Source organism: Kribbella lupini, assembly GCF_039529595.1.
Classification (GTDB): Bacteria; Actinomycetota; Actinomycetes; order Propionibacteriales; family Kribbellaceae; genus Kribbella; species Kribbella lupini.
In genome coordinates, this window is the sequence record NZ_BAAANC010000001.1 from 682,042 (window position 1) to 797,384 (window position 115,343).

A 115,343-nucleotide genomic window follows, 5' to 3' on the forward strand; every position below is an offset into this window, starting at 1 on the left:
TCGACCGCGGCGTACAGACCGAGCTCGGCGACGAAACGGTGGTAGTCGGTGGCCAGCTCACGGTTGACCCCGGAGGCGAAGGTGTTCGCGTCCAGCTCGCGGTCGAGCAACGCGGCGGCCTCCCTGCGCCAGCCGGTGCTTTCCGCGAACCACGGGAAGGCGCAGGCGGCCACCAGTTGGCCGGCGGCCTCGGCGATCACGTGGTTGTTCGCCGACGAACCCCGGCTGCGGAACGCGGCGAGGTAACGCTGGTGCCAGTGCACCTGGCGGATCGCCAGGTCGTTGTGCTCGAAGAGGTCTTCCACTCCGGGCCAGTCGGCCATCAGCCGTCTGATCCAGGTCCAGCTGATCAGCCGGGTGCCGATCTCGATCCCGCTGGTCCAGTGGATCCCCGACAGGAACGGGTTCTGCCGCCACCAGTCGTTCAGCTGCTCCGCGACCCGGTCGGCGTAGCTGTCGTCGTGCGTGAGGTACCAGGCCGCCGCGAGTTGTGTCAGGTGATGGTGCCGCGACAGCTCCCAGACCTGCTTGACGTTTCCGACCAGTTCCTCCGAGCGGTGGTTCAACCGGAACGCGTAGTGCGCCGGGTCGGACCGCCGGCCGGTGACCGGATCCCGGAACCAGTCCGGGCTGCGCAGGTCGGTGCGCTCGATGCCCAGTACTTCCAGCTCACCGGCCAGGATCGCGTCGGCGGTGGAGATCACCGCCTTGCGAGCTGCCGCCGGTACGTCGTTCGCGGTACCGGTTGGCAGGGTGGCTGCGAAGACCCTGTCCGGGCCGCCGGGCAAGGAGCTGGTGAGCTCCTCGCCCGGGCGGACCTGCTGAGAAGCCCAGGTCGTACGACGGACGTGGTCGCGGGACCGCCAGATCAGCTCACTGGGAGACATCCGGCGCAGTCGCCGGACGTACCAGCCCACTGGCTGGCGGCTCACACGGTTCCCGGGCCGCGGAGCGGGGCGATCGGTACCGGGCAACCGCTCGCCAAGCTCTGGTCCACAGCGATGGTGGCCCGCGTGGTGGCGATCAGGGACTCGAACGGAACAGGCATCGGCCCGCCCGACCGGACCGCTGAGACGAAGGCGGACAGCTCGGCCCGCTGACCCTTGTCCACCCCGCCACGGGCTTTCTTCGTCACCGGCCGACGGCCGGTCCACAGGGACGCCTTCTGGAAGTTGTCCAGCCGCGCGTTCCGGCCACCGCCGGTGATGTCGAGGGTTTCCTTCGGGAACCGCGCGTTGCCGCAGCTGAGGTAGCTGATCGTGCCGATCGAGCCGTTCTCGAAGCGCAGGTTCACGGTCACGTCGCCGTCGTCGGGTCCGGGCACCGCGTAGACCTCGGTCGGGAGACTGTCCAGCCACCAGGAGAGCGTGTCGATGAAGTGCCCACCCTCGCCCGCGAACCGGGTGCCCTCCCGGCCCTGGTCCAGGTACCAGCTGGACGAGTCGAGCCGGCCGGCGTTGACCAGGTAGCGCAGCGCCGAACCGCCGCCCGGCTCGCCGAAGCGGGCCCGCAGTCCGGTGAGCAGCGGAGCGAAGCGGCGGTTGAAGCCGACCATCAACCGGTCGTTGCCAGTGGCATCGACCACAGCGACGATCCGGTCCACCTCCTCCGCCGTCAGCGCCAGCGGCTTCTCCACGAACACCGTCTTGCCGCGCTCCAGCGCCCGGCAGGTGAGGTCGGCGTGACTGCTGTGCCGGGTGACCACGAAGACCGCGTCGAGCGACTCGTCGTCCAGCACGGCGTCGGCGTCGGTCGAGATGCTCGTGAACCCGAACCGCCGCTGGGCGTTGGCCGCCGACAACGACTTGTTGGTGGCGACGTGCGCGAGCACCGCCTCCTCGTTCGCGGCCAGGTGCGGCAGCAGCATCGAGGAGGCGTAGTTGCCCGCGCCGACGAAGCCAAGCCGCACCTTGCCCGACGTACCGGTGGCCGGACGGGGTGCGGGCCGACGGGCCACCGGGGGCGCGGGCTGCGGGAGCGTGCCGGAGTCGGGGTACTCGAAGAGGAAGCCGACACCGGGCAGTGCGCCGGTGCTGAGCTGCCCGTACACCTCGGTCGCGTCCGCGATCGGGAAGATCCGCGCCACCAGCGACGACACGTCGATCTGCTCGCGCGCGATCAGGTCGATGAAGCACTCCAGGTTGCGCCGCTCGGTCCAGCGGACGTATCCCGCCGGGTAGTCGATGCCCTCGAGCTCGTACCGGTCGTCGTAGCGTCCGGGGCCGTACGACCGGGAGAACCGGACGTCCAGCTCCTTGTCGTAGTAGGCGTTCCACGGCAGGTCGAGCTTGGTCTTGCCGATGTCGACGATCCGGGCCCGGTCGCGCGCCAGGCGCGCGGCCACCTCGACCGGACCGTTCGACGAGCCACCGGCGGCCAGCAGGACGTGGTCGGCGCCGAGTCCGTTGCTCGCCCCGAGCAGCGCTCGCTCGAGCGTCGCGATCCCCGCGTCGTCGGCCGACGAGCAGGCGATCGCGCCCGCCTTCTCGGCCATCCGGCAGCGGTCGTCGACCGTGTCGATGCCGAAGACCCGGACCCCGGCCGCGACCAGCAGGCGCACCACGAGCTGGCCGACCAGGCCGAGCCCGATGACCACCGCGGTGTCGCCGAGCTGGACCTCCGACTGGCGGACACCGTGCATCGCGATCGCACCGACGGTGGAGAAGGCGGCCTGCTCGGCCGGAACCCCGTCCGGAACCGGCACGCAGAGGTTGGTCGGGATCCAGTTGTACTCCGCGTGCAGCGCGAACTCGTTGCCGGCGGCAGCGACCAGCTGGCCGACGGTGAACTCCTCGGCGCCGCGGCCCACCTCGACGACCTCGCCGCACAGCGAGTAGCCCAGCGGCGTGTAGGAGTCGAGCTTGTTCATCACCTTCTTGTAGGTGGAGACCGCGCCCTGCTGGACGACCGAGTCGAGCACCTTCTTGACCTGGTCCGGCCGGGCCCGGGCCTTGCCGAGCATGGACAGCCGGGCCTCGCCGACCTTCATCAGTTCGGTGCCGGTGGAGATCAGCGAGTAGTGCGTCCGGACCAGTACCCCGCCCGGCGCGCAGGCCGGTGGTGGAACGTCCAGCACCGCGAGCTCGCCGGACTTGTAGTTCTGCGCAACCTGCTTCATCGTCGTCTCTCGCTCCGGTAGGAGGGTCATGTGCTGACTCCCAGCGCACCGAGGTGGCGGCACCAGGTCTCCAGCGTCAACAGCTGCCAGATCTGCTTGGAGTAGTCCTCGCGGCCGGCCCGTTCGTCGGCGACGAGCCGCGTCACGGCCTCCCGCTGGAGGAAGCCACTGCCGACCAGTTGGCCGTCCAGCAGCACGTCGTCCACGAGCTCGCGCAGGTCGTTGCCGATCCAGGCCCGCAGCGGCGCGCTGAACGACGCCTTCGGCCGGTAGATGATCTCCTTCGGCAACCAGGCCTCGGCCGCGCGCTTGAGCGCGAGCTTGCCCTGCCGGCCCTGGATCTTGTCCCGGCCCGGGATCGAGAACGCCGCCCGGACGACCTCGGGGTCGACGAACGGGGTCCGCACCTCGGTGGAGGCGGCCATGCTGGCCCGGTCGGTGTAGGCCAGGTTCAGTCCGGGCAGGAACATCCGCGTGTCGGCCAGGCACATCCGGTTCACGTGGTCGTCGAGCGTGGTGTCGTGATACAGGTCGCTGTGCTCGGCCAGCAGCTTCCCGACGTACGGTTCGAGGTCCGGGTTCAGCAGGCCGGTCAGCTCGTCGGCGTCGTACATCGTGTAGCTGCGCCGGAACGCGGCTTCCTCGGGCAGGTCGGCGAAGGTGAGGAACCGCTTGGCCCAGCGGGCGTAGCGCAGTCCCCGGCCGTTCGCGGTGACCGGCAGCCGCCGTACCGCGGGGCCGACCAGGCCGTTGCGGACGACGCCCGGCAGCCGCTGGTACCGAGCGCCCATCACACAGGCCAGATGCTTGCGGTAGCCGCCGAACAACTCGTCGGCGCCCATGCCGGACAGCAGGACCTTGACCCCGGCGTCGCGGGCCGCGTCGCACATCAGCAGCGTGTTGATCGCGGCCGGGTCGCCGATCGGCTCGTCCAGGATGTCGACGATCCGGGGGAGCAGCTCGACCACGTCCGGCGCGATCTCGATCTCGTGCAGGTCGATCCCGAACCGCTGAGCCACCTTGCGGGCGTAGACCGCGTCGTCCGGCATCGCCTCGAGCCGCTGGTCCTCCGCCCGGAAGGTGATCGTGTACGCGTCGATCCCGGGATCGCTGCGCTTGGCCAGCACCGTCACCAGGCTCGAGTCGAGCCCGCCGCTGAGGAACGTCGACACCGGTACGTCGGCGACCAGGTGCGCCGCGACGGACTCCTCGATCACCTGGCGCAGGTCCGCGGGCGGACCGGCCGCCGCCTCGGCGGCGACGTCGGCCACCCGCCAGTACGTCTCCTGCCGGCCGGTGCCGTCCGGCCGGAACTCCGCCCACGAGCCGGGCGGAAGCTTCTCCACACCCTCGATCGCGCAGCGCTGCTCGGGCAGCCAGTAGTAGAGCATGGACGCGATCAGCGCCCCGGGATCGGTGCGCAGCTCCGGGCCGATCGCGGCCACCAGCGCCTTCAGCTCGGAGGCGAAGATCACGCCACCGTGGCGGCGCCGGAAGTACAGCGGCTTGATGCCCATCGGGTCGCGCGCCAGGAACAGGCTGCCGGTCGTCTCGTCGAGCATCGCGAACGCGAACATGCCCCGGAACCGGGGCAGCGCCGCAGGACCCCAGCGGCGCCAGGCCTCCAGCACGACCTCGGTGTCGGAGCTGGTCCGGAAGGTCGTTCCCGAGGCGGCCAGCTCGGCCCGCAGCTCCTTGTAGTTGTACAGCTCGCCGTTGTAGCTGATCGTCAGGCCCTGGTGCGAGAACGGCTGGTCGGCGGCCCCCGTCAGGTCGATGATCGACAACCGGCGATGGGCCAGGTACGCGCTGATCCGGCCGTCCTCGACCCGGTGCACGCCGGTCGCGTCGGGCCCGCGGTGGGCGATCCGGTCGCTCATCGTCTCGGCCAGCGCGAGGCCGTCGTGCTGCTGGTAGCAGCCGGCGATTCCGCACACCTCAGGACCTCCCGGTCCGCGAGCCGACGATCCGGACCGGCGGTGCGGTCCGGGCCGTGCGGCCGGTGAGCCCGTCGTAGACGCCGACGTACGCTTTCTGCTGGTGCTTCCAGGCGAGCCGGGTCTCGACGAGCTCCCGGCCGAGCTGCCCCATCCGGCGCCGGCGGACCTCGTCGTCCAGCAGTTCCACGATCCCCTCGCCGTACTTGACGACGTCGTTCGGCTCGACGTACAGGGCCGCCTCCCCGGCCGAGACCCTGGTCTCGTGCAGGTCGAAGGCGACCACCGGCAGCTCGAAGGCCATGTACTCCATCGTCTTGTTCATCGTCGACACGTCGTTGAGCGGATTCTTCGGATCCGGTGACAACCCGAGGTCGGCGGTCGACATCACCCGCTGGACCGTCTCGTCCGGCACCCGGCCGGTGAACTCGACGTGACCGGCCAGACCGAGCTCGTCGCGCAGGGCCACCACCTCGTCGTAGCAGTCGCCACTGCCCATCAAGGTGAAGGCGACATCGGTGCGGCCGAGCTTGTTGATCACCACGTCGGCCGCCCGGACGACGATGTCGACGCCGTCCTGCGGCCCCATCACGCCGATGTAGGCCACCAGGTAGCGGTGACCGCGCCGGCACGACTCGTCGACCGCGCCCCGGCGCAGCTTGTCCGGGTCCGGCCCGGTCCGGACGACGGTCACGTCGCCGGGCAGCTTGCCGCTGCGGGTGATCGCGATCTCGCGGTAGGAGTCGTTGGTGGAGGTGACGTGGTCGGCGGTGCGGTGCGTCATCCGCTCGAGGAACCGAAGCCCCTTGTACGGAAGACCCGCGGCGTCGGGGAAGCGGGACTGGAACAGCTCCGGGCACAGGTCGTGGTGGTCGAAGACGAAGCGGGTGCGGTCGAGCCGGCGCAGCAGCATCGCGATCGGCCAGAAGATGTCCGGCGGGTTGCAGGCCTGCAGCACCTGGAACTTCCCCTGCCGGCGCGCCCGCAGCACCAGCCGCAGGGTCATCAGGAAGGAGTAGACGTACTCGAAGACGTACCCGAGCTTGCTGCCGCCGGGCGAGTAGCCGCGGTACTTGTGCATCGTGACGCCGTCCATGACCTGGTACGCCGGGTCGCCCGGCCCCTTGGGGCAGACCACGGTGACGTCGTACCCGGCGGCGACCAGCGCCTTGCACTCCAGCCAGACCCTTCGGTCGAAGGGCACGTGCAGGTTCTGGATGATGATCAGGACCCGGGGTGCGGTCACCAGCCCACTCCTTCGTAGCCCGGCAAGGCTTCGACGCCGGCGCCGAGCCGGCCACTGAGATCGATCGTCCGGGCCGGCGGGTGGCCGAGCAGGGCCTCGACGACCCGCGAGTCGGTGGAGGACACCAGCGCGAGGTCGGCGCCCCGCAGCGCCTCGACCGGATCGTCGGTCAGCACCCTGTGCAGGTGCGGGAGCTTCGACTCGACGTGCCGTTTGTTGGCCCCGACGAGCTGGCTCGGCTTGACGATCGAGTCGTAGATCCGGACGTGGTAGCCCTTGCCGATCAGCCGCTCGGCGAGCTCGACGCTCGGACTCTCGCGCAGGTCGTCGGTGGCGGTCTTGAAGCTCAGCCCGAGCAGCGCCACCTCACGACCTGGTCCGGCCACCACGCGGTCCACGACGTCGCGGACGCTCAGCTCGTTGCTGGTCAGCACTCCGGCCAGCAGCGGGAGGTCGGTGTCGTTGGTCCGGGCCAGGTGCAGCACCGAGCGCAGGTCCTTGGGCAGGCAGGAGCCGCCGAACGCGAAACCGGGCCGCAGGTAGTACGGCGAGATGTTCAGGCTGGTGTCCTGGCAGAACAGTTCCATCACGGCCCGCGAGTCGACGCCGTAGTTGCGGAAGATCCGGCCCATCTCGTTGGCGAACGACACCTTCGTCGCGTGGAACGCGTTGCAGGCGTACTTCAGCGCCTCCGCGGTCCGTACGTCGACGACCTGGACCGGTGTGGCCAGGAAGCCGAACAGGTCGCTCAGCGCCCCGCCCACCCGCGGATCGGCGGTGCCGACCACCACGAACGGCGGCGCGAAGAAGTCGGCCAGACCGGAGCCCTCACGCAGGAACTCCGGGCACATCGCGGTACCGAAGGTGAACCCGTCGACCGGCGGCTCGGCAGCGAGCACCGACCCCACCACGGTGTCGACGGTGCCCGGCGGCACGGTGCTGCGCATGACGATGCTGTGGAACCCCGACGCCGGCGGCGAGACGGTCCGCGCGGCCGCGGCGATGTCCTGGATCGCCCGCCGGACGTAGGTCAGATCGGTGCTGCCGCTGGCCGTCGACGGCGTCCCCACACAGATCAGGGAGACGTCCGCCCGGTCCAGGGCGAGCGCCGGATCGGTGGTGGCGTGCAGCCGCCCGGCGGCCACGGCGGCGGACACCAGCTCGTTCAGTCCCGGTTCCACCACCGGACTTCGTCCCGCGGCGATCGGTTCGACCTTCGCGGCGTCGACGTCCACCCCCCAGACCTCGTGACCGTTGGCCGCGAGACAGGCCGCGGTCACCGACCCCACGTAGCCGAGGCCGAACACGGCAACCTTCATAACGCCCCCCACTGACTCATCTGGCGTCCGAGAACTGCCGCTGGTCGGCAGCGCACAAGAGAACGGCGACGAGCTGCCTTTGATACAAGAAATCTCGATGTATCAGATCGGGACGCCGCGGATCTGTACTAGTCGAAGCCGGAACGTGGTCCGGCCACCGAACTGCGGCGAGGAGATGTCGATGAAGGTTCTGGTCACCGGAGATCGCGGCTACATCGGTGCGGTGCTCGTCCCGTTCCTGCGCGCGGCCGGCCACCAGGTCGACGGCCTGGACCTCGGCCTGTACGAGGGGTGCGACCTGCTCGGCGGCCCGGATCCGATCGGCGACCGGGCACCCCGGGACATGCGCGACGTCGGAGCGGCCGAACTGGCCGGGTACGACGCGGTCGTGTGCCTGGCGGCGCTGTCGAACGATCCGCTCGGCCACCTCAACCGCGACACGACGTACTCGGTGAACCTGGACGGAACCCTGCGGGTGGCCCAGGCGGCCAAGGAGGCGGGGGTGGAGCGCTTCCTGTTCGCCTCCTCCTGCAGCCTGTACGGCGCCGCCGGCTCCGAGGCGGTCGGCGAGGACGCCGACCTGTACCCGGTGACGCCGTACGGCGAGACGAAAGCCCTTGCGGAGAAGGAGTTGTCCAAGCTCGCGGACGACAACTTCAGCCCGACGTACCTGCGCAACGCGACGGCTTACGGCGCCTCGACCCGGTTGCGGCTCGACATCGTGGTGAACAACCTGACCGCGATCGCGATGACCACGGGCCAGATCCGGATGGAGAGCGACGGGTCACCGTGGCGGCCGCTGGTGCACATCGAGGACATCAGCCGCGCCTTCGCCACGGTGCTGGAGGCGCCCCGCGCGGTGATCCACGACGAGGCCTTCAACGTCGGCCGGCCCGAGGACGTCGTGCAGGTTCGCGACATCGCCGAGATGGTCGGCCAGGCCGTTCCCGGCTCCACCGTCTCGTTCGCCGCCGGCGCCGGGCCGGATCTGCGCAACTACAAGGTCGACTTCTCCAAGCTCGAGGACACCTTCCCCGACCTGCGCCTGCGGTGGACGGTCCGCGACGGGGTCGAGGAGCTGGCCGCGGCGTACCGCAAGCACGGCTTGACGCTCGACGACTTCAACTCCGCGCAGTTCGTGCGGCTGCGCAGAATCAACCAGCTGTTGTCGCAAGGACTGGTCGACGACCGGCTCCGGCGGCTGACCGACGACCAGTTCCCGGCTCCCGGGTCATCTGTTTTCGAGGAGATGCGCTGATGGTGGAATCTCTCGGCTGCCGACTATGCGGACAGCCCCTGACCCGCACGTTCGTGGACATCGGGATGTCCCCGCCCTGTGAGAGCTACCTGCGGGCGGACCAGCTCGACGAGGGCGAGACCTTCTACCCGCTGCACGTACGCATCTGCGACAACTGCCTGCTGGTCCAGTTGCCGGCCTACGTTGCCGCCGACGACGTGTTCAGCGACTACCTGTACTTCTCGTCGTTCTCGACCAGCTGGGTGGAGCACGCCCGCCGGTTCGTCGTCGACATGCGGCAGCGCCTCGGCCTGGGCGCCGACAGCCTGGTCGTCGAGGCGGCCAGCAACGACGGCTACCTGCTGCAGCACGCGGTGGCCCTCGGCATTCCCGTGCTCGGCATCGAGCCGGCCGCGAACATCGCCGAGGTCGCGAACGAGAAGGGGATCCGGACCGAGAGCTACTTCCTCGGGGAGCGGACCGGGCAGGACGCCGCGGCGCGGCACGGCAAGGCCGATCTGGTGGTGGGCAACAACGTGTTCGCGCACGTGCCCGACATCGTCGACTTCGCCAAGGGCCTGCGCGCGCTGGTCAAGGACGACGGCCTGGTGTCGCTGGAGTTCCCGCACCTGCTGCGGCTGATCGAGGGCCGGCAGTACGACACGATCTACCACGAGCACTACTCGTACCTGACCCTGCGGACCGCCTCGCTGGCGCTGGAGAAGGCCGGCCTGAAGGTGGTCGACGTCCAGGAACTGGTCAGCCACGGCGGTTCGCTGCGGGTCATGTCGGCACCGGTGGAGACGGCGGGGGAGCCGTCGGAGCTGGTGCTCAAGGTGCTGAAGAACGAGGAGGAAGCGGGGCTGCACACCGTCGAGGGGCACGCCGGTTTCGCGCGCGACGTGTTCGCGATCAAGGCCGATCTGGTGGAGTTCCTGGTCGGTGCGGCCCGCGAGGGCAAGTCGGTCGCGGGGTACGGCGCACCCGGCAAGGGCAACACCCTGCTGAACCACTGCGGGATCCGTGAGGACCTGCTGCCGTTCACGGTCGACCGCAGCCCGCACAAGCACGGCATGTACCTGCCCGGGACGCACATCCCGATCTTCGCGCCGGAGCGGCTCGCCGAGGTCCGCCCCGACTACATCGTGATCCTGCCGTGGAACCTGCGGGAGGAGATCGTGCACCAGCTCGGCTATGCACGGGAGTGGGGCGCGCGGTTCGTCGTCCCGATCCCGCGCCTCGAAGTGATCTGACCCGCCGGTCCAGACCGGCGAAACGACCAGGGGAGGGGTTCCATGAAGGTCGTGATCTTCTGTGGGGGGCTCGGGCTGCGGATGCGCAGCGGAGTCGATTCCGCACCGAAGCCGATGATGACGATCGGCGACCGGCCGGTGCTTTGGCACGTGATGCGCTACTACGCGCACTTCGGCCACACCGAGTTCATCCTGTGCCTCGGATTCGGGGGCGCCGCGGTCAAGGAGTACTTCCTGCGGTACGAGGAGACGCACTCCAACGACTTCGTGATGACCAAGGGCGGGCAGCAGGTCGAGCTGCTCGACTCCGACATCAGCGAGTGGCGGATCACGTTCGTCGACACCGGGATCGACACCAGCATCGGTGAGCGGCTGCGGCGGGTCCGGCCGTACCTGGACGACGACGACGTCTTCCTGGCCAACTACGGCGACGTGCTGACCGACGCGCCGATGGACAAGATCGTCGACCACGTGCTCGCCAGTGACATCACCGCGAGCCTGCTGGCGGTTCCGCCGCAGTCGTCCTTCCACGTGGTCGAGTTCGGCCCGGACGCCCGGATCAACGCGCTGCGCTCGGTCACCGACCTGCCGTTGTGGATCAACGGCGGCTACTTCGTGCTGAAGAAGGAGGTCTTCGACGTGCTGCACCAGGGCGAGGACCTGGTCGGCGACGCGTTCCCGCGGCTGGCCGCGATGGGCCGGCTGGAAGCCATCCCGCACCACGGGTTCTGGGCGCCGATGGACACCTTGAAGGAGCGTAGCCAGCTCGAGGAGCTGTACCGGTCCGGGACCAAGCCCTGGGCGGTGTGGTCACGGGAGGCAGGCGTTCCCCGCAGCACCGAGCATCCCGCGGTCCCCGCTCCGTCCGGCGCGGACACGAAGGTTGCCGAGAGCAATGGACGTGGCTCCGGCGGGAACGGGACCGAACTGCCGACGCCGACGGTGGCGGCGATCTGATGCTTCCGTTCCAGCTCGGCCTGCGGGGCCGGGACAGTCATGTGGTCGCCCTGGGGGCGCATCCGGACGACATCGAGATCGGCTGTGGCGGGACGTTGCTGCGGCTCGCCGAGACCGTCCCCGGGTTGACCGCCGAGTTCGTCATCGCGACCGGTGACCCGGTCCGCCTGGAGGAGGCCCGCCGCGGCGCGGAGCTGTTCCTCCCCGGGTGCGCGGTGACGGTCACGTCCGCCGAGCTGCCGGACGGCCGGCTCCCGACGTACTGGGAGCAGGTCAAGGAGCTGCTCGAGGCGACGGCGCGGGGGCGCCGGCCCGACCTCGTTCTGGCCCCCAGCCGTACCGACGCGCACCAGGACCACCGGACGGTCGCCGACCTGGCGACCACGGTGTGGCGCGACCACCTGGTGCTGAACTACGAGATTCCCAAGTGGGACGGCGACATCAGCCGGCCGTGGCTGTACGTCGCCCTGACCGAGGAGCAGCTGCGCGAGAAGGTCGCCCGGCTGCACAAGGCGTTTCCGTCGCAGGTCGGTCACGACTGGTTCGACGAGGAGGTCTTCGCGGGCCTGGCCCGATTACGCGGGATGGAGTGCCGCGCCCGGTACGCCGAGGCGTTCACGACCGGCAAGGCCGCACTCACATGGTGACGCGAGGGGGAGAGATGACGGGTTTCAGCTGTCGTGGATGTGCCGGTGACGACGTCACGCCGGTGGTCGATCTGGGCCCTCAGCCGTGCGCGGACCATTTCCCGCCGATCGACACGGCGGAGGAGGACCCGCGCTGGCCGCTCGAGCTGTGGCTGTGCCGTGACTGCAAGCTCGTCCAGCTCGGGCCGGTCGAGCCGCAGCTGCCCGAGCCGCCGCTGGCCGTCGAGTCGGCGACCAGCCTGGCCCACGCCGAAACCTCGGTGAAGGAACTGCTGGCCGAGCATCCGGAGCTGGCCGGCGCCACGGTCTTCGAGTTCGCCAGCCACCACGGCGGATCGTGGCTCGACCACCTGACCGCCGCGGGCTGCCGAATCGCGACCGGTTCCGGCAGTGCTGACCTGGTGGTGGACGTGCACGGTATCGCGCACGAGCCCGAGGTCGGCGAGATGATGCGGCTCCGGGCCGAACGGCTGGCCCCTGGAGGACTGCTGGTGCTGGAGTTCCACCACCTGCTGCCCTTGTTCATCGGCAACCAGTTCGACACCATCCGGCACGGCCACTGGTCGTACCTCTCGCTCGGCGCCGTCATCCGGCTGGGCGCACTGCACGGACTGGCGGTCGAGTCGGTGCGCCGGATCGACATGTTCGGCGGCAGCCTGCGGGTGATGCTGCGGCACTCGGCCGGAGCGACGCCCGACGAGTCGGTCGCCGAGATGCTCCAGGACGAGGCGGCCGCCGGAATCTCCGACGAGATCCAGCTGGCGACCCTGCAGGAGGCCGCCTGGCACGCGGCCGGGGCGCTGCACGACGAACTGGTCCGCCACAAGGCCGCCGGCCGGACCGTTCTCGGCTACGGCGCGCCGTCGAAGGCGCCGGTGCTGCTCGACCTGAGCAAGGTCGGCACGGACCTGCTGGCCTTCACCGTCGACGCCGCGCCGGGCAAGCACGGCCGGCGGATCCCGGGCTGCGGCGTACCGATCCGCTCGATCGACGAACTGCGCGCGGCCCGGCCCGACGTCGTCCTGGTGCTCACCTGGGACATCGCCGACGAGGTGATCTCCCAGCTCGAGGCCGACGGCCAGGGCTGGGGCGCCACTTACCTGGTCCCGCTGCCCGAACCGCACGAAGTCGTGGGCTGACCGTGAGAGGGGTTCTGCGCCGACTCACCTGGGGACTCGCCGACCAGGCCGTGACCAGCATGGTCAGCTTCGTCGTCGGGATCGTCGTCGCCCGCTCGATGGGCGCCGTCGAGTTCGGTGCGTTCTCCTTGGCCTGGGTGACCTACGGCGTCGTGGTGAACATCTCCCGCGGCCTGGCCACCGACCCGCTCGCGGTCCGCTTCAGCGGCGTACCGCGGCCGCTGTGGCGGACCGCGGTCGCGAGCTCGACCGGCATGGCGATCACGGTCGGCCTGGCGGCCGGCGCGGTCTGTGTCGTCGCCGGACTCGCCCTGGGCGGCAGACCCGGCGCGGCGTTCGTCGCCCTGGGGTTCGTGCTGCCGGCCCTGACGCTGCAGGACAGCTGGCGGTTCGCCTTCTTCTCCTCCGGTCAGGGCGGCAAGGCCTTCGTCAGCGACATCACCTGGGCGATCGCCCTGGTTCCCTTGCTGTACGTCGCCTCGCACCGTCCCAGCGTCACCTTGTTCGTGCTCGCCTGGGGTGCGGGGAGCGCGATCGCCGCGGTGGTCAGCGGCCTGCAGGCAGGCATCCTGCCCCGCCTGTTCAGCACCCGCCGCTGGTTCACCCAGCACCGCGACCTCAGCGTGCGGTACCTGGTCGAGAACCTCACCCTCAGCGGCGCGTACCAGTTCCGGATGTACGGACTGGGTGCGTTCGCCGGGATCGCGGCGGTCGGTTCGGTCCGCGGTGCCGAGATGCTGCTCGGCCCGTTCTTCATCGTGCTGTCCGGAGTCGGTCTGGTGGCGGTGCCGGAGGCGGCACGGGTGCTGCGCCGGTCGGTCAGCGGCCTGCGGACCTTCTGCCTGTTGCTGGGTGGAGTCCAGGCCGCGGCCGCACTGCTCTGGGGAATGGCACTCATCGTCGCCCTGCCGCACGACTGGGGCCACCGGCTGCTCGGCGACGTCTGGACCTCGGCGTCGGTGCTGTTGCTCCCGGCCACCTTGTCGGTGATGAACGCCAGCTTCTACACCGGAGCAGCCGCCGGTCTGCGCGCCCTGGGCGTGGCCCAACGCAGTCTGCGGGCGCAGCTGTGGGCGTCCGCGGCGTACCTGGTCGGTGGCGTCAGCGGTGGCGCGCTCGGCGGCGCCGAGGGATCGGCCTGGGGCGCGGCGGCCGCGACCTTCTTCGGCGCGATCGTCTGGTGGATCTACCTGAGAGCCGGGATTCGCGAACGACAGCAGGCCGGCGCCACGCCGTCCCTGCCCGAGTTCGGTCCGGAACCGGAGCACTTGCCTGAGATGAGGAGCACATGAACGCAGTACCTCGACTGACGGTCGGCCTGCCGGTCTACAACGGCGAGAAGTATCTGGCCGAGTCCTTGGACGCGCTGCTGGGGCAAAGTTACGCGGACTTCGACCTGATCATCTCCGACAACGCCTCCACCGACGGCACGGAGGAGATCTGCCGGGACTACCTGACGCGCGATCCACGGATCAGCTACGTGCGCCAGCCGGTCAACATCGGCGCCGCGCCGAACCACAACTACGTCTTCGAGCAGAGCCACAGCGAGCTGTTCAAGTGGGCGTCGCACGACGACCTCTACGGGCGCGACCTGCTGCTGCGCTGCGTCGAGGCCCTCGACGACGACCGGGAGCTGGTGCTCGCGCACGCCTGGCAGGCGATCATCGACCAGTCCGGCGACATCGTGCTGAAGGTCGACTACCCGCTGGCGACCGACGACCCGCGGGCGCCCGAGCGGTTCAGGAGCATGTTGTTCACGGTCGGCGGTGACGACTTCTACGGCGTGATCCGCTCGAACGTGCTGCGCCGGACGCCGCTCAACGCCAGCTACCACCACTCCGACCGCACCATCATGGCGGAACTGGCCCTGCACGGGCGCTTCCACCAGGTCCCCGAGCTGCTGTACTACCGGCGCGACCACCCGGACCGGGCGGAGCGGGCCAAGCCGACCATCCGCACCCGGGCCGCCAACATGGATCCCCGGCGGGCCGGCCGGCTGCGCAATCCGACCGCCCGGCTGCTGGCGGAGTACGTCGGTGGCTTCGTCGGGGCGATCGGCAGAGCGCCGTTGTCGTCGGCCGACCGGCGTCGCTGCCGGCTGTACCTGGCGCAGTGGCTGATGAGCAGGGCCTTGCCGGGGTCGTCGCAGCGGATCGAGGACAGCGCCGCGGCCTCCGCGGCTTCCGCGACGGCCGGACCCGACAACGTCGCGTCCGGCACGTACCGCAGGGCAGCTCAGGAATGAGTACGGCGCCACGGATCGCGATCCTCGGCTTGCTCGGCTCGGGCAACCTGGGCAACCACGCATCGTTCGAGGCGATGCTGGGTTTCCTGCGCGAGCAGCACCCGGACTCACCGATCACGTGCGTCTGCTCGGGTCCTGAGGAAGTGCGCCGGCAGTACGGCATCCCGTCGATGTCCATCACCTGGTACGAGCCACGCCGGGCCGGCCGGGGGCGGCTGAGCAGCCGGGCCGCGAAGGCCTTCGGCAAGGTGGCCGACCTGGTCCGCACACCGCTGTGGGTGCGCAAGTACGACATCGTCATCGTGCCGGGGATGGGGGTCCTCGAGACGACGCTGCAGCTTCGGCCCTGGGGCTGGCCGTACGCGCTCTTCCTGGTCTTCCTGTCCGGGCGGCTGCTGGGCACCCGGACGGCGCTGGTCGACGTCGGGGCGAACGTGACCCGGGAACTGTCCATCCGCTGGCTGTTCGGCACCACCGCCAGACTCGCCACCTACCGGTCGTACCGGGACGAGCCCTCGCGCCAGGCGCTGGCGACGATGGGCGTCGACGTCAGCGGGGACGAGGTCTACCCCGACCTCGCGTTCGCCCTGCCGCGCCCACCCGCCGCACCGGGTGCGCCGAGCCGCACGGTGGCCCTGGGCGTGATGGCCTATCGAGGCGCGAACGCCGACCGGGACCGTTCGGACGAGGTCTACACCGGGTACGTCGGCCGGATCACCGAGTTCGCCCGGTGGCTGGTCGACGAGGGCTACCGGGTCCGGCTGATCACCGGCGACCCGTCGGACCAGGAGGTCGTCTCCGCAGTGGTCGACGACCTCCGCCGGACCAGGCCGGGGCTTGCCGACGAGCGGCTGGTCAACGAGCCGGCGGCGTCGTTCGGCGAGCTGATGGACCAGCTCGCGGGGGTCGACCTCGTGGTCGCCTCGCGCTTCCACAACGTGCTGGCGGCGCTGAAGCTGGCGATCCCGACCATCTCGATCAGCTACGCCGCCAAGAACGACGTACTGCTCGCGGAGACCCGGCTGGCGGAGTTCCGGCAACCGATCCAGAGTCTCGACGTCCAGCGGCTGATCGAGCAGTTCAGGGCGCTGGAGCTGCGGGCGCCTCAGCTGCGACCCGAGATCGAGCACAAGCTCACCGAGTACACGGATGCGCTCGGGCGCCAGTACGGCGAACTGTCCTCGGCGCTCTTCGGGCCGGTGCGCCGGCATCGGATCCACGCCCTGATCAAGGAGGCATGATGGACGTCGTCCAGGTCCCCGGCATCGCCGGCGCGCTGATGTTCCTGCCCACGCCGTACGTCGACGAGCGGGGTTTCTTCTGCCGCACCTTCGACCGCGCGGTGGTCCGGTCGGCGGGCCTCGATCCCGACGCGTTCGAGCAGGACAGCGTCTCCCGCTCGGCCAAGGGGGTGGTCCGGGGTCTGCACGTCCGGGCCGGCCGCGGCGAGGCCAAGCTGGTGCGCTGCTCGTACGGCGCGGTGTTCGACGTGGTGGTCGACCTGCGACCGGACTCGCCGACGTACCGCAACCGTGAGTACTTCGACCTGACCGGAGCGAACCAGGTCACGGTCTACGTGCCGGCCGGCTGCGCGCACGGCTTCCAGGCCCTGACCGATCCCGCCGACGTGTCGTACCGGATCGACCGGGCCCACGATCCCAGCGAGGACGTGACGATCGTCTTCGACGATCCCGACCTTGCCATCGACTGGCCGCTCCCGGTCAGCCTGATGTCGGCGCGGGACAAGGCCGCGCCGTCGCTCGCCGAGGCGGCCAGGAGGCTGACATGAGCACCGGAGACAAATCGTTCCAGCGGTCGGGTGATCTGAACGTCCGGCTGCACGCCGTCGTTCCCGGCGGCGCCCACACCTACGCCAAGGGCGAGGACCAGTACCCCGCGGGGATGGCGCCGGTGATCACCCACGGCCGCGGTGCCCACGTCTGGGACGCCGACGGCAACGAGTACGTCGAGTACGGGTCCGGCCTGCGCTCCGTGAGCCTGGGCCACGCCCACCCTCGAGTGGTCGAGGCGGTCCGCCGCCAGCTCGAGCTGGGCAGCAACTTCGTCCGGCCGAGCGTGATCGAGCTCGAGGCCGCGGAGCGGTTCCTCGGCACCGTCCGGACCGCCGAGATGGTCAAGTTCGCCAAGAGCGGTTCGGACGCGACGACGGCGGCGGTCAAGCTGGCCCGGGCCGTCACCGGCCGGCCGCTGGTGGCGATCTGCGCGGACCAGCCGTTCTTCTCCACCGACGACTGGTTCATCGCGACCACCGCGATGCCGGCGGGCATCCCGTCCGCGGTGGCCGAGCTCACGGTCCGCTTTCCCTACGGCGATCTCGAGGCGACCGAGCTCGTGCTGCGGGAGCACGAGGGCCGGGTCAGCTGCCTGATCCTCGAGGCGGCGACGCAGAACGAACCACCGCAGGGTTATCTCGCGGGCCTGCGCGACCTGGCCCACCGCTACGGCTGCCTGCTGATCTTCGACGAGATGATCACCGGCTTCCGCTGGTCGGAGGTGGGCGCACAAGGCCTGTACGGCGTGACTCCCGACCTGTCCACCTTCGGCAAGGCCCTGGGCAACGGCTTCTCGGTGGCGGCGCTGGCCGGTCGTCGCGAGCTGATGGAGCGAGGCGGTCTGCACGACTCCCGCGAACGGGTCTTCCTGCTGTCCACGACCCACGGCGCGGAGACCCACTCGCTGGCCGCGGCGATCGCGGTCCTCGACACCTACGAGCAGGAAGGCGTCACGGCCCGCCTGCACGAGCTGGGGGAGCAGTTGGCGACGGGCGTCCGGCAGGCCGCGGCCGCCGCGGGTGTCGCCGACCACGTCGTGGTCCGGGGCCGGCCGAGCAATCTGGTCTTCGCGACTCTCGACGAGCAGCTGGAGCCGTCGCAGGAGTACCGCACGCTCTTCCTGCGCGAGCTGATCCTCGGCGGGGTGATCGGACCGTCCTTCGTGGTCAGCGCGGCGCTGACCGCTGCTGACCTGGACCGGACGGTGGAGGCCGTCGCGCGGGCCTGCGCCGTCTATCGCAAAGCCCTCGATGCCGGTGACCCGACCGGGTGGACGGGTGGACGTCCGGTCCGGCCGGTGTTCCGCACCTTCGCCTGAGGCGTGGGCTCGCCCCAGGCGGAGGCCCGGAACTAGCGGCGGTCGGCGAGCTTGTCGACCAAGGCCGCGGTGGCCGGAACCATCAGCAGGGCGCAGCCGAATCCGCCCAGGGTGTCGGTCGGGTAGTGGGCGGTGAGGTCGATCTGCGCGTAGGCCATCACCCCTCCACCCAGCAGGGCCAGACCGGTGACCACCACCGTCGCCAAGGCTCGGTCGAGCACGAGCACGTCGCTCAGGAACAGGCCGAGCACGAGACAGACCGCTGTCGTCGCGGCGGTGTGTCCGCTGGGGTAGGACAGGAAGTCCCCGTGGATGCGCCGGTCGACGAGCTCCTTGAGGACCAACGAGGTCGCGGTGACCACCACCACCGCGCCTACCGCAGTGAGCGCCAGCCGGTAACGGCCTGCGAGCAAGCACACTGCCGTGACCAGCAGAACCGCGAACAGCCGGCCGATCGGTTCGCCGACCCAGTCCACCACCAGGACGCCCCACCAGGCGGGTGACGGCGTGTTGATCCGGGGCTGGATCCAGCTGTCCAGTCGTCCTGGACCGGTCTGTCCCGCGTACAGCACCGCTGGTACGGCGAGGAGCACGGCCCCCACGATTGCCAGCGCCACGGCCGCCGGTCGCAGGGCCGGGATCAAGGCCGGCCGGGACCGTGGCGCGTCGACGCGCGCCGAACCCCCCGGGCTCCGCCCCATTTCCCCACCCCCAGCGCAAATTCTATCCACAGTTTTCCTGGAGTCCCGTCGCAACTGGTAGAGGGGCGTAGTACTCTGCGATCTCTTGCCTGGTGCTGGTTTGAGGCTGGGGGTGCAGGGGGAGTGCGGGTGCGGGTGGGTTCACTGGGGGTTGACCTGAAGGCAGGCGTGGCGGTAGTGGCGTGGCTTCCGCCGATTGACAGTGATGACGGGCAGAATGCAAACTGCCCTGGGCAATGGCGCAGCGTGCCCGGGCGATCGCAGTGTGAGACGAAGGGCCGGGTGTGAGCGGAGTCAGTGACGCCCACGGTCCTGTCTGGGTGGTCCCGCACGAAGTACCGGCGATCGTGCCGCGCGCGTCGAGGTTCACCGAGCCGCGCTGGGTCGGTGTCTATCGCTGGGCCGCGGTCGGTGGCGACCTCCTGGCGGCGATGATCGGTATCTCGGTCGCCCTCCTGACCCGCTTCGGCTACCAGGTCGGCAGCGGTTACCTGGTCATCAGCAGTCTGCTGCCGTTGGCCTGGGTCGCGATGGTCGCCTTGTCGAAGGGCTACGACTCGCGGTTCTTCGGTGCCGGGCCGGACGAGTTCCGGTCACTGCTGCGCTCCGGGGTCGGGCTGACCGCCGCGGTCGCGCTGGCGTCGTACGCGACCAGGACCGAGATCGCGCGCGGCTTCGTCGTACTGGCCATCCCGGTGATCGTCGGCTCCGCGCTCGCGTTGCGGTACGGGTTGCGCAAGGACCTGCACCGCCACCGGTTGCGGGGTCGTTGCATGCACCGGGTGCTGGTGGTCGGCCGGACCGATCCCGCCGCGACGCTGTGCGAGCACCTGGAGAGCCGGCCGACGGACGGGTTCCGCGTGGTCGCCACCTGTCGTCCGCGCGGGGCCGGCCGTGCGACCGGGCCGCTGGGACCCGACGAGCTGGACGAGGCCGACATCATGGCCGCGGTGGACCGGCACGCGGTCGAGGTGGTTGCCGTGTCCACCGATCCCGACCTGGCCGGCCAGTCCCTGCGCCGCCTGTCCTGGGCGCTCGAGCAGCGTGGTGTCGAGCTGATCGTTTCGCCGGGCATCATCGAGGTGGCCGGTCCCCGCATCTCGGTCCGCCCGGTCGCGGGGCTGTCGTTGCTGCATCTGGAGCGGCCGTCGGTGAGCGGTGGGCCGCACCTGTTGAAGGCCGTCTTCGACCGGGTGCTCGCGCTGGCGCTGCTGACGTTGCTGTCCCCGCTGATGATCGGCCTGGCGGTCGCCGTCAAGGTGTCCAGCCCGGGCAGCGTGCTGTTCCGCCAGCGCCGCGTCGGCCGGGCCGGCGCGGAGTTCACCATGCTCAAGTTCCGCAGCATGTACGCCGACGCCGAGCAGCGGCTCGGCGACCTGTACACGCTGAGCGACGGCAACGGCGTGATCTTCAAGATGCGCGACGACCCGCGGATGACCCCGCTCGGCCGGTGGATCCGGCGCTTCTCGCTGGACGAGCTGCCGCAGCTGATCAACGTGCTGCGGGGCGACATGTCGCTGGTCGGGCCCCGCCCGCCGCTGTCCGAGGAAGTCGCGCTGTACGCCGCGGACGACTCGCGGCGGATGCTGGTCAAGCCCGGCATCACCGGACTGTGGCAGGTCAGCGGCCGCAGCGACCTGTCGTGGGACGAGTCGGTCCGGCTGGATCTGCGCTACGTCGACAACTGGTCGATGACGCTCGACCTGCTGATCCTCTGGAAGACCGTACGCGCGGTGATCTACGGAGCGGGAGCCTACTGATGACGATCGACCCCCGGTCCCCGATCTACGTCGCGGGGCATCGCGGTCTGGTCGGGTCGGCGATCTGGCGCCGGCTGGAGCAGGCCGGGTGCAGCCACCTGATCGGCGCGACCTCGGCCGAGCTGGACCTGCGGGACCGCGCGGCGACGACGGCCTTCCTGGCCGAGCACCGCCCGGCCGTGGTGATCGACGCGGCCGCCCGCGTCGGCGGCATCCTGGCCAACCGCGACCACCCGACCGAGTTCCTCAGCGACAACCTGCGGATCCAGGTCAACCTGATGGACGCCGCGCTCGAGGTCCGGGTGCCGCGGCTGCTGTTCCTCGGGTCGTCCTGCATCTACCCGAAGTTCGCCGAGCAGCCGATCCGCGAGTCCAGCCTGCTGACCGGTGAGCTCGAGCCGACCAACGACGCCTACGCGATCGCCAAGATCGCCGGGATCATGCAGGTCCAGGCGGTCCGCCGGCAGTACGGGCTGCACTGGATCTCCGCGATGCCGACCAACCTGTACGGGCCGAACGACAACTTCGACCCGGCCAGCTCGCACGTGCTGCCCGCGCTGATCCGCCGCTTCCACGAGGCCAAGGTGAACGGCGACGACAAGGTGGTGCTGTGGGGGACCGGTACGCCGCGGCGCGAGTTCCTGCACGTCGACGACCTGGCCGACGCCTGCCTGTTCCTGCTGAAGCACTACGACGACCCGGCGCCGATCAACGTCGGTGTCGGCGAGGACCTGACCATCCAGGAGCTGGCCGGTCTGGTCGCCCGCGTCGTCGGCTACACCGGTGCCATCGGCAACGATCCGACCAAGCCCGACGGGACGCCGCGCAAGCTGCTCGACGTGAGCCGCCTGCGCGACCTCGGCTGGGCGCCGTCCGTCGACCTCGAACCGGGCCTCGCCCAGACCTACGCCTGGTACCTCGACCACCTGGGAGCTGACCGATGAAGAAGGCCCTGATCACCGGGATCACCGGCCAGGACGGCTCGTACCTCGCCGAGCTGCTGCTGGCCAAGGGGTACCAGGTGCACGGGCTGATCCGTCGGGCCAGCACGTTCAACACCCACCGGATCAACCACCTGTACGCCGATCCGCACGAGGACGACAAGCGGCTGTTCCTGCACTACGCCGACCTCACCGACGGCTCCCGGCTCGTCACGTTGCTGGCCTCGATCCAGCCCGACGAGGTGTACCACCTGGCCGCGCAGAGCCACGTCCGGGTGAGCTTCGACGAGCCGGAGTACACCGGTGACACCACCGGGATGGGCACCACCCGGCTGCTCGAGGCGATCCGGATGATCGGGCTGGACTGCCGGTTCTACCAGGCCAGCTCGTCGGAGATGTTCGGCGCGACGCCGCCGCCGCAGAACGAGCAGACCCCGTTCTACCCGCGCTCGCCGTACGGCGCGGCCAAGCTCTACGGCTACTGGATGACCCGGAACTACCGCGAGGCGTACGACATGTTCGCCGTCAACGGGATCCTGTTCAACCACGAGAGCCCGCGCCGCGGCGAGACCTTCGTGACCCGCAAGATCACCCGCGCGGTGGCGCGGATCAAGCTGGGCCTGGAGAAACGCCTGTACCTGGGCAACCTGGACGCGTGCCGCGACTGGGGCTACGCGCCGGAGTACGTCGAGGGCATGTGGCGGATGCTGCAGCACCACGAGCCGAGCGACTACGTCGTCGCCACCGGTACGTCGTACTCGGTGCGTGACTTCGTGCAGCTGTCCTTCCAGCACGCGGGGCTGGACTGGGAGCAGTACGTCGACTACGACCAGCGCTACGAACGGCCGACCGAGGTGGACTCGCTGATCGGCGACGCCTCCAAGGCGCAGACCGAGCTGAGCTGGAAGGCACAGGTGCACGTGCCCGAGCTGGTCCGCATCATGGTGGACGCCGACCTGGCCGCACTCACGCAGGAGGCCAACGCATGACGGTCGAAGAGCGAGGCCCCTGGACCAGCACCGGTGACGGGACCGGGTGGGACCAGCGGGTCGACGTACTGGGGATCCATGTCAGCGTGACCGACCTGGACGACGCGGTCGAGACGTTCGGCAAGTGGATCGGCAACCAGCAGCGGCAGCTGGTCTGTGTGGCGGACATGAACGCGCTGCTGCACGCGCGGGCCGACGCGGACCTCACGCGCGTCTACAACTCGTCGGGGCTCACGCTGGCGGACGGAATGCCGCTGGTCTGGTCGGGCAAGCGGGCCGGGTTCGACCGGATGGCACGGGTCTGCGGGCCGGACCTGCTCGAGCGGGTGATGGAGGTGGCGGCCGACCGCGGCTGGTCGCAGTACTTCTACGGCGGCGCCGACGGCGTGCCCGAGAAGCTGCGGGACACGTTCACCAAGCGGCACCCGGGGCTGCGCGTGGCGGGCGTCTACTCCCCGCCGTACCGGGCGCTGTCGGCCGAAGAGGACGCGGAGATCGTCGACCGGCTCAACGCGGCGGCGCCGGACATCATCTGGGTCGGGCTGGGCGCGCCGAAGCAGGAGCGCTGGATGGCCGAGCACCGCGACCGGCTGGACGCGGCGATCCTGATCGGCGTCGGTGCGGCGTTCGACTTCCACACCGGGCGGCTGGACCGCGCGCCGGTCTGGATGCAGAAGGCCGGGCTGGAGTGGAGCTACCGGCTCTACAAGGAGCCGCGCCGGCTCTGGAAGCGCTACGTGCTCGGCATCCCCCGGTTCGTTGTGGGCGTGCTGCGGCAGCCACCGAAACCGGTTTCTTGAAACTTCCGAAGCTCAGCAAGCTGGCCGGGCCCGCGGGCCGGGCCGGCTGGGGACTGGCCGACCAAGGACTGTCCAGCCTCAGCAACCTGGCCGTCGGCGTCCTGGTCGCCCGCAGCAGCAGCGTCGCCGACTTCGGGGTCTACGCGCTCGCCTTCGGCGGCTACACGATCGCGCTGAACGTCTCCCGCGCGATCGCCACCGAGCCGCTCGCGGTCCGGCACTCCGGCGACCGCACACCGGCGTGGGAGAAGGCCGTGCGGTCCGGTACGGCGACCGCCCTGCTCGCGGGGCTGGTCGCGATGGTCGTCGGGCTGATCATCGCGGCGGTTCCCGGCGTACCGTCGCACGGCGTACTGATCGCGTTCGCGGTGACCATGCCCGGCCTGCTGCTGCAGGACGCCTGGCGGTGGGCGTTCTTCGTCGTGGGGGACGGGCGACGAGCCTTCCTCAACGATCTGGTGTGGCTGGTCGCGATGGCCGTGCTGTTCGGCGGGCTGTACCTGACCGGCTCGGCGACGGCCTTCTCACTGACGCTGTGCTGGGGGCTGGGGGCGGTGATCGCCGCGGTGTTCGGGCGGTTCCAGACCGGTCTGCTGCCGCGCTTCCGGCTGGTCAAGCACTGGCTGCGGCAGAACCGGGACCTGACGCCGAAGTACGTGGGGGAGATGCTCGCGGTCAGCGGGACGATCCAGGTCTACATGCTCGGCATCACCGCGGCGGCAAGCATCGCCGCCGTCTCCGGCATCCGTGGCGCGCAGGTGCTGCTCGGACCGGTCAACGTGCTGAACCAAGGGATCCGCGCGGTCGCCGTACCGGAGGCTGCGCGAGCACTGAAGCACTCGCACCGGCGGCTCTGGAGAGTCGGCCTGGCCATCTCCTTCGGCGTGGGCGCCGGAGCGCTGGCCTGGGGAGCGATCTTCCTGCTCCTGCCGGAGTCCATCGGCCGAGCCCTGCTGGGCCCCGGAGTCTGGGCCGAAGCCAGCGCGGTCATGGTCCCGGTCATCCTCCTGCAGGCTCTGGGCGCCTCCAACGCCGGCGCCTTCGCCATCATGCGCGCCCTGGCCGCCGCCGGCCGCGGCCTGCGCGTCCGGCTGATCTCCTCCGTCATCCTGATCACCGCCGGCGTCACCGGAGCCGCCTTGGGCGACGCCCAAGGCGCCGCCTGGGGCCTGGCCGCCGCAGCCTTCTGCACGCTGCTCCTGTGGTGGCACGAAGCCCACAAGGCGCTGAAGGCCCACCGCGCGGCAGCCGGTCTGCAATCCGAGCCAGGTACGCTGGCCAACGATTCGGTGCCCACCCCGGACCTCTGACGTAGTACGGGGCCCGGAGCACTGAGGTGTGCTCCGGGCCCCGCACTTCTGGTCAGCGTGCTTCGAAGTGGGTCGTGACCTGGTCGGCGGTGAGTGCCGTCGGGTAGACCGCCACCTCGTCGACCGTGCCGTCGATCCCCGCGTCGGACGGCTGGTTGGGCCAGGCGTTCAGGTTGTCGGCGCCGATCCGCCAGTACCCCGTGTACGGCTCGGCGCCCGCGACCGTCTGGGTTCCCTGCAGCACGCCGTCCAGGTAGAACTTCATCGAGCCCGGCGCGAACGTGCCGACCACGTGATGCCACTGGCCGTCGTTGGTGCCCGCTGCCGAGGTGATCACCCGGGTGGACCCGTCGTAGACGCCGAAGACGGCGGTGCCGTCGTTCTGCAGGTACAGGTGCCGGTCGTACTGGCTGCTGGTCCCGTTCGAGCTGTTGCCGAAGCCAACAATCTTGCCGCCACCGCCCGACGTCGTCCGGTACCAGGCCTCGACGCTGAAGTTCTGCGGCTGGCTGACCACCGTCTGGCCGATCAGCCGACTGCCGGGGCCGAAGTCGGCGGCGGTGTTGCCACCGCTGGTCAGCGCGCCGGTCGCGCCGAGCACGACACCGGAGTACGGGCCGGTGTTGTTCTGGCCGGACGAGTCGGTCGCGGTGGCCGTCCCGTTCGGCTCTCCGAGCCGCCAGTACGCCGTGGGCCCGTCCGCCAGCACCTGCTGGTCGTACGGTGCGTCGACACTGGCCACGGTGACCGGCAGCGAGTAGTCGCCCCGCAGAGTGCTGTTCCCGTCGGTCACTTCGATCCGGTACACCTGGGACGACCCCGGCGTCAGCCCGGTGTCGGTGAAGGACAGCCAGGGCCGGTTCCAGAACCGGGACTCGGCGGTGTACGTCGCCACCGTGGTGTTGCCGAAGCCGCGCAGCACCCGGTAGGTCAGCCCGATGTCGTCGTTGTCGAGCACGGTCTGGAAGTTCACCTTGACCTGACCGGCCTGGTAACTGACCGGGACCACCTTGGCCGGCTTCGCCGGAGCAGCCCCCGGTCCGGCGCCGGTGAACCGGGCCAGACCCTGCTGACCGGAGCCGTTCACCGTGGTGAAGTCGCCGCCGACCCACAGGTCGGCCCCGCCGGTCGCGGACACCAGCGGCCCGACCGCGGTCGGCGCGCCGGTGTTGGTGTTGGGGAACCAGGGACCGAGCTCACCGGTGTCGATGTTCTGGGTGAGCAGGAAGCGCCCGGCGCCCTGCGGGAAGCCGCTGCCGCCCTGGTAGCTGCAGTCGTGCGCGTGCGACCCCTTGTAGAGCCAGCCGTTCACGTAGGTGATCGCCTCGGTCGCGCCGAGGCAGTTGTTCTTCCACAGCAGGTTGCCGCCGGCAACGTCCGCTGCCCAGGTACCGTCGAAGCAGCCACCGCCGTCACCGGCGTTGGCGAAGTACACCCGGTCGCCCGCGGTCTCGATGTCCTTGACCCGCGACGTGCACCCGGGCACCGGATCCGGTACGGCGGACGCGGCCGGGAACGGCTGCAGCGAGCCGTCCACCGGGTCCAGACTGGCCACGGACCAGCGGGCGGTGCCGTTCATCGTCGAGAAGTTGCCCCCGGCGTACACCTTGGTGCCGTCGTCGGCGACGTCGATCGCGTAGACGTCGTTGTCGGCCTGCGGCGCCCAGGCCAGCAGGGCCGCCGTACTGGTCGTCACGGCCGCCAGGCGCGGCCGGGCGACGTTGTTGACCAGGCCGAACGAGCCGCCCAGGTACACCGTGCTGCCGGAGACCGCCAGGGCCTTGACCCGGTACGACACCGACGGCTTCCAGTTGCTCACCAGCGCACCGGTGGCGGTGTCGAACGCGGCCACCCGGTTCCGGGTCACCCCGTCGACCTGCGTGAAGTCGCCGCCCACGAACACCCTGGACCCGTCGGCCGAGGCGGCGATCGCCCAGACCATCCCGTTCAGGGTGTGGTTGAACCCGGTGTCGAGCGCCCCGGTGCTCTGGTCGAACGCGGCCAGATAGGTCCGATTCGTCTGGTTGGTGCCGGCGGCCGCCCCCGGTGGCCGGACCGTGGTGAAACGCCCCCCGACGTACGCCTTGCCTGCCGCTACCGCCAGGCCCTGCACGCTCGCGTTGGTCTGCCACGCCGCGCTCGGTAGAGCCGACAGCGAAGCACTGATGCCCTGTGCGGGCACCGGTGACAGCAACGCCGCCACCAGTGCTCCGCCCAGTGCAAGGATCCCCACCCTTTTCACAACATCCCCCCTCAGAGATGCGCACGCGCCGCCGTGTGCGGCGGGTGTTACTCGTTCTGCGTCACTTCACGGTCACCGTGACCGAGTTCGCGGACTTGACGACGTTGCGGCCGTCGAGGACCTCGACGCGGTAGTTGACCTGCTGGCCCGTCTTCACCCCGGTGTCGGTGTAGGTGACGAGCTGCGCGGCCTGCCAGTTGTAGGTGTTGCGGTTCCAGGTGCCGACCAGCCGGGTGCCCTGGTAGACCTTGTAGGTCAGCGTGATGTTGTCCGGGTCGACGACGGTCTTGAAGGACAGGCCGACCTTGTTCGCGACCGGGCTGTTGGCCAGGGGCGCGGCCGGGGCCGGAGACTTGGCGCCGCCGATCGCGTTGGTGAAGCGGGTGACGCCCTGCTGGCCGACCCCGTTCACCTTGAGGAAGTCGCCGCCGACCCACAGATCGGTGCCGGTGGCGTCCATCGCCAGCGGGCCGACCTTGGTCGCGCTGTTCGGGTCGGCGTCGGTGTTGGGGAACCAGGGACCGAGCTTGCCGGTCACCCCGGAGTGCGCGAGCAGGTAGTGCGTCCCCGAGCCGTCCTTGAAGTACGACGGGTCGTCCGCGCTGCAGTTGTGCGCGTGCGAACCCTTGTAGAGCCAGTTGCCGATCGCCTTGACCGCCTCGGTCGCGCCCAGGCACTTGCTCTGCCACAGCAGCTTGCCGGTCGCCACGTCCGCGGCCAGGATGCCGTCGTAGCAGCCGGAGCCGTCACCGCCGTTGGAGACGAACACCTTCGACCCGTAGGTGTCGATGTCCTTGACCCGGGTGACGCACTTGCTGGTCGGCTCGGGGATGTACGCCTCGGCGGTCATCGCGATCGGGACGCCGGTGCTGTTGTTCAGCGAGACCAGCGTGTTGTGGTGCTGGTTGTGCACGGTGGTGAACGGTCCGCCGGCGTACACCTTGGTGCCGTTGTCGGCGACGTCGATCGCGTACACGTCGTCGTCGGCGTCGGGGTTCCACGGCAGCAGCGCGCCGCTGTTCAGCGCGAGCGCGGCCAGCCGGTTGCGCTCCACGCCGGACACCCGGCCGAAGGAGCCACCGATGAAGACGCTGTTGCCGTAGATCGCGACCGCCTTGACGCGGTAGTTGACCGACGGCCGGAAGCTGCTCAGCGCGCCGGTGGCGGCGTTGAACATCGCGATCCGGTTCCGCGGCTGGCCGTTGACCGTGGTGAAATCCCCACCGACCACGATCCACTTCTTGTCCGAGGAGGCGGCGATGCTCCACACCGGGCCGTTCAGCTTCGGCGCGAAACCGCCGGCGTTACCGCTGGTCCGGCTGAAGGCGGCCAGGTACGTCCGGGCCGCCTCGCCCGTCCCGGCCGGTTTGCCCGGCGGCCGGACCCTGGTGAAAAGTCCCCCCACGAACACGTTGTCCCCCGCGATGGCGATCGCGTTCACCGGCGCGTTGGTCTGCCAGGTGCTCTGCCGCAGCGCGGAGACGGCCGTGCCGAAGCCCGGCGCGGCGGCCACCACCGGTGGGCCGGCCGGGATCAGCGCCGCGGCCAGGACGGCCCCGACGGTGACTAGTACCAGAACTAACTTCTTCATCGATGTCCTCAGAAAGCGGGCGGGCCTGTCTGTATCAGCACGCGAAATCTAGCGCTGCCGGGAGACCGGCCGGAAGCCGACCTCCCAGCAGCGTTATGACGTTGTGCTATAGCAGGCCGACCGTCCGCTCAGCGTGCGTTGAAATGCGCCTGGACCCGCGCGGCGTCCAGCGCGTACGGGTACACCGCCGCCTCGTCGATCGCCATGCCGGTCTGGGTCGCACCACCGCCGGACCAGTTGCCGGTGCTGTCGTATCCGACCCGCCACCAACCGTAGTACAGCGCGGCCTGGCCGACGGTCTGGCTGCCCGCCAACACGCCGTCGACGTACAGCCGCATGTCTCCGTCGTCGTAGGTGCCGACGACGTGGTGCCACTGGCTGTTGTTCTGGTTCGACGCGCTGGTCAGGGTCCGCCGGCTGCCGTCGTTGACGCCGAACGTGATCGCGCCGTTGGAGCGCATGTAGAGCATCCGGTCGCCGCCGTCGGCGCTGTTCCCGGTCTTGGAGTTGCCGAAGCCGACGATCCGGCCGCCGCGCAGCAGGCTCTGCTTCACCCAGGCCTCGACGGTGAACTCCTGCGGCATGCTGTACGCCTTCTCGCCGACCATCCGGCCGGTGCTCGAGCTGGTCGTCGCCGCGGTGTTGCCGGCGATCGCGCCGGTGGCGCCGAGCGTCATGCCGGTGTACGTGCCGTTGTTGCTCTGACCGGACGAGTCCACCGACGTGGTGGTGCCGGCGGCCTCACCGAGGCGCCAGTACGCCTGCGGTCCATCGGCCCCGATCAGCTGGTCGTACGCCGTCGACGCGGTGCTCGCGACCGTGATCGGGTCGGAGTAGTTGCCGCGCAGCGTCGTCGTACCGTCGGTCACCTCGACCCGGTAGTTGGTCACCTCGCCCGGCGTCACTGCCGTGTCGGTGTAGTGCAGCCACGGCTTGTTCCACGGCGTCGACGTGGCGGTCCAGGTCGCGATCGTGGTGTTGCTGAAGCCCTTCAGCAGCCGGTACGTCAGCGTGCTGTCGTCGTTGTCGACCACGGTCGGGAAGTGGATCTCGACCTGACCCGGCTGGACGCTGTACGGCGTGAGCTTGGCCGGCTTGGCCGGAGCCGCGCCCGGACCCGCGTTGGTGAACCGGGTCAGGCCCTGCTGGCCGATGCCGTTGCTGGTGGTGAAGTCGCCGCCGACCCACAGGTCCGAGCCGCCGGTCGCGAACGCCAGCGGGCCGACCTCGGTGGGCGGACCTGCGTTGGTGTTCGGGAACCAGGGGCCGAGCGTGCCGTCGCCGAGCGACTGGGTCAGCAGGAACCGGTAGCCGAAGCCCTGCGGGAAACCGCCGGCGCCGTTGTAGGCGCAGTCGTGGGCGTGCGAGCCCTTGTAGAGCCAGCCGTTGACGACCTTGACCGCCTCGGTCGCGCCCAGGCACTGGTTCTTCCAGACCAGCGCGCCGGTCGGGACGTCCGCGGCCCAGGTGCCGTCGAAGCAGCCGCCGCCGTCACCGCCGTTGCCGAAGTAGACCTTGTCGCCGCTGGCGTCGATCGACTTCACCCGGGTGGTGCAGGAGCCGTTCGGCGGCGGGACCGCTGAGGCGGCCGGGAAGGGCAGCACGGCACCGGTGGCCGGGTCCAGGCTCGAGACGGTGTTCTGGGTGGTGCCGTTGACGGTGCTGAACTGGCCACCGGCGTACACCTTCGAGCCGTCGTCGGCCGCGTCCACGGCGTACACGTCGCCGTTCACCGCGGGGGCCCAGGGCAACAGCGTGCCGAGGTCCGCGGTGACCGCGGCGAGCCGGAGCCGCTCGATGTTGTTGACCAGGCCGAACGAGCCGCCGAAGTACACGGTGCCGCCGGAGACCGCGATGGTCTTGACCCGGTACGAGACCGAGGGCTTCCAGTTGGCCACCAGCGCGCCGGTGGCGGTGTCGAAGGCGGCGATCCGGTTGCGGGTCACGCCGTTGACCTGGGTGAAGTCGCCACCCACGTAGATGCGGGAGCCGTCGGCCGACGCCGCGACGGCGTACACCTGGCCGTTCAGGACCGGGTTGAACGCGGTGACCAGGTCACCCGTGGTGCTGTCGAAGGCGGCCAGGTAGGCCTGCCCCACCTCGTTGGTGCCCAGCGGCGAGCCCGGCGGGCGGACGCTGGTGAACCGGCCACCGGCGTACGCCTTGCCGCCCGCGACGACCAGGCCCTGGACGCTGGCGTTGGTCTGCCAGACGGGGCTGTGCTCGGCCGACAGCGACGCGCTGATGCTCTGGGCCGGCGTCGGCGCCAGCACCCCCGCGACCAGCGCGCCTACGACTCCCAGGCGCGCGAACAGCCATCTCTTCTTCATCGTGCGTGTCCCCCCTCGGACATGTACGCCGTACGACGACGGCGCTGTGTGAACTACTGGTCCCCGGACCCCCGAGGACGAGAGTAGGGCATCCGGGCCGTGGGAGGGTGAACTCCCGGTATCCTGTGCACCGCGAGCGACGAAAGTGGGGGACCGGATGGAACCGGGAACAGTGGTCTGGCGCGACACCGCCCAGGCCCTGCTACGGCACAAGTGGCTGATCGTCGGTTGCATCCTGCTGGGCATCGTCGGCGCGTCCTTCTACTCGCTGTCCCAGACCGAGCGCTGGACCGCGTCCAGCCAGATCGTCGTCGGCCCGGCCGTCCCGCCCGCCCTGGTCGGCAAGCTGCCCAGCGGCACCGACAAGACCGGCCCGCTCGGCATGGACCTGCCGGCCGAGACCCAGGCCCGGGTGATCGCGAGCCCCGCGCTGCTGCGCGAGGTGGCCAAGTCCCTGGATCTGCCGACCGACGACGACGCCGTGCAGTCGCTGGCCACCGTGACCCGGGTCAAGGCCGTCACCGACAACGCGTACCTGATCACCACCGACGGCCCGACCTCCGAAGAGGCCGTACGCCGGGCGAACGCGATCGCCCGGGTCTACCTGGCCCAGCGCACGACCGAGGCGAAGGGCCTGCTCACCACGCTGGCCGGCCAGGCGCAGGACCGGTCGAAGACCGCGACGGCGCAGTCGCGCAGCCTGGTCGCCCAGATCTCCGAGGCCCTCGCCCGGAACGACACGCAGACCGCCGCCGCGCTGCGTGACCAGCGGGTCGGGCTGGCCACCGAGGCCCGTCAGGCCGCCGACGAGGCCGCCGCGATGCGCAAGGCGCTGTCCGGCGTGGGCTCCGGCAGCGAGCTCGTCACGCCGGCCACCAAGGACACCGCGATGTCGTCGCCCAAGGTGCTGCGCGACATCGTCGTCGGCGCGATCCTCGGCCTGGTGCTCGGCTTCGGTCTGGCCCTGCTCAGCACGCACCTCAGCCCGTTCGTGCTGACCCGGGACCAGGCGGCCAACGCCGCCAAGGCCCCGGTCATCACGGCGTCGGTCGGCCGTCGGCGGTTCTGGTCCCGCGCGGCCCCGCAGCTGCCACCGTCCGAGCTGACAGCGCTCGGCGCCGAGGCCAGTGGCGCACTCGCTCGCCGCGAGATCAACCCGCACGGAGCCGGCACGAGCGGCGCCGCCGCACTGCTGGTCGTCTCCGCCTCACCCACGCCGAACTCGGCAGGTATCGCGCTGGCGATGGCCGAGGCCGGTGCGCGCGACGGCCGGGAGACGCTGCTGGTGATGGCCGACCTCACCGGTGCGCCGGTGCTGTCCCACGTCACCGACCACGAGGGCCTGACCGACCTGGTGAGCGAGCCTGCTCCCACCCGGGCGGTCCGGGCGCGCAAGCTGTTCCGTCCGGGCACGGTCGCCGACCTGTACGTGCTGCCGCCGGGACTGGCCAAGGACGAGACCGCGCTGGCCGTCGGGCCGTCGCTGGTGCCGGGCATCGTGGCCGACCTGCCGCCGGGGTACTCGGTGGTCATCCACGGTCCGGCTTCGGTGGGGCGGCACGGGATCACGCCGCTGGCGGCCGCGGTGGACGCGTCGGTGCTCGTCGTACAGGTCGGGCACGACAAGGACACCGATGTCAGCCGGCTGACGTCGGCGCTGGCGTTCGCCGGCGCGCCCGTGCTGGGCGTCGTACTGGTCGGTGCTTCGCCGCACGACGAGACGTTGGGCATCCCACTGAACTACAAGCCCGCCGACCGCAGTACGTCCGCGCTGCCGATCCGCTGACCCGCTTCTGATGACGTTGACGGCGCCACCCGTGCCGGGGACCACCAGCACGGAGCAGAGCACCAAGGCTCCGCTGCTGTGGCTGGTCCTCTGGTGCCTGCTGGTGCTCGGCGTCCAGCCGTGGTCGTCGCGGGCGGCCTCACCGCAGGGCACGACCGGCTCGACCAACAGCCTGATGAAGGGCGTCCTGCTCGGGGCGATCTTCCTGATCGTGCTCGCGGCGACCAAGCCGGGCTTCCGGACCCGGATCAGCCCCGCCACCAACCTGTACGTCGTGTACGTGCTGTTCGCGACGGCCACGGTCTTCCTGCTGGCCGACCCGCTCGGCCCCCTGCTGCGACTGGCCCGGCTGCTGATCGGGCTCGTGCTGTTCCTGATGCTCTGGCGCCCGCTGATCCAGACGCCGGAACGGCTGATCCGCGCGCACCTGTGGGCGCACCTGCTCCTGGCCGGGACCATCGTGCTCAGCCTCCTGTACGCGCCGGAGCAGGCGTGGCGGCCGCTCAGCTCGTTCGGTACCGGCTTCCGCCTGCAGGGCGTGCTCATCCCAATGCTGCCGCCGCGCGTCGGCGAGGTCGGCGCCCTGCTGCTCGGCCTGGCGGTGATCGCGCTGCTCGCGCGGAAGCTGGCAGTGCTGCCGGCCGGCGCGATGATCGGGCTGGGAATGGTGCTGGTCGCCCTCAGCCGCACCCGGACCGCGGCCGCCGCGATCGCCTTCGGCCTCTTCCTCGCCCTCCTGCTGACCCGCAAGACGTGGTTCGGCCGCATCGCCGCGCTGGCCGTCCCCGGCATCGTCGGCATCGGCTTCCTGTTGATCCCGACCCTGCACACCTGGCTCCTCCGCGGCCAGGGCACCCAGCAGATCAGCTCCCTGAGCGGCCGGACCACCAGCTGGCAGTACGTCCTGGACGAGGAGGTCTCCCTCCAGACCGCCATCATCGGCCACGGCCTGGGCAACAAACGCGTCCTCCTCCGCCGAGGCGAAGGCGACATCGACGTCATGGCCATCGACAACAGCTGGCTAGGCCTCTACTGGGAAACCGGCCTGCTCGCCGTCGTCATCGTAGGCATCGCGATGATCGTCGCCTGGGTCTCGGTCCTCCGAGCCCCCACCCCGTACGTCAAAGCCTGCGGCGCCCTCCTCCTCGGCTACGTCTCCGTCGCCTCCCTCAACGAAAGCGGCCTCTCCGACCTCAGCTCGATGACCCTCCACCTCCTGGTAGCCGCCGCAGTCTGCGACTCCGACCGCCTCCGCGAGAGATCAAGAGCCGCCCTCCAACGAAGACCCGACGCGCCGCTCCCCGTACTGCTCCCCAACAAGCCACCAGACGCTACGAAGCCCGTCAGACCACCCCTGCGGTGAGCGCCTCACTGCAGGTCCTCCCACCTCAGCGCTGGCGGGCCGGTCGGAGGACGATCTCGTTGACGTCGACTGCTGACGGTTGCGTGACGGCGTACGCAATCGCCTCCGCGACGGCGACAGGGGGGATCGCCTCGGCCCGGTAGCCGGCCATCAGCTCTCGAGCACCGGGGTCGGAGATGCTGCCGGCCAGTTCGGACTCGACGACACCGGGGGAGATGGTGGTCACCCGGATCGCCGGGTCCACCTCCAGCCGCAGTCCCTCGGTGATCGCCCACGCGGCGTACTTGGTCCCGCAGTACACGGCCGCGGTCTCGCTCACCTCGTGCGCCCCGATCGACGCGACGGTGACGAAGTGCCCGCCGCCCTGGCGCTCGAAGACCGGCAGCGCGGCGGCGATCCCGTGCAGCAGCCCGCGGACGTTGACGTCGATCATCCGGTCCCACTCGTCCACCAGCAGCCGGTCCAGCCGGGACAGCGGCATCACGCCGGCGTTGTTCACCAGTACGTCGACCCGCCCGTACGCCGTAACCGCCGCCTCGACGAACGCCTCGACACCCGCCCGGTCGGTCACGTCGAGCGCCCGCCCGGTGATGCTGCCGCCCGCAGCGCGGACGCGGTCCACCAGTTCGGTGATCCGGTCGATCCTGCGCGCCCCGGCGACGACGTGGTGCCCGAGGCCGGCCAGGTGCTCGGCGACCGCCGCGCCGATCCCACTGCTGGCGCCGGTGACCAGGACGACCTTCGGCTCCGCCGACCGTGCCATACCGGCCGCACTACCGGCCGTGCTGCCTGCCGTACTGCCGGCGGCACCGCCAATCGCACTACCAGCCGGGCTGCCCGCCGTGCCGCCGACCGTGCTGCCCGCCGTGCCGCCGACCGCGCTGCTCGCCGTACTGCCGCCGGCACCGTCGGCCGTGCTGCCGCCGGCACCGTCGGCCGTGCTGCCGCCGGCACCGTCGGCCGTGCTGCCGCCGGCACCGTCGGCCGTGCTGCCGCCGGCACCGTCGGCCGTGCTGCTGGTCGCGTTGTCGGCCGCACTGCTCGCCGGGCCTGAGATGGTGCTCATCGTGTTCCTCCTGGATCGCTGGATGTTCTCCAGCGATGCTCGGTCGCCCAGTAGCCGCCCCGGGAGACCGCGGGGATCCTGGGAGCACTGCTACCAGGCACGACCCCCACGCGCCTCCTAAGCTGGCGGACATGAGCAGCAGACCGCTCGGCGACTACCTGCGCAGCAGACGCGCGCTGGTCTCACCGGCGTCCGCCGGACTCCCGTCGACCGGGCTCCGACGGGTGGAAGGCCTCCGGCGCGAGGAGGTCAGCATGCTGGCCGGGATGAGCGTCGACTACTACGTCCGGCTGGAGCAGGGCCGCGAGCGCAACCCCTCCGCCCAAGTCCTCGACGCCCTGGCGGTCGCGCTCCGGCTGGACGACGACGGCCGGCTTCACCTGTTCCGGCTGGCCGGGCTGGCGCCGCGTCCTCGCTCGGCTACCGTCACGGACCGCGTGGACCCAGGCCTGCTGCAGCTGATGGACGCCTGGCCGGACAACCCGGCGCTGGTCTACAACCGCGCGTACGACGTACTGGCGAGCAACCGGATCGCCGACGCGCTGTTCGGCGAGTACACGTTCTCGCGCAACCTGATGCTGCTCGTCTTCCTGGACCCGCAGGCCCGCTCCTTCTACGCGGACTGGCCGACCGTCGCCGCCAACTCGGTAGCCGGCTTCCGCCTGGGCCACGGCGAAGCCCCGGACGACCCGCGCATCCGCGCGGTCCTCAACGAGTTCCTGGCCGGCAGCGAGGAGTTCACCCGGATCTGGCAACGCCAGGACGCCCGCGGCAAGTCCCTGGAAACCAAGCGCTTCCACCACCCGTCAGTCGGCGAGCTGACGCTGCGTATGCAAGCCTTCGACGTCCGCTCGGCCCCCGGCCAAGAACTCGTCGTCTACCACGCCGAACCGGCCTCACCCTCCGCCGAAGCCCTGAAACTCCTCGGCACCCTGGCCGCCACCACAGCCCAGGAACGCACAACCTAGGTTTCAGCTACTACTGCTGTCCCGATCGAAGCCCGCCGCCTGCCACTCCTGCCAAGTCATCGGCGCCCCCTTGTACGCAAACCGCTGAGCCCCCCGATCACCAATCCGGTAGCTGTTCCGCCGGAACTCAACCGACTCCGGCGCAGGCGAGTCCTTGTTCTCCACGACCCCAGTCGAAGCAGTCTCCCCGTCCATCACCACCTGGTTCCCCTCCACCAGCACATCCCGCAGCACATACCGCCCCCGCGGACCCTCACCCCGCGTCCGCGACTGGATCGAGATCCCGTTCCGGTTGGCCCGCACCAGATTGCCGACCACCTTCACGTCCGACGACGTGTTCACGTTGATCCCACCCCCGTCCCACAGACTCGGCCCCGACCCCCGCCCGGTCCCAAACCCGTTGCTCTCGACAACATTCCCGTCGATCACCCCGGTGTAGCTGATCTCGTACCGGATCCCGTCCGCGGCGTTGTCGCGGATCCGGTTCGCGCTGATCCGCCGGTCGTACTCCGCGATGTCGCTCCACATCCCGATCCCACGGTTGGCGACGATGTCGTTGCCCGACACCTCACCCGACGACCGCGTCGCCTTGATCCCGCCGGACTCCCAGTCCGCGATCCAGAACCCGTCGGTGTTGTTGCGCGTGATCAGGTTCTCGACGATCCGCCCTTCGGCCGACCGGAACTGCCCGATCCCGAGCTGCCCGTTGTCGGCGACGGTGTTCCGCCGTACGACGGCCCGGTCGCCCTCGATCACCATGATCCCGACCGCGTGGTTCCACCGGACCTCGTTGGCCTCGACCGTCCAGTCGGTGCCGACCTGCACGGCCCCACCCTGCGGCCGGCTCGCGAAGTGCTCGACAGTCAGCCCCCGCACCGTCACCTTCGCCGCGGACTTCTCGATCGCCGTCTCGGTCCTCGACATCTCGACCTCGTGCCCGGCCGGATCGTCCGTGACGTACACCGCGTTCGCCGTGTAGTCGCCGAAGAACGTTCCAGGCTTCAGCGCCGCAAGGCTCATCACCCGCGTCAGATGCTTCCCGTCGACGAACACCTGCTCACCGCGCTGGCACGGGTTGGTCCGCTCGTCCTCGCACTTGCCCTTCAGCTTGTACGCCGGGGGCAGCGCGCCGCGGACCACCCATTGCTGCCCGTCGCGCTGCCAGGTGTTCAGCGTGACCGAGCCGGTCAGCACCGTGCCCTGCTCGCCGGCCAGCGTGGACCCCTCGGTCGGCCGGATCGCCCGGGCGATCCGGTGCAGCCCCTTGCCGAAGCAGAACGTCGTACCGGGCGGGTGCTGGTCGATCACTTGCTGCGGGTCCTGCCCCGGCGCGATCCTCACGCCGTCGCAGGCACCCGCCGTACCGGGCCCTGTCGGCCCCAGCTTGGTAGTGGCCGCCGCCGGGAGCGCCGGCGCCTCAGGAGCCGGCTCGGCCTCCGGCGCCGTGTCAGTGCAACCGGCCAGTAGTACCAGCGCCAGTGCGATCCCGGCAGCGCGCTTCATCCATCCCCCAACAACCCCACAGCGGCAAGTCGCCCAACTGTAGTGCCAGGGCGCGTCTCCCGGCCCCTCGCCTTAGCTGAGGTACGTCGTACGGGCCAGGTTGTACGCCAGGTCCTGCGCGACCTGGAACGCGTCGTCCTCGTCCAGGCGGTGCTGGACGACCAGACTCGCCAGGTACCCCGCGTCGATGCGCCGGGCCAGGTCGTGCCGGGCCGGGATCGACAGGAACGCGCGGGTGTCGTCGACGAAGCCGGACGTGTTGTAGAAGCCGGCCGTCTCGGTCACCAGCTCGCGGAAGCGCCGCATCCCGTCCGGGCTGTCCAGGAACCACCAGGGCGCGCCCAGCCGAACACTCGGGTACACACCGGCCAGCGGCGCCAGCTCCCGCGAGTACGCGGTCTCGTCGACGGTGAACAGCACCATCCGGAACCCCTCGGCGTGCCCGAACCGCTCCAGCACCGGCCGCAGCGACTGCGTGAACTCCGTCGCCACCGGGATGTCGTGGCCCTGGTCCGGCCCGTACGTCGCGTGGATGCCCGGGTGGTGGTCGCGCAGTACGCCGGGGTGCAGCTGCATCACCAGGCCGTCCTCGGCGGACATCGCGGCCATCTGGAACAACATGTTGCCCGCGAACGCCGCCGCGTCCTCGGGCGTGGTCCGGCCGTGCAGGGCGTCGGCGTAGATCCGCTCGGCCTCGGCGTCGCTGAGGGGAGTGGCGGCCGCGCTGAAGTGCCCGTGGTCGGTCGCGCGAGCGCCCGCCGCGATGAAGGTCTGGCGACGCTGCTTCAGCGCGTCCAGGTACCCGGCGTACGACGTGGTGTCGGTCCCGGCACGCTCGCCGAGCAGGGCGATCAGGTCGCTCCAGCCCGGCCGGTCGATGTGCACGACGGCGTCCGGCCGCAGCGTCGGCACGATCCGGCCCGGCAGGTCGGCGGCGATCTTCGCGTGCGGAGCCAGGTCGTCGGTCGCGGCGTCGGTGGTCGACAGCAGTTCGATGTTGAACGTGTCGAGCAGCGCCCGCGGCCGGAACTCCGGCTGCGCGAGCCGCGCCGCGATCTCGTCGTACAGGAGGTCGGCGGTCTCGGCCGACGGGTGCACCGTCAGCCCGAGCACCTCGGCGAACTCGTGCTCGAGCCAGTACCGGCTCGGCGTACCGGCGAACAGGTGCCAGTGCGAGCAGAACTCCCGCCAGATCTCCCGCGGCTCGGCCGTCGTCGTCCCGTCGCGCCGCGGCAGCCCGAGGCGGTCGGGGGAGACGCCCTGCGAGATCAGCATGCGGGTGACGTAGTGGTCCGGTACGACGAGCAGCTCGGCCGGGTCCCCGAACGGCTCGTCACTCGCGAACAGGTTCGCGTCGACGTGCCCGTGCAGGCAGAGCAGCGGCAGATCCTTCGTCGAGGCATGGATCCGGCGCGCCAGTTCACGCGCCTCCCCAGCCGGCAACGCCCGATCCGGATGAGGCTGCAAGGCCTTCGGCATGTCGTCCTCCAGTACGTCGTCTGCAACAGCACTGCAAAGGATTGCAGCAGCCTTTGGGAAGCACAAGAGCAGAGGTTGTTGACAGCAGGTTGCAACCGATTGCAGACTCCGACACGGAGCTTGCGGCTTCACGCCGTGGAGGTGCGGGCGTCGGTTTCCAGGGCGGAGGTTGCGGCTTGGCGCCGTGGAGGTGCGGGCGTCGGTTTCCAGGGCGAAGGTTGCGGCTTGGCGCCGTGGAGGTGCGGGCGTCGGCTTTCAGGGCGGAGGTTGCGGCTTCACGCCGTGGAGGTGCGGGCGTCGGTTTCCAGGGCGGAGGTTGCGGCTTCACGCCGTGGAGGTGCGGGCGTCGGTTTCCAGGGCGGAGGTTGCGGCTTGGCGCCGTGGAGGTGCGGGCGTCGGCTTTCAGGGCGGAGGTTGCGGCTTGGCGCCGTGGAGGTGCGGGCGTCGGTTTCCAGGGCGGAGGTTGCGGCTTGGCGCCGTGGAGGTGCGGGCGTCGGTTTCCAGGGCGAAGGTTGCGGCTTGGCGCCGTGGAGGTGCGGGCGTCGGTTTCCAGGGCGAAGGCTGCGGCTTCACACCATGGAGGCTCCGCGTGCACTTCCTCCGCCGGCAGCGGCGGGACGTTCCAGGGACGTGCCCCGGCGACACCGCGGCGGCCAGCCGTAGGACCTGGGTCGGAGCTGAAGCAGTGTCCAGTGGTTTCGGGTTGTGAGCGGGGAGGTGGATGTGGCGGCAACACTTCGCGATGTCGCGCGGTTGGCCGGGGTCTCGACCTCGACCGTCTCGCGCGCGTTGTCGCTGCCCGACCTCGTCAACCCAACGACCCGCGCCCGGGTGCGTTCGGCGGCTGACTCACTCGGCTACGAGCCGAACAAGGCGGCCCGCGGCCTGATTACCGGCCGGACCGGCAACATCGGTCTCGTCCTGCCCGACCTTGCGAACCCGTTCTTCCCGAGCGTCGTCAAAGGCGTGCAGGCGCGCGCCCGAGCCGCCGACGTCGCGGTGTTCGTCGCCGACACCGACGAGGACGTCGCCGCCGAGATGGACCTGGTCCGCGCACTCGCCAAGCAGGTCGACGGCCTCATCCTGTGCTCACCAAGAGCCGAGGCCGAGGACCTGAAGGCGATCGCCGCCGACACCACCGTCGTACTGCTCAACCGCCTCGTCGACGACCTCCCCGCCGTCGTCTTCGACCACGAGGACGGCATGCGCCAAGCCGTAGCCCACCTCGCCGCCCTGGGCCACCGCCGCATCGCCTGGGTAGGCGGCCCGGCGGCCTCCTGGTCCAGCGACCAGCGAGGCCAGGGCCTCTCCCAAGCCAGCGCCGCCCACGGCGTCGACCTCGTCGAGGTCGGTCATTTCCCCCCGCACTACGACGGAGGCATGGCCGCCGCCGACCAGGTCGTCGCCACCGGCGCCACCGCCGTCATCGCCTACAACGACCTGGTAGCGATCGGCCTCCTGGCCCGCCTCCACGCCCGCAACATCCCCGTCCCCACCCGCCTCAGCGTGGTCGGCATCGACGACATCGCCATGTCCGCCATGTCCCACCCCGCCCTCACCACCATCCGCCTCCCCAAACAACAGGCCGGCCGCCTGGCGGTGGAACTCCTCCTCACCCTCCTAGACAACCCAGCCACCACCCCCGAACGCCGGATCCTCCCCGGCGACCTGCTAGTCCGAGCCTCCACCACCGAGGCCCCCCGATGATCCCGGCGCCGAGCCGACCAGCCCGCCGCACCCGCCCAGCCCAGCCAGCGCTCTCCGGCTCACCCCGCACCCTTCCGGCCCCGCTGATGCTGCCTGGCTCAGCCCGCACCATCCCGGCGCCGCTGGTGCTGCCTGGCTCAGCCCGGTGCACCCGGTCGGTCGGCGCGCGAGCAACTGGAGTCACCATCGGCTCTCGGGGTGCACGAGCCCACCTCCATGGGATGGAGCCAGTGCCCACCCCACCACCGCATCTCCGGCCGCAGCGTGCCTCGGCCCCATCAAGCCTTCCCGGCCGCATGGTCACCGGCCTCAGCCCCCGACCCGCCCTTGGAGGTTCTTCTGATGGTGATGCCTGATGTGCTCGTCCTGGGCGAGATCCTCGTCGAGCTCAGCTCGACCGAGCCGCTCGACGCGGGCACGAGTCTGACGCTCAACTTCTCCGGCGACGCCCTCAACGCGGCGGCCGCGTCCGCGGCGGCCGGCGCCAGGACCGCGCTCCTGGCCCGCGTCCCCGACGACGAGCTGGGTGACCGCCTGCTCGACCGGGTGGTTGCCCTCGGCATCGACACCTCCCTGGTCAAACGGGTGGAGGGCCAGCACGGCCTCTACCTCCAGCACGCCGACCCGTCCGGCGCCCGCGAGTTCACCTACGTACGGCGGGGAAGCGCCGGCTCCGGCCTCGGCCCCGGCGATGTACCGCTCGACCTGGTCGCCGAGGTCGGCGCCGTACTGGCCAGCGGCATCGCCTGCGCCATCTCCCCGCTGTCCGCGAAGGCCGTCCGCGTCGCCGCGCAGCACAGCAAGTGCTTCGTGTACGACCCGAACTGGCGCCCGCGCCTGGTCTCCGCCGCCGGCGCCGCCGACCACCTGCGCGCCATCGCGCCGTACACGCGCCTGATCACCCCCGGCTGGCCCCGCGAAGCTCAACTCGTCGCCGACACCGACGACCCGGCAGCAGCCTGTACGACGCTCCGCGGCCTCGGCATCGAAGCCGTGGCCCTGACCCGCGGCGAGGACGGCATCCTCCTCGACGACGCCGGCCGCCTCACCGAGATCCCCGTCGTCCCCGCCCCGAGCGTCGTCGACCAGACCGGCGCGGGCGACTCCTTCGCCGGCACCGTCACCGCCCGCCTCGCGCTCGGCGACGACCTCCTCACCGCCGTCCGCCTCGGCGTAGCCGCCGCCTCGCTGTCGGTCGGCGGCCTGGGCGGCACCGGCCACGTCCCCACCCTCGCCCAAACCCAGACCCACGCCGCCACCACGGAGGTCTCCGCATGAGCACCCCCGAGAACCAGCCGCCCACCCCGGCAGCCCCGCCCACCCCGAGCACCTCGGGCGCCCCCACCGCCACCACGGAGGTCTCCGCATGAACCGCCTGAGCCTGAGCAACCTGCCCACCAAGCCCGCCGTCGATCCCGCAGAGCTTGCCGTCGGCATCGTTCACCTCGGGCTCGGCGCGTTCCACCGCGCGCACCAGGCGGTGTTCACCGAACGCGCAGCCCAGCTCACCGGTGAGACCCGCTGGGGCATCTCCGGCATCAGCCAGCGCTCGGCGACCGTGAAGAACCAACTCGCCCCCCAGGACGGCCTGTACTCCGTCCTCACCCGCGGTACCGACGAAGAATCCATCGAGGTGATCGGCAGCATCCGCGAGGTGCTCACCGCACCCGAGGACCCGGACGCCGTCGTCGCGCGGATCGCCGACGACCGGACGGCGGTCGTCACGCTGACCGTCACCGAGAAGGGCTACCGCGCGGCATCCGGGGGAGGGCTCGACCTCTCCGACCCCGAGATCCAGGCCGACCTCGCCGGGCGCCCGCCGCGGACCGTCGTCGGCCAGCTCGCCGCCGGCCTCGCCCGCCGTACCGGCGAGCCGCTCACGATCCTCTCCTGCGACAACCTCGTTGCCAACGGCCCCTTCCTCCAACGGCTCGTCCACGAGTACGCCGACGCGGCCGGCCTGCACGGCGAGCAGTTCGACGCGGCGGCGTTCCCGGCGAGCATGGTCGACCGGATCGTCCCCGCGACCACCGACGCCGACCGCGACGAGGCCGCGCGGCTGCTCGGCGTACGGGACGAGGCGGTGGTGGTCGCCGAGCCGTTCCTGCAGTGGGTGATCGAGGACCACTTCGCCGGCGCCCGCCCCGCGTGGCACACGGCCGGCGCCGTCCTCACGGACGATGTCGCCCCCTGGGAGCAGGCCAAGCTCCGGATGCTCAACGCCACCCACTCGATGCTCGCGTACCTCGGCGCGCTCCGCGGCTACGAGACGATCGCCGAAGCCGTCCGCGACGACGAGCTCGCCGCCGCCGCCCGCGAACTCATCCGCACCGACGTCATCCCCACCCTCACCCCACCCGACGGCCTCGACCTCCCGTCGTACGGCGAGTCGGTGCTCGAGCGCTTCGCCAACCCGGCGCTGAAGCACAAGACCACCCAGGTCGCGATGGACGGCTCGGTCAAGCTCCCCGTCCGCCTCCTCGGCACCATCCAGGACCGCCTCGATGCCAACGCCGAACCAGCCTCAGCCGCCCTCGCGGTCGCCGCCTGGATGGTCTACGTCGCCCGCAGCACCACGGTCGACGACCCCCAGGCGGAACGCCTCAAGGCAGCCACCGCGAACGCAGGAACGCCCACCGCGCTGGTGGACGCCCTGCTCGCGGTCAACACCGTCTTCCCTGCGGACCTGCGGACCAGCGAGACCCTCCGTAGCCTCCTGGTCCGGCACGTCACCGAACTCAGCGGATGAGGCGTTTGCCGAGGAGGAAGTTGCTGTCGGCATCGAAGCCGGCCTGCTGCCACTCCTTGGCGGTGAACCACTGACCGAACTTCTGGAACCGCTCCGCGGACAAGCTGTCCAGGAAGTACTCGTTGGCCTTGAGCGTCACCTCGCCGGCCGGGATCGCGGCACCGGAGTTCTGCACCATGCCGGTGGCGGTGGTGCCGCCCTTCATCGTCACCTTGTTGCCGGTGACGACGACGTCGCGCAGCACGTTCTTGCCCCACGGCCCGTTGCCGCGGGTGCGGGACTGGATCGAGATGCCGTTGACGTTGCCGCCGAGCGTGTTGTTGCGGACCGTCACGTTCGACGAGGTGTTGACGTTGATCCCGCCGCCGTCCCACAGCGACCGGCCGGAGCCGCGGCCGGTGCCGAGGCCGTTGCCGGTGATCGTGTTGTCCTCGATCACGCCGTTGCGGCCGATCTCGTACCGGATGCCGTCGGCGGCGTTGTCGACGATCCGGTTGGCGGCGAAGGTGCGCCCGTCGTCGTACGCGTCGCTCCACAGCCCGACGCCCTGGTTGGCCTTGATCAAGTTGCCGCTGACCGAGCCGCCGTTGGACCAGGTGGTCTTGATCCCGCCGGACTCCCAGTCGGCGATCCAGAAGCCGTCGGTGTTGTTGCGGCTGATCTCGTTGGCCGCGATCGTGCCGTTCGTGGTGCTGTACTGGCCGGCCCCGAGCTGCCCGTTGGAGCGGATCAGGTTCTTCTCCAGCCGCGCGCCGTCGGCGTTGACGAGCATCGCGCCGACCGCGTGGTTCCAGCGGATCTCGTTGGCGAAGACGTTCCAGCCACCACCCAGTACGACGGCGCCCGCCTGCGGCGCGGACGCGAAGTGCTCGACGGTGAGGCCGCGCACGGTCACGTTCGCCTGCCCGCCGCCGATCGCGGTCGCGGTCTTGGACATCTCGACCGACTTCCCGGCCGGGTTGTCACCGATCCACACCGCGTTCGCGGCGTAGTCGCCGTAGAAGGTGCCCGGCACCACCTTGTCGCGGGTCGCGACCCGCTTCAGGTGCTTGCCGTTGACAAAGACCTGCTCGCGCAGGTGGCAGATGTTGGCGACGTTGTCCTCGCACTGCCCGATCTGCGCGTACGGCTTCGGGAGCACCCCCTTGACCGTCCAGTCGCCGCCGCTCGCGGTCCAGCCGGTCAGCGGTACGGAGCCGGTCAGGACGGCGCCCTGGTCGCTGCCGAGGGTCTGCTTGGCCTTCGGCTGGAGCATCCGGTCGATCCGGTGCAGGCCGGCGGCGAAGCAGAGGGTGCTGCCGGCCGGGGTCGCGTCGACCACGTCGGCCGCGTTCTGCTCGGGCGTCACCACGACGCCGGTGCAGGCAGGCGCCTGGGACGGGCCCACCGCGAAAGTGGCGTCCGGGACCGGGGGCGGCGGCGACGGCCGCCTCGCGTGCGGCGTGATCACCGGCGGCGTGATGGTCGGGAGCGTGATGGTCGGTAGCGTGATCGTGGGCGCCGGTACGGCGGGAGTCGCGATCGTTGTCCGCGGCACCGACGAGCCGGTCGGCTCGGGCCGGCGGTCCGGAACCGTGGTGGGGAACGGCTGAAACGGTGACGCGGCGGCCGGCAGCGTCGTACCGACGACGGCGACGACCGTCAGGGTGCCGAGCGTGGTCGCGGCGAGAATCGTCACTGGTTTGTTCATGTGTTCGGGCCTCCGGGGCGTGACTGTCCATCGGCACCCCCCGGTGCAACTACCTGGGCAGACTAGTACCCCGCGTGGCCTTGTCAACACATTCTGTTGCGTTTTGCCCCTAACAAGTTGCCTGCGGCGCATACTCGGTTGCGCGGCGCAACCAACTCACGCCGCGCGACTACGCTGCGTCAACTGGTGACGAAGGTCCCGCTGGTGTCGTGACCGGCCGCGCGCCAGCCCTCGGCGGTCAGCTTGGTGCCGAACCGGGCGAACCGCTGCGCGGCGAGCCGGTCGAGCTGGTAGCGGTTGCCGCTGAACACCAGCTGCCCGGCCGGCACCTCGGCGCCGGAGTTCTGCACCATGCCGGTCGCCTGCGTCCCGCCGGTCATCTGCACCGTGTTGCCGGTGACCTTGACAGCGCGCAGCAGGTACTTGCCCCACGGCCCGTCGCCCCGGGTCCGGGACTGGATCGAGATGCCGTTCACGTTGCCGCTGACCACGTTGTTGCGCACCGTCACGTTCGACGAGGTGTTCACGTTGATCCCGCCGCCGTCCCACAGCGACGTCCCGGAGCCGCGCCCGGTGCCGAAGCCGTTGCCGGTGATCGTGTTGTTCTCGATCGTGCCGTTGCGGCTGATCTCGAACCGGATCCCGTCGGCGGCGTTGGCGACGATCTTGTTGCCGCTGATCACCCGGCCGTCGTCGGCGACGTCGGCCCACATCCCGACGCCCTTGTTGGCCTGGATCAGGTTGCCGCTGACCGTGCCGGACGAGCGGGTCGACTTCATCCCGCCGGACTCCCAGTCGGCGATCCAGAAGCCGTCGGTGTTGTTCTGGCTGATCACGTTCGAGGTGACGTTCGCCTGCAGCGAGTTGTACTGGCCGAGGCCGAGCTGGCCGTTGTGGTGCACCAGGTTCCGCTCGATCCGGGCGCCGTTGGCCTTCACCAGCATCAGCCCGACCGACTTGTTCCAGCGGACCTCGTTCGCCTTCACCGTCCAGCCAGGGCCGGAGACCAGCGCGCCGGCCTGAGCGGCGCTGGCGAAGTGCTCGATGGTCAGCCCGCGGACGGTGACACCGGGCTGGTTCGACTCGATCGCGGTCGACGTCTTCGCCATTTCGACCGCTTGGCCGGCCGGGTCGCTGCCGACGTAGATCGCGTTGGCGGCGTAGTCGGCGTAGAACGTGCCGGCCTTGACCGCGGCGAGCGAGGCGACCCGGGTCAGGTGCGCGCCGCCCAGGTAGACCTGCTCACGCAGGCTGCAGATGTTCGCCGTGTTGTCCTCGCACTGACCGGCCTTCCCGTACGCCGCCGGCAGGGCGCCACGAGTCACCCAGGTCGCGCCGGAGCGGGCCCAGCTGGTCAGCGGCACGGAGCCGGTCAGGACCGCGCGGTCGTCGCTGGCGATCGTCTGGTCGGCCTTGGGCCGGATCGTCGAGGTGATCCGGTGCAGTCCGGCGGTGAAGCAGAACGTCGTACCGGCCGGGTGCGCGTTGACGACGGACTGGGCGTTCTGGCCCGGCTTGATCGCGACCCCGGTGCAAGGACCCGCGTACGCCGGTCCGGCGGTGCTGTTGCCGGGGACGACGACCGTCTTGGTCGGCTCCGGCGGCTCGGGGGAGGTCGGCTTGCTGGTGGGATCCGCAGGCTTCGACGGCGTCGTCGTCGGCGCGACGGTCGGCGGCTTGCTCGTCACCGTGCCCGGCGGCGGCGTCGTCGTACCGGGCCTCGTCGGCTTCCAGGTCGGCCGCGACGACGGAAGGATTCCGGTGCCGGCCGCGGCGTCTCGATCGGTGGTCCGTGACTTTCCGGCGTTGGCCGCGTTCTTCTGGTGGGAGACCACGGGATAGGCGACTGTAACGACGGCGATCGCACTCGCGATGACACCTACGAACAGCACCCGCTTGGGCGACGTCCTTCTCAAAGCATCCTCCGGGTAATCGGCGCGCGGTGAAACTCCCCGAGATGCGGCCTCACGAACCAGTTGTCACCACCGCGAACCTCTAAGGTGGTGCCATGCGGGTCGCCATGTTGCACAACCGTTATCGTTCGGGTCAACCCAGTGGCGAGAACACCGTCGTCGATCAAACGGCTGATTACTTGCGTAGCTCCGGACATACCGTCGAGCTGTACGAGCAGCACAGCGACTCGATCGCGCACTTGCCGTCGAAAGATCGCGCACTGTTACCGTTCCGCTCCATATGGTCATTCTCGGCCGAACGCGATTTGACCTTCCGCTTACAGGAACAGCGTCCGGACATCGTGCATGTCCACAACACCTTTCCGTTGTGGAGCCCCTCGGTGCTCCGGGCCGCCCGCCGGGCCGGCGTCCCGGTCGTCGCGACGCTCCACAACTTCCGGCTGATGTGCGCGAACGCCGTGCTGCAGCGCGACGGCGGTCCGTGCGAGTCCTGCATCGGCAAGATCCCGTGGCGCGGCGTGGTGCACGGCTGCTACCGCGAGTCGGCCGTGCAGAGCCTTCCGCTGGTCGCCGGGATCGCCGCGCACCAGGCCCTGCACACCTGGCAGCGGTACGTCACGACGCTGATCGCGCCCTCGGAGTTCGTGCGCTCGCGGTACGTCGCCGGCGGGTTCCCCGCCGCGAAGATCGTCGTCAAGCCGCATGCCGTCCCGATCTCCGGCCAGGTCCGCGCCGGTGCGGGTGAAGCCGTCGTCTTCGTCGGCCGGCTGACCGAGGACAAGGGGTTCGCCGACCTGCTCGAGGCCTGGGACTCCTCGCTGGGTCAGCTGGTCGTCGTCGGCGACGGGCCGTTACGGGCCGCCGCCGACGCCCGGGCCGCGTCCGACCCGTCCGTGCGGGTGCTCGGGGCGCTCCCGTGGACGCAGAGCATGGAGATCGTCCGGACGGCGCGCGTGGTCGTCGTACCGGCTCGTTCGTACGAGACGTTCGGCCTGGTCGTGGTGGAGGCGTACGCGCACGGCGTACCGGTCGTCGCGTCCCGGATCGGCGCGCTCGCCGAGCTCGTGGACGACGGCGAGACCGGCGCGCTGGCCGAGCCGGGTGACCCGGAATCGCTGCGGAAGGCACTGCGGTTGCTCACTGATCCGGTCACTTCGGTAACCTGCGGCGAGCGAGCCCGTCAGGTGTATCTGGAGCGCTTCACCCCGGAGCGGGACCTGGCGGCCACGGAGAGGATCTACGCCGATGCGATCGCGCGGCACGCGGCCGGCCGTTGACCGGACCGCCTGCCCCCTGGGTACCTGCCGGGGCAGTGATCGGCGCGCGACGGATCGGCTAGGGCACCGACGGTCACGCGGTGTAAAGTGCGCCGAGGCGAGGGGGGTCTCGTCGACAGCTGGTGGGGACCGGGGATCCGGGCTTTCGCCAGTCGTTCGTTGCACAGGAGCTCGGCGTACCGGCCCGTTCGGGAACGTCGGAGGGGAAGAGCCCGCCGGGGCTCAGTGGGGGAGTGCAGGGTGCCGCAGCGCATCGGTTGTCTGACCGGGGTCTTCGACCTGTTCCACATCGGGCACCTCGACGTGCTCGAGCAGGCCAAGCAGGAGTGCGACCGGCTCGTGGTCGGTGTGCTCACCGACGACTGGGCCGCGGAGGCTTGGGGCGCGCGGCCGTTCGTCCCGCTGGTCGAGCGCCGGCAGATCCTGGAGCAGCTGCGCTGCGTGGACGAGGTCGTCGTGGTAGAGGAAGCCGGTTGGCTGATCGAGGCAGCGCCTGGGGTACGGACCGTGTTCGCCGCTGAGGGGACCGACGGTGTGCTGGCCGCGGACGAGCTGGACGGGATTCCCGCCGAGCTGATCCGCGAGCTGCCGAGTCGTCGGGAGTCCCGCAGCCAGATCCTGCGCGCCGCGATCGACCAGCGGCAGTCGCGCAGCTCCGTCGCATGAGCTCGTACGGCGACGCCGTCGCCCGGCTCGCGCGCGCTCAGAAGCCCTCGGCCGGCACCCCGGCGTACTCGCGGTTCGTCAACCGCAAGCTCGGGCGCTACCTGGCCGCCGGAGCGTTCGTGCTCGGCCGGACGCCCAACCAGGTCAGCCTGTCCAGCGGCTTCTGCTCGCTGGTCGGGATCGTGCTGCTTGCCGTGGTCGAGCCGAGTTTGCCGCTGGCGCTGGCGGTCACGGCGCTGCTGGTGCTCGGGTACGCGCTGGACTCGGCCGACGGTCAGCTGGCCCGGCTGCGTGGTGGCGGATCGCCGCTCGGCGAGTGGCTCGACCACATGATCGACTGCGTGAAGATCGCGCTGCTGCACTCGGCGGTGCTGATCTCGCTCTACCGGTTCGATGCCTTTAGCAACGAATTGGTGCTGCTGGTCCCGCTGGCCTACCTGTGCGTGTCCGCGGTGATGTTCTTCGGCCTGATCCTGATCGACCAGCTGCGCCGGCGGCACGGCGCCCCGACCGCGAACGTGCGCGGCGACTCGGTGCTGAAGTCGCTGGTGATCGCGCCGACCGACTACGGGATCCTCTGCCTGGTGTTCCTCACCTTCGGCTGGCCGACGCTGTTCGTCGGCCTGTACGGGCTGATGCTGCTGGCCAACCTGCTGTTCCTGCTCGCGGCGATCGCCAAGTGGTACCAGGAGATGGCGGCGCTGTCGCCTGCGGAGGTCCGGGCCTGATGGGCGTCGTGGGGTACGCCCCGGGGGTCTACGACATGTTCCACATCGGGCACCTGAACATCCTGCGCCGCGCCAGCGAGCACTGCGACTACCTGATCGCCGGCGTGGTCGAGGACGACGTCGTCGCCAAGATCAAGGGCCGGCCGCCCGTCGTACCGCACGACGAGCGGATGGAGGTCGTCCGCGCGATCGGGATCGTCGACGAGGTGGTCAGCGACTGGTCCAGCGACAAGTTCGAGATGTGGAAACAACTCCGGTACGACGTGCTGTTCAAGGGCGACGACTGGAAGGGCACCGAGAAGGGCCTGCGCCTGGAGAAGCTGCTCGGCGAGGTCGGAGCCAGCGTGCATTACTTCCCGTACACCGCGTCGACGTCGAGCACGGACCTGCGCCGGCTGCTGGAGGGCACGCTGTGACCGGGCCGGCGGAGGACGCGGAAATGGGGGCGGAGTCCGGCCCGGGGGCCGATGGGGGAGCTGGGATCGGGCGGGCGAGCGAGGCTTCGCCAGCGACGGGTGCCGGCGGAGTCACGGCCGGCGTGCCGGCGCGACGGCGGATCTTGGTGAGTGCTTACGCGTGCCGGCCCAAGGGTGGGTCCGAGCCCGGGGCCGGCTGGGCGTGGGCCAAGGCGGCGGCACGGGACCACGACGTGTGGTTGCTGACCCGCGGCAAGTTCGCGCACGAGATCGAGGAAGAGCTCGCGATCCGGCCGGTGCCGGGGCTGACCGTCGTACCGCTGGAGCTGCCGAAGTTCCTGCTCAAGCTGCGCCGCCGGAGCGCGGACGTGTACTGGTACTACCCGTTGTGGCAGCGCAAGGCCGGCCAGGTCGCCGAGCGGCTGCACCGCAAGCTCGACTTCGACGTGATCCACCACCTGACGTTCGCGGTCGACTGGATGCCGGCGGGCGTCGTACGGCGTACGTCGGCGAAGGTGATCTGGGGACCGGTCGGCGGCTCGACGGCGGTCCCGCTGTCGATGGCGCACTGGCTCGGATCGAGCGGCCTGGTCGGCGAACTGTTCCGCCGCGCGTGGACCGGCACGGCCCGGCAGTTCATCGGCCGGCAGCTCGCCCAGCGCGCCGACCTGGTCATTGCCCAGAACAACGATGTCGCCGAGGTCTTCGGACCGCACGCGCGCGAGATCGTCGTCCAGCCGAACGTCGCGATCCGCCGGTTCGCCAGCGCCTCCGGCCCGTACGAGCCGTTCGGCGGACCCGGCGTGAAGACGGCGCTGTTCGTCGGCCGCCTGATCCCGTGGAAGGGCCTGCTGCTCGCGATCAGCGCCCTCGCCCGCCCGGAGGCCGCGAACTGGGAGCTCCGCGTCATCGGCGACGGCCCCGACTGGCGCCGCGCCGAGCGTCTCGCCGAGCAGCTCGGCGTCCGCGACCGCGTCGAGTTCACCGGACAGCTCCCACGTGAGGACGTCCTCGCCGCCCTGCTCCGCGCCGACGCCCTCCTGGCCCCCGCCCTCCGCGAGGCCGCCGGCTGGGCCGTCACCGAAGCCCTCGCCAGCGGCTGCCCCGTCGTCTGCGTCGACCGCGGCGGCCCCTCCGTCATCGTCGGCCCCGACGAAGGCGTCGCCGTCAACTGGCGCGGCGACGTCGTAGGCGAACTCGCCAAGGGCCTGGCGTCTTTGAAGGGCCGCATCACTCCAGTCGACCGCTGGGGCCCCGACCGCCTCCCCGCGTTGCTGTCGGAGTGGTACGCCGACGCGCGGGTGACCTCCTGAAGCTGTCTGTCGAAAGAAGAAGGCCCCGCACCAGCACGGTGCGGGGCCTTCTTCTACTGCTCAGTCCCGGGCGGTTTTACCCGGCAGCGCGAGCATGCGGTCGAGGGCGATCTTGGCGTAGTGCTCGGTGTCGGCGTCGACCTTGATCGGGTTGACGACGTGGCCGGCGACCAGGTTCTCCAGGGTCCACACGAAGTGGGGGAGATCGATGCGGTTCATCGTGGCGCAGTAGCAGACGGTCTTGTCGAGGAACACGATGTTCTTGTCGGCGTGCTGCTTGGCGAGGCGCGAGACCAGGTTCAGTTCGGTGCCCACCGCCCACGACGTACCGGGCTCGGCCTCGTCGAGGACCTTGATGATGTACTCCGTAGAGCCGACCAGGTCGGCCTTGGTGACGACCTCGTGGCGGCACTCGGGGTGCACCAGCACCTTCACCCCGGGAACGCGCGCGCGGACGTCGTCGACGGACTCCGGCGTGAAGCGCCCGTGCACCGAGCAGTGTCCGCGCCACAGGATCATCTTCGCGTCGGCGAGCTGCTGCTTGGTCAGGCCGCCGCCCGGCTTGTGCGGGTCGTACACGACGCACTCGTCGAGGCTGATGCCCATCTTCAGCACCGCGGTGTTCCGCCCGAGGTGCTGGTCGGGCAGGAACAGCACCTTCTCGCCCTGCTGGAAGGCCCAGTCGAGCGCGACGTCGGCGTTGCTCGACGTACAGACCGCTCCGCCGTTGCGGCCGCAGAACGCCTTGATGTCGGCGCTGGAGTTCATGTACGTGACCGGCACGGTGACGTCCGCGACGCCCGCGTCGGCGAGCGCGTCCCAGGCCGCCTCGACCTGCTGGATCCGCGCCATGTCGGCCATCGAGCAGCCGGCCGCGAGGTCGGGCAGGATCACCGTCTGGTTCTCGTGGGTGAGGATGTCGGCGGACTCGGCCATGAAGTGCACACCGCAGAACACGATGTACGGCGCGTCCGGCCGGTTCGCCGCGTCGCGAGCGAGCTTGAACGAGTCACCGGTGACGTCCGCGAACTGGATCACCTCGTCGCGCTGGTAGTGGTGCCCGAGCACGAACACCTGGTCACCGAGCGCGGCCTTGGCCTTCTGCGCCCGCTCGACCAGGTCCGGGTCGGAGGCCGGCGGCAGCGCGCCCGGGCACTCGACGCCGCGCTCGGAGTGCGGGTCGGTGTCACGGCCAAGGAACAGCAGCGGAAGGGATTTCGGGCCGTCTGCGATCGTCGTCACGTCAACATCGTCGCACGCCGACGTCCCCGGCTCGCGTGGTACACGTCACTGCCCATCATGCGAAATTACCGGCGCAGTTCGTTGGATGTGCAAGCATCAGTGGATGACAGACGTGATCGTCGTCGGAGCCGGTCTCGCCGGGCTGAACTGCGCCCTCACCCTGCAGAGCCGGGGCCTCGCCGTCCGTGTCGTCGAGTCCACCGACAGCGTCGGCGGCCGAGTCCGCACCGACCGCATCGACGGCTACCTCTGCGACCGGGGCTTCCAGCTCCTCAACCCGGCCTATCCCGCCGTACGCCGGTACGTCGACCTGCCGGCCCTGGATCTGCAGCCCTTCGCCGCAGGCGTCGCAGTCGCGGGAGCAGCCGGTACGACGATCCTCGGCGATCCCCGCCGTAGCCCGACGTTGCTGCCCAAGACCCTCCTGAGCGGATACCTCCACCCCAGGGAACTGGCCCGCCTCGGCGCCTGGGCAGCGCCCGCGCTCGGCCCGGTCCACCGCCTTCTGGACGAGGCCGCCACCGCCCCCGGCTCGACCCCGCAGGAATCCGGCGAGCGAAGCTCCGCCGCTTCGGGCCCGGCCGCCTCCGGCCCCCGCCCTGGGGACGGGGCGACGGACTCTGCTTCTCACCGCAAAGCGCCGACCGGAGGAGACCTGTCTCTCCGCGAGTCGCTCGATCGGGCCGGCGTCGAGGGCAAGCTCCGGCGGGAGGTGCTCGAGCCGTTCCTCTCCGGCGTCCTCGCCGAAGCGGACGGCTCGACCTCGGCCGCGTTCGTCCAGTTGCTGCTGCGCAGCTTCCTGCTCGGTACGCCGAGCCTGCCCGCGGGCGGCATGGCGGCGATGCCCGAGCAGTTGGCCGCGCGCTTGCGCGAGCCCGTCCACCTGGGTCGCCCCGCGACCGCCGTACGCGGTGGTGACGAAGCGATCGTCGAAACCGTCGACGGCGAACTCCGCGCTCGTGCCGTCGTCGTCGCCACCGACCCGTCGTCGTCCGCCGAACTGTTGCACGTCGAAGCGCCGCGAATGAAGGGCCTCAGCACCTACTGGTTCACGACCGACGAACCACCGCGCACCGACAAGCTGCTGGTGATCGACGGCCGCCGCGACGGCCCGGTCGTCAACACCGCGGTGATGTCGAACGTCGCACCGTCGTACGCGCCACCCGGTCGGCACCTGATCCAGGCGACCGCCCTCTGGCCGACCGACGCCGTCGAAGCCGACGTACGGATCCAGCTGACCCGGATGTACGGGCGCTCCGCCGGCGCGTGGCAGGTCGTCGTACGGCACGACATCCCCGAAGCCCTCCCGCATCAGCCCGCGCCGCTCGCCGCGCGTCGCCCGGTCGCGCTCGGCGACGGCCGCTTCGTCGCCGGCGACCACCGCGACACCGCCTCGATCCAAGGCGCCCTCGTCTCCGGCCGCCGCGCGGCGAACGCGGTCACGCAGTACTTGGCCTAGGGCGGGTCCGCCTACTGCGCGGCACTCGGCACGGCATCGCCCGACCTGGAGGGGTTGAAGTAGATCCCCGCCGCGCCGTACGCCGTGGGCAGCAGCGGCCGATGGTTCGCGATGACCGTCAGCTCGGCCGCCTCCGCCGCCGTGAACCACCCGACCTCGGTCACCTCGTCGGACAGCCCCGCCGTCCCGTCGACCACCTCGGCGCGGAACAGGACCCCGAGGATCTGCACCCGATTGCCGTCCGGGTAGACCACGACGAGATCCGGATCCGAGTACACCCCGAGCAGCCCGGTCGTCCGCACCCGCAGCCCCGTCTCCTCGAACACCTCCCGCTCAGCCGCCTCAGCCGGCCGCTCGCCCGCCTCGATCCCACCACCCGGCATGCACCACTCCCCGTTGTCGCTCCGCCGAGTCAGCAACAACCGATCCCCGTCAAGCACCGCCGCCGAAGCCCCCGGCCGAAGCGGGGCTCGCGCATCAACCTCTACGCCGTACTCCTGCGTCGTCATCCGCTCTCCTTTGTTCGTGATGCGTGCTGTCCGTATCCGCCTGGTTCGTGATCCGCGCTGCTCAGTGCGCCGTCGCCGAGTTCGCCGCCGAGCGCCCTCCGGGGCCGACGCTGGCCCGGAACCACGGTCAGCCAAGCCCCTTCACCCCGTCCCGGCAGGCGCGGTCGGCCGCGCGGGTCGTCTCCGGCAGCCGATACCGCGGCGCCAGCTCCAGCACCCGCTCGACCGCCGTCCCGAGCGACACCCGGTGACCGACTGAGACGAACACCGGCTTGGTTTTGTTCTGCGTCCGCAGCACTTTCCCGACCACCTCCCCGTCCAGCACCAGCTCACCAGCCGCACCCCGCGCAGCCCCAGGCTCCTCCCAAGCACCGACAAAAACCGTCTTCCCGACCCCGATGCTCGACAGCCCGGTCACCACCCCCAGATGACAAGCCAGCCCAAACCGCCGAGGATGCGCCAGCCCCTGCCCGTCACACACCAACAGCTCCGGCGTCACCCGCAGCCGCTCCAACGCAGCCAGCAACCCCGGCACCTCCCGAAACGCAAACAACCCAGGCACGTACGGAAACGAAGTCCGCCCCCGCACAACCGCCCGATCCACCTCCCGCAGCTGCACCGCCACCGCCGGCTGCGCCCGGTCGACCTCCTGCGGGCGCACCGGCGTCGAGGCCGTAGCTGGCCGCGATCCATCGGCCGCCTGGTTGACCTCCTGGGCCGGCGCCGACGCCGAGGCCGTCACCCGCCGCACCCCGCCGGCCGGCCGGATCACCTCCAGCACGACGACCGCCGCCGCGTACTCGTCGCCGTCGTAGGCGACATCCAGCCCCGCGACATATCGCGGCGGCCGCGGAGAGTGGTCAGTGGTGTCAACGAGCCGCCGGAGCTCCTCCTGGAGAGCAATCGCCTCCGCAACAGTGGGCTGCACCGCCCGCACGCTACCGCTTCCATAACGCCACCCCAGGCGGCCGTCGCACCGCCGGATCCGCGGCACCTCCGTCTCTTCCCCCAAGCCACGCCGACGCCCACCACTGATCAACCCACTCCCGCCCCGCCTCAAAGGCACCGGCTGAGCGCGGCCAAACGCTCGACGGCGTGCTTGATCAGTCGTGGGCGTCGACCAGCCCCCGCGACCGCGCACGCCGACCCGTGCACCGCCGCGCCGATTCCGCGCTGCCCGCGGCGGCCCCCGTGCTGATTGCACCGACTGCGCCGGTTGTGCCGGTCCTCGCGCTGACCCCGCCGCCCGTCTCGGTCCCGCATTGACCTCGCTGCCTGGGCGACGTGCAGCGCCGACCCAAGCAGGCTTCCCGCTGACCCGCTGACCCGCTGACCCGCTGACCCGCTGACCCGCTTCTCGGTTCCCGCGCTGACCTCACCGCCCCAGCGACGTGCAGCGCCAGCCCGTGCAGGCTTCCCGGCAGCGCGCTGACTCGCATCTCGGTTCCCGCGCTGACCTCACCGCCCCAGCGACGTGCAGCGCCAGCCCGTGCAGGCTTCCCGGCAGCGCGCTGACTCGCATCTCGGTTCCCGCGCTGACCTCACCGCCCCAGCGACGTGCAGCGCCAGCCCGTGCAGGCTTCCCGGCAGCGCGCTGACTCGCATCTGGCCGCGCTGACCTCGTCGCCCGGGCGACGTGTGAGGCCAGCCCGAGCAGGCGGTCCGGCAGCGCGCTGACGCTCGTCACGTGCGTGTCCAACCCGCCCGGCAATGCCCGCACCGACGCCAGCGCACCGACTCGCTCCAGCGCCGCGGCGACCTCGGCGACCGTGGCGTCAACGCGAGCCAGCCGCACGTCGACCTCTGTTCCCGCGCTGACCATGCCAGATCCCACAGGCCGGGCCGACTGCGCCGCCTGCGTTGGGCCGCGCGCCTATCTCGAGCCCACCCGGTGAGTGCAAGGGCGGACGTCCACCACTCACCAACCTGCCGTCGCGCCGCCCCGGAGGTGTGCGCTGAGCGCGACCGAGTGACAGCTCAGGTGGTTGGTGAGTGGTGGACGTCCGGTCGGTCTCGTTGGCCACGGCTTATGGCGGCGATGTGCTCGCCCAGGAGTTCCCGGGCGACTCCAGGTCAACGCGCTGATCTCGCGGCCCGTCCGTCCAGCGTTGACCTCGCCGCCCGGGCGAGGTGCAGTGTCAGCTCGAGCAGGCTACCCGGCGGCGCGTTGACGCCCGCCTCGGTTCTCGCGCTGATCGTCGAGCAGCCCGCGGTTGCTGGGCGCGTCAGGCACCACGCCGAAGCCCTGCACGCCGAGCCCGTAGTTGTGGGAGTTTCGCGGCGGGCGGGTTGACTGCGCCGCACACGTTGGTCGGCGTGCCGATCTTGAACCGGTTTCCCTCGTGGGAGGGCGGACATCCACCACTCACCAACCCGCCGTCGCGCTGCCTTGGAGGTGTGCGCTGAGCGCGACCGAGTGACAGCAGGCGAGCGCGATCCGCGGGTTAGGCGGGCCGGGGCTCGCGTGGTTGCTGAGTGGTGGGCGTCCGGTCGGTCTCGTTGGCCACGGCTTGTGGCGGCGACCTGCTCGCCCAGAGTCCCCGGCGACTCGTGGCCTACGCCGGGCTGAGCCACGTCGTACAGCGGGCGGCTTGTCGGCAGACCGGAGAGCTTGCGCCGGCTGAGGATCGACGCCCACCACCCACTATCCCGCGGTTGCACCACCGCAGACGGGCTGGCTGAGCGTGACCACGCGGTTGGTGGCGGGGTTGGTGGGTGGTGGCGGTTGGCCAGGCGGACGTCGACATAGACGGCTGGGCGGCCGACGTCCACCACCGATCGGGTGACGGCTGGGGCGGTCGACGTCCACCACTGATCAACAGACCGTTGGGCCGCTTCGGAGGTGGGCGCTGAGCGTGACCGAGCGGTCGGTGGCGTGGTTGATCAGTGGTGGACGTCGAGGAAACCTCACATCCGGGATTTGAACGGGTGGTGCGGCTGGCTGGGGAAGCGACGTTCGCAGGTGCACTCGCCCGGGGCTGATCAGCAGCGTGCTCGGCGTCTGCTCGGGTGGGCTGGTCAGCGGCGTGCTCGGCGTCTGCTCGGGCGGGCCTGTTCAACTGCGTGCTCGGCGTGTTGCTCGGGTGGGCTGATCACTGGGGCGTGCTGATCGACCCGATCGCCAACCCGGCGCCGATAGGCGCGGCCTATCGCGACCGCAGGCCCGTCCGGCAGGTGGCTGCCGTGGCGCGAATACAGCGCGGGGTTTGCGAGGATGGGCTCATGCGCGTGCTGATTGCTCCGGACAAGTTCGCTGGGACGTTGACGGCGGTCGAGGCTGCGGCCGCGATCGAGGAGGGGTGGCGGCGTCGGGATCCTGAGGCCGAGGTGCTGGTGGCGCCGATGGCTGATGGGGGACCGGGGTTCATCGACGTGCTGTCGGCTGTTGTCGACGGCAAGCTGCTGGCGGTGACCGTGCGTGGACCGCTCGGTGGCGAGGTGCCCGCGACCGTCCTGGTTGCCGGCGAGACGGCGTACGTCGAGACCGCGCAGGCCTGCGGCCTACATCTGGTGGAGCCCGCGGATCGGCGGCCGGAGGACGGTACGACGTACGGCGTCGGTCAGCTGATCGCGGCCGCGGTGGACGCGGGGGCGAAGCGGATCGTGCTGGGGCTCGGTGGTTCGGGGACGAACGACGCGGGCGCTGGTCTGCTCGCGGCGCTGGGCGCGACTGGTGTCGGGGGCAGTCTCGACGCGGGCGCGACCGGGCTGGCTGACCTGACCGCGGTCGACCTCGAGCCGGCGCGGAGCAAGATGGCGGGTGTCGAGTTCGTCGCCGCGAGTGACGTGGAGAACCCGATGCTCGGGCTCCGCGGCGCCACCAACATCTTCGGCAAGCAGAAGGGCGTCACCGACGAGCGGAAGCCGGTCGTCGACGGCTGGCTGACCCACTTCGCGGAGCTCGCCGACCGGAAGACGGCTGACCAGAAGGGGGCCGGTGCGGCGGGCGGACTCGGGTACGCGCTGCTGCTGCTCGGCGCCGAGCGCGTGTCCGGGATCGACCTCGTCGCCGACCTGACCGGGCTGAAGGAGAAGGCCGGCCGGGTCGATCTGGTGCTGTCCGGCGAGGGGGCGTTCGACTTCCAGTCCCGCGACGGCAAGGTGATCGCCGGGGTGGCCAAGGTCGCGAACGACGCGATGCGGCCGTGCGTCGTACTGGCCGGCAAGGTGCTGATCGGCTCCCGCGAGATGCGCACGATGGGTGTCGAGTCGGCGTACTCGCTGGTCGACGCCGTGGGCGAGGAGCAGGCGTTCGCCGACCCCCACGGCTCGCTGGCCACGGTCGCCGAACGCGTGGCGCGCACCTGGGCCCGCTGAGCCGTCGCCCAGCGCGCCTTCCGCCGTCCGGCCCGTTCTCGCCCGGAAGCCCGGAAGCCCGGAAGCCGGGAAGGGCGGAGGCCCCGGAGCCCGGAAGCGCCGGAGCGGGGAGCCCGGGGAGCGGGGAGCGCGGGAGCCCGGAAGCGCGTAGGCGCGGGAGCGCGGGAGCCCGGAAGCGCGTAGGCGCGGAAGCCCGGGAGCCCGGGGAGCGGGGAGCGGGGAGCGCGGGAGCCCGGAAGCGCGTAGGCGCGGGAGCCCGGGAGCCCGGAAGCGCGTAGGCGCGGAAGCCCGGGAGCCCGGGGAGCGGAGAGCCCGGAAGCGCGGGAGCCCGGAAGCGCGTAGGCGCGGGAGCCCGGAAGCGCAGAAGCCCAGGAGCCCGGTGCCCGGTGGGTGAGGCAAGTTGTTGATCCTCGAAATTGGTGTGCGACCATGGGAATGAGCGCGAGTCAGTGGGTGTTGGCTCGTGTTGACAGCGGATTTTCCGCGTGCGGCTGCCTGCCCATCAGCAGCCGGGCGCTCAAGAGATGACTGGAGTCAGGAATGACTGAAGCGCAGACCGAGCAGGCCACCGCCGCCGCGACGGGGATCCTGTTGACGGACGGGGCCGCCTCGAAGGTGAAGGCGCTGCTGGACCAGGAAGGTCGCGACGACCTCGCGCTGCGCGTCGCCGTGCAGCCGGGCGGGTGCTCCGGCCTGCGGTACCAGCTGTTCTTCGACGAGCGTCAGCTCGACGGTGACGTGGTCGCGGACTTCGACGGTGTGAGTGTCGTCACGGACCGGATGAGCGCGCCGTACCTCAAGGGTGCGTCGATCGACTTCGTGGACACGATCGAGAAGCAGGGCTTCACGATCGACAACCCGAACGCGACCGGCTCCTGCGCCTGCGGCGACTCGTTCAACTGAGCCTTACCCGAAGCCCCCGGTGCCGACAGGCGCCGGGGGCTTCGTCATGCCCGGCCGGTACGACGCCGTACCAAAGGCAGCTCAGGCGACCTCGGGGCGGGCACGCCGGGGGAGTAGCCACGTGATGGCGAGGGCGACCACGAACAAGCCGGTCGAGACCAAGGTGCTGGTCTTGGCCGCGCCGAGGAAGCCGTCGGTCGGCAGCAGCTGGAAGAAGATCGTGCCGATCACCGCGACCCCGATCGCGCCGCCGAACTGCTGCATCGCCGTCAGTACGCCGGACGCCGAGCCGGCCGCGCTGTCGTCGATCGAGGCCAGGATGATGTCGAACAGCGGCGCGAACACCATGCCCGAACCGATCCCGACCGCCAGCAGCGGAGCCACCAGGTCCCAGATCGTCGTCGCGTCGCCGTTGCGGACCAGCGTGAACCAGACCCACACCATTGCCAGCGTCATCACGCCCATGCCCAGCTGCAACGCGACCCGGCCGAGCTTCGGCGCGAGCACACCCGCGGACAGCGGCGCGCCGATCGCGATCCCGAGCGAGAACGGCACCATCGCGAGGCCGGCCTTCAACGGGCTGTAGTGCAGGCCGAGCTGGGTGAACAGGTTGAGCACGAGCGTGAACCCGGACATCGCCAGGAAGAACGTGCTGATCACGCCGAGCCCCGCGACGTACCCGCGACTGCGGAACAGCGACGGGTCGATCACCGGGTTGCCCGACCGGCGCTCGCGCCACCCGAACAGCGCGAACACGGGGATCGAGGCCACCATCATCGTGATCGTCCAGACCGGCCAGCCGAGCTCGCGGCCCTGCACCAGCGGGTAGATCAGCAGCCCGGCGCCGAGGCTGACCAGGATCACGCCGGCCGGGTCGAGCCCGCGGGCGCCCGGCGTCTTCACCTCGGGCATCCAGCGCAGCGCGCCGACGATCGCCGCGAGGCCGATCGGCACGTTGATCCAGAAGATCATCCGCCAGCCGGCGTCGAACCAGTTCGCGTCGATCAGTACGCCGGCCAGCACCGGCCCGGCGACCGCTGACAGGCCCATCACCGGCCCGAACAGCCCGAACGCCTTGCCGATCTCGTCCGGCGGGAACACCGACTTCAGGATCGCGAACCCCTGCGGAATCATCACCGCGCCGAGCAGGCCCTGCGCGACCCGGCTGCCGATCAGCAGGCCGGGCGAGCTCGCCAGCCCGCACACCGCCGACGCGACGGTGAACCCGACCGCGCCGATCACGAACAGCTTGCGGCGCCCGACCAGGTCGCCGAGCCGCCCGAAGCTGACCAGGCCGATCGCGAACGCGAGCGTGTACCCGGCGAGCATCCACTGCACCGCGGCGTTCGACCCGCCGAGCTCGCGCTGGATCGAGGGCGCGGCGATGTTCACGATCGTCGCGTCGACCAGATCCATGATCTCGGCGACCAGCACGGTCGCCAGCACGATCCAGCGCCATCGGTACGGCGTACCGGCGGCTGCTGCCGCGACGTCGCCGGGTGAGGTGGTTGAGGTAGTCATCGTTGCTCCTGGTTCGAACGGTGTTCGTTGTCGAACACCGTTCTACGTACGAACGTCGTTCGTGTCAAGTATGGTGTTCGCTACAGTGGGCGCATGAACCAGTCGCCGTGGCAGCCGATCACTCCCGCCAAGCCGGCCCGCGCGGCGCGGGAGCCGCTCACCCGGGAGCGGATCGTCGACACCGCGCTGCACCTGCTGGTCGAGCAGGGCTACGAGGCCGTGTCCATGCGCAAGGTCGCCCAGGCGCTCGGCACCGGTCCGGCGTCCCTGTACGCGCACGTCGCGAACAAGAAGGAGCTCGACCAGCTGATGCTCGACCGGGCCGCGGCGGACATGAAGCTGCCGGACGCCGATCCCGAGCGCTGGCAGGACCAGCTCAAGGAGGCGATGTACGAGGTTCTGCGCGTGATGCGCGCCTACCCCGGTCTGGCCCGCGCGGCGATCGGTCAGGTCCCGCTGGGGGAGTACGCGATGCTCAGCACCGAACGGATGCTGGCGATCCTCAAGGCCGGCGGCGTCCCCGACCAGGCCGCCGCGTGGGCGGTCGACCTCATCCCGCTGTTCATCACCGCGACGGCCTTCGAGGAGAGCGTCCAGGGCGCCGCCGACTTCGCGCCGGAGGATCTCGAGGGTTTCGTCGAGCAGCTCCGCTCGTACTTCGGCTCGCTCGACCCGGCCCGCTTCCCGTTGACGATCGCCCTGGCCGGCGCGATGACCACCGGTGCCAGCGGCGACGAGCGCTTCGACTTCGGCGCCCGGGTGATCATCGCCGGCCTGGCCTCGATGGTGCCTGAAACAGACGCTTGATTGGATCGGCGCCCGATGGGCACCAGGGTTGTTGCCCAAGACAACCGAGGAGGAGCTCGTGGCCGCCGACCACTCCCAGCCGACCGTCGAGGCCGACCCACCGCCCGGAGTCCTGAAGCGGGCGATCGCCGCGTCCGCGATCGGCAACGCCACCGAGTGGTTCGACTACGGCATCTACGCGTACGGCGTGACGTACATCTCCGCCGCGATCTTCCCCGGCGACACCGAGAGCGCGACGCTGCTCGCGCTGATGACGTTCGCGGTCTCCTTCCTGGTCCGGCCGCTCGGCGGTCTGGTGTGGGGCCCGCTCGGCAACCGGCTCGGCCGCAAGCACGTGCTGGCGATCACGATCCTGTTGATGTCGGGGGCAACGTTGTGCGTCGGCCTCGTTCCGTCGTACGACTCGATCGGTCTGTGGGCGCCGATCCTGCTGGTGCTGCTGCGGATGATCCAGGGTTTCTCGACCGGCGGCGAGTACGGCGGCGCCGCGACCTTCATGGCCGAGTACGCGCCGAGCCGCAAGCGCGGCTTCCTCGGCAGCTTCCTGGAGTTCGGCACGCTGGCCGGGTTCTCGCTCGGCGCGCTGCTGATGCTGGGGTTCTCGCTGGTGCTCGGTGACGAGGCGATGGGGTCGTGGGGCTGGCGGCTGCCGTTCTTCGTCGCCGCGCCGCTCGGCATCGTCGGGCTGTACCTGCGCTCGCGGCTGCAGGACACCCCGGTGTTCAAGGAGCTCGAGGAGTCCGGCGAGAAGGAGGAGAACACCTCCAGCCAGTTCAAGGATCTGGTCGGCGGCTACTGGAAGCCGATCCTGCAGCTCGGCGGCATGGTCGTCGCGCTGAACGTCGTCAACTACACCCTGCTCACCTACATGCCGACGTACCTGGAGAAGGAGATCCATCTCTCCGCCGACCAGTCGCTGATCGTGCCGATCGTCGGGCAGTTCGCGATGATGTGCTTCGTGCCGTTCGCCGGCCGGTTCTCCGACCGGGTCGGCCGCAAACCGCTGTGGTGGGTCTCGCTGGCGGGCCTCTTCGTCGCCGCCGTCCCGGCGTTCCTGCTGATGGGCACGAACCTGACCGGCGCTGTCGTAGGGTTCGCGATCCTGGGCCTGTTGTACGTGCCGCAGTTGGCCACGATCTCGGCCACCTTCCCGGCCATGTTCCCGACCCAGGTCCGGTACGCCGGGTTCGCGATCGCGTACAACGTGTCGACGTCGCTGTTCGGCGGTACGGCGCCCGCGGTCAACGACTGGCTGACCGAGAAGACCGGCGACAACCTCACCCCGGCGTACTACATGATGGCCGCCTGCGTGATCGGCGCGATCGCGATCGCCAAGGTCCCCGAGACAACCCGCTGCCCGCTGAACGGCACCGAAACCCCAGGCACCGAGGGCGCGCCGCCGCCGGTCGAGCTGGAGCCGGCTAAGGCGTAGGGCGTTTCGGGCGGCCGTCGCAGGAGGGGGTGCTGCGGTGGGTTGAGGTGGAGCCGGCTAAGGCGTAGGGGTGTTTCGGGTGGCCGTCGCCGGAGGGTGTGTTGCGGCCGGTTGAGCTGGAGGCGCCCGAGGGGTTGCGGTGTGTCGGGCGGCGCTTGCGGTGGTCAGGGGGTGGTGGCGTTTCGGGCGACCACCGCCGAAGGCGGTAGGTCTTAGAGGGCGCCCGGCTCCCCGCGCACCTCCCCACCTGCCGGTGGGAGGATGGCCGCGGCCGCCCAGGACGGGCTGGTACGGTCGAGGACTGCACTCTTCTCAGGAGCTCACCTTGCTGTTGGACCGGCCTGTCCAGGACCAGATCGTTCTCACCACGGTCGGCGGTGCGGAGGACCTGATCGAGGGGCTGGACGTCGTCGGCCGCTCCGACGGAGCCGTCACCTGCCGGATCGACGGGCCGCTCCAGGCCCTGTACGACGCCCGGCTGTACATGACCGCCGCCGTCCCACTCGCCGACCCGGCCGCCGTACTGCGCTCGGCCGAGTCCGGCGTACTGTCCGCGCTCGAGGGCCCGATCCGGTTCCGGATCGCCCCCGGTACGCCGGATGCCCGTGCGCTGTGGGACCTGCTCGTCGACAAGCTCGGCTGGTCGGAGAACACCTCCGACTGGGCGGTGAACTTCGTCCCCGGTGTCGGCGGCTCCGGCTGGCTGGCCGAGATCGGCCCGCTGCACTGGTCGCGCCACTACCCGCCGGAGCTCGAGCGGCTGCCCTGGTCGACGAAGCCGGTGGTCGCGGAAGTGATGATCCGGCTCGCCAAGGTCGGCACCGAGCACCACCTGCTCGACCCGTTCTGCGGAACCGGGACGATCCTGCTGGCCGCCCATCCCTTCGCGTACGGCCGCCTGATCGGCTCCGACCGCGACGAGAAGGCCATCGAACTTGCCCGCGGCAACCTCTCCCGCGCGGGCGTCCGCGCTGACCTCTCCGTCGGCCCCGCCGAGAAGCTCGCCGTAGCGTCAGGCAGCATCGACCGCGTCGTGTCGAACCTGCCCTTCGGCAAACTCGTAGGCAGCCACGGCGACAACGCGAAGCTCTACCCGGCGATGCTCAAGGAGATCGCCCGAGTCTTACGCCCCGACGGCCGCGCCGTCCTGCTGACCGAGGACAAGCGACTCCTCAAGGACTCGGTCGCCCGAACCCCCGAGGTCAAGATCGTCCGCGAACGCCTGCTGAAGTACTCGGGCGCGACGCCCACGGTCTTCGTCCTCTCCGGCACCCGCAAACGCCAAAACCGCCGCGCGTAGCGGACACTTCCTGACCGCGACTGTCCCTAGCGTTCTCGGTGTCCCCAGCAAGGCGCCGACCTGGTCGGCGCCGGCCACCAGGAAGGCACCGAGATGACCGTCGCCCCGATTCCCGCCGGCTACACCAGCGTCACCCCGTGGATGATCTCGCGGAACACCCCCGCACTGATGGACTACCTGACCGCGGCGTTCGAGGCCGAGGACTGCGGCCGCGTCGTCGACAACCGGGGCGTGGTCGGCCACGCCGAGATGCGTATCGGCAACGCGATGGTGATGATGTTCGACGCCCGCCCGGAGTGGCCGCCGACCCCGGCGTTCCTCCGCCTGTACGTCGAAGACGCCGACGCAACCCACCGCCAGGCCGTCGCGGCAGGCGGCACGTCGGTCACCGAGGTCACCGAGCTCTTCTGGGGCGACCGAGTAGGCCGAGTACGAGACCCCTTCGGCAACCTCTACTGGATCCAAACCCGAGTGGCCGACCTGTCAGAGGCGGAGATGGCCGAGCGCATGAACGACCCGAAGTACATCGCCGCCATGGAGTACGTCCAGAGCGCGAACTTCTTCAGCTGAGGAGCCGGAGGGCCGTGAGGGTGTAGGCGCGGGCGGCGGTGACCAGTTCGGCGACGGCTACTGACTCGTCGGCTCGGTGGGCCTGGGTTTTCACCGAGCCGGGGCCGAGGACGACGACCGGTACGGCGAGGTCGCGGGCGATGTAGCCGCCGTCGCAGGCTGCGGTCCAGCCGCCGAGGGGGAGACCAGGGCCGCCCGCGGCGGCCAGGGCTGTGTCGGTGGTTCGTACGAGGTCGTCGTCAGCGGGGGTCTCGAAGGCGGGCATTTCCATCGGCATCGCGAGGTCGACGGTGAGTCCGCGGTCCTCGAGGCGCAGGGCGGCGACTCGTTGGCGGAGGTCGTCGAGTACGGCGCTCGGGGCTTCGCCGGGCAGCAGCCGGCGATCGGCCACCACTACGCACTCGGCCGGCACGATCGACCCGCCGGTGCCGCCGTTGATCTGGCCGACGCTCCAGGTCGCGGGCCCGAGCAGCGGATGCGGCGTGCGAGCCAGTTCGTCGTGCAACCGCTCGATCTCGGCGACGATCGCCGCCGCGCCGTAGATCGCGTTCGCACCGTCGGCCGGGTTGCCCGCGTGACAGGCCCGCCCGTGCACCTCGACCCGCAGATAGGAGTCGCCCCGCGCTCCGATGATCGTCTGGAGATCTGTGGGTTCTGTGGTGATGCAGCCGACGAAGGTCCGCTGCACGGACTCGACGTACGCGCGGATGCCCTTGCCGGTTTCTTCTTCGTCGACCAGTGCGGCCAGTTCGACCGGGCCGGACAGACCGACGTCTCGGAGCGCGGCCAGGGCGGCGAGGGACGCCGCCAGGCCGCCCTTCATGTCCGAGGCGCCGCGGCCGTGGAGGCGGCCGTCGCGGAGCTCACCGCCGTACGGGTCGGTGGTCCAGCCTTCGCCTACCGGTACGACGTCGGTGTGACCGAGCAGAAGCAGGCCGGGCTTGTTGCCGCCGGGCAACGTGATGCTGAGGTTGTTGCGCCCGGGCTCGACCTGCGCCTCCTCGACGTCCAGCCCGAGCTCCTCGGCGGCAGCACGCAGTACGGCGACTGTCGCCGCCTCACCGCCCGGCGGGTTCTGACCGGTTGCCTGAAGCAACGACTGGGTGAGCTCGACCAGCCACTGCTCGTCGATCCGGTCGAGCAACGCCTGCTCCGCCGGCGTGATCGCGGCATCCGCGCCCGCGACCAGGTTGGGATCCCTGCCCGCGACCGGCTGGGGATCCCCGCCCGCGTCCGGCTTGGCATGCCCGCCCGCGACCAAGTGGGAATCCTTGCGCGCGATCACGCGGGGAGCCTCGTGTGGCGTCGGCCCGTTGCCATCTGCATCGTCCGACATCGGCGCGGACCTTCTACTCGGAGACCAGGGTCTCGTCGGTGGTCCCGAAGCCGACGTTGTAGTTGATGCCGACCGACAGTCGCCCGTCGACGACCTGGCAGCGCAGCGTGATCACGAACGGCGTCTCCAGCAGCCGCGCCGTACCGACGAAGGTGTCGCCGTCGCCGTACGCCGAGGTGACGATGCGCTGCGCCGGGTCGGTCAGCGTGTAGGACTGCTCGGTCCAGTCGCCCGGTGCGAACGTGATCTCCTGCGTGCCCGACTCCCAGGCCCGCGCCGCAGTGAACGTGAAGGTCCCGGTGCCGTCAGCATCCAACCGCACCGCCGACAGACCGTGATCGTTCGCCGCGAAGGTGTACGTCTTGCCGTCACCCGGTGCGGGGGAGGGCCCGGTCGGCGGCTCGAGCTTCATCGTCGGCGACTCCCCGAACGAAGACACGACGACCCCGGTAGGGCCGGCCTCCAGCAGGGGCAGCAGGTGCTCCCAGATCACGTTCATCGTCGCCTGCATGTCCGGGGACGCGCTCGTGATCACCACCGCGGTGTCATGATCGGGCAGCACCAGCACGTACTGGCCGAACGCGCCGTCACCCCGGTACGAGTTGTGCCGTCCGCGCCAGAACTGGTACCCGTAGCCCTGCTTCCAGTCCGGGTTCTCCTCGGTGCTGTTGTCGACCTGCGGCGACGTCGCCGCCTCGATCCACTCGGCGGGGACCAGTTGCTTCCCCTCCCACGCACCGCGCTGAATCAGCAACTGGGCGAAGGCCGCGAGCGACAGAGTGTTCAGGCTCAGTCCCCAGCCGCCCATGTTGATGCCCTCGTCGGACGTCTCCCAGATCGCCTCGGTGATCCCGAGCGGCTCGAACAGGCGAGGCCGCAGGAAGTCGACCAGCTTCTCGCCGGACACCTTCTGCACGATCGCGGAGAGGATGTACGTCGCGCCGCTGTTGTAGACGAACGGCGCCCCGGGCGCGTGCTCGACGTCCAGCCGGAAGAAGCCCTGCACCATCCGCCCGGTCCGGCCGAGCCGGTCGGCGGTGTCCTTGGAGTGGCCGGTCGACATCGTCAGCAGGTGCCGGACCTCCATCGCGGCCAGGTTGTCGCTGATCTGGTCGGGCAGGTCGTCGCCGGAGAAGAACGACACGACCTTGTCGTCCACCGACAGCAGCCCCTCCTCGACCGCCAGGCCGACCGCCGTCGAGGTGAAGCTCTTCGACACCGAGAACAGCAGGTGCCGGTCGGTCAGCCGGTACGGCGACCACTCGCGTTCCAGCACGACGTGGCCGTGCCGCAGCACCATCACGGTCTGGATCTCCTGCTCGGACGCGTCCAGCGACGCGACGAAGGCGTCGAGGCCCGCGCTGGAAAGTCCCTGGTCGGCCGGCGTACTGCGAGGAAGGGTCACCTGAAGCACGTTAGCCGCCGCCACCGACAGTTTCACCGGGACTGGCGTGCCGTGAGACGGCCCCGAAAAACTTCCCGGCCGCGATGTCGATTTCGCCGACGGCCGGTCGACGCACAGGCAAGAGCACCCATCCAGACCCCAAGGAGCACCTCATGCGCAAGATCGTGGCCGGCCTGTTCATCTCCCTCGACGGCGTCACCGAGGCCCCCGACCAGTGGCACTTCCCGTACTTCGACGACGCGATGGGCGCCCAGGTCGACGCGCTCACCGCCCGCTCGGACACCATGCTGGTCGGGCGGCGGACCTGGGAGGAGTTCGCGTCGTTCTGGCCGACCGCCGACATGGAGATGGCCGCGCACATGAACGACACCCCGAAGCTGGTCGTCTCGACCACCCTCGAGAACGTCGACGCGTGGCAGAACTCCACGCTGGTCGAGGGCGACCCGATCAAGACCCTCGCCGAGCTGAAGGAAGGGCCCGGCAAGGACATCAGCGTGGTCGGGTCGTCGACGCTGGTCCGGTCGCTGCTGCGGGCGAAGGTGCTCGACGAGTTGCACTTGCTGGTTCACCCGATCGCTGTCGGTCACGGCGCCCGCCTGTTCGACGAGGGCGAGACGGTGCCGTTGGAGCTCGTCGAGTCGACCGCGTTCAGCACCGGCGTACTCCACACGGTCTACCGGCCGGCCTGAAAGGAGTAGTCCCTGGGTTTCTTGGGCACACCGTGGAATGCTGCACCTCCGATTCCCGCACGTTCCCCTGAACAGACAGGCTCCCGGTGAACCCAGAGACCCAGGACGACCAGCCCGCGCCGACCAGCCGGCTGCGCGCCGCGGTGATCCTCAACCCGATCAAGGTCGGGGACGCCGACGAGTTCCGCGCGAAGGTCGACGCGGCGCTGTCCGAGCGGGGGTTCGACGACTCGCTCTGGCTGGAGACGACCGAGGACGACGCGGGCTACGCGATGGCGCACCGGGCGATCGACGACAAGGTCGACCTGGTCGTGGTGGCCGGCGGTGACGGGACGGTTCGGGTGGTCTGCGCCGAGCTGGCGCGGACCGGCATCCCGGTCGCCGTCCTGCCCGCCGGTACGGGGAACCTGCTGGCCCGCAACCTCGGCATCTCGCTCGACCTCGACGAGGCGCTGAGCCAGGTGCTGGACGGGTCCGAGCAGCGGATCGACAGCGTGCTGGTCAAGGGCGACCAGCTCGACGACCGGTTCGTGGTGATGGCCGGTCTCGGCCTGGACGCCGCGATCATCGCCGACGCACCGGATGACCTGAAGAAGCGGGTCGGCTGGGCGGCGTACGTCGTGTCGACCGTGCGCAACCTGAACCACCCGTTCGTGAAGGTCGAGATCACCGTCGACGACCGGCCGCCGATCACCCGCCGGGCCCGCACGGTGGTGATCGGGAACGTCGGCACCCTGCAGGCGAACATCCCGCTGCTGCCGGACGCCAAGCCCGACGACGGCAAGATCGACCTCGTCGTCCTGGCCCCGCGCCGAATCAGCCACTGGCCGCGGCTGGCACTGAGCCTGGTGATCAAGTCCCTGAACGAGGGGCGCCACATCCAGCGCTACACGGGCCAGCGGATCCAGGTCAAAGCCGACAGACCGGCCGGCCGCGAGCTGGACGGCGACACCATCGAGAACGGCCGAATCCTGACCGCCGAGGTCGACCCCGGAGCCCTGGTCGTCCGCATCCCCTGAGAGGGGAGGGGAGCGGCGCCGCCCGGGTGGGCGACGCCGTCTTCCGCTCTACTTCTGCACCAGTACGGCGACCGTCCGGGCCGGCACCGAGACGGTCCCGGTTGCGGCGGTCCAACTCGTCTGCTTGACGACCGGATCAGCACCCCCGGCCTGGACCGGCGACAGGGCCAGGCCGGCTCCGGTCAAACCAGGGATCTGCTGGCTGACAGCCGAACCGGTGCTGTTGAAGACCACCACCACACCCTTCAGCGCCGGATCCACATTGGCCCCGACAGAGTCGTTGATGCGCATCGTGATGACACCCGGCACCGCCGCGGCCGTGCCGCTGAGGGGGAAGCTGACCTTCTGGTTGATCAGGTCGGCCGACCCCAGCCGGAAGAGCGGCGTCGAGAACCTGAGCTTCAGCAGATCCGCAGCCGCGGCGGAGGCCGTCGCCACCTCAGCGGCGGTCGGCTTCAGAGCAGGGTTGCCGAGCAGCGGCTTCATGTACGACCACTTGGCCTCGTTGTCCGGCTTCGGCGGCAGGCCGTGGCCGAAGCCGTTGTCCGCGCCGGTCCAGTCCAGCTGGTTGAACCAGTCGCCGGAGTCGTAGGAGTTCCGGTCCAGCGACTTGCTGCGTAGCAGGTCCGCGCCCGCGTGCCAGAACGACGGCGTCTGTGCCAGCGCGGTGGTTGCCAACGACAACGTGTTCATCCGGACCCGTTCGGCCATCGGCAACGAGGCCGGCAACTTGAAGGTCAGCGAGTCCCACAACGTTTCGTTGTCATGGGCATCCACATACGTGATGACCTCGTTGGGCTGATCGGCGTACCCAGCAGGCGACCCGTTGTAGTCCACCCCATCACCCCGTACGACGGCCCCGCCGTCCGCCGACTTGAAGGTGAACGCCCGCAAGTTGCCCGCCAGTCCGAGCTGCACCAGATCCGTGTCATGCGCCAACCGCTTCGCCCGATCAGCCGGCGACCCGTTCACCGGAGCACCGTTCGGATCGCTCGCCGCACCCGACCCGAACCCCTGCACCCGCGGGTCCTCGTCGAACGGCCCACCACCCCGCACGGCGTCCCGCAGCCGGTCGGAGAACGTCGCGATCCCGGTCCCGCCGAGGTTGCCCTGCGTCGCCTGCTCGAACAACGCGTTGTTCGCGACCTCGCCGAAGTTCCAGCCCTCGCCGTACAGGAACACCTTCTTCCCGTCGACGCCGTCCCGCGCCACGGTCAGCTTGTCCAGCGCCGCGCGGACCTTCAGCATGTTCGCCTTGCTGTGATGCCCCATCAGGTCGAACCGGAACCCGTCGACCTTGTAGTTGCGGGCCCACGACACCGTGCTGTCGACCATGATGTTCTCGGCCATCGCGTGCTCGGTCGCGATGTTGCTGCAGCACGTCGACGTCTCGACCCCACCGGAGGCGTTCAGTCGCTGGTAGTAGCCGGGGACAACCTTGTCGAGTACCGACGTCGGCGCCTGCCCGGCGGCCGGCGTGTGGTTGTACACCTGGTCGAGCACGACCCGCAGGCCCGACTTGTGCAGCCCGCCGACCATCGTGCGGAACTCCGCGACCCGGCTCAGCCCGTCCTTCTGGACGGCGTACGAGCCCTCCGGCGCAAGCCAGTGGTACGGGTCGTACCCCCAGTTGAAGCCGTCCTTCGCCGCGACCGCGGTGACGCACGCCTGCTGCTGCTCCGAGTCCGGCGGCAGCGCCTTCAGATCGCAGGCCGGCTTGTCCTGCGCCCCCTCCGGGATCGAGGCGATGTCGAACGTCGGCAGCAGGTGGACCGTGTTCAGCCCGGCCTGCGCGAGCTTGCGCAGGTGCTTGGTCCCGGCGCCCTCGTCGGCGAACGCCAGGTAGGTCCCACGGTGCGCGGCCGGGACCGTGGTGTCGTTGATCGAGAAGTCGCGCACGTGCAGCTCGTAGATCGTCGAGTCCACCGACCGCGCCAGCGACGGCACCGGAGTCCGGGACCAGAGCACCGGCTTGCCCGCGGGATTGTCCAGATCCACGGCCACCGAGTACGCCGAGTCGGTGGTCAGCGCGACCGAGTACGGATCCGTGACCACGTTGGCCTCGACCTTGCCCGTGCTCGGCGCGTACACCGTCACCTCGTACCGGTACTGCGCGCCGGCCCACTGCCGCCGCCCGTCCGCCGTCCACGAGCCGTCGGCACCTGGACGCATCGGCAGCTTCTGCGCCCCGATCAGCAGCGACACCTTCTGCGCCGTCGGCGCCCACAGCGTGAACCGCGGTACGCCGCCGTGCCACGTCACGCCGTACGAGCGGCCGACCGCCGCGCCGTACACGTCGTCCAGTACGCCGGGGATCTGCACCCCGGTCGCGTCGAGCAGCCGCCCGGCGTCGTCGTACTGGGCGAGCCCGAGCTGACCCTTCAGGATCTTGCGCACATCGGCGTGGTCGAGTCGCAGCGCGGTGTAGCCCTTCAACGCGGGGAACCGGGTCAGGATTTCGGACGGCAGGCCGCGAGGATCGACTCGCAGCCCCGACGACGAGCCGCCGATGTCGTCCGCGTCGACCGCGAGCCCGCCGGTCGGCGACCAGTGCAACCGCCAGCGCGACCGCTCCGGGTGACCGACCGGCGGTACGGCGAGCAGGTCCTTGCCGACCCAGTGCGCCTTGGCCTGCTTGAGATCGGGCTGCGCGCCCGGCTTGGAGGTCGTCACGGTCAGCAGGTGGGTCGCGAGCACGTACGAGAACGTGACGACCAACCCGTCGCCCGGCACCTGGATCGGGATGTTGCCGCCGGTCGGGCTACCCCCGACGCCGTAGCTCTCGTCGAAGGAGAGCCCGTGCGCGACCTTCGCCTCATAACTGCCCGCTCCCAACTCGCTCGTCGACCAGGTGAAGGTGCCGTCGCCGTCCTGATCGGTCAACCAGGGGCGCATGCAGTCAGGCGACCAGTCGGCCGGGCAGCCCAGCTCGGACTGGAACGAGCCGGGCACGGTGACGATCGGGCCCTGCGCGTCCGACGTGACGAAGTGCCGACCGTGCTCGTAGTAGAACGTGGTCGGCGTCGCGGGCGCGGTGTAGGAGATGTTGGCGCCGTTGAGGTTGCCGCCGGCCCCGTAGTTCTCGTCCCACGTCTTGTTGATCGCGGCCTTGTAGGCGTGCTCACCGGCCGGGATCGGGTACGTGCCCTTCCAGACCTTGTCCTTCGGGTCGAGCGTCAGCTGCGCCTGGTCGCAGTCCGGTGACCAGTCCGCCGGGCAGCCCATCTCGCTGTTGTGGTCGCCGGGCACGCTCACGTTCGCGGGCTGCGTGACCGGACCGGTCCCGCCACCCCCACCTCCGCCGGGCGCCGGCGGGTCGCCGACCACGCCGTACGAGCCGGAGACGGAGTAGTTGCCGGACGCATCCTTGAGCACGGCCCGGTACTCCAGCAAGGTGCCCTTGGCAAGCTTCGTCACGTCGTGGAAGACCCGGTACGGCGCGTTGTCGTCGGAGCCGAGTCGTTGCCACGTCGTCGTACCGACCGGGCGGACGCCGTACGTGACGGTGACCGGCGTGTTCTCCGGCACCGCGGCGGCGATCTCGGCGCGACCGCCGACGGTCGCTCCCGGCTCTGGGGAGCTCATGTACACGGCCGGCGCCTTGGAGCGGTACGGCACCTTGGACAGCGCCTGGTAGACCGTGACGGACAGCGGCGGCTGGGTCAGCGTGGCCCGGCCCTCGCGGTCGGTGCCGAACGACTTCGTCCCGCCGTACACGGGCCTGAAGACCTTCGACCCGTACGTCGGGACGGTGGCCGTCTTGGCGGTGGTCGCGTTGTTGGTCACCACCAGGTACTCGGTCTTGTCCGCGCCGAGCCGGCTGAACGCGTACAGGCCGCCGGCGTTCGACGAGTACCGGTGGATCTGGGTGCCGTTGCTCAGCGCCGGGTACTTCGCGCGGAGTTTCTGGAGCTCCGCGATGTGTTTGTACATCGGCGCGCTCGTGTTGAACGAGTCCTTGCTGCCGATCGTCGACGTCCCGGTCCCGTCCACGACCTCGTCGTCGGCGTACTCGGTGGTCTTGGTCGCGAACATGTCCTGCCGCGCGTCCTTGTCGCCGCCCGGCCCGGTGAAGCCCTGCTCGTCGCCGTAGTAGATCACCGGCTGGCCGCGGGTCAGGAACATCAGCGAGTGCGCGAGCTTGTCACGCTGCAGGAGTTCCTGACCTGCTGCCCCGGCCTGCTTGAGGAACGTGCCGACTCGGCCCATGTCGTGGTTCCCGAGGAAGGTCGGCAGCTGGTACGCGTTGGAGTCGGCGTCGGTGTAGTAGTCGTCGTTGGCGTAGAGGTCTCGCAGCTTCGTCGAAGGATCGCCCTTGGCGAAGGCGACGGCGTTCTGCTGGAACCCGAAGTCGAGCGTCGCCTGCAGCGCGCCGGAGGTCGTGTACGTCGACATGAACTTCGGGTCGGCGTCGTAGACCTCGCCGAACATGAAGAAGTCCTTGCTGCCCTTGGCCTTGGCTGCCTTCAGGATCTCCGGCGAGAACTTCTGCCAGAACTCCAGGTTCACGTGCTTGACGGTGTCGATCCGGAATCCGTCGATGCCGAGTTCGGCCCAGGTCTTGTAGACGTCGATCATCCCGTCGCGGACCTTCGGCTGCTCGGTGAACAGGTCGTCCAGCCCGACGAAGTCGCCGTACTCCGCGCTCTCACCGGCGAAGGTCGAGTCGCCGCGGTTGTGGTAGAGCGTCGGGTCGTTCAGCCAGGCCGGCTGCTTGACGGTCTCGTCGGCCGGAGTCTTGAAGACCGGCACGTTCGGGAAGCTGGTGTTGCGGTCCAGCGGCGGGAACGTGTCGCCCCCGGCGTACTGCTTGTCGTCGAAGACCGTGCCGTTGGCGTCCTTGTACGGCGAGGTCGCCTTCGGGATGTAGCCGTACTGGCCGGACTGGTAGGCGATCACGTCCGCGGTGTGGTTGGTGATGATGTCGAAGAAGACCTTCATGCCCTTGCCGTGGGCGAGCTGGATCAGCTTCTGCATGTCCGCGTTGGTGCCCAGGTGCGGGTCGATCTGGGTGAAGTCGGTGATCCAGTACCCGTGGTACCCGGCGCTGACGTCGGCGCCCGAGCCCTGGACGGGCCGGTTCTTGAACGACGGGGTCAGCCAGATGCTCGTCGTACCGAGGGACTTGATGTAGTCGAGCTTCTGCATCACGCCGGCCAGGTCGCCGCCGTGGTAGAAGCCCTTGTCCGCCGGGTCGAGCCCGGTGGTCAGCCGGTCACCGGTCAGCCCGCCGGCGTCGTTCGACTTGTCGCCGTTGGCGAACCGGTCGGCCATCAGGAAGTAGAAGCGTTCCTTGGTCAGGTCCTGGCGCAGGCTCGGACTCGCCAGCGCTTTGTCCGCCGGGGTCGGTGTCGGGCCGGCCAGGTCGACCGGCGCGACGCTGACCACGTGCGTGGTGTCGTCGTAGCTGAACCGCAGCTTGGCGGGGCCCTCGAGCGTGAGCGGGATGTTTCCGCCGTTCAGCACGCCGCCCGCGCCGTAGTTCTCGTCCCAGCCGCCGTTGACGGTCACCTTGTACTCGTAGCTGCCGGCCGGCACGTCGAACACCTTGCTGTACGGCGCCGCCGCCCCGAGGCTGGACGCCGCACACCCCGGGTCCCAGTCCCCGGCACATCCCAACTCGCTCTGCAGCGACCCGGCGAGCGTAATCACCCGCTCGGCGGACGGTCCAGCGGGCGCCGCCGCCGGCGTCCCCAGTCCCACCGCCACCACGGCGATCGCAGTAGCCCCAGCCAGCCAACGAGCACGGCGCACGACGAACCTGAGCATCGCGGGTTCCCCTCCCAAGACAGGACAATCTGCCCGGGACGCTAGCCCGCACTCCGGACCGGCGGAAGGCCTCAAAGGTCGCGCTCAGGTCACGGCGCTCAGCCGACGAGCTCCGGCAGCAGGGTCTCGATCGGGCCGCGGAGGACCTCGTCGGCCTCTTCGTCGTACGGCGTGGGCTGGGCGTTCATGATGATCAAACGCTTGCCGGCCTTCAGCGCGACGTCGCACAGACCGGCCGCCGGGTAGACCTGCAGCGACGTGCCGACGGCCAGGAACGTGTCGCAGGCCTCGGTCGCCGCGACCGCGGCGTCGAGGACGTTCTGGTCGAGGGACTGGCCGAAGGAGACCGTGGCGGACTTGAGGATGCCGCCGCAGACCTCGCAGGCGGGGTCCTCCTCGCCGGCCTCGAGGCGGGGGAGGAGGTCGGCCATCGGGATCCGGCGGGCGCAGCTCAGGCAGTCGACGTACCAGACCGTGCCGTGCAGCTCGAGGACGTTCACCGAGCCGGCCTTCTGGTGCAGGCCGTCGATGTTCTGGGTGATCAGCGCGGTGAGGCGGCCCTGGCGTTCCAGCTCCGCGAGCGCGCGGTGGCCGGCGTTCGGCTCGGCGGTCCAGGCGGGGTTGGCGAGCCGGTGCTTCCAGGCGGCGGCCCGGACCCGCGGCGACGCGACGTACTCGTCGATGTCGAACATGGCCTGCGCGCCCGGGTCCTTCGTCCACAGCCCCTGCGGCCCGCGGAAGTCCGGGATGCCCGACGCGGTCGAGATCCCGGCACCGGTCAGTACGGCGAAGCGTTCGGTCACGCCCCCGAACTTACCGGCCACTCGTGAGCGAGCACCGACATGACGATCGAGTCGACCCACTCGCCCTCCCAGAGCAGGTCGTCGCGCAACCGGCCCTCGACCACGAACCCGGCCTTCTCGTAGGCCCGCTGCGCCCGCGGGTTGAACGCGTACACGCCCAGGCTGATCCGGTGCAGACCGAGCACCTCGATGCCGTAGCCGACGATCAGCCGGGTCGCCTCGGTGCCCAGGCCGCGCCCGCGGCCGCCCGGGCCGATCAGGATCCGGAAGTTGCAGGCCTGGTTGTCCGGGTCGTACTCGTTCAGCACCGCCTCGCCGACGGTCTCCCCGGTCGCCTTGTCGACGATCGCCAGGTCGAGCCGGTCGGTCTGGTCCTTGCGGGTCCGCAGCCACTCCAGCGCCTTCTCGTCGCTGATCGTCCCGTGGCTCCCGGTCAGCCGGGCCACCTCGGGATCGTCCATCGCGGCCTTCATCGCCGGGAAGTCCTGCTCGTCCAGCGCCCGCAGGACGACCAGTTCACCGGTCAGGATCGGCTTGATCGAGAAGTCGGTCACAGGCGACAGCTTGTTGGTCGACGCATCCGAACGCCACTGGTTTTCAGCTCAGCTTCCGTACGACGTACCGCCCGTCCTCGGCCGAGACGAGCTCCTGCCCGCGCATTCGGCACCACGCGGGAATGTCGGTCGCGGCGGCCGGGTCGTCGGCCAGTACGGCGATGCTGTCGCCGACAGCCAGCGCCGGGAAGGCCTGCGCGAGCTTGATCACCGGCAGCGGGCAGAGCATCCCGCGGCAGTCGAGGGTCGTCACATCCCCACCTCGGCACGAATCCGCTGGACGAGCCCGGGCAGCACCCGCGCGAAGCGGTCGACGTCGTCGTACGTGCTGCCGCGGCCGAGCGAGACGCGGACGTTGCCGTGGGTGAGCACGCCCATCGCGGCCAGGACGTGCGACGGGCGCAGCGTGCTCGCCGTACAGGCTGACCCGCTGGAGACGGAGAAGCCCTCGGCGTCGAGCGCGGTGACCAGGGCCTCGCCATCGACGTACAGGCAGGAGAAGGTCAGCACGTGGGGCAGCCGGTCCTCCGGGTCGCCGACCACCTCCACGTCGGTGAGGTCAGCCGCGACGCGAGTCCTGAGCTCGGCGATCCAGGCCCGGTGCTGCTTGTCCAGGGCGTCCGCCTCCAGCAGGCGGGCCTGCAGGGCAGCCGCGGCAGCCAGCGCGGCCGGGACGTTCGGGTGCCCGGGGGAGAGGCCGTCCTCGCGCTCGTCCACCGGCCAGGTCGGCGCGAACCGCGTGCCCTTCCGTACGGCGAGCAGCCCGACCCCGGCCGGACCACCCCACTTGTGAGCGCTCGCGGCGAGCACCGACCACCCGCCGGGGATCGCCTCGTGACCAACCGTCGCCGCCGCGTCCACGAACAACGGGACGCCCGCGGCGGCTGCCACCTCGCCGAGCTCGCTCACGGGCTGCCGCGTGCCGACCTCGTGATTGGCCGTCTGCAGCGCGGCCAGCGCGACGCCGGGCTGGCGGAGCTGCTCGGCGAACTCTTGCGTGTTGACCCGTCCCAGTTGGTCGACACCCACTTCGTACGCCGTACCGGCCGCTGCCGCCGCGTGCAGGACCGCTGAATGCTCGACCGCGGAGTGCACCACCGTCGTACCGACCCGTCGCCGGGCCGCCGCAACCGCGGGCAGGCCCGCGTGGATTGCGGCCGTCCCGGAGGTGGTCAGATACAGCTCGTCAGGCCGTACGCCGACGCCTTCGGCGAGCACCGCGCGGGCGTTGTCGAGCAGCAGCCGGGCGGTCCGTCCCTCGTGATGCAACCGGGCCGGATCGGCCCATCCGGAATCGAGTGCCTGCAGCAACACCTCCCGCGCGGCAGGGTGCAGTTCCTCGGCACTTGCGGCGTCCAGATATGCACGGTTGCTCACACGGGAAACGCTAAGCCCTACCTATGCGCAGAACCGCAGAGGCAGTCCAGTAGTGTTCTGTCGTCAGTCTCACCTGGGAAGGGAAAGGCGCCCCGTGGGTTCGAACGGCACGTCCGGAGTGGTCGCGCGAGCGGCGGGTCAGCAGACCCGCGCCGCGTCACGTCCGGCGAAGCGACGCCTGCTGGTCCCGGCAGCGGTAGTGGTCGGCACATTGCTGCTGACCGGCTGCTCGTCGGAGACCAACGCGCAGTGGAAACGACTTGGACTGCCGGAGGGTGCTTCGGACCGGACCGAGGCAGTCAGAAGCCTGTGGATCGGGGCGTGGATCGCTGCCCTGGTCGTCGGTGTGATGGTGTGGGGCCTGATCCTGTTCGCCGTGGTCCGGTACCGCCGGCGCAGCGAGGACGCGCCGCGGCAGACGCGGTACAACCTGCCGCTCGAGGTGCTGTACACGCTCGCGCCGTTCGCGATCATCGGTGTGCTGTTCTTCTACACCGTCGAGCACGGCAACGTGATCACGAAGAACTCCGGTGCCTCGACGCACCAGATCAACGTGGTCGGCCAGCAGTGGCAGTGGACCTTCAACTACAAGGACACCGTCGACGGGCAGCAGGGCGTCTGGGAGACCGGCACGCTCGACCAGCCGGCCGAGCTGGTGCTGCCGGTGAACGAGTCGGTCGAGTTCGAGCTGACCTCGCCCGACGTGATCCACTCCTTCTGGGTGCCGGCCTTCTACTTCAAGCTGGACGTCATCCCGGGCCGGACCGGCAAGTTCGAGCTGACCCCGACCAAGACCGGCACCTTCGCCGGCAAGTGCGCCGAGCTCTGCGGCCTCTACCACAGCCGGATGGTCTTCACCGTCCGCGTGGTCACCGCCGACGAGTACCAGGCGCACCTGCGTGAGCTGGCGGCCAAGGGCCAGACCGGCGCCGCCACCGGTGGCCAGGACGCAACCACCATTCCCGGCCACGGGGAGCAGGAGGGCGAGAAGTGACCGACTTCGCTGAGCGCAGCGGCGCCGTAGGGGCCGCGACCGCGCTGCCGAGGCGGCGCAGCAAGGGCCAGATCGCGGTCAAGTGGCTGACCACCACCGACCACAAGCTGATCGGCCACCTGTACCTGATCACCTCGTTCATCTTCTTCCTGATCGGCGGCGTGATGGCGCTGCTGATCCGCGCCGAGCTGGCCAAGCCGGGTCTGCAGATCGTGAACGAAGAGGTCTACAACCAGCTCTTCACGATGCACGGCACGATCATGCTGCTGCTGTTCGCGACGCCGCTGTTCGTCGGCTTCGCGAACGTGATCATGCCGGTCCAGATCGGCGCGCCCGACGTGGCGTTCCCGCGGCTGAACATGTTCAGCTACTGGCTGTTCCTGTTCGGCGGCACGATCACGATCTCCGGCTTCTTCACCCCGGGCGGCGCGGCCGACTTCGGCTGGTTCGCCTACGCCCCGCTGTCGAACGCGGTCCGTTCGCCGGGCGTCGGCGGCGACCTGTGGATCATGGGTCTGTACCTGGCCGGTCTGGGCACGATCCTCGGTGCGGTCAACTTCGTCACGACCATCATCACCATGCGCGCCCCGGGCATGACGATGTTCCGGATGCCGATCTTCACCTGGAACATCCTGGTGACGTCGATCCTCGTGCTGATCGCGTTCCCGATCCTGGCCGGCGCGCTGCTGATGCTGGAGGCGGATCGAGCCCTGGGGGCTCACGTCTTCGACGCCGCGAACGGTGGTCCACTCCTGTGGCAGCACCTGTTCTGGTTCTTCGGGCATCCCGAGGTCTACATCATCGCGCTGCCGTTCTTCGGCATCATCACCGAGATCCTGCCGGTCTTCAGCCGCAAGCCCGTCTTCGGCTACATCGGCCTGGTCGGCGCGACGCTGTGGATCGCCGTCCTCTCGGTGGCGGTCTGGGCGCACCACATGTACGTCACCGGCGCGGTGAACCTGCCGTTCTTCTCGTTCATGACGTTCCTGATCGCGGTGCCCACCGGGGTCAAGTTCTTCAACTGGATCGGAACGATGTGGGGCGGGTCCCTGTCCTTCGACACCCCGATGCTGTGGTCGATCGGCTTCCTCACCACCTTCCTGTTCGGTGGTCTGACGGGCGTCATCCTGGCCTCGCCGGCCCTGGACTATCAGCTGTCCGACTCCTACTTCGTGGTGGCGCACTTCCACTACGTGGTGTTCGGCACGGTGGTGTTCGCGATGTTCGCGGGCTTCTACTTCTGGTGGCCCAAGATGACCGGCCGGATGCTCGACGAGAAGCTCGGCAAGCTGCACTTCTGGCTGCTGTTCATCGGCTTCCACACGACGTTCCTGGTGCAGCACTGGCTGGGTGTCGAGGGCATGCCGCGGCGCTACGCGTCGTACGGCGCGAACGAGGGCTTCACCACGCTGAACGAGGTCTCCAGCATCGGTGCCTTCGTGCTCGGCCTGTCGATGCTGCCGTTCTTCTACAACGTCTACAAGTCGCGCAAGGCGCCGCTGGTCGGCGTCGACGACCCGTGGGGCTGGGGCCGTTCGCTGGAGTGGGCGACCAGCTCGCCCCCGCCGCGGCACAACTTCGTCAGCCTGCCGCGGATCCGCTCCGAGTCGCCGGCCTTCGACCTGCACCACCCGGACATCGCACTGGCCGAGTACGGCGACAGCGGCGCGCCCCGGGACAACCTGCTCGACGCGGGCGAGGACCAGGGCCGGGTCGAGAACCTCGAGCGCAACATCAACGCGGGCACCGGCACGACCGGGGACGGAGAGGGTAAGGCATGAAGGTCGAGGCCTGGGTCTTCGGCATCCTGACGCTGTTCGTCCTGATCGTCGCCCCGATCTACTGGGTGATGTCGGAGGACCCGACCGGGACCACCGCGCTGGTGATGACGTTCTTCCTGGCGCTGCTGGTGACGTTCTACCTGAGCATCACCGCGCGCCGGATGGACGCCCGCCCGGAGGACCGCAAGGAAGCCGAGATCGCGGACGGAGCCGGCGAGCTGGGCTTCTTCCCGCCGTACTCGTGGTGGCCGCTGTGGTGCGCCGCGACGCTGTCGGTCATCGTGCTCGGCCTGGTCTTCGGCTGGTGGCTGTTCATCATCGGCACCGGGCTGGGGATCGTGGCGCTGTCCGGTTTCATCTTCGAGTACTACCGCGGTGACCACGCGCACTGATCGGAAAGTCAACTAAAAGACGCTCCAGATCGTCATCTGTACTGCGGGCCGGAAAAGGGCCCGTCGTACCGGTGGCGATCTGGTGCGTCTGGACCATCGCGCGGGCGAGCTAGGCTGGCCGGGCGGTGCAACGAATCTCAGGGGAGCTCAGGGTGTTGGGTAGTTCGGTGCGCAAACGCGGCCTGGCCGTGGCGGGGATCTGCGCGATGCTGGTGGTCGCGGCGGCATGTAACGACACCTCCGCCGGCGATCCACCCGCCGGAGGCTCCCAGTCGAGCTCCACCCCCGGCGCCTCGACGACCCCCGGTGGCGACCAGAGCCAGACCCCGTCGACCGACCCGGCCTCCGCGAACGTGACCGTCACGCCGGCCAAGAACGCCGCGGCGGTCCGTCCGGACCAGCCGGTCAAGGTCGTCACCAGCTCCGGCACGCTGGAGGACATCACCGTCAGCGACAAGGACGGCGGCAAGGTCAGCGGTTCGTTCAACGACTCCAAGTCGGAGTGGACGTCGCTGCCGCAGCTCAAGCCGAGCACGACGTACACGGTCGCCGGGTCCGCGCAGGGCAGCGACGGCAAGACCGTGGAGATCAGCTCGACGTTCAAGACGCTGGCCGCGAGCAGCAGGCTGAAGGCCTCCGTGGCGCCGCTGGACGGCGAGACCGTCGGCGTCGCGATGCCGATCCAGATCTTCTGGAACAACCCGGTCAAGGACCGCGCCGCGGTCGAGAAGCGGCTGTCGGTGAAGACCTCGGTCCCGGTCGAGGGCACCTGGCACTGGGTGAACAGCAAGCAGGTCAACTACCGGCCCAAGGAGTACTGGCCGGCCGGAACCAAGATCACCGTGAACATCGCCACCCAGGGCGTGAACGCCGGCGGCGGCGTGTGGGGCTCGGCCAGCCGGCAGATCGACTTCGCGATCGGCAAGTCGGTCGTCACCAAGGTCGACGTCAAGAAGCACACGATGGCCGTCACGATCAACGGCAAGCTGGCCCGGACCATCCCGATCACCGCCGGCAAGGACGGCTTCACCACCCGCAGCGGCGTGAAGGTGATCATGGAGAAGTACCGGACCAAGCGAATGGACGCCCGCACCGTCGGCATCCAGCCCGGCGACCCGGAGTACTACGACATCCACGACGTCCAGTTCGCCCAGCGGGTGACCAGCTCCGGCGAGTTCATCCACGGCGCCCCCTGGTCCAGCGGCAGCCAGGGCTCCGAGAACGTCAGCCACGGCTGCGTCGGCATGAGCCTCAAGGACGGCGCCTGGTACTTCGCCCAGACCCTGCGCGGCGACCCCGTCGTCGTCACCGGCACCGCCCGAGGCATGGAACCCGGCAACGGCTGGACCGACTGGAACGACTCCTGGACGAAGTACAAGGCCGGCTCGGCGCTCGCCTGAGGCCCTGCTGCCCGATCAACCTCGGACCGCCCCGCGCAAAGCTGCGTGGGGCGGTCCGCGTTTCGGGTCCTAGCCCGGCGCGCTTTTGCGCCCTGGCTTTTGCGCCGCCACTCCCCGCGACCACAGTCGCTGTGCTCCCCATGCCCGCAGTCCCCGTGCCTGCCCCGCGCCCGCGCCGCGAGTCCCGTGCCCGTTTCCCCGCGCCGCAGTTCCCGTGCCCCGGCGCCCGCTTCCGCGCTTCCCGTGCCCCGCGCCCGCAGCCGCCGTGCTCCCCGCGCCGGCGTCCTGTGCCCACTCCGGGCGCCCGCAGCCGCAGTCCCTGTGCCGGCCCCGCGCCCGCTTCCCGCGCCTGCAGTCCTCGTGCCACCCGCGCCCGCTTCCCGCGCCCGCGTCGCGAGTCCCGTGCCCGCATCCCGCGCTCTCCGTGCCCGCAGTCCATGTGCCACCCGCGCCCGCTTCGCGCGCCCGCGCCGCGAGTCCCGCGCCCGCAGCCGCCGTGCTCCCCGCGCCGGCGTCCTGTGCCCACTCCCGGCGCCCGCAGTCCTCGTGCCACCCGCGCCCGCGCCGCGAGTCCCGTGCCCGCATCCCGCGCTCTCCGTGCCCGCAGTCCATTTACCCCCCGCGCCCGCTTCCCGCGGTCCCCGCGCCCGCGGTGCCTTTGCCACCCGCGCCCGCCCTCCGCGCCCGCAGCGCGCGCCGCGCGCCCACACCGTCCCCCCGTGCCCGGGATCTGCCTTCTTCCCGCACGTCGACGCCCTGCTCGCCCGTGCCTGTTGCGCCCCGGGCGGTCGAGTCAAGGCCTGGACAGTGGCAGGCGGACTGCGGGCGGCAGCTCGCGGCGTACGGGGACTGCCTGGAACGACTGCAGCATCAGCGCAGCGAAGCGGCGGGAGGCGGCGACCCTGAGCTCCGGGGTGGCGGCGCGGATGCCTTCGTTGGCCATCAGGGCAAGGGAGAGATCCTCCAGCACGAAGTCCTCGCGGAGGGCACCAGCTTCCTTGGCGCGGCGGATCAGCTCCAGGAGCGACCTGAGCGTGCGATCACGCTCAGCGGCGAGCCCCGCGGCCGGCGGCAGGCTCGACGTGAAGGCCCGCGCAAACCCCCGATCCAGCGCGTGCTGCTCCATCAACCGCTCGATCATCCGACTGAACCCCACCCACGGATCAGCCGCCTCCAGCGCCTCCCGCGCGATCGCCGAGCAGAAGTCCATCTGCTCCGCGAACGCCGCGACATGCAACGCTTCCTTGGTCGGGAAGTGCCGATAAAGCGTCGCTACCCCCACCTCGGCCCGCCGAGCGATCTCCCGCATCGGCACCTCGAGCCCCTCAGCAGCAAACGCCAACCGCGCCACCGCGAGGATCCGCTCCCGATTGTCCCGAGCATCCGACCGCAACCCCACCGGAGCCTGCTCCGACCTAGACTCGGCCCCTGCCTCCGATCCGGGCCCGGCCACCGGCTCCGCCCCGAGCGCGGCTCCCGTCTCCGACCCCAGCCCGGTGCCCGTCTCCGCCCCGAGCCCGGCTCCCGCCTCGGACCCGAGCCTGGCCGCCAGCTCCGACCCGAGCCCCGCGCCCGCCTTGAACCCGAGCCTGGCCGCTGGCTTAGACCCGAGCCCGGTGCCCGCGTCCGACCCGTTCCCGGTCCGCGTTCCCAACCCGCGCCCGGTTCCTGCCTCCGCCCCGAGCCTGGCCGGCGTCTCCGACCCGAGCCCGGTGCCCGTCTCCGACGCAAGCGCGGTTCCTGCCTCCGCCCCGAGCCCCGGTCCCGTCCTCGGCCCGAGCCCGGTCCCCGCCTCCGCCCCGAGCCCGGCCAGCGTCTCCGAGCCTCGCCCCGCCTCCGGCTCCGACCCGAGCGCGGGCTCCGGGTCTGCCGACGATCTCGGCTCTGTTCCCACTTCGGTGCTCATCGCTCTCACTTTAGCTAACCGGACGGGGTGTTCCGTTACGTTCGCGGGCATGAGAGTTCTCGAGTTCAGTGAGTACGGCCCGCCGAGTGTGCTGCACGTGGGAGAAGTGGAGGCGCCGCACCCGGCGCCAGGGCAGATCCGGATCGCCGCGCGAGCGTCAGGGGTGTCGGCGGGGGAGGTATCGATCCGGGCAGGCAAGTTCCGCGAGTTCGTGCCGGTCGACTTTCCGTACCGAACCGGCTTCGACGCCGCCGGGGTGGTCGACGAGGTCGGCGAGGGCGTGGACGGCGTCAGCGTGGGGGACGAGGTCTTCGGATTCACCACCATGACGGACCGCGCGGCGAACGCCGACTTCGTCGTACTGGCTGCATGGGCGCCGAAACCGGCCATCTGGAGCTGGGAAGAGGCCGGAGGGGCCGCTGGGAACGTGGAGACCTCCACGCGCGTCCTGGACCGCCTGAGGGTCGATTCAGGCGACACGGTGCTGATCCAGGGTGCCGCCGGGGGAGTGGGGACCGTCGCCATCCAGCTCGCGGTCGCCCGCGGCGCACGAGTCATCGGTACGGCGAGCGAGCGCAACCACGCCTTCCTCAAGTCCCTGGGAGCCGAGCCCACGACGTACGGGCCCGGCCTGGAGGAACGCGTCAGCGAGCTCGCACCGGGCGGAGTCGACGCGGTGTTCGACTGCGCGGGCGGAGCGCTGAAGCAGCTGGTCGCCATCGCCGGAGACCCGTCCCGGGTGGTGACGATCGCCGACTTCGAGGCGAAGCGGTACGGCGTCCACATGTCCCACAGCGCACCGGCCGACGAAACCGGTGCTGCCGTCGGCGCCGGCGCGGACACTCTGGCCGTCCACGGCCTCGCCGCAGCCGTCGAGCTGGCCAACCAAGACCGGCTACGCATCCCCGTCGCGGCAGCCTTCCCCCTGGAAGCAGCCGCCGCAGCCCACGAACTCAGCGAGTCCCACCACGCCCGCGGCAAGATCGTCCTACTCCACTGACCAATGTGCCGGCCAGCTCGTTCGCCGGTACGCCGGTACGCCGGTACGCCGGTACGCCACGTGGCACCGCACCGACGTCCCGTCGTACCGGCAACCGGCGAGCTGGTGCCCGTCACCGGGCGAGGGGGGTCGTCGCCCGTCCCGCCGTACCGGCACCCCGCCGTCCCGCGGTACCGGCAAACGGGGGCGATGGTGTCCTGGCGCTGGCCAGGGTGAGGCGGAGGCGAGGGCGCCGTCGCACCGCACCGGCGTCCCGCCGTACCGGCACCCGGCGTGCCGCTGTACCGCCGCGCCGACCGGCAAGCGCCGTACGGACGTACCAGCAACGGGCGTCCCGGCAAGCGGCCCACTGCTGTCCAGGCACCGGCCGGGGCGAGGTCGCCGCCGGACCGGCAACAGGCGTCCCGCCATACCGGCAACCGGCAAGCTCGTGCCCGGCACCGGATGAGGTCGCTGCCCTCCCTGGAACCCACCATCCCGACACGTACCGGCAGCGGGCGCGTACGGCGGCAAGCCGTCCCTGGCCGCCCTCCCCGCTACGTCGATGGTGTTCTGGCACTGGGCGGGGTCAGGGCGGAGACGGGTCGCCGTCGCGCCGGACCGGCAACCGGCAAGCTGATGCCCGGCACCGGGCAAGTCGCCGCCGTACCACCAACCGGCGTCCCGGCAAGCGGCGCGCTGGTGTCTAGGCACCGGCCGGGCCAGGGCACAGACCAGGTGGCCGCAGTGCCGCATCGGCGTCTCGCCGTACTGGCAACCGGGCGCCCTGTTGTGCCGGCACCGGCTGGGGCCAGGGTGGAGGCGAGGTCGACCGCGCCGGTAGCCGGCCTCCGCCGTCGGTAACCGGAGTCCGCCGTACCGGCAACCGGCGTACCGGCACCAGCGCGCTGATGTGCCGGCAGCGGCCAGGCCCATGGCGGAGGCGAGGTCGACGCCGTACCCGCCGGACTGCCGCGCCGTACCAGCAACCGGTGTACCGGTCGACCCGCGCGCTGGTGTCCAGGCACCGGCCGGGCCAGGCGCACGCGAGGTCGCCGAGGTGCCGCCGTCCCGCCGCGTCGGTGTCCCGCCGGTACTGGCAATCCGCGCCCTGTCATGCCGGCATCGGCCAGGACTAGGGTGGAGGCGAGGTACCCGCCGCACCGGCGACTGGTGTCCCGCCGCACCTGCAACCGGTGTACCGGCAGCTGCCGCGCTGATGTGTCCACACCGGCCAGAGCCCTAGCGGAGGCCGCCGTACCGCCGCGCCGTCGGCGTACCAGCAACCGGTGTACCGGCGTCCCGCTGCAGCGGTGCCTGCGACCGCCGTACCGGCAACCGGCGCGTGGCGTCCCGGCACCGGTCAGGCCCACGGCGCGGCAAGGTCCCCGCCCTACCGGGCAAGCGAAAGGCCCCGGCTCAGCGAGCCGGGGCCTTTCACATGCCGCAGAATCAGTGCTTCGAGATCTGCTCTCGGGCGGTCTCGTCGTCGGTCTCGACCGTGCCGGTGACGCCGGGGACCTCGGCGCTGTGGCCGAGTTCCTCGTGGTCGTCGTGACCGTGGCCGTGGGCGTGGGCCTCTTCGATCTCCGCGGCCGTCGGCTTCTGCACCGCGTCGGCGAAGTAGAAGCGGGACAGTGCCGCGCGGATCTTGGTCAGGCCGCGGCGCGGGGCCGCGACGCCGTTCTCGTCCGTCTCGGGGCCGACCTCGAGGGGCAGCGTCCGGTCGCGGGCGGTGAGGGCGTACGCCTCGTAGTTCGAGATCGGGGCGTGCCGTTCGGTGTACTCACCGTCGGGCGACCGCATGATGACGCCGGTCTCCAGGCCGTGCAGCAGCCGGTCGTTGTCGGCGCGCTGCAGCGAGATCGCGATCCGCCGGGTCGCCCAGAAGGCGAACACCGGGCCGAGGAACACCGCGAACCGCAGGAACCAGGTGACCGAGTTGAGCGAGACGCCGAAGTGGGTCGCGATCAGGTCGTTGCCGCCACCGATCCACAGCAGGCCGTAGAAGGTGATGAACGCGGCGCCGATCCCGGTCCGGGTCGGCATGTTGCGCGGCCGGTCGAGCAGGTGGTGCTCCCGCTTGTCGCCGGTGATCCACTGCTCGATGAACGGGTAGAGGGCCACCAGGGTGACGAACGCGGGCGGGATGATCAGCGCCGGGATCAGCAGGTTCCAGCTCAGCGTCACGCCCCAGAAGTGGGACTCGAAGCCGGGCATCAGCCGGACCGAGCCTTCGAGCCAGCCCATGTACCAGTCGGGCTGGGAGCCCGCGGTCACCTCGGCCGGGTTGTACGGCCCGTACAGCCAGACCGGGTTGATCTGCAGCAGCGCGCCCATCAGGGCGGTGATGCCGAAGACGACGAAGAAGAAGCCGCCGGCCTTGGCCATGTAGACCGGCATCAGCGGGTAGCCGACGACGTTCTTCTCGGTCCGGCCGGGGCCGGGGTACTGGGTGTGCTTGTGGTACACGACGAGGATCAGGTGCGCCGTGACCAGGGCCAGGATCAGGCCCGGGATCAGCAGCACGTGCACGGTGAAGAACCGCGACACCATGTCGTCACCGGGGAACTCGCCACCGAAGATGAAGAAGCTCAGCCAGGTCCCGATCACCGGGGAGGCCTGGATCATGCCCTGGGTGATGCGCAGACCGGTCCCGGACAGCAGGTCGTCGGGGAGGCCGTAGCCGAGGAAGCCCTCGATGATGCCGAGGAACAGCATCCCGAAGCCGATCACCCAGTTCAGCTCACGCGGCTTGCGGAACGCGCCGGTGAAGAAGATGCGCAGCAGGTGCACCATCATCGAGGCGACGAAGAGGATCGCGGCCCAGTGGTGGATCTGGCGCATCAGCAGGCCGCCGCGGACGTCGAACGAGATGTCCAGCGTCGAGGCGTAGGCCTCGGACATGTGCAGGCCCTTGAGCAGGCTGTAGGAGCCCTGGTACTCGATCTCGGCCATCGACGGCTTGAACCAGAAGGTCAGGAAGACGCCGGTCAGCAGCAGGATGATGAAGCTGTAGAGGGCGATCTCACCGAGCATGAACGACCAGTGGTCGGGGAAGACCTTGCGCAGGTTCTTCTTGCCGAGCTTGGAGATGCCGATGCGGTCGTCGACCCAGGCGACCGGCGGGGGAAGTTCTTTCGTGGCCACTGTTGTCACCCTCGTTCCCAGAAGCTCGGGCCGACCGGTTCGGTGAAGCCGCTCTGCGCGACCAGGTAGCCCTCGGCGTCCACGGCCAAGGGTAGCTGGGGTAGCGGGCGGGCGGCAGGGCCGAAGATGACCTTCGCGCCGTCGGCCAGGTCGAACGTCGACTGGTGGCACGGGCAGAGCACGTGGTGCGTGGTCTGCTCGTACAGGGAGATCGGGCACCCGACGTGGGTGCAGATCTTGGAGTAGCACAGGATGCCGTCGATGCCCCAGTTCTCGCGGCCGGCCGGGGTACGGATCTCGTTCGGAGCGATCCGTACGACGATCACCGCCGCCTTGGCCTTGGCGTTCTGGTACTCGACCGGGCTCTCCTCCTGCAGCGGAGCCAGGTTGGCGGGCGCGCCGTTGACCAGCTGACCGACGACCAGGTCGGACGGCTTGATCGGGCGGAGCGTCACGTCGTTGACGACCCGGATGCCCTGGGCCCAGATGGTGTTGTACAGCTTGCGGCCCGGCGCCGGGCCGAGGTCGCGCAGCAGCACGATGGCCGGCAGACCAAGCAGCGCCATCGCGCCGATCAGCGACCGGCGGATCAGCTTGCGGCGGCCGAAGCCGGACTCGGCGGCGCCGGTCTGGAAGCCCTCGATGATGTCCGCGCGCTGCTCCGGCGTACCGCCGGCGGCGTGCCGGTACTCGACGATCTCGGTGTCGACCATCAGCTTCTTGGCCCACTGGATCGCGCCGGCGCCGATCAGGAACAGCGCCAGGCCCAGGCACAGGCCGATCGTCATGTTGTTCGCGTTGCCCGACAGCGGGCCGAACTGCAGCACCGCGTCGCGCGGGATCGCGAAGTACGCCACGCACGCGCCGAGCGCGAGCAGACCGGCGAGGGTGAACATCGTCGCGACCTGCCGCTCGACGCGGTCGGCGGCCTTCGGGTCGATGTCGGTGATGCGGTGCTCGTGCGGCTCGATGCCCGGGTCGGCGATCGGCTCGGCCAGCTCCACGGCGCCGTGGCCGTGGTCGTCCCCGCTCACGGCGGGAAGGTTGTCCTTGTCGCTCATTCGGCCTTCGCTCCCTTGGCCTTGACGCCCTTGGCGCCGATCCAGACCGCTACGCAGACCAGCAGGCCGATCCCGACCAGCCAGCCCCACAGACCCTCGGAGACGGGGCCGAGACGGCCGAGTCCGAACCCACCCGGGTCCTTCTGCTCCTGCAACGCGTTCAGGTACGCGATGATGTCGCGCTTGTCCTCGGACTGCAGCACCTGGTCGGAGAAGACCGGCATCTGCTGCGGGCCGGTCAGCATCGCCTCGTAGATGTGCTTGGGGTCCACGCCCATCAGCGACGGGGCGTAGCGGCCGTTCGGCAGCGCGCCACCCTTGCCGGCGAAGTTGTGGCAGGCGGTGCAATTGGTCCGGAACAGCTCGCCACCGCGCGTCACCTGCTCGTCGGTCGCCTTGCTGATGTCGTAGGACTCCGACGCCGGCACCGCCGGGCCGGGCGCCAGCGACGCGACGTACGCGGCCAGGGCCTCGATCTCCTCCGGCGTGTACGCCGGGGTCTTGCGCGGGATCTGGGCGCCGGGCTGCATGGCCGGCATGCGGCCGGTGCCGACCTGGAAGTCGACGGCGGCCGCGCCGACGCCGATCAGCGACGGGCCGGCGAACTTGCCCTCGCCGTTGCCGCCGCCCTCGGCGTTGAGGCCGTGGCAGCTGGCACAGCCGACCGCGAAGAGCTTCTTGCCCTCTTCGATCTGCTGCGACTGGGCCGAGTTGTCGGCGACCGCGTTGTCAGGGGCGAAGGCGGCGTACGCCGAACCCACTGCCAGGAGGCCGAACAGGAGCACGACGAGGCCGGCTGACCGGTGCCGTCGTCGCGCAGACAGAAAGCGCGCCGGTGACAAGGAAAGTCTCTTCTCACTCATTTGAGCAGGTAGATGGTCGCGAACAGGGCGATCCAGACCACGTCGACGAAGTGCCAGTAGTACGACACGACGATCGCCGAGACGGCCTGTTCGTGGGTGAACTTACGAGCCATGTACGTCCGTGCGAGCACGTACACGAAAGCGATGAGACCGCCGGTCACGTGCAGACCGTGGAACCCGGTGGTCAGGTAGAAGACCGATCCGTACGGCGACGAGGCGATCGTCACACCCTCGTGGATCAGCGTGGCGTACTCGGTCACCTGGCCGGCGATGAAGACCGCACCCATCACGTACGTGAGGATGAACCACTCACGCATGCCCCAGGATCGGACGTTCAGCACCGAACCGGTCCGGCCGACCCGGCCGTGCTCGGCGGCGAAGACGCCGAACTGGCAGGTGAACGACGACAGCACCAGGATCGTGGTGTTCACCGCGGCGAACGGGATGTTCAGAAGCGCTGTGGAGGCGTCCCACAGGGTTTCCGTTCCCGGTGCCGCGGCGGCCGTCGTCACCGACCGGATCGTGAAGTACGCCGCGAAGAGGGCGGCGAAGAACATCAGTTCGCTCGAGAGCCAGACGATCGTGCCGACACTGACCATGCTGGGACGGTCGTGGTGTCCGTGTTCACGGGACGCTGGGAGTGCGGTTGCAGTGGCCACGCGGTCATTATGTCGGTCCGGGTTCCTGACAGCACGCCCACCCCCATGCATGTCGGCGCTTTCTGGTTCTTACTGTGGGAGAGTGCTTCCCCTCCACGCCGGACCCGGCGATCAGATCGAGCCGATCACGCCCCTGCGGCTGCTGACCGCCTGGACCTTCGAACCGGTGCTGCTGGCCGTGATCGTGGCCATCGGCGCCCTCTACCTGTACGGCGTTCACCGCCTGCGCGCCCGGGGGGACAAGTGGTCGCGCGGCCGCACGTTCTCGTTCGTCGGCGTCGGCCTGGGCAGCGCGGTGATCGCGACCCAGTCGGTGCTCGGTGCCTACGACACCGTCCTGCTCAGCGTGCACATGGCCCAGCACATGGTGCTGTCGATGCTCACCCCGCTGGCGATGGCGCTCGGCGCGCCGGTGACCCTTGCTCTGCGCACCCTTCCGCAGCGGCCGCGCGGCTGGCTGCTCGCCGTACTGCACTCGCGGTTCGCCAAAGTGATCTGCTTCCCGCTGATCGGCTTCACGCTGTTCGTCCTGAGCCCGTGGGCCCTCTACTTCAGCGGCTGGTACGACGCGACGCTGCGCTCGCCGGTGCTGCACGACCTGCTGCACGTCCACTTCATCGCGGTCGGCTCGCTGTTCTTCTGGCCGCTGCTCGGTCTGGACCCGGTGCCCGGCCGGGTGATCTACCCGTTCCGGCTGATGCTGACGTTCCTGACGCTGCCGTTCCACGCGTTCCTCGGGATCACGATCATGTCGGCGAACAAGCTGATCGCGGAGGACTGGTACACGGCCTTCGGCCGGTCCTGGCCGCCGTCACCGCTGCGTGACCAGTACATCGCGGGCGGTCTGCTCTGGGGCTCCGGCGACATCATCGGGATCGTCTTCTTCGCCGTACTTTTCGTGCAGTGGGTGCGCCAGTCGCAGCGTGAAGCCAGGCGTGAGGACCGGCGGCTGGACCGCTTGGAGGAACAGGCGCGCAGAGCCGCGCCACCACCCCGGTAGCATTCGCGGTGTTATCTGCCTGTCCACACACAGCTTGGGATGAAGCGATGAGTTCAGAGCGTCCGCTGAAGGTGCTGGTCTACAGCGACGACCGTACGACGCGGGAGTCGGTCCGGCTGGCCCTGGGCAAGCGGCCCGCCGCCGATCTGCCCGAGCTCGAGTACTTCGAGTGCGCGACCGAGCCGGCCGTGATCAAGACCATGGACAAGGGCGGCATCGACCTGGCCATCCTCGACGGCGAGGCCGTCCCGGCCGGCGGCATGGGCATCGCCCGGCAGCTCAAGGACGAGATCTTCCGCTGCCCGCCGGTGCTGGTGATCACCGGCCGTCCGCAGGACGCCTGGCTGGCCACCTGGTCGCGCGCCGAGGCCGCCGTCTCGCACCCGATCGACCCGATCCGGCTCGCCGAGGTGACCGCCGAGCTGCTGCGGCAGCGGGTCGAGTCGCTGCCCGCGACGACCTGATCCGGCGATGACCGCCGCTTTCACCTGGCCGCAGGTGCTCAACCCGCTGCTGCGGCACGAGGACCTGGACGCCGCCGCGACCGGCTGGGCGATGGAGCAGATCCTGTCCGGCGCGGCCTCACCGGCCCAGCTGGCCGGATTCGTGATCGCACTGCGGTCCAAGGGCGAGACGGTCGTCGAGGTCGAGGGCCTCGTCACCACGATGCGCGACTTCGCCACCCGGCTGGAGGTGTCCGGCCGCACGCTGGACGTAGTCGGCACCGGAGGTGACCAAGCGCACACGGTGAACATCTCCACCATGTCGGCGATCGTCGCGGCCGGTGCCGGGGCGAAGATCCTCAAGCACGGCAACCGCGCGGCCTCGTCGGCGTGCGGAGCGGCCGACGTACTGGAGGAGCTCGGGATCCCGCTCGACCTGACCGCGGCCCAGGTGGCGGCGGTGGGGGAGCGGGCCGGGATCACGTTCTGCTTCGCGCCCGCGTTCCACCCGGCGCTGCGGCACGCGGCCGTCCCGCGGCGCGAGCTCGGCGTACCGACCACGTTCAACTTCCTCGGCCCGCTCGCGAATCCGGGCAACCCGTCGGCCCAGGCCGTCGGCGTCGGGGACGGGCGGATCGCGGGCCTGATGGCCGGCGTCCTGGCCCGGCGGGGGATCGACGCGCTCGTCTTCCACGGCGACGACGGGCTCGACGAGCTGACCACGATGACGACCTCGCAGGTCTGGTCGGTCGGCGGCGGGTCGGTCGAGGGGCCGGTGACGCTGGACCCGCGCGAACTGGGGATCGAGCCGGTCCCGACCGGAGCGTTGCGGGGCGGCGACGCGCCGTACAACGCGAAGGTCGTCCGCGCGCTGCTGGACGGGGAGACCGGGCCGGTGCGCGACGTCGTACTGCTCAACGCGGGTGCGGCACTGGCGGCGTACGACGCGCAGCCGGGGACCGTGCAGACGCGGATCCGGGCCGGGATGGACCGCGCGGCCGAGGCGATCGACTCCGGCGCGGCCAAGGACGTGCTGGAGCGGTGGATCACGATCTGCCTGGAAGTCCGCGGCTAGGACCACTTGTGAAGGCGCCCGCTTCTCGGTGAGGAGCGGGCGCCTTTCTACTTGCTGAACTGGATCTTGGACACGTTCGTCCGCCAGACCGGCAGCCACTGCGGGGTGGAGCCGGCGATGTCGGCGACCGAGACGACCGCCGTACCGTCGCCGCGGTCGATCACCGCGACCATCACGGTCGAGTACGTCTCGGGCAGCTTCGGCTTGCGGACGTCGACCTTGATGGTCAGCTCGTGGCCGGCGTGCCCGTCGACGGTCAGCGGGCGGTGGGTGGCCTTGCCGATCAGCTTCACGTTCGGGTCGTAGAGGCGGATCAGTGCGGTGGTGGCCGCCTTGATCGTCGCGTCCTTCAGACCGGCCGGGGTGTTGGTGAAGGCGATGCTCTTGCTCAGGCTGCCGAAGGAGACGTAGTTCACCCAGTCCTCCTTGCCGTCGTACTCCTTGTGCACGCTCAGGTAGCTGCCCCGCCCGCCGGCCGAGCCGGTCCGGTCCTCCTGCGAGCTCCACGCCGACGACATCATCGGCATGGTGTCCATCGTCGCGTTGTAGAACATCCCGCCGATGACCCGGCCTTCCGGCGTCGGCGTCGGCGAGGGGCTCAAGGACGGGGTGATCGTCTTCACATCGCCCGCGTTCCCCGCCGGCACGTCGACCGGCGACACCGCCTGCGCGTTGGACCACAGCCAGGACACGCTGAACACCGTCGTCAACACAGCCACCAGCACCAGCGACAACGCCCCGATCAAGCGGGCGCGCTGAACGTTCCCACCTGACGGCCGGTCCACCACGCCGTACGAGTCGTCGTCCCCACCGTCGTCCGGCGGCCCGCCGATGTCCTGCTCCTGCCATCCGCCTCGGTGCGCCGCCCGCCGGGCTTGCGACCCGTGTTGTGCGTGCTGACGAGCCCCCGCGGGTGTCTCGGAGGTGGTGGGCGTCTCGCTGGACCCCAAGGGCGACTGCTCCAGAGACCCCAAACGCTGCGGTGCCTGGCCTTGAGTCCGAGGAGCGTACGCCGGTTGAGGCGGAGGCCCTTGCATCGGCGGACCTTGGTGGGACCCGGGCCCTTGCGCTCCACTCTGTGCAGGCCCCTGGTTCCCAGCCCACTGCCCCTGCTGCGGACGCTGCCCATAAGGCGCGGCAAACCCAGGCCCCTGCGGCCCTCCCGGCCCGACAGGCCCACGAGGCCCGTGCGAATCTCCCGCCTGCGCGAACCACTGCTCACTCGGCCCCTGCGGACCGCCCGGCTGCTGAGGCCCCTGACCGCTCGGGCCTTGCGGACCGCCTGGCTGCTGAGGCGCTTGGCCGGTCGGCCCTTGCGGACCTCCGGACAGGGTTGGCCCCGACCAGTTCGACGTCTGCGGACCGCCATGCCGTGCGGCCGTCGGCCCAACCGGACCCTGCTGGCCCGGCCCGCGCTGCGCCGACGCCTGTGACCCACCCTGCCGTGCCGGCGGCCCGTATGCCGCCTGCGGAGGCACCGGCCCACCTGGCTGCTGTGACTGCCGCGACGGATCGACCGGCCGCTGCCCAGCAGGCGTGTTCGGCTGACCCAGCGCCCCGCCTGCCTGCTGGTCCGCATTCGAGTGCTGCGCCCGACCATCCGCATGCTGCGGTCCACCGCTGGACGGTTGCTGCGGTCGGACACCAGCCTGTTGCGGCGAACCGGCAGCCGGTGACTGCGACTGAATACCAGCCTGTTGCGGTCCGCCGGCAGTCGGCGCCTGCGGCTGACCGGTCGCCTGCCTAGGGCCGCTCGGGGGCTGTGCCGGCTGGCCGCCAACTGGCGAAGGCTGCTGAGCCGAGGGCAGACTCGGCGGCTGTTGCGCCGGACGTCCAGGGGCCTGCTGCCCTCCGCCTACCGGGCCGTCGGAAGCGCTCGGACGCCGGGGAGGCGGCGGCGGAGGAGCCGGCGCCGGCGACTGCCCGAACAACGGATCCGACCCGCCCAAGGAATCCGAACCCCCGCCGGTCAACGAGCTCGACGGACCACCGAGCGAAGCTGCCAAGGGATCGCCGGGCGAACCTGCCGAGGGACTGCCAAGTGAAGCTGCCGAGGGGCCGGGCGAACCTGCCTGGGCGCCGCCGGGCGAACCTGCTGAGGGACGGCCGGGCGTAGCCGCCGTTTGGTTGCCTAGGGCATCTGCTCTGGCACCGTCCTGCCGGCCCGTCGGATGGGTGCCCAGCGGGTCCGCCGGCCCACTTGCGCGACGATCACCCGACGACCCTTCGCTTGGGAAGGTCTGCTGAGCAGGACGGTCGCCAGGGAAGCCGTCGGTCGGCGTGCGGGCGGTGTCGCCCGAGATCCCGGCGGCTGGGGAGCCGTTGCCTGGCGTACGGGCGGTCTGGCTGGAGGGGCGTTCGACAGACAAGCCGTTGCCTGGCAGGCGCTCAGCGGGGGAGCGGTCGGCCTGGGCGCGGGCGTCCTCGTCCAAGGCGTCCGGCCCGAGGTCCGGACGACGGGGTGGGCTCGGCGGCGGGGGCGGCGCGCTGTGGCGGGGCGAGGTTTCGTTCTCAGCCAACGTTGATTCCCTTGTAGAGCTGGGCTTCGGCCGTCCTCAGATCCGGCCGAGTGGTCGGGATGTCGCTGATGTAGGCGACGGCGGTGCCGTCGCCCAGATCGAACACCGCGACCGTCAGGGTCAGCGCCCGGGCGGCGATCTTCGGGTTCGTCGTCGTGACGGACTGCTGGTAGTACCAGCCGTTCTTGCCGGTGCGCTTCACCGCGCCGTTGCGCAGGTCGCCGAACTTCACCGGGATGTCGCCGTACAGCGTGCTGCGCAGCTGCCGGGACAGATCCCCGGCCGTCGCCCGCACATCACCGTTGAACAGCACCGACGTACCGAGCGAACCGACGAACGCGTCGGCGTACCAGCTGTTCTTGCCGTCGAACTTCTCCTGCAGCAGCACGTACTGCCCGCTGGAGTTGACCAGCTGCGGGACGAGCCGCTTGCGGTCCGACCACGGCGGGCGCTGCCGCGGGAACGAGATCGCCTCGGAGGCGATCCGTCCGCCCTCGTGCAGCTTCGGGTTTTTGGACTGACCGGGGCGCACCGTGCTCTGGCTGCCCGGCGGGGTCGTCGGCGCACTCGTCGGCGCGGACGGCGTACTGCTCGGGGTGGTCGTCGGCACGCTGCTGGTCGGCTCAGGCTCAGCCGTCTTGTCCTCGCGGTTGGCGACGAAGAACACTCCGGCGACGATGATCAGCACCAGCCCGACGGCACCGGCGACGATCAGCAGGGTCTTGGGTGGCCCGCCGGGCTTGTCTCCACCGGACGACTTCTGCCGCGTACCGCCGCCGGTCGGCCCGGCCGGCCCCGCCTGCCACTGCGACTGACCGCCCTGCTGAGGCCCCCACCCAGTCGTCGCGCCCTGCTCGACCCCTACCTGCTGGGTCTGCGTCGCGCCGTGCCACGGGTCGTTCTGCTGCCCCTCGGTCTGCCACCCGGCAGCGCCCTGCTGGCCGTCGGTCTGCCATTCGTTCTGTACGCCGCTCGTCTGCCAGCCGGCCGCACCCTGTGCGTCGCTGCTCTGCCAGCCGGCCGCGCTCTGCGGGTCGCCGCTGCCCTGCCATCCAGACGTGCTCTGCTGCGGATCGCTGCTGCCCTGCCAACCGGGCGAGCTCTGCTGCGGGTCGGTCTGCCAACCGGGAGCGCTCTGCTGCCCGCCGCTCTGCTGGGTGTCGGTCTGCTGCTCGCCGGTCTGCCACTGGGTGGTCTGCTGGTCAGCCGACTGCTCACCACCCTGGCCCCACTGCGTCGGCTGCTGCTCGTCACCGGTACGCCAGTGGTCCGGGAAGTCGTCGTTTGCCGGCGTCTCGTCAGGCACCTGCCACAGCTGAGGCTTCTCGTTCGCAGCCGCACCGCTCGGGCCTGCCGCAGAGCCAACTTCACCGGCGACCTCAGCGCTGGCGTCCTTGGCCCCCGCGTCCGTCGTAGTCGCGGGGTCCGTTGCCAACGACAACGTCCACTGGCTCTGCTCCGGCGCGACGTCACCGGCGACAGTCGCCGGGTCCGGTCCGCTGGTCTGATCACTGGCCGCAGGCGGCGCCTGCTGAGTCCAGTGCCCGGCGTTGGTCTGCCCAGCCGGCCTCTGCGTCCAGGTCGCCCGGGCCTTCTCAGCAGCACTCAACGCCGCAGCATCAGCAGCACTACTGGAACCAGCCCGTACGCCGCCCTGCCCACCGCCCGCAGCCGCAGCCCCAACCTCACCCCAGCCGCCGGCCCCAATGCCGCCGGCAGCCGAGCCACCAGTCCCAGTGCCGTCGGCGCCCATGCCACCAGCAGCCGAGCCACCAGTCCCCGCGCCGCCGGCGCTTACCCCACCAGCACTCGAGCCACCAGCAGCGCCCGTGTCCAAGTCACCTGAGCCAACGGCTCCAGCGCCAACCGCGCCCCAGCCGCCAGCTCCCGAGCTGCCCGCCGTGTTCTCACCCCAAGCTCCGGCCGCAGAACCCGCCGGGCTCCACCCACCGACCGCACCAGCCGCCGAAGCACCAGCACCCGTCGTACCGGCGCCCGCCGCGGTCCCACCGGCCCCCGCCGTACCGCCGGCATCTGCCGAACCGCCGCCCGTGCCTGATCCAGTCCAACCGGTACTCGGCGTACCGGCACCGGCCGTACCGCCACGCTCGCTCTCAGCCTTCGCCTCAGCGGCAGCTGTACCGCATCGCTCCGGAGTGATCTCCGGGCTGATCTCCTGGGTGGTGTCCTCAGGCTCCGGGGTGGTGTCCTCCGGCTCCGGGGTGGCCTCGTCCGGCGTCTCGCGCTCGGTCTTGTTGGTCCACTGCGTCCCGTTCCACCAGCGGATGGTGTCCGGCTGGCCGGTGGGGTCCGGATACCAGCCGGCGGGAGGGTTGCTCATGGGTTCACCGTAACTTCAGCGGGGTGTCAGACGGGCCACGCGATCCAGCCTCAGAGACCGTCCTCCTGGCCCAGGCTGAACGCCGCCTCGAGGTCGTGCGTCGAGTACGTCCGGAACGCGATGTGCGTCTCCGTGCTCTGCACGCCCGGCACCCGGTTCACGTGGTCCGGGATCACACTCGCCAGGTCGTCGTGGTGAGCCACCCGCACCATCGCGATCAGATCCAGCCCACCGGTCACCGAGTACACCTCGCTGACGCCTTCGATGGCCGCCACCTGCTCAGCCACCTCAGGAATCCGAGCCACATCCGCCTTGATGAACACGATCGCCGTGACCATGACGTCCTCTCCGTAGTTCCCCGCAACCCCTACCGCGCTGAAGCATAGTTCCGCCGAACCCCCTGCCGCTGCCTGGACAGGTCCACCTGTGGACAACCCCTCCCTCGTCTGCCTGCCGTACGCCGGGCGGCCGCGTTTGGGTCTTCGTACCGGCGGCCGTCCAGCCGCGGTCGTCGCAGTCAAGCCGCACTCATCACCCCAACTTCTCTTCCAGCCGGTGTCGTCGCAGCCTCCGCACACCTCGTCGGCCGTACCTGCAGCCACCTCAGGTCGGCGGCGATGCGGCCGGCAGGGTGGTCTTCGGCTGAGGCCGCTGCGGCCGGAAAAGAGCGAAGAGGTGCTCGGTGAGGGACCTGCTGGCCGAGAGGGGCCGACCGACAGTCGGCTGGCTGGCAGGCAGGCAGAGGCTGGCTGGCAGGCTGGCAGGCAGGTGGTGGTGCCGGGCCAGCCGCTCGTGCGAGTGGGCGGTGCGGTCCAGGCGGTGGCGTCGGCCTCAGGCGGTGCGGTCGAGGGGGTGGCGTCGGCCTCAGGCAGTGCGGTTCAGGCGTCGGCGTCAGCCTCAGGCAGCGCGGAGGCTCAGCCTCTCAGCGACCACCTGGAATCAACCACCGACCCCCACCGGCCCAACAGGCCGCAGCGACCGTCGGCGGCGCTCTGACGGATGGCGGTGGTCCTCCGACCGAGGCGGATCAAGCCGGCGCAAGTGCCGGCCCGCGCCGGCGATCGGGCAGGTCCAGGTGCCGTTCATCTCGACCAGGCGGATGCCGGGCTGGTCGAGCCAGCGGAGGACCAGCTCGATTTCCTCGGGCGAGGCGGTGGCGACCGGGCCGATGCCGGGGAGGACGGTTTCGGCGGAGGCGCGGAGCATGTCGAGGTACTTGCGCGGGTCGGTGCCGCGGACGGCGATGCCTGCGGCGGCGAGGCGGCCGTGGCGGATGACGTGGAGCTCCCAGCCGCCGTCCTCGGTACGCCGGGCGGCGCAGATCTCGGGGCAGCTGGTGACCGCGGCCATTCGCTGCATCTTTGCGCTGCTCCGGACGAACGCCCCGAGCCGGTCCCGGTGCACGGCGGCGTCCTCGAAGCGTTCATCGGCGGACAGGACGTCGATCCGCCGCGTCAGCGCCTCGATCACCGGGCTCGGGTCGGTCACCAGCGCCGAGCGCAGGCCCTCCACGAACTCGCCGTACGCCTCCATGTCGATCCGCCCGTCGCAGGGCGCGACGCAGCGGCCCATCTCGGCCAGCACGCACGGCGACATCCGCGGCGTGCGCGACATCCGGGGCGTGCACTGCCGGATCGGGAAGGCCTCGTGCAGCGCGGCCATCGCCCGCTCGGCGGTCTTGCGTGAGCTGAAGGGCCCGAGGTACCCGGCGTCGTCGTCGCGCAGCTGCTTGACCAGCGAGAGCCGGGGGAACGGTTCGACGGTGATCTTCAGCCAGTGCTGCCGTTCGGGGAACTTCGACTTCCGGTTGTACCGCGGTTTGTGCTCCGCGATCAGCCGGAGCTCGCGCACCTCGGCCTCCAGCGCCGTCCCGCACTCGATCCCGCGGACGCCGGACGCGATCCCGATCATCTCGCCGATCCGGGTCCGCGTCTCGGAGGCGGTGAAGTACGACCGGACCCGGGTCCGCAGGTCCTTCGACTTGCCGACGTACAGGACCTCGCCGCGGTCGTCGGTGAACAGGTACACCCCAGGGGCGTGCGGCAACGACTCGGCCAGGTGCCGCTTCTTCCGTACGGCGGGCGCGACGCGCGCCGAGAACGTCTGCAGGTCCTCGAGCGTCTGCACGCCGAGCGATCCGACCCGCTCGAACAGCCCGTGCAGTACGTCGACCGTGGCGCGCGCGTCGGACAGCGCGCGGTGGTTCGGCGTCGTGGTCGCCCGGAAGAGCTTGGCCAGCGTGCCGAGTTTGCAGTTGGGCACCTCGTCCGGCGTGAGCACCCGGCGGGCCAGCAGCGCGGTGTCGACGACCGGGAAGTCGGGCCAGTCGTACCCGTGCACCTGGGCGTCGTGCTTGAGGAAGCCGACGTCGAACGGCGCGTTGTGCGCGACCAGCACGCAGCCGCGGGCGAACTCCAGGAAGGCCGGCAGCGCCGAGCCGATCCGGGGTGACGAGGCAACCATCATGTCGGTGATGCCGGTCAGCACGGCGATGAACGGCGGGATCGGCTCGGCCGGGTTGACCAGGGTCTGGAACTCACCGACCAGCTCGCCGGCCCGCACCTTGACCGCGCCGATCTCGGTGATGCCGGAGTCGCCCGGCGCACCGCCGGTGGTCTCCAGGTCGACCACGCAGAAGGTGACGTCGCGCAGCGGCGTCCCGAGGTCGTCGAAACTCGGTTGCACGCCACGGATCGGCGCGAGCGGTCCGGGCGCCGGGGCAGCGGCGGGATCCGGCGAGGGGCTGCTCATGACGACGACGCTAGAAGCCCCCACCGACAATTCCTGCGCTGACACGCGGCCCGACCGACTACGCTGCCCGTATGCGTATTCAAGCGATCACCGCGATTCCGGGCCCGGTGCCCGGCCGCTGTGGTCTGCGTCACTGGCTGAGCCAGACCTCCGTCCGGGCCGGTTTGCGGACCGGTGACTGAGGCAGGCACCGCCGCCGGGTCCGCTACCACCGCCTTGCCCGAACCGGTTCGGCAGCGGGTTCTCGCCCTCGCCGCCCAGGCTCTGGGTCAGCTGCCCGCGACCGACATCCCGGCCCCGCTGCGGCGGTTCGCCAGTTTCGCCCCGGCCAAGCGGGCCAAGCTGTCGGCGTCCGTGCTGGGTCCGATCCTCGCGACCGACGAGCACTTCCGCCGGCTGATCGCTTTCGAGGTACGCCGGGAGCAACCGGAGCTCGGCGACGCGATCGCCGAGGGCGTGCCGGTCCCGGCCGCCGAGCCGGTCGAGGCGGCCGCCCTGGCGTACCTGCTGCGCCCGGACGACTGGGAGGAGCGGGTGCTCGCCGCTGCCCAGGTCCAGCCGGAGACACCCGCCGTCGACGACCACGTGGTGAGCCGTCTCACCGACCAGCTCGACCAGGCCCGTACCGAGACCCGCCAGGTCCGGGAGCGGCTGCGGGAGCAGGTGACCGAGCTGAAGGCGGAGAACGTCACCCTGCGCCGCAAGCTGAACGAGGCGCGCCAGCGGATCACCGGTCTGCAGAGCGACCTCGAGCAACGGACGATCGAGGCGACCACCGCGGACGAGCGGGTCGCCGCTGCCCGTGCCGAGGTCGAGCGCGAGGTCCGCAAGCTGCGCGCCCGCGTGACCGAGCTGGAGGCCGTGGAGCACGCTGCACGTCGTACGGCGGGCCAGGAGCGGGAGATGGCGTCCACGCGGACCAGACTGCTGCTGGACACGCTTGTCGAGGCCGCTGGTGGGCTACGGCGTGAGCTGGCGCTGCCGCCTGGGGGAGAGCTCCGCCCAGCCGACACTGTTGCCGGCGTCGAGCCGTCTGCCTCGCCGGTCGGGCGGACTGCGCCGGACGACGATCCCGCGCTGTTCGACGAGTTGCTGGCGTTGCCACAGGTGCATCTGATCGTCGACGGGTACAACGTCACCAAGACCGTGTGGCCGAACTCACCGCTGCACTCGCAGCGGCAGCGGCTGGTCACCGCGCTCGGGGCGCTGGTCGCTCAGCGGCGCGTGGAGGTGACCGTGGTGTTCGACGGCGCGGAGCTGTCCGGACCGGTCCAGCTGACTCCGCCGCGCGGGGTGCGGGTCAGGTTCAGCCCGGCCGGCGTGATCGCCGACGAGGTGATCAGGCAACTGGTTCGCGCCGAGCCCGCCGGCCGCCCGATCGTGGTCGTCTCGTCGGACCGCGAGGTTGCCGAGAGCATCATCCAGCTCGGCGCCCGGGCGCTGTCCGCGGTCAGCCTGATCGCCCGCATCGCCCGTCCCTGAAGCCGATCGGGCGTACGCCCCTGAAGCCGATCGGGCGTACGCCGCGGAGGCCGCTCACGTCGTGGCCCGGGAACCGGCCCGCCGTGGCCCGTTCGTGCCCGGCGCGATCCGGGCACCGCGCAACGGATTCCACGCTGTCGCCAAAAACTGTCGGCGGGGTTCTTTAGCGTCCTTCTCAGCCGGATGCAAGTCCGGCCCTTCCCCACTTGGAGGACGTTGTGCTGATCGACTGCGACGCGTGCGTGATGAGAGGCCCGGGCTGCCGGGACTGCGTGGTCACGGTGGTGCTCGGGCTGACCGCCGAACCGGCGCCGGAGCTGCGGATCGACGACGACGAGCGCGCGGCGCTCGACGTACTGGCCCAGTCCGGTCTGGTGCCACCGCTGCGGCTGGTCCATGCCGTCAGCAGTGTCGAGCCGAATGTTGCTGCGGAAGGAGAATCGGCCGCCGACGCCGTGTGATCCTCCGTACGGGTCGCGCGTGCACCGCGACCGGTACGGCGGGCAAGGGGTTGCCCGACGTTAATTTTGGATCAAACCCGAGGGGCGAATTGCACCGGTCACGAATCGATTACTACTGTTACGTCTCGTTGCCTCAGCGTGTCGGTCTACCGGACCGGCCGGGCAACGACCAGCCGAAGGGAGACCCACCGGCTGGCGGCGGATCTGCTGCGGTAGGTTCGGCGCCACGAACGTGCGGTCGACGGGGACGGCGCGAGCAGAGGAAGGGACCGACCGGGCTGTGTCCACCGGACGCATCAACCGCACCAGGGGAATCGCCCTCGCCGCCATCACCACCACCGCTGTCGTCGCGGGCGTGCTCTTCGTCCAGGGCGCCGCGGACGCGGAACCGAAGCCCACGTTGGAGCAGGCGAAGGCTCAGGTCGCGGCACTGCAGCACAAGGCCGAGGAAGCCGGTGAGTCCGCCAACGATCTGCGTGGTCAGATCAAGGCGTCGAACGACCGGGTGAAGGCGCTGCAGGCCGGTATCAAGAAGCAGCAGGCCCAGGTCGACGCGGTGAAGCGGCAGATCGGTTCGCTCGCGGTCGCCGGGTACCAGACCTCCGGGATGACGACGACGGCGCAGCTGCTGCTGTCGACGAACCCCGACCAGTTCCTCAGCCAGGCCTCCACCGCCCAGGCGTACGCCGGCCAGCAGAACTCCGCGCTGCGGAAGTTCCAGTCGGCCCAGGGCAAGCTGGCCGACCTCCAGGCCAGCGAGCAGACCGAGCTGGCCGCGCTGCAGGCCGTGCAGGCGCAGCAGGACGGCCTGAAGAAGCAGATCCAGGTCAACCTCGACGCCGCCGAGAAGGTGCTCGGCAAGCTCAGCGACGCCGAGCGCGCGCGGATCCAGGCCGAGAACGACAGGGAAGCCGAGGAGGCCCGCGAGCAGCGGACCAGCCGCAGCGGCCGGATGGACGACGACGACGAGGAACTGCCGAACGTCCCGGCCAGCGGCCGCGCCGCCGCCGCCGTCAGCTACGCGATGGCCCAGCTCGGCGACCCCTACGTCTGGGGTGCCGACGGCCCGAGCTCGTTCGACTGCTCCGGCCTGACGATGGCGGCCTGGGCCCGCGCCGGTGTCTCGCTGTCGCACTCCTCGAAGGCGCAGATCAACGAGGGCCGCCGGGTCAGCAAGAGCCAGCTGCAGCCGGGCGACCTGGTGTTCTTCTACAGCCCGATCAGCCACGTCGGCATGTACATCGGCAACGGCCGCATGGTGCACGCCAGCCGTCCGGGCAAGCCGGTCAAGACCGAGTCCATCGACGCGATGCCGTACAGCGGCGCGGTCCGCCCGGGCTGAGCAGGCGCGGGTCCAGATTCGTGATCGCGGCTCCGGGGCACGACCCCCGGGGCCGCGTCGTTTCGCCACCGGTGTGTTCTCCTGTCGGGGAGGACGCCTAAAGTGACTCCCCGGACTGGGGCAGGTGAGCAGCAAGGGGCCGAGGTGGACGACGACCAGCGCGAAACGACGCCGCTGCCTGCCGTCCCGCCCCGGGGCAAGCCCTCCGAGAAGCCGCCGTCGGACCAGACGACGGTCGTCATCCCCGCCCAGCACGCGGCCCGGCGCCCTGACAAGCCGGCGAAGCCCGCGGCTGGAGGCGGCGGTTGGTGGGACGACGCACCGGTCGCCGAGGTGAAGAACGAGCCAAAAGCTTCACCCCGCCCGCAAACTGCCCGCACCGAACAGCCGGCGCCCGCCACAGCTCAGCGTCGTACGAGCGCTTCAACCGCAGTGATGGGGGGTGCCGACAAACCCCCGGGCGACGGATCCTGGAAGGGCGTCGTCTGGCCCCTGCCCAAACCGCTGGTGAAGCGGATCGCCCTCGGCGCCGCGGTCGGGGTGGTCGGTGTCGCCGCGTTCGCGGGCATCCGGCAGCTCGCCGATGATCCCGCAGGCAAGGCCGGGCCGAGCGGCACGCCCAATCCCGGCCAGACCTCCACCACCCCCGACGAGGCTGCCGAAGGCGTACGCCGGGCCGTCGCCGGCGAGGCTGTCCTGCAGAAGATGGTCGACGCGATCCGCGCCGAGAACCGTTCCGAGTTCCTCGCGGCGATCGACCCGCAGGCCACGTCCTTCGACGAGCAGGCCCGCACGATCTACACCAACCTCGGCAAGCTCCCGCTCGCCACGTTCCAGCTGCGCTACGTCAGCGACGACCCGGCCGCGCTCGAGCCGGACCGCACCCGCCAGCTCGGCGGCACCGAGTCCTGGCTCGCCCAGGTCGAGGTCTCCTGGCAGCTCACCGGTTTCGACGCGAAGCCGGCCCGCGAGACCCTGCCGGTCACCTTCGTCACCCGCGACGGTACGACGTACGCCTCGTCCTTCTCGGAGCGCTTCGTCGCCGGTCAGCGGCGGCCGATCTGGGCGCTCGGCAGCATCGACGTCGCCAAGAGCGAGCACAGCCTGGTGATCAGCCTGGACTCCCAGGCCAACGCCGACGACTACGCCGAGGTCACCGACCGCGCGGTCGACTCGGTCAGCAAGGTCTGGGGGCGCAACTGGCGGCAGAAGGCGGTCGTCTACCTGCCGTCCAAGCAGTCCCAGATGGAGAACGTGCTCGGCGCCCAGCAGGGCACCTACACGCAGATCGCGGCCGTCACGATGGCCGAGCTGGACACCCCGCAGGTCGGCGCTCCGGTCCGGATCGTGGCGAACCCGAAGCTGTTCGACGAGCTCGGCAAGCAGGGCCGGCGGATCGTGCTGACCCACGAGACCACCCACGTCGCCTCGACCGCTACCGCCTCGCCGGTACCGTTGTGGTTGGCCGAAGGGTTCGCCGACTACGTCGCCTTCACCGCCGTGTCCGTGCAGGACGAATCGGCGGCGAAGGAGCTGTTCAAGGCGATCCGGGCGGGCAAGGTTCCGAAGGCGCTGCCGGCGCCGGAGGCCTTCGCCGCGTCGTCGACGGAGCTCCCGCAGGCCTACGAGTCGGGCTGGCTGGCATGCCGCCTGATCGCCGAGCGGGAAGGACAGAGCAAGTTGGTCAAGTTCTACCGGACCGTGCACACGTCGAAGAGCCCGACCGGGCTGGCCGACGCGTTCCGCACCGTGCTGGGCACCACCGAGCAGCAGTTCGTCGCCGACTGGCAGAACTACATCAAGCGGCTCGCCGGTGTCTGACGCGACCAGCCGTCGCGCTCCCTGGATCGCCGGTCTGCTGGTCGCCGCCGCACTGGTCGTGGTGATCGTCACCACCACGCCCTGGCACCTGATCGACCTGCCCAGGCCCGATCCCGCGCTCGACTTCACCAGCGCCGAGATCGACCGCCAGCAACGGTTCCGGCACGCTTTGTTGCCATGGTCAACGGTTTCCTGGGTGCTGTCCGTGCTCGTCCCGTTGGTCATCGGCTTCAGCCCGCTCGGCCGCCGCCTGTACGACGTACTGCGCATCCGTCGTTGGTGGCTGGCCGTCCCGGCGCTGGTCGCCGGCCTCGGCCTGGTGACGTCGGTGATCACGCTGCCGACCGACGCGCTGGCCGAGCAGGTCACCCGCGACTACGGCCTGTCGACCGAGAGCTGGGGCCTGTGGCTGCGCGACCGCGCGGTGAACTGGCTCCTGATGTCGATCGCGCTGATCGCGATCGCGGTCGGCCTGATCGCGCTCGCGAAGAAGTGGCGGACCTGGTGGTGGGCGCCGGCCGCGATCGCCGGGGCGGTGCTGGTGCTCGGCGTCTCGTTCGCCTATCCCGTGCTGGTCGAGCCGCGGTTCAACGACTTCACCTCGATGACGCCGGGTGCGCAGCGGGACGCGTTCCTGCAGCTCGCGCGCGAGGACGGCGTACCGGTGAAGGATGTGCTCGTCGCCGACGCGTCGAAGCGGACGACGGCTTTGAACGCCTACGTCTCGGGGTTCGGCTCGACGCGGCGGCTGGTCGTGTACGACACGCTGCTGAAGGACGTGCCGCCCGCGCAGGTCCGGCTGGTGGTCGCCCACGAGCTCGGGCACGCGGCCGAGGACGACGTCCTCCACGGGACGTTGGTCGGGACGCTCGGGGCGGCGTTCGCCGTGGTGCTGCTGCGGTTGTTGCTCGGGGCCCGGATGGCGGACCCACGGCGTACGGCGTTGCTGCTGGCGCTGATCGTGTCCGGTACGACGCTGGCCGCCCCCGTGCAGAACCTGGTCAGCCGCAGGATCGAGGCCCGCGCCGACTACCACTCGCTGCGGCTGACGAACGACCCGAAGGACTTCGTCGAGATGCAGCACGCGCTCTCGGTGACCAACATCTCGGGCCTCGAGCCGAGCCGCTGGCGCTACTGGATGTTCGCCAGCCACCCGACTCCGCCCGAACGCATCGCGATGGGCCGGGCCTGGGGGACCGAGCACGGCGACCCCGTCCCGCCGCTGGTCAAATGACGATCCTGGTCGTCACCAACGACTTCCCGCCGCGGCAAGGTGGCATCGAGACCTTCGTCCGCGCGCTCTGCGACCACCTGCCGGACCCCGTCGTCTACACCTCCCACACGCCGGCAGACACGGCGTACGACCGCACTCTGCCCTTCCCGGTGATCCGCGATCGCACCTCGATGCTCCTGCCGACGCCCCGCGTCACCCGTCGGGCGGTCCAGCTCATGCACGAGTACGACGCCGACCGCATCTTGTTCGGCGCCGCCGCTCCGCTCGGCCTGATGGGCCCGGCGCTGCGCCAGGCCGGAGCTTCGAAGATCGTTGCCCTCAGCCACGGTCACGAGACCTGGTGGGCGAGCCTCCCGGCGACCCGGCAGGCGCTCCGCCGGATCGGCGACGCCGCCGATGTCGTCACCACGGTGTCCGCGTGGTGCGAGCAGCGGATCGCTCGCGCGTTGTCGCCGAGGGCAACGATCGAGCGCCTGACGCCGGGCGTCGACACCGAACGCTTCTTCCCGGGTTGCGGGAGAGACGAGGTCCGCAAGCGCCTCGACCTGCAAGGCCCGGTGGTCGCCTGTGTCTCCCGCCTGATCCCGCGCAAAGGCCAAGACACCCTGATCCGCGCCTGGCCGAGAGTCCTCGACGCCGTACCGGATGCCGTTCTCCTGCTCGTCGGCGGCGGCCCCGATCGCGACCGTCTGGAAGCGCTCGCCAGGCCGCTCGGCGATTCCGTCCGGTTCACCGGAGCCGTTCCCTGGCAGGACATTCCGCCGTACGTCGACGCCGCCGACGTGTTCGCGATGCCGACCCGGACCCGTCGCTTCGGCCTCGAGCCGGAGGCCCTGGGGATCGTCACCCTGGAGGCCGCGGCGACCGGCAAACCGGTCGTCGTCGGCGACTCGGGCGGTACGGCGGACACCGTGCGTCACGGCGAGACCGGGTACCTGGTCGACCCGTACAACCCGGTCGCGACCGCTGTCCGGCTGGTCGAGCTGCTCACCGATCCGGGCCGTGCGCAAGCATTCGGCCGGGCCGGCCGGGAGTGGGTGGAGGCCGAGTGGACCTGGGCCGGGTCGGGCGCCAAGCTGCGGACCCTGCTCGACGTCTGAGCCACGTGTGACCTGGATCCCTGTTCGACGTCCGGGCGATTGTGTGTACTCTGGGTGCATGCATCAGATGTCGCGCCTCGCCGCAGCCGTACGAGCTTCCCGCTCTCCGGCTGCCGCTGCCTGACATCTCCTCCCAGAACCGGCGACCGGAAACGGTCCGCCGGTTTTCGCGTTTCCGAGGCCAGCACATCGTTTCCGGTCCAACCCCAAAGGACCCGAAATGACCATCACCAAGACCTTCGTCGACTTCTTCACCGAGCACGGCCACACCCCGACCACGGGCTCCTCGCTCATCCCGCTCCCCGGTGATCCGGTGCTCTTCACGACCTCGGGCATGCACCCGCTCACGCCGTACCTGGAAGGTGAGCCACATCCACTGGGCCGACGCCTGGTCGGCGTGCAGCGATGTCTGCGCACGACCGACCTCGACGAGGTGGGCGACCCGACCCACCTGACCGTGTTCGAGATGCTCGGCTCGTGGTCGATGGGCGACTACGGCAGCGAGCAGACCCTGCGCTGGGGGTACGAGCTGCTCACCGAGCGGATCGGGATCGACCCCGGGCAGCTCTACGTCACCGTGTTCGGCGGTGACAACCAGGTCGAGCTCGACCAGGAGTCCCTGCGGACCTGGCAGTCGCTCGGGCTGCCGATCGAGCTGACCACCGACGACAACTGGTGGTCGAACGGCCCGACCGGTCCGTGCGGCCCGGACTCGGAGATCTTCGTCTGGACCGGCGACGGCTCACCCGAGGGCACGCCCACCACCGACGACCGCTGGGTCGAGGTGTGGAACCACGTGATGATGCGCTACCGCCGGCTCGACGACGGGTCGCTGGAGCCGCTCGAGCAGCGCAACATCGACACAGGCCTCGGCCTGGAGCGGCTGACCATGCTGCTGGAGGGGAAGAAGTCGGTGTACGAGACGAGCCTGTTCGAGCCGTGGCTGCGGACGGTGCCGAAGCTGTGGAAGCTCGACCTCGAGTCGGAGCGGATCGTCATCGACCACCTGCGATCCAGCATCGTGATCGTCGGCGACGGCGTGCACCCGTCGAACACCGGTCGCGGTTACGTGCTGCGTCGGCTGATCCGCCGGGTGCTGACGCTCCTGTGGCGCGACGACGAGTCCCGCTCGCTGTCGGACCTGCCGATCGAGCTGTTCCAGGAGACGCTGGACCACTTCCACCAGGGCGAGCTGGTCACGCTGGTGCGCCGGATCATGATCGACGAGGAGATCCGCTTCACCAACCTGCTCGACCGTGGTCGCAAGATTCTCAGCCACGACCGCTTCCGCAAGACGCTCGACGAGAGAGACTTCGACTACCTGCACGAGACCCACGGGCTCCCTCGTGAGCTGGTGGTCAGCCTCCTCTAGAAGACCTGGATGGCCCGGGTGGTCGTGTCGTACGGCGACCAGCCCGGGCTCCCGGTCTTCGCGAAGTCCACCCAGGCCCTGTGCATCCGGTCCGCCACCTCCTGCGGCGGCTCCGAACCGAACAGGGGAGACGTGGCCGTCGCCAAGGTGTCGAACACGAACGGCAGCTCCAGCGCGTGGCAGGAGCGCAGTCCCTCCAGTGGCGACTCCCAGCTGAACTCGTAGACGTACGCCGTACCGCCTGCCGCCTGCTGCGCCTCAGCGAGCCGGATGGTCGGCTGGGTGAAAGCGTGGTCGCTGCTGATCGCCGTGAAGATCTCACCCGGCGTACCGGTGTGCTGGAGCGCCAGAGCCGGGTCCAGCCCAGCCCGCCCGAGCAGTACCGGCAGAGCCTCCGCGGTGATGCTGGCAGCAACTCCACTCGGCACACTGAACAGGTTGAACTCGTGCCGCGTCGTACCGGCCATCAGCTCCACGCCAGCCGCAGCACCGGCCCTGATCGCTGCCAGCGGCTGCTGGTCGACCAACTCGCCGTCGATCACCGGGAAGAACGGCATGATGCCGCCACCCGCCTGCACCGTCGTCACACCCCAGCGGGCCGGGTCAGGTGCGGCCCGCAGCTCAGCGGACACCTGCTGCTGTACGGCGATCAGCTCAGCCGTTGCCACCGACTCCAGCCCAGCAGCAGTCGCCGGTACGCCGAGCCGCTTGGCCACCTCGGCCGTGACCAGCGCCAGGTCGCTGTCCAGAGCAGTCGCCTCGGCTGAGCCGCTCTGCACGATCGCCCGGTGGAACAGCCCCTTTGCCGCCGGCATCGCGAGCAGTGTCGCCACACTCATCCCACCGGCCGACTGGCCGAAGATCGTCACCTGCTTGGGGTCGCCGCCGAACGCGGCGATGTTGTCCCGCACCCAGCGCAACGCGGCGAGCTGGTCGAGCAGCCCGCGGTTGCTGGGCGCGTCGGGCACCACGCCGAAGCCCTGCACGCCGAGCCGGTAGTTGACGCCGACCAGCACGACACCGTCCCGCGCGAACGCGCTTCCGTCGTACGCCGGTGCCGCGTTGGACCCGTTGCGGAAGGCGCCGCCGTGGATCCAGACCATCACCGGCAGTCCTGCACCGCCCGGAGTCCACACGTTGAGGTTGAGGAACTCGTCGCCGTCCTGCGTCGGGTTCGTCAGCAGGACGTCGAACGGCGGGTCGTACGGCGGCTGCGGCGCGGTCGGCCCGAGCGTCGTCGCGTCGCGAACGCCGTCCCAGGGGGCGACCGGCCGCGGTGCGTCGTACCCGATCGGCGTTCCGGCGTACGGGATGCCCAGGTACGCCGTCAGCTCGCCGGTCGTGACGCCCCGGATCCGTCCGCCCTCAACTGTCAGCTCCATGCGGCCTATCCTCGCACCGACTCCGGAACGTCCTCGGCGATCGGCACCTCGGCCGGCGCGACCTTGCCGACCGACGACTGCGCCACGAACGCGCCGAGCAGCACGATCGCGCCGCCGATGATCTGGTTGGTCGTCAGCGTCTCGTTGAGCAGGAGCCACGCGAACAGCGTCGCCGCCACCACCTCGACGTACGCGACGGCGCCGCCGATCGCCGCCGAGAGCCGCTGGACCGCGGCCGCGCCGGCCAAGTACGCGACGACCGTGCTGACCACGATCAGCCAGGCCGCGAACACCCAGCCCGGCGCCGACCGCTCGCCGATCGCGATCGTGTCGGTGAGCGCGTTCCACGGGATGCCCCACGGCGCCGCGATCGCGGTGAGCAGGATCGCGCCGACCACGCTGCCCGCAGCGGTCATCACCAGCGGATCGGCGACGCCGGTCAGCTTGTCGATCAGGATGAAGTACGTCGCCTGGCACGCGGCCGCGCCGAGCCCGGCGAGCAGGCCGACGAGGTCGAGCTGGACGCCCGACCAGACCTCGACCACCGTCGCGAGGCCGACCAGCGCGATCCCGACACCGAGCGCGGCCGACTTCGGGACGGCGACCTTCCGGCCGAACTTGAGCCAGGCGACGACCAGCACCGGCCCGGAGAACTCGAGCAGGATCGCCACGCCGACCGGCAACCGGCTCGCGGCGATGAAGAACAGCGTCTGACAGCCGGCGATCCCGGTCAGCCCGTACAGCACGAGCTGCGGCCAGGACGCGCGCGCGGCCCGGAGCCCGGCCGCGCCGCGGAAGATCAGCACCAGCGGGACGAGCAGGGCGGCGGCGCCCAGGATCCGCAGCCAGGCGGCCTGCTGCGGAGACATCCCGGCGCCGATCAGCGCCTTGGCGAACGGCCCCGACCCGCCGAAGGTGATCGCCGAGAAGAGCGCGAAACCGAGCCCGATCGACTTGGTCCGGGCAGCATCCTGTGTCATGGGCGTCATGCTGGCACACTCATTACAGTCGCGTCGAGGGTCTTTCTCACCGCTCGAACGTCAGAGCACGTTCACCGCCCGCGCCGCGACCACGGCGATCGTCAGCAGCGAGATCGCCGACTGCACCGTCATCAGCGTCTTCACCCGCGCGGACAGCGGCATCGTGTCGGTCGGGCTGAACGCGGTCGCCGCCGTGAACGCGACGAACAGGTAGTCGGTGAACCCCGGCAGCCACTTCTCCCACCCCGGGATCTCGGCCGTCATCTGCGGGAACAGCAGGTCCGCCCGCTCCACCTCGCGCTCGTGCTCAGGCGCCCGGGCGAACGGCCCACCGCGGTCCACCTCCCAGTACCAGACCGCGAAGGCCACGACGTTGGTCACCCAGATCAGCAGCGCGGCCTTCACCAGCACCATGCCGTCGGTGGCACTGCCTGACGCCAGGTAGTCGATCAGCCCGGCAAGGTAGACCCCGTTGAACACCACCAGCGCGCCCAGCAACACCAACTCGACCCACCGGAGCCAGGGCTCGTCGCGGCTGAGGTGGAACGGGTTCATCCACACCAGCGGCACCAGCAGTGCCACTCCGAGCGCGGGCAGCAGCCAGCGCGGCAGCGACAGCACCTGCGCCGGCACAGCGAGCTGCAACCCCAGTACGACGAGCACCGCGAGCGAAGCGGGCCACCTGCGCATGTGCTTCTTGCTGAGCGCTACTGCCTTCGGGACCTTGATCACTCCTGCATTCTGACTGGTTGTTGCCTCTAGCCGACGGATGCGTCGACCACGGCCTGCCCGATGTCCGTACGCCGGTAGTGCACCTGGTGACCCGTTCGGCGGCGGGTGACCAGCCCAGCGCCGTACAGGGCCTTGAGGTGTTCAGCCACGGTGCCTAGAGCCAGTCCGTACTGCGCGGCGAGTGCGCTGGTCGTTGCGGGCGGGTCGAGCGCCGTCAGCAGGGTCGCGCGCGTCCGGCCGAGCAGAGTGGCCAGGGGATCCGGTGCAGTGGGTGCGTCGTCCCAGAGGCGGGCCGCACCGCGGGCCGGGTAGACCAGTGTCGGTTGGTAGCCGGGGGCAACTATCGCGACCAGGTACGGCCACGCGAAGGCGCCGGGGACCAGGAGCAGGCCTTCGCCGGTGAGCTGGGTGTCGGGCTCGCGATACTTGGAGGCGACCAGACGGTCGCCGTCCCACGACAGGGTCGGATGGAGGTCGTCGAACAGCTCGGCCAGCCCGCCCCTGGTCAACTGCGCACCGCGATGGGCGATGTCGTCGTCGAGCACCCGGCTGATCGCCGGCCAGTCGGGCTCGATCAGCGTGGCCCAGGCGCTCTCGATCTGATCGGCGATCCGTTCGCGCGTACCGGCCGGGTCGGACAGCATCCGGTCGATCTCGGGCGCCGCCGGGTTGTTCAGCTCGTCCCGCGATCTGGTGAGCTCGGCCCGTACGACGTCGAGCGGTGCTGCTCTGACCCGCGTGATCTCCGTACTGAACTTGGCCCGCGAGGCCTTGGGCGGGGGAGTGATGAAGTCCGGCGTGAACCCGGTTCGCGGTTGCACCGCCCGCAGCATGGTGAGGTCGAGCTGCTTGGCCGCCTCGGCCTTTGCCGCGACCCAGGGGGAGTAGAGCGGCCGGTGCTTGCTCCCGTTGAGCACCCGGACCGCCGACACCGTCTCCCACAGCGGCGACATCCCGAACCGGCACCGGAGTACGTCGGCCCGGCTGAACCGCAGTACGGTCATCGGCTCGGACTTTCGGTCATCCCCGAAACTATAGTCCTCAACGCCGTGGCGGCTTCACTCTCGTCGCGTGACCACTCCGCCTGTCGTTGCCACCGGCTACCTGTCGGTGCTGCGCATTCCCGGCCTCCGCGCCGTCTTCACCGCCCACGCCGTCTCCATGGTCGGCACCGTCGCGGCCCAGGTCGCGCTCTCCATCCTGGTCTTCGACCGCACCGGCTCACCGCTGCTCTCCGCGCTCGTCCTGGTCTGCTCGTTCCTGCCCTACGCGCTGGGCGGCACGGTCCTCTCCTCGATCGCGGACCGCTACCCGGCCCGTCCGCTTCTGGTTACCTGCGACCTCCTCAGCGCGCTGTGCGTCGCCGCCATGCTCATCCCTGGCTTGCCGGTCGCAGCGTTACTCGGTCTCCTGCTGCTTACCGGGCTGATCGCTCCGATCTTCGCCGGCGCCCGCTCAGCCAGTCTCACCCAACTGCTGCCTGCAGACCTCTTCCCGACCGGCCGATCCCTCCTCCGCACGATCAGCCAGACGACAGTCCTCACCGGCTTCGCCGTGGGCGCTGTTGCCGTCGCTGCCGTCGGTCCGACCTGGCTCCTGGCGCTGGACGTCCTC

At 70.3% G+C, this 115,343-nt stretch carries 89 protein-coding genes (2 of these 89 only partly in view); 51 read left to right on the plus strand and 38 right to left on the minus strand.

Annotated features, from left to right (window positions below):
- The 5 genes in view from ABD235_RS03125 to ABD235_RS03145 are tightly spaced (at most 41 nt apart) and all read right to left on the minus strand, a layout consistent with a single transcriptional unit that may run on beyond the window.
- Window positions 1-887, minus strand: partial view of a heparinase II/III family protein gene (locus ABD235_RS03125; RefSeq protein WP_344169003.1) — the 5' portion only. It extends 1,039 nt beyond the left edge of the window; the window shows 887 of its 1,926 coding nt (coding positions 1-887); its start codon is at window positions 885-887; the stop codon falls past the left edge of the window.
- A gap of 41 nt (window positions 888-928) precedes the next feature.
- Window positions 929-3,148, minus strand: a complete 2,220-nt coding sequence (locus ABD235_RS03130) for a bi-domain-containing oxidoreductase (RefSeq protein WP_344169006.1) — start codon at window positions 3,146-3,148, stop codon at window positions 929-931.
- Window positions 3,145-5,055: an asparagine synthase (glutamine-hydrolyzing) gene (asnB, locus tag ABD235_RS03135; RefSeq protein WP_344169009.1), complete on the minus strand. Its 1,911-nt coding sequence runs from the start codon at window positions 5,053-5,055 to the stop codon at window positions 3,145-3,147. The genes ABD235_RS03130 and asnB overlap by 4 nt, the downstream gene beginning before the upstream one ends.
- A 1-nt stretch (window position 5,056) precedes the next feature.
- The gene (locus ABD235_RS03140) at window positions 5,057-6,301 is read right to left on the minus strand and encodes a glycosyltransferase family 4 protein (protein WP_344169012.1); all 1,245 of its coding nucleotides are present in this window, start codon (window positions 6,299-6,301) and stop codon (window positions 5,057-5,059) included.
- Window positions 6,298-7,620 carry a nucleotide sugar dehydrogenase gene (locus ABD235_RS03145; protein WP_344169015.1) on the minus strand — a complete coding sequence of 441 codons (1,323 nt, stop codon included), beginning with the start codon at window positions 7,618-7,620 and terminating at the stop codon, window positions 6,298-6,300. The genes ABD235_RS03140 and ABD235_RS03145 overlap by 4 nt, the downstream gene beginning before the upstream one ends.
- A gap of 181 nt (window positions 7,621-7,801) precedes the next feature.
- Between ABD235_RS03145 and ABD235_RS03150 the strand changes: the two genes are divergently transcribed.
- Genes ABD235_RS03150 through ABD235_RS03195 form a run of 10 tightly spaced genes read left to right on the plus strand, consistent with a single transcriptional unit; the run spans window position 7,802 to window position 18,209 of the window.
- Window positions 7,802-8,878: an NAD-dependent epimerase/dehydratase family protein gene (locus ABD235_RS03150; protein WP_344169018.1), complete on the plus strand. Its 1,077-nt coding sequence runs from the start codon at window positions 7,802-7,804 to the stop codon at window positions 8,876-8,878.
- A complete protein-coding gene (locus tag ABD235_RS03155) occupies window positions 8,878-10,110 on the plus strand; it encodes a class I SAM-dependent methyltransferase (protein ID WP_344169021.1) in 1,233 nt (410 codons plus the stop codon). The genes ABD235_RS03150 and ABD235_RS03155 overlap by 1 nt, the downstream gene beginning before the upstream one ends.
- Before the next feature lie 42 nt (window positions 10,111-10,152).
- Entirely contained in the window at window positions 10,153-11,067 is a 915-nt protein-coding gene (locus tag ABD235_RS03160; RefSeq protein ID WP_344169024.1) for a sugar phosphate nucleotidyltransferase, read from the plus strand.
- The gene (locus ABD235_RS03165) at window positions 11,067-11,714 is read left to right on the plus strand and encodes a PIG-L deacetylase family protein (RefSeq protein ID WP_344169027.1); all 648 of its coding nucleotides are present in this window, start codon (window positions 11,067-11,069) and stop codon (window positions 11,712-11,714) included. The genes ABD235_RS03160 and ABD235_RS03165 overlap by 1 nt, the downstream gene beginning before the upstream one ends.
- 14 nt (window positions 11,715-11,728) lie before the next feature.
- Window positions 11,729-12,853: a class I SAM-dependent methyltransferase gene (locus ABD235_RS03170; RefSeq protein ID WP_344169030.1), complete on the plus strand. Its 1,125-nt coding sequence runs from the start codon at window positions 11,729-11,731 to the stop codon at window positions 12,851-12,853.
- 2 nt (window positions 12,854-12,855) lie between these two features.
- Complete coding sequence (locus ABD235_RS03175; protein WP_344169033.1) at window positions 12,856-14,145, plus strand: MATE family efflux transporter; 1,290 nt, start codon at window positions 12,856-12,858, stop codon at window positions 14,143-14,145.
- On the plus strand, window positions 14,142-15,098 hold the full coding sequence (locus tag ABD235_RS03180) for a glycosyltransferase family 2 protein (protein WP_344169036.1): 957 nt from the start codon (window positions 14,142-14,144) through the stop codon (window positions 15,096-15,098). The genes ABD235_RS03175 and ABD235_RS03180 overlap by 4 nt, the downstream gene beginning before the upstream one ends.
- On the plus strand, window positions 15,095-16,339 hold the full coding sequence (locus tag ABD235_RS03185; protein ID WP_344169039.1) for a polysaccharide pyruvyl transferase family protein: 1,245 nt from the start codon (window positions 15,095-15,097) through the stop codon (window positions 16,337-16,339). The genes ABD235_RS03180 and ABD235_RS03185 overlap by 4 nt, the downstream gene beginning before the upstream one ends.
- Window positions 16,339-16,887: a dTDP-4-dehydrorhamnose 3,5-epimerase family protein gene (locus ABD235_RS03190; RefSeq protein WP_344169042.1), complete on the plus strand. Its 549-nt coding sequence runs from the start codon at window positions 16,339-16,341 to the stop codon at window positions 16,885-16,887. Before ABD235_RS03185 ends, ABD235_RS03190 begins: the two co-directional genes overlap by 1 nt.
- A complete protein-coding gene (locus ABD235_RS03195) occupies window positions 16,884-18,209 on the plus strand; it encodes a glutamate-1-semialdehyde 2,1-aminomutase (protein ID WP_344169045.1) in 1,326 nt (441 codons plus the stop codon). Before ABD235_RS03190 ends, ABD235_RS03195 begins: the two co-directional genes overlap by 4 nt.
- A gap of 32 nt (window positions 18,210-18,241) precedes the next feature.
- Here the strand turns inward: ABD235_RS03195 and ABD235_RS03200 are convergent, their stop codons facing one another.
- Complete coding sequence (locus ABD235_RS03200) at window positions 18,242-18,811, minus strand: phosphatase PAP2 family protein (RefSeq protein WP_344169048.1); 570 nt, start codon at window positions 18,809-18,811, stop codon at window positions 18,242-18,244.
- Between the two features lie 383 nt (window positions 18,812-19,194).
- On the opposite strand from ABD235_RS03200, the gene ABD235_RS03205 reads away from it, so the two are divergent.
- The 5 genes from ABD235_RS03205 to ABD235_RS03225 are packed head-to-tail and all read left to right on the plus strand — an operon-like array spanning window position 19,195 to window position 24,710.
- A complete protein-coding gene (locus ABD235_RS03205; RefSeq protein ID WP_344169051.1) occupies window positions 19,195-20,670 on the plus strand; it encodes a sugar transferase in 1,476 nt (491 codons plus the stop codon).
- Window positions 20,670-21,614: a GDP-L-fucose synthase family protein gene (locus ABD235_RS03210; protein WP_344169054.1), complete on the plus strand. Its 945-nt coding sequence runs from the start codon at window positions 20,670-20,672 to the stop codon at window positions 21,612-21,614. Before ABD235_RS03205 ends, ABD235_RS03210 begins: the two co-directional genes overlap by 1 nt.
- The gene (gmd, locus tag ABD235_RS03215) at window positions 21,611-22,600 is read left to right on the plus strand and encodes a GDP-mannose 4,6-dehydratase (protein WP_344169057.1); all 990 of its coding nucleotides are present in this window, start codon (window positions 21,611-21,613) and stop codon (window positions 22,598-22,600) included. Before ABD235_RS03210 ends, gmd begins: the two co-directional genes overlap by 4 nt.
- Window positions 22,597-23,400, plus strand: coding sequence for a WecB/TagA/CpsF family glycosyltransferase (locus ABD235_RS03220; protein WP_344169060.1), 804 nt, complete (start codon window positions 22,597-22,599; stop codon window positions 23,398-23,400). The genes gmd and ABD235_RS03220 overlap by 4 nt, the downstream gene beginning before the upstream one ends.
- On the plus strand, window positions 23,397-24,710 hold the full coding sequence (locus ABD235_RS03225) for an MATE family efflux transporter (RefSeq protein ID WP_344169063.1): 1,314 nt from the start codon (window positions 23,397-23,399) through the stop codon (window positions 24,708-24,710). The genes ABD235_RS03220 and ABD235_RS03225 overlap by 4 nt, the downstream gene beginning before the upstream one ends.
- Before the next feature lie 52 nt (window positions 24,711-24,762).
- Here the strand turns inward: ABD235_RS03225 and ABD235_RS03230 are convergent, their stop codons facing one another.
- The 3 genes from ABD235_RS03230 to ABD235_RS03240 form a co-directional block, all read right to left on the minus strand.
- Complete coding sequence (locus tag ABD235_RS03230) at window positions 24,763-26,943, minus strand: LamG-like jellyroll fold domain-containing protein (RefSeq protein WP_344169066.1); 2,181 nt, start codon at window positions 26,941-26,943, stop codon at window positions 24,763-24,765.
- A gap of 70 nt (window positions 26,944-27,013) precedes the next feature.
- A complete protein-coding gene (locus ABD235_RS03235; protein WP_344169069.1) occupies window positions 27,014-28,543 on the minus strand; it encodes a delta-60 repeat domain-containing protein in 1,530 nt (509 codons plus the stop codon).
- 128 nt (window positions 28,544-28,671) lie between these two features.
- Window positions 28,672-30,873, minus strand: a complete 2,202-nt coding sequence (locus ABD235_RS03240; protein WP_344169072.1) for a LamG-like jellyroll fold domain-containing protein — start codon at window positions 30,871-30,873, stop codon at window positions 28,672-28,674.
- 157 nt (window positions 30,874-31,030) lie between these two features.
- On the opposite strand from ABD235_RS03240, the gene ABD235_RS03245 reads away from it, so the two are divergent.
- Both ABD235_RS03245 and ABD235_RS03250 read left to right on the plus strand, forming a co-directional pair.
- Complete coding sequence (locus ABD235_RS03245; protein WP_344169075.1) at window positions 31,031-32,659, plus strand: Wzz/FepE/Etk N-terminal domain-containing protein; 1,629 nt, start codon at window positions 31,031-31,033, stop codon at window positions 32,657-32,659.
- 10 nt (window positions 32,660-32,669) lie between these two features.
- Window positions 32,670-34,022: an O-antigen ligase family protein gene (locus ABD235_RS03250; RefSeq protein WP_344169078.1), complete on the plus strand. Its 1,353-nt coding sequence runs from the start codon at window positions 32,670-32,672 to the stop codon at window positions 34,020-34,022.
- A 25-nt stretch (window positions 34,023-34,047) separates the two neighbouring features.
- Here the strand turns inward: ABD235_RS03250 and ABD235_RS03255 are convergent, their stop codons facing one another.
- Window positions 34,048-35,088, minus strand: a complete 1,041-nt coding sequence (locus ABD235_RS03255) for an SDR family oxidoreductase (RefSeq protein WP_425553060.1) — start codon at window positions 35,086-35,088, stop codon at window positions 34,048-34,050.
- A 131-nt stretch (window positions 35,089-35,219) separates the two neighbouring features.
- Here ABD235_RS03255 and ABD235_RS03260 point away from each other — a divergent pair, with 131 nt between their 5' ends.
- A complete protein-coding gene (locus ABD235_RS03260) occupies window positions 35,220-36,056 on the plus strand; it encodes a helix-turn-helix domain-containing protein (protein WP_344169081.1) in 837 nt (278 codons plus the stop codon).
- Between the two features lie 3 nt (window positions 36,057-36,059).
- Here the strand turns inward: ABD235_RS03260 and ABD235_RS03265 are convergent, their stop codons facing one another.
- Together ABD235_RS03265 and uxaC are read right to left on the minus strand one after the other, a co-directional pair.
- Window positions 36,060-37,559, minus strand: coding sequence for a right-handed parallel beta-helix repeat-containing protein (locus ABD235_RS03265; RefSeq protein WP_344169084.1), 1,500 nt, complete (start codon window positions 37,557-37,559; stop codon window positions 36,060-36,062).
- A gap of 72 nt (window positions 37,560-37,631) precedes the next feature.
- Complete coding sequence (uxaC, locus tag ABD235_RS03270) at window positions 37,632-39,038, minus strand: glucuronate isomerase (protein WP_344169086.1); 1,407 nt, start codon at window positions 39,036-39,038, stop codon at window positions 37,632-37,634.
- Window positions 39,039-39,761: 723 nt separating this feature from the next.
- Between uxaC and ABD235_RS03275 the strand changes: the two genes are divergently transcribed.
- The 3 genes from ABD235_RS03275 (at window position 39,762) to ABD235_RS03285 (ending at window position 43,494) form a co-directional block, all read left to right on the plus strand.
- Window positions 39,762-40,745 carry a LacI family DNA-binding transcriptional regulator gene (locus ABD235_RS03275; RefSeq protein ID WP_344169089.1) on the plus strand — a complete coding sequence of 328 codons (984 nt, stop codon included), beginning with the start codon at window positions 39,762-39,764 and terminating at the stop codon, window positions 40,743-40,745.
- A gap of 342 nt (window positions 40,746-41,087) precedes the next feature.
- Window positions 41,088-42,023, plus strand: a complete 936-nt coding sequence (locus ABD235_RS03280) for a sugar kinase (protein WP_344169093.1) — start codon at window positions 41,088-41,090, stop codon at window positions 42,021-42,023.
- An 88-nt stretch (window positions 42,024-42,111) separates the two neighbouring features.
- Entirely contained in the window at window positions 42,112-43,494 is a 1,383-nt protein-coding gene (locus ABD235_RS03285) for a mannitol dehydrogenase family protein (protein ID WP_344169096.1), read from the plus strand.
- On the opposite strand, the gene ABD235_RS03290 is transcribed toward ABD235_RS03285, so the two are convergent.
- Window positions 43,484-45,184, minus strand: coding sequence for a right-handed parallel beta-helix repeat-containing protein (locus tag ABD235_RS03290; RefSeq protein ID WP_344169099.1), 1,701 nt, complete (start codon window positions 45,182-45,184; stop codon window positions 43,484-43,486). The two genes, ABD235_RS03285 and ABD235_RS03290, sit on opposite strands and share 11 nt — an antisense overlap.
- Window positions 45,185-45,363: 179 nt before the next feature.
- Complete coding sequence (locus ABD235_RS03295; RefSeq protein ID WP_344169102.1) at window positions 45,364-47,076, minus strand: right-handed parallel beta-helix repeat-containing protein; 1,713 nt, start codon at window positions 47,074-47,076, stop codon at window positions 45,364-45,366.
- Between the two features lie 128 nt (window positions 47,077-47,204).
- Between ABD235_RS03295 and ABD235_RS03300 the strand changes: the two genes are divergently transcribed.
- The 5 genes from ABD235_RS03300 (at window position 47,205) to ABD235_RS03320 (ending at window position 51,497) form a co-directional block, all read left to right on the plus strand.
- Entirely contained in the window at window positions 47,205-48,374 is a 1,170-nt protein-coding gene (locus ABD235_RS03300; RefSeq protein WP_344173640.1) for a glycosyltransferase, read from the plus strand.
- 240 nt (window positions 48,375-48,614) lie between these two features.
- The gene (locus tag ABD235_RS03305; protein ID WP_344169105.1) at window positions 48,615-49,040 is read left to right on the plus strand and encodes an adenylyltransferase/cytidyltransferase family protein; all 426 of its coding nucleotides are present in this window, start codon (window positions 48,615-48,617) and stop codon (window positions 49,038-49,040) included.
- On the plus strand, window positions 49,037-49,768 hold the full coding sequence (locus ABD235_RS03310) for a CDP-alcohol phosphatidyltransferase family protein (RefSeq protein WP_344169108.1): 732 nt from the start codon (window positions 49,037-49,039) through the stop codon (window positions 49,766-49,768). The genes ABD235_RS03305 and ABD235_RS03310 overlap by 4 nt, the downstream gene beginning before the upstream one ends.
- Window positions 49,768-50,184 (plus strand): FAD synthase family protein, encoded by a 417-nt coding sequence (locus ABD235_RS03315; RefSeq protein WP_344169111.1) that lies wholly within the window; start codon window positions 49,768-49,770, stop codon window positions 50,182-50,184. The genes ABD235_RS03310 and ABD235_RS03315 overlap by 1 nt, the downstream gene beginning before the upstream one ends.
- 146 nt (window positions 50,185-50,330) lie before the next feature.
- Complete coding sequence (locus ABD235_RS03320) at window positions 50,331-51,497, plus strand: glycosyltransferase family 1 protein (RefSeq protein WP_344169114.1); 1,167 nt, start codon at window positions 50,331-50,333, stop codon at window positions 51,495-51,497.
- A 60-nt stretch (window positions 51,498-51,557) separates the two neighbouring features.
- Here ABD235_RS03320 and nadA read toward each other — a convergent pair whose 3' ends face one another.
- The gene (nadA, locus tag ABD235_RS03325) at window positions 51,558-52,739 is read right to left on the minus strand and encodes a quinolinate synthase NadA (protein WP_344169117.1); all 1,182 of its coding nucleotides are present in this window, start codon (window positions 52,737-52,739) and stop codon (window positions 51,558-51,560) included.
- A gap of 103 nt (window positions 52,740-52,842) precedes the next feature.
- Here nadA and ABD235_RS03330 point away from each other — a divergent pair, with 103 nt between their 5' ends.
- Entirely contained in the window at window positions 52,843-54,198 is a 1,356-nt protein-coding gene (locus ABD235_RS03330; protein ID WP_344169120.1) for an NAD(P)/FAD-dependent oxidoreductase, read from the plus strand.
- Window positions 54,199-54,209: 11 nt separating this feature from the next.
- Here ABD235_RS03330 and ABD235_RS03335 read toward each other — a convergent pair whose 3' ends face one another.
- Window positions 54,210-54,707 (minus strand): NUDIX domain-containing protein, encoded by a 498-nt coding sequence (locus tag ABD235_RS03335; protein ID WP_344169123.1) that lies wholly within the window; start codon window positions 54,705-54,707, stop codon window positions 54,210-54,212.
- 127 nt (window positions 54,708-54,834) lie between these two features.
- Window positions 54,835-55,701: an endonuclease V gene (locus tag ABD235_RS03340; RefSeq protein WP_344169126.1), complete on the minus strand. Its 867-nt coding sequence runs from the start codon at window positions 55,699-55,701 to the stop codon at window positions 54,835-54,837.
- Between the two features lie 2,228 nt (window positions 55,702-57,929).
- On the opposite strand from ABD235_RS03340, the gene ABD235_RS03345 reads away from it, so the two are divergent.
- Window positions 57,930-59,024, plus strand: a complete 1,095-nt coding sequence (locus ABD235_RS03345; RefSeq protein ID WP_344169128.1) for a glycerate kinase family protein — start codon at window positions 57,930-57,932, stop codon at window positions 59,022-59,024.
- A 540-nt stretch (window positions 59,025-59,564) separates the two neighbouring features.
- Window positions 59,565-59,927: an iron-sulfur cluster insertion protein ErpA gene (gene erpA, locus ABD235_RS03350; RefSeq protein ID WP_184793950.1), complete on the plus strand. Its 363-nt coding sequence runs from the start codon at window positions 59,565-59,567 to the stop codon at window positions 59,925-59,927.
- Between the two features lie 81 nt (window positions 59,928-60,008).
- Here the strand turns inward: erpA and ABD235_RS03355 are convergent, their stop codons facing one another.
- Window positions 60,009-61,448, minus strand: a complete 1,440-nt coding sequence (locus ABD235_RS03355; RefSeq protein ID WP_344169132.1) for a DHA2 family efflux MFS transporter permease subunit — start codon at window positions 61,446-61,448, stop codon at window positions 60,009-60,011.
- Between the two features lie 93 nt (window positions 61,449-61,541).
- Between ABD235_RS03355 and ABD235_RS03360 the strand changes: the two genes are divergently transcribed.
- The 4 genes from ABD235_RS03360 to ABD235_RS03375 all read left to right on the plus strand — a co-directional run bounded on the left by ABD235_RS03360 (window position 61,542) and on the right by ABD235_RS03375 (window position 65,557).
- Window positions 61,542-62,255, plus strand: a complete 714-nt coding sequence (locus ABD235_RS03360; protein ID WP_344169135.1) for a TetR/AcrR family transcriptional regulator — start codon at window positions 61,542-61,544, stop codon at window positions 62,253-62,255.
- A gap of 58 nt (window positions 62,256-62,313) precedes the next feature.
- Window positions 62,314-63,687, plus strand: coding sequence for an MFS transporter (locus ABD235_RS03365; protein WP_344169138.1), 1,374 nt, complete (start codon window positions 62,314-62,316; stop codon window positions 63,685-63,687).
- A gap of 325 nt (window positions 63,688-64,012) precedes the next feature.
- A complete protein-coding gene (locus ABD235_RS03370; RefSeq protein WP_344169141.1) occupies window positions 64,013-64,987 on the plus strand; it encodes a TRM11 family SAM-dependent methyltransferase in 975 nt (324 codons plus the stop codon).
- Between the two features lie 93 nt (window positions 64,988-65,080).
- Complete coding sequence (locus ABD235_RS03375) at window positions 65,081-65,557, plus strand: VOC family protein (RefSeq protein ID WP_344169144.1); 477 nt, start codon at window positions 65,081-65,083, stop codon at window positions 65,555-65,557.
- Here the strand turns inward: ABD235_RS03375 and ABD235_RS03380 are convergent.
- Complete coding sequence (locus tag ABD235_RS03380) at window positions 65,550-66,893, minus strand: M20 family metallopeptidase (protein ID WP_344169147.1); 1,344 nt, start codon at window positions 66,891-66,893, stop codon at window positions 65,550-65,552. The genes ABD235_RS03375 and ABD235_RS03380 overlap by 8 nt on opposite strands.
- A 13-nt stretch (window positions 66,894-66,906) precedes the next feature.
- Window positions 66,907-68,298 carry a serine hydrolase domain-containing protein gene (locus ABD235_RS03385; RefSeq protein WP_344169150.1) on the minus strand — a complete coding sequence of 464 codons (1,392 nt, stop codon included), beginning with the start codon at window positions 68,296-68,298 and terminating at the stop codon, window positions 66,907-66,909.
- 152 nt (window positions 68,299-68,450) lie between these two features.
- On the opposite strand from ABD235_RS03385, the gene ABD235_RS03390 reads away from it, so the two are divergent.
- Window positions 68,451-68,987 carry a dihydrofolate reductase family protein gene (locus ABD235_RS03390; RefSeq protein WP_344169153.1) on the plus strand — a complete coding sequence of 179 codons (537 nt, stop codon included), beginning with the start codon at window positions 68,451-68,453 and terminating at the stop codon, window positions 68,985-68,987.
- Window positions 68,988-69,073: 86 nt separating this feature from the next.
- Window positions 69,074-70,006 (plus strand): diacylglycerol/lipid kinase family protein, encoded by a 933-nt coding sequence (locus ABD235_RS03395; RefSeq protein ID WP_344169156.1) that lies wholly within the window; start codon window positions 69,074-69,076, stop codon window positions 70,004-70,006.
- A gap of 48 nt (window positions 70,007-70,054) precedes the next feature.
- Here the strand turns inward: ABD235_RS03395 and pulA are convergent, their stop codons facing one another.
- The 5 genes from pulA to ABD235_RS03420 all read right to left on the minus strand — a co-directional run bounded on the left by pulA (window position 70,055) and on the right by ABD235_RS03420 (window position 78,509).
- Window positions 70,055-75,775, minus strand: coding sequence for a pullulanase-type alpha-1,6-glucosidase (gene pulA, locus ABD235_RS03400; protein WP_344169159.1), 5,721 nt, complete (start codon window positions 75,773-75,775; stop codon window positions 70,055-70,057).
- A gap of 98 nt (window positions 75,776-75,873) precedes the next feature.
- Window positions 75,874-76,578: an SIR2 family NAD-dependent protein deacylase gene (locus ABD235_RS03405; RefSeq protein ID WP_344169162.1), complete on the minus strand. Its 705-nt coding sequence runs from the start codon at window positions 76,576-76,578 to the stop codon at window positions 75,874-75,876.
- Window positions 76,575-77,132, minus strand: a complete 558-nt coding sequence (locus tag ABD235_RS03410; RefSeq protein ID WP_344169165.1) for a GNAT family N-acetyltransferase — start codon at window positions 77,130-77,132, stop codon at window positions 76,575-76,577. Before ABD235_RS03410 ends, ABD235_RS03405 begins: the two co-directional genes overlap by 4 nt.
- A 43-nt stretch (window positions 77,133-77,175) precedes the next feature.
- Window positions 77,176-77,385: a sulfurtransferase TusA family protein gene (locus ABD235_RS03415; RefSeq protein WP_344169168.1), complete on the minus strand. Its 210-nt coding sequence runs from the start codon at window positions 77,383-77,385 to the stop codon at window positions 77,176-77,178.
- Window positions 77,382-78,509 carry a cysteine desulfurase family protein gene (locus ABD235_RS03420; protein ID WP_344169171.1) on the minus strand — a complete coding sequence of 376 codons (1,128 nt, stop codon included), beginning with the start codon at window positions 78,507-78,509 and terminating at the stop codon, window positions 77,382-77,384. Before ABD235_RS03420 ends, ABD235_RS03415 begins: the two co-directional genes overlap by 4 nt.
- 94 nt (window positions 78,510-78,603) lie before the next feature.
- Between ABD235_RS03420 and ctaC the strand changes: the two genes are divergently transcribed.
- The 4 genes from ctaC (at window position 78,604) to ABD235_RS03440 (ending at window position 83,076) form a co-directional block, all read left to right on the plus strand.
- Window positions 78,604-79,503, plus strand: coding sequence for an aa3-type cytochrome oxidase subunit II (gene ctaC / locus ABD235_RS03425; RefSeq protein WP_344169174.1), 900 nt, complete (start codon window positions 78,604-78,606; stop codon window positions 79,501-79,503).
- Window positions 79,500-81,284, plus strand: coding sequence for an aa3-type cytochrome oxidase subunit I (ctaD, locus tag ABD235_RS03430; protein ID WP_425553063.1), 1,785 nt, complete (start codon window positions 79,500-79,502; stop codon window positions 81,282-81,284). The genes ctaC and ctaD overlap by 4 nt, the downstream gene beginning before the upstream one ends.
- Window positions 81,281-81,676 carry a cytochrome c oxidase subunit 4 gene (locus tag ABD235_RS03435; RefSeq protein WP_344169177.1) on the plus strand — a complete coding sequence of 132 codons (396 nt, stop codon included), beginning with the start codon at window positions 81,281-81,283 and terminating at the stop codon, window positions 81,674-81,676. The genes ctaD and ABD235_RS03435 overlap by 4 nt, the downstream gene beginning before the upstream one ends.
- Window positions 81,677-81,828: 152 nt before the next feature.
- Window positions 81,829-83,076, plus strand: a complete 1,248-nt coding sequence (locus ABD235_RS03440; protein WP_344169180.1) for a L,D-transpeptidase — start codon at window positions 81,829-81,831, stop codon at window positions 83,074-83,076.
- A 793-nt stretch (window positions 83,077-83,869) separates the two neighbouring features.
- Here the strand turns inward: ABD235_RS03440 and ABD235_RS03445 are convergent.
- Window positions 83,870-84,475, minus strand: coding sequence for a TetR/AcrR family transcriptional regulator (locus ABD235_RS03445; RefSeq protein ID WP_344169183.1), 606 nt, complete (start codon window positions 84,473-84,475; stop codon window positions 83,870-83,872).
- A gap of 556 nt (window positions 84,476-85,031) precedes the next feature.
- On the opposite strand from ABD235_RS03445, the gene ABD235_RS03450 reads away from it, so the two are divergent.
- Window positions 85,032-85,982, plus strand: a complete 951-nt coding sequence (locus ABD235_RS03450; protein ID WP_344169186.1) for an NADP-dependent oxidoreductase — start codon at window positions 85,032-85,034, stop codon at window positions 85,980-85,982.
- Window positions 85,983-87,413: 1,431 nt separating this feature from the next.
- Here the strand turns inward: ABD235_RS03450 and qcrB are convergent.
- From qcrB to ctaE, 4 genes are read right to left on the minus strand one after another with little or no spacing between them, the layout of a single operon-like run.
- The gene (gene qcrB, locus ABD235_RS03455) at window positions 87,414-89,111 is read right to left on the minus strand and encodes a cytochrome bc1 complex cytochrome b subunit (RefSeq protein ID WP_344169190.1); all 1,698 of its coding nucleotides are present in this window, start codon (window positions 89,109-89,111) and stop codon (window positions 87,414-87,416) included.
- A 5-nt stretch (window positions 89,112-89,116) separates the two neighbouring features.
- A complete protein-coding gene (gene qcrA, locus ABD235_RS03460) occupies window positions 89,117-90,172 on the minus strand; it encodes a cytochrome bc1 complex Rieske iron-sulfur subunit (RefSeq protein ID WP_344169193.1) in 1,056 nt (351 codons plus the stop codon).
- Window positions 90,169-91,035, minus strand: coding sequence for a cytochrome bc1 complex diheme cytochrome c subunit (gene qcrC, locus ABD235_RS03465; RefSeq protein ID WP_344169196.1), 867 nt, complete (start codon window positions 91,033-91,035; stop codon window positions 90,169-90,171). The genes qcrA and qcrC overlap by 4 nt, the downstream gene beginning before the upstream one ends.
- On the minus strand, window positions 91,032-91,745 hold the full coding sequence (gene ctaE / locus ABD235_RS03470) for an aa3-type cytochrome oxidase subunit III (RefSeq protein ID WP_486336030.1): 714 nt from the start codon (window positions 91,743-91,745) through the stop codon (window positions 91,032-91,034). The genes qcrC and ctaE overlap by 4 nt, the downstream gene beginning before the upstream one ends.
- Window positions 91,746-91,776: 31 nt before the next feature.
- Here ctaE and ABD235_RS03475 point away from each other — a divergent pair, with 31 nt between their 5' ends.
- The 3 genes from ABD235_RS03475 to trpD are packed head-to-tail and all read left to right on the plus strand — an operon-like array spanning window position 91,777 to window position 94,212.
- Entirely contained in the window at window positions 91,777-92,694 is a 918-nt protein-coding gene (locus ABD235_RS03475) for a cytochrome c oxidase assembly protein (RefSeq protein WP_344169202.1), read from the plus strand.
- A 47-nt stretch (window positions 92,695-92,741) separates the two neighbouring features.
- Window positions 92,742-93,158 (plus strand): Rv3143 family two-component system response regulator, encoded by a 417-nt coding sequence (locus tag ABD235_RS03480; RefSeq protein ID WP_344169205.1) that lies wholly within the window; start codon window positions 92,742-92,744, stop codon window positions 93,156-93,158.
- Window positions 93,159-93,165: 7 nt separating this feature from the next.
- Window positions 93,166-94,212 (plus strand): anthranilate phosphoribosyltransferase, encoded by a 1,047-nt coding sequence (gene trpD / locus ABD235_RS03485; protein WP_344169208.1) that lies wholly within the window; start codon window positions 93,166-93,168, stop codon window positions 94,210-94,212.
- Window positions 94,213-94,259: 47 nt separating this feature from the next.
- Here trpD and ABD235_RS03490 read toward each other — a convergent pair whose 3' ends face one another.
- The 4 genes from ABD235_RS03490 to ABD235_RS03505 form a co-directional block, all read right to left on the minus strand.
- On the minus strand, window positions 94,260-95,162 hold the full coding sequence (locus ABD235_RS03490; protein WP_344169211.1) for a hypothetical protein: 903 nt from the start codon (window positions 95,160-95,162) through the stop codon (window positions 94,260-94,262).
- 1,561 nt (window positions 95,163-96,723) lie between these two features.
- Window positions 96,724-99,072, minus strand: coding sequence for a DUF2510 domain-containing protein (locus ABD235_RS03495; protein WP_344169214.1), 2,349 nt, complete (start codon window positions 99,070-99,072; stop codon window positions 96,724-96,726).
- Between the two features lie 50 nt (window positions 99,073-99,122).
- Window positions 99,123-99,410: an Lrp/AsnC family transcriptional regulator gene (locus ABD235_RS03500; RefSeq protein WP_077016896.1), complete on the minus strand. Its 288-nt coding sequence runs from the start codon at window positions 99,408-99,410 to the stop codon at window positions 99,123-99,125.
- A gap of 601 nt (window positions 99,411-100,011) precedes the next feature.
- Window positions 100,012-101,823, minus strand: coding sequence for a DEDD exonuclease domain-containing protein (locus ABD235_RS03505; RefSeq protein ID WP_344169220.1), 1,812 nt, complete (start codon window positions 101,821-101,823; stop codon window positions 100,012-100,014).
- A gap of 216 nt (window positions 101,824-102,039) precedes the next feature.
- Here ABD235_RS03505 and ABD235_RS03510 point away from each other — a divergent pair, with 216 nt between their 5' ends.
- From ABD235_RS03510 to ABD235_RS03540, 7 genes are all read left to right on the plus strand, one after another.
- Entirely contained in the window at window positions 102,040-103,305 is a 1,266-nt protein-coding gene (locus ABD235_RS03510) for an NYN domain-containing protein (protein ID WP_344169223.1), read from the plus strand.
- Between the two features lie 218 nt (window positions 103,306-103,523).
- Complete coding sequence (locus ABD235_RS03515; RefSeq protein WP_344169226.1) at window positions 103,524-103,766, plus strand: hypothetical protein; 243 nt, start codon at window positions 103,524-103,526, stop codon at window positions 103,764-103,766.
- Window positions 103,767-104,046: 280 nt separating this feature from the next.
- Complete coding sequence (locus ABD235_RS03520) at window positions 104,047-105,108, plus strand: C40 family peptidase (RefSeq protein ID WP_344169228.1); 1,062 nt, start codon at window positions 104,047-104,049, stop codon at window positions 105,106-105,108.
- A 144-nt stretch (window positions 105,109-105,252) separates the two neighbouring features.
- Window positions 105,253-106,929, plus strand: a complete 1,677-nt coding sequence (locus ABD235_RS03525; RefSeq protein ID WP_344169230.1) for a hypothetical protein — start codon at window positions 105,253-105,255, stop codon at window positions 106,927-106,929.
- Complete coding sequence (locus ABD235_RS03530; RefSeq protein WP_344169233.1) at window positions 106,922-108,163, plus strand: M48 family metallopeptidase; 1,242 nt, start codon at window positions 106,922-106,924, stop codon at window positions 108,161-108,163. The genes ABD235_RS03525 and ABD235_RS03530 overlap by 8 nt, the downstream gene beginning before the upstream one ends.
- Window positions 108,160-109,263, plus strand: coding sequence for a glycosyltransferase family 4 protein (locus ABD235_RS03535; RefSeq protein WP_344169236.1), 1,104 nt, complete (start codon window positions 108,160-108,162; stop codon window positions 109,261-109,263). The genes ABD235_RS03530 and ABD235_RS03535 overlap by 4 nt, the downstream gene beginning before the upstream one ends.
- Window positions 109,264-109,483: 220 nt before the next feature.
- Entirely contained in the window at window positions 109,484-110,635 is a 1,152-nt protein-coding gene (locus tag ABD235_RS03540; RefSeq protein WP_344169239.1) for an alanine--tRNA ligase-related protein, read from the plus strand.
- On the opposite strand, the gene ABD235_RS03545 is transcribed toward ABD235_RS03540, so the two are convergent.
- From ABD235_RS03545 to ABD235_RS03560, 4 genes are read right to left on the minus strand one after another with little or no spacing between them, the layout of a single operon-like run.
- Complete coding sequence (locus tag ABD235_RS03545) at window positions 110,632-112,017, minus strand: carboxylesterase/lipase family protein (protein ID WP_344169242.1); 1,386 nt, start codon at window positions 112,015-112,017, stop codon at window positions 110,632-110,634. The two genes, ABD235_RS03540 and ABD235_RS03545, sit on opposite strands and share 4 nt — an antisense overlap.
- Before the next feature lie 5 nt (window positions 112,018-112,022).
- On the minus strand, window positions 112,023-112,997 hold the full coding sequence (locus ABD235_RS03550; protein ID WP_344169245.1) for an EamA family transporter: 975 nt from the start codon (window positions 112,995-112,997) through the stop codon (window positions 112,023-112,025).
- A 60-nt stretch (window positions 112,998-113,057) separates the two neighbouring features.
- Window positions 113,058-113,729, minus strand: a complete 672-nt coding sequence (locus ABD235_RS03555) for a hypothetical protein (RefSeq protein ID WP_344169248.1) — start codon at window positions 113,727-113,729, stop codon at window positions 113,058-113,060.
- Between the two features lie 26 nt (window positions 113,730-113,755).
- Complete coding sequence (locus tag ABD235_RS03560; protein WP_344169251.1) at window positions 113,756-114,733, minus strand: DUF5937 family protein; 978 nt, start codon at window positions 114,731-114,733, stop codon at window positions 113,756-113,758.
- A 67-nt stretch (window positions 114,734-114,800) separates the two neighbouring features.
- Here ABD235_RS03560 and ABD235_RS03565 point away from each other — a divergent pair, with 67 nt between their 5' ends.
- Window positions 114,801-115,343, plus strand: partial view of an MFS transporter gene (locus ABD235_RS03565; protein WP_344169254.1) — the beginning only. Its footprint extends 687 nt past the window's final position; only the first 543 of its 1,230 coding nucleotides appear in the window; it begins with the start codon at window positions 114,801-114,803; its stop codon lies off the right edge, out of view.

Bases quoted from the DNA above. Each gene is read 5' to 3' on its own strand.
- ABD235_RS03260 (WP_344169081.1), top strand. From the start codon at position 35,220: ATGAGCAGCAGACCGCTCGGCGACTACCTGCGCAGCAGACGCGCGCTG.
- ABD235_RS03290 (WP_344169099.1), bottom strand. From the start codon at position 45,184: ATGAACAAACCAGTGACGATTCTCGCCGCGACCACGCTCGGCACCCTG.
- gmd (WP_344169057.1), top strand. From the start codon at position 21,611: ATGAAGAAGGCCCTGATCACCGGGATCACCGGCCAGGACGGCTCGTAC.
- ABD235_RS03495 (WP_344169214.1), bottom strand. From the start codon at position 99,072: ATGAGCAACCCTCCCGCCGGCTGGTATCCGGACCCCACCGGCCAGCCG.
- ABD235_RS03160 (WP_344169024.1), top strand. From the start codon at position 10,153: ATGAAGGTCGTGATCTTCTGTGGGGGGCTCGGGCTGCGGATGCGCAGC.
- ABD235_RS03220 (WP_344169060.1), top strand. From the start codon at position 22,597: ATGACGGTCGAAGAGCGAGGCCCCTGGACCAGCACCGGTGACGGGACC.
- ABD235_RS03345 (WP_344169128.1), top strand. From the start codon at position 57,930: ATGCGCGTGCTGATTGCTCCGGACAAGTTCGCTGGGACGTTGACGGCG.
- ABD235_RS03280 (WP_344169093.1), top strand. From the start codon at position 41,088: ATGGTGATGCCTGATGTGCTCGTCCTGGGCGAGATCCTCGTCGAGCTC.
- ABD235_RS03540 (WP_344169239.1), top strand. From the start codon at position 109,484: ATGACCATCACCAAGACCTTCGTCGACTTCTTCACCGAGCACGGCCAC.
- qcrA (WP_344169193.1), bottom strand. From the start codon at position 90,172: ATGAGCGACAAGGACAACCTTCCCGCCGTGAGCGGGGACGACCACGGC.
- ABD235_RS03375 (WP_344169144.1), top strand. From the start codon at position 65,081: ATGACCGTCGCCCCGATTCCCGCCGGCTACACCAGCGTCACCCCGTGG.
- ABD235_RS03245 (WP_344169075.1), top strand. From the start codon at position 31,031: ATGGAACCGGGAACAGTGGTCTGGCGCGACACCGCCCAGGCCCTGCTA.
- ABD235_RS03165 (WP_344169027.1), top strand. From the start codon at position 11,067: ATGCTTCCGTTCCAGCTCGGCCTGCGGGGCCGGGACAGTCATGTGGTC.
- ABD235_RS03180 (WP_344169036.1), top strand. From the start codon at position 14,142: ATGAACGCAGTACCTCGACTGACGGTCGGCCTGCCGGTCTACAACGGC.
- ABD235_RS03310 (WP_344169108.1), top strand. From the start codon at position 49,037: ATGAGCTCGTACGGCGACGCCGTCGCCCGGCTCGCGCGCGCTCAGAAG.
- ABD235_RS03285 (WP_344169096.1), top strand. From the start codon at position 42,112: ATGAACCGCCTGAGCCTGAGCAACCTGCCCACCAAGCCCGCCGTCGAT.
- ABD235_RS03535 (WP_344169236.1), top strand. From the start codon at position 108,160: ATGACGATCCTGGTCGTCACCAACGACTTCCCGCCGCGGCAAGGTGGC.
- ABD235_RS03560 (WP_344169251.1), bottom strand. From the start codon at position 114,733: ATGACCGTACTGCGGTTCAGCCGGGCCGACGTACTCCGGTGCCGGTTC.
- ABD235_RS03195 (WP_344169045.1), top strand. From the start codon at position 16,884: ATGAGCACCGGAGACAAATCGTTCCAGCGGTCGGGTGATCTGAACGTC.
- pulA (WP_344169159.1), bottom strand. From the start codon at position 75,775: ATGCTCAGGTTCGTCGTGCGCCGTGCTCGTTGGCTGGCTGGGGCTACT.
- ABD235_RS03210 (WP_344169054.1), top strand. From the start codon at position 20,670: ATGACGATCGACCCCCGGTCCCCGATCTACGTCGCGGGGCATCGCGGT.
- ABD235_RS03505 (WP_344169220.1), bottom strand. From the start codon at position 101,823: ATGAGCAGCCCCTCGCCGGATCCCGCCGCTGCCCCGGCGCCCGGACCG.
- uxaC (WP_344169086.1), bottom strand. From the start codon at position 39,038: ATGCCGAAGGCCTTGCAGCCTCATCCGGATCGGGCGTTGCCGGCTGGG.
- ABD235_RS03265 (WP_344169084.1), bottom strand. From the start codon at position 37,559: ATGAAGCGCGCTGCCGGGATCGCACTGGCGCTGGTACTACTGGCCGGT.
- ABD235_RS03500 (WP_077016896.1), bottom strand. From the start codon at position 99,410: ATGGTCACGGCGATCGTGTTCATCAAGGCGGATGTGGCTCGGATTCCT.
- ABD235_RS03330 (WP_344169120.1), top strand. From the start codon at position 52,843: ATGACAGACGTGATCGTCGTCGGAGCCGGTCTCGCCGGGCTGAACTGC.
- ABD235_RS03545 (WP_344169242.1), bottom strand. From the start codon at position 112,017: ATGGAGCTGACAGTTGAGGGCGGACGGATCCGGGGCGTCACGACCGGC.
- ABD235_RS03550 (WP_344169245.1), bottom strand. From the start codon at position 112,997: ATGACACAGGATGCTGCCCGGACCAAGTCGATCGGGCTCGGTTTCGCG.
- ctaE (WP_486336030.1), bottom strand. From the start codon at position 91,745: ATGCATGGGGGTGGGCGTGCTGTCAGGAACCCGGACCGACATAATGAC.
- ABD235_RS03390 (WP_344169153.1), top strand. From the start codon at position 68,451: ATGCGCAAGATCGTGGCCGGCCTGTTCATCTCCCTCGACGGCGTCACC.
- erpA (WP_184793950.1), top strand. From the start codon at position 59,565: ATGACTGAAGCGCAGACCGAGCAGGCCACCGCCGCCGCGACGGGGATC.
- ABD235_RS03235 (WP_344169069.1), bottom strand. From the start codon at position 28,543: ATGAAGAAGTTAGTTCTGGTACTAGTCACCGTCGGGGCCGTCCTGGCC.
- ABD235_RS03185 (WP_344169039.1), top strand. From the start codon at position 15,095: ATGAGTACGGCGCCACGGATCGCGATCCTCGGCTTGCTCGGCTCGGGC.
- ABD235_RS03130 (WP_344169006.1), bottom strand. From the start codon at position 3,148: ATGACCCTCCTACCGGAGCGAGAGACGACGATGAAGCAGGTTGCGCAG.
- ABD235_RS03335 (WP_344169123.1), bottom strand. From the start codon at position 54,707: ATGACGACGCAGGAGTACGGCGTAGAGGTTGATGCGCGAGCCCCGCTT.
- qcrC (WP_344169196.1), bottom strand. From the start codon at position 91,035: ATGAGTGAGAAGAGACTTTCCTTGTCACCGGCGCGCTTTCTGTCTGCG.
- ABD235_RS03380 (WP_344169147.1), bottom strand. From the start codon at position 66,893: ATGTCGGACGATGCAGATGGCAACGGGCCGACGCCACACGAGGCTCCC.
- ABD235_RS03240 (WP_344169072.1), bottom strand. From the start codon at position 30,873: ATGAAGAAGAGATGGCTGTTCGCGCGCCTGGGAGTCGTAGGCGCGCTG.
- ABD235_RS03355 (WP_344169132.1), bottom strand. From the start codon at position 61,448: ATGACTACCTCAACCACCTCACCCGGCGACGTCGCGGCAGCAGCCGCC.
- ABD235_RS03450 (WP_344169186.1), top strand. From the start codon at position 85,032: ATGAGAGTTCTCGAGTTCAGTGAGTACGGCCCGCCGAGTGTGCTGCAC.
- ABD235_RS03480 (WP_344169205.1), top strand. From the start codon at position 92,742: ATGAGTTCAGAGCGTCCGCTGAAGGTGCTGGTCTACAGCGACGACCGT.
- trpD (WP_344169208.1), top strand. From the start codon at position 93,166: ATGACCGCCGCTTTCACCTGGCCGCAGGTGCTCAACCCGCTGCTGCGG.
- ABD235_RS03145 (WP_344169015.1), bottom strand. From the start codon at position 7,620: ATGAAGGTTGCCGTGTTCGGCCTCGGCTACGTGGGGTCGGTGACCGCG.
- ABD235_RS03255 (WP_425553060.1), bottom strand. From the start codon at position 35,088: ATGAGCACCATCTCAGGCCCGGCGAGCAGTGCGGCCGACAACGCGACC.
- ABD235_RS03170 (WP_344169030.1), top strand. From the start codon at position 11,729: ATGACGGGTTTCAGCTGTCGTGGATGTGCCGGTGACGACGTCACGCCG.
- ABD235_RS03315 (WP_344169111.1), top strand. From the start codon at position 49,768: ATGGGCGTCGTGGGGTACGCCCCGGGGGTCTACGACATGTTCCACATC.
- ABD235_RS03190 (WP_344169042.1), top strand. From the start codon at position 16,339: ATGGACGTCGTCCAGGTCCCCGGCATCGCCGGCGCGCTGATGTTCCTG.
- ABD235_RS03360 (WP_344169135.1), top strand. From the start codon at position 61,542: ATGAACCAGTCGCCGTGGCAGCCGATCACTCCCGCCAAGCCGGCCCGC.
- ABD235_RS03150 (WP_344169018.1), top strand. From the start codon at position 7,802: ATGAAGGTTCTGGTCACCGGAGATCGCGGCTACATCGGTGCGGTGCTC.
- ABD235_RS03250 (WP_344169078.1), top strand. From the start codon at position 32,670: ATGACGTTGACGGCGCCACCCGTGCCGGGGACCACCAGCACGGAGCAG.
- ABD235_RS03435 (WP_344169177.1), top strand. From the start codon at position 81,281: ATGAAGGTCGAGGCCTGGGTCTTCGGCATCCTGACGCTGTTCGTCCTG.
- ABD235_RS03155 (WP_344169021.1), top strand. From the start codon at position 8,878: ATGGTGGAATCTCTCGGCTGCCGACTATGCGGACAGCCCCTGACCCGC.
- ABD235_RS03300 (WP_344173640.1), top strand. From the start codon at position 47,205: ATGTTGCACAACCGTTATCGTTCGGGTCAACCCAGTGGCGAGAACACC.